Here is a 115,343-nt window from a genome sequence, read left to right on the forward strand (position 1 = left end):
AAAGGCATCAGCCCAGATGATTTAAGCCTAGAGTTAAGCGAAGGAATGCAAACAAGCTCCGGTAAAGGCAGCTTTGCCGCGGACGGCACCATTACCCTGGAGCTGCCGCCTACATCAGTGTCTACTATTAAGATCAATCCCTCTTAGGTTTTGGCCCAGCCTCTTTGTTGCGCGGCAATGCCTGTTGTGCGGCTGAGGGGGCTGAATGGCCCATTCGCCTAATTAAACAAAGCTTTTACACTCGTGGCCTTTTCATTGCGTGGCGTTGTGGTTAGAGTCCGGATGTCGGCCAAAAGCTAGCTGCCTGTTGTAGTAACAATCAATCAAAATGGCGCGGCGCTAATCGCCGACCAGTGGTCGCTTCCGTGGCGCTGTTCAGTACGGGTTGTTAATTTCTTATGTTATAATCGCGCCACCTGTTTCACAGGGATTTTGTGATTAGCATTTTGTACAGAAGCTAAGTCTGATACGCACACTGTACCGTGCATTTAAAGCAGGTCGACCAACTACACTGTTGCCTTGGTAGGACAAAGGCCCGGTGCTTGTTGTTCTATCTGGCGTTTATATCAAAAAGGATTGGTGATTTTTCGCCGCGCAAACCACTATGGATTCCACACCTGCATTCTCTGACATACCGATGATATTTGTAACGGGTGCTTCGCGCTCCGGTACAACCATGCTGAGTAGAATGTTTGGCTTGCACAGTCAAGTGTGCGGCTTTAAAGAGTTGCACTGTTTTGGCGAGCTAATTCCCAACCACGCCCTAGATGCCACTTTGAGTAAAGCGGATGGTGTACAGCTGTGCGCCAAGCTTATTGCCCGCAGTAAGCGAGATATCTGGGGCGATGTAGAGCAATCTGATATAGCGCAAGCCGAAAAATTAATGGAAGGTTATGCTGGCTCTTTAAAGGCGGGCGATATCGCTGCCTGCGCCTTCGATTTTATCGCCAAGAGCCAAGGCAAAACCGTGCCCTGTGAGCAAACCCCGCGCAATATCTTCTACGCTAAACAGTTGCTGGATTTTTATCCTAGCCTTCACATAGTGCACATTGTGCGCGACCCGCGGGATGTTTTGGCATCGCAGAAAAACCGCTGGAAGCGCAAACGCTTTGGCGGCGATAACATTCCTTGGTCTGAGATTATCCGTGTATGGTGCAACTACCACCCGCACACCATTACCAAACTCTGGAAACAAGCCAATAATTTGGCTCTGGGCATAGAAGGCCACGAGCGTTTTCACATGCTGCGCTTTGAGGATGTGATCGAATCCCCAGAGGCCACAGTGAAGGCTGCGGCGCAAGCCACCGGAGTGGCCTTTGAACCAGCCATGTTGCAAATTGCTCAGGTGGGTTCATCGCATAAAACCAATGCCGATAGCACTTTGGGGGTGGCAAAAACCGCCCTCAACCGCTGGCAAAAAACGTTGTCCCCAGGGGAGATCGCCATCTGCGAAAGTGTGGCAAGCCAGCCGGCGATGGAGAAGTTTGGTTACCAAACCAGCCCGCCGATTTCTAAATTTAGCCTATCCTTCATTAAACAAATTCTAAAATACCCGGTGCATGTGGTTGGCGTGTTGGCGTCTAACCCCAAGCGTGCCTGGATATTACTGCAAGCAGCCGTGGTGAAACGTAAGTGAGTTCCGAAAAGCAACCGAGACTGTTGTCACTCAACAGTTACCACTACAAGCGTGGTGGCTCCGACGCCGTGTATTTTGAGCACGATGCATTGTTCCGTGCCAAGGGTTGGGATACTGGCTTTTTTTCCATGCATCACCCCAGCAACGAATCCACCCCCTGGGATAAGTATTTCGTTGATGAAATTGAGTTTGGCTCGGATTACGGCGTGGTGGATAAACTCAAAATGGCGGGGAAAATTATTTACTCCACCGAGGCCAATGCCAAGCTGCAAACACTGATCGACAACTGGCGACCAGATGTCGCCCACGCCCATTGCATCTATCACCACCTGTCGCCGTCGGTTTTACGACTGTTAAAAAGCAACGGCATTCCCACGGTGATGACCGCCCACGATTTAAAACTGGCCTGCCCCGCCTATAAAATGCTGAACAGCAACGGCATTTGCGAGAAGTGTAAGGGCGGCAACCTGTTGCACGTGGCTAAAAATCGCTGCCTGCACGGATCCTTGGTGGTCAGCTCGCTGGTGATGATTGAATCTATGGTTCACAAATCCTTACGCTTGTACAAGAACAACTTGGATAAAATCGTGGTGCCCAGCCGATTCTTCGGCGAAAAACTGCAAGAGTGGGGTTGGGATGCCAACCAACTGGTGTACATTCCCAACTACGTGGATGCCAGCGCCTACGAGCCAGTGTATGAGCCAGGAGAATACCTACTTTACTTTGGTCGATTGGCGCCAGAGAAAGGCCTCGCCACATTACTGCGCGCAAATGCCACAGCTGGCACCACGCTGAAACTGGTAGGTACCGGCCCCGAGGAAGAGAACCTCAAGCAGTTGGCCGCTGAGGTGGGCGGCAATGTAGAGTTTTTAGGCTTTTGCAACAAAGAAACGCTTTGGCCCATCGTAAAAGGTAGCCGCGCCGTTGTTCTACCCTCGGAATGGTATGAAAACGCGCCAATGAGCCTGCTCGAGGCCAATGGCCTGGGTAAAATTGTGGTAGGGGCTAGGATTGGCGGTATTCCAGAGATGATCGAGCACGATAGCACCGGTTATCTGTTTGAAAGCGGCAATCAAGAGCAGCTAGCGGAAGTACTATCGCAGCTAAAAACCATGCCAGATTCTAAATTAATGACCATGGGCCGGGCGGCACGGGCCAACGTGGCCGAAAATTTCACCATAGAGCGTTACGCCGCGGCAATGGAAGAACTCTATGCCTCTTTAGGCGTTGCCACGGCGCTGCCGGCGGCAAGCTAAATTTACGGATTTCCACCTATGATAGGACAGCTGGACAAAACCTACCTTACCTACAGCAAGCGCAGTGTGGCCCACCGCCTGGTAAGTTACTTTTTGTTTGAGGGGCGCCCACATACCACCAAAGGGCAGTGGATAAACCCGTTTGTGAATGCCTTTTTGCGCACCTTGGCTTTAGTGCCGGGTGAGCCTATTCCTGATCGGCCCATTTACATAACGGGTTTGGGGCGCTCTGGTACCACCATTTTGGGTAAAGTGCTGTCTTTGCATGAGCAAGTGGGTTTCTTAAACGAGCCTAAAATGATGTGGGCCATTGCCGACCCAAAGACAGATGTGTGTGGCGACTATGTGCAGCAGGGCGGCCGCTTTTTGCTAAGTGGTAGCGACGTGCCAGAGGGCGCACCCAGCAAAGTGCAGCGCATTTTGGCGCGTTATGCGTCTTTAACCGGAGTAGAGCGCCCGCTCGATAAATATCCGGAGTTTATCTTTCGGGTCGATTACCTAAAACAGGTTTTGCCTAACGCCAAGGTAGTGTTTATCTCTCGCAACGGTTGCGATGCGGTGGCCTCTGTGGCGCATTGGTCGCAAGATAAGGGCGTTAACGTGGGTGAGCGTACCGATGACTGGTGGGGCCGCGGCGATGTTAAGTGGACTTACCTGTGTGAGCAAATCATCAGCCAGCAGCCCGAGTATGCTGCGGTTGCGAACGTTGATCTGAAAACCATGGATCACACCAATCGCGCTGCTTTAGAGTGGATAATTACCATGCGCCAGGGATTGGTCGCCAAAGCTCAGATGCCAGATGACATCTACCACATCAAATACGAAGAGCTGGTGAAAGCACCCAAGGAACAGATGATTCGCCTTTTGGAGGCGTGTGAGTTGCCGATGTCAGACGATGTGCTGACCTACGCAAAAGATGTTCTATACGATCGGCCGCGCAAAGATAAGCCAGAGCTTATGCCAGATATTTCCAAGCTATTCGATGAAACCATGAGCCAGTTGGGCTACTAATTCAAATGAAACAGACAATCTCAATTTGGGGTATGTAATGTCACGGAAGAAACAGTTATTCATTCACGGAATACGAGGTATACCAGCCTCTCACGGTGGGTTTGAAACCTTCACCGAAAAGCTGGCGCCCTACCTGGTAGACAATGGATGGGACGTCACTGTTTACTGCCAAGAGCACGGCGAAGGCGAGTGGTACGACGGCGAATGGAATGGCGTTAAAACCATTCACGTACCGGTAAAAGACGATGGCGCCAAGGGCTCTATCATCTTCGATTGGCTCACAGTAAAAGACGCCATTAAAAAAGATGGCCTAAACCTTACCTTGGGTTACAACACCGCCATTTACGCTGCCATATTCCGCTTAAAAGGTAAAACCAATGTCTTCAATATGGATGGCATTGAGTGGAAGCGCCAAAAATGGGGCACACTGGCTAAAATTTGGTTCTTTATCAACGAGTGCGCTGGTAATTGGCTGGGCAACCATTTAATCGCCGATCACCCGCAAATCAAAACCCACCTGCAAGCTCGGGTGAGCGGTAAAAAGATCACGGTTATCCCCTATGGCGCGGATCGCCACGATACCGCTGATGCATCTGTGTTGCCGGAATACGGCCTAACGGAGAAGGGCTTTTACCTGGTGGTGGCGCGGCCAGAGCCAGAGAACTCGATTCTGGAGATCGTCAGCGCCTATTCCTCCCGGGAGCGCAACTACCCCTTAGTGGTGTTGGGTAACTTTGATACGGAAAACAACGCCTATCACAAGAAGGTGGTAGAGGCTGCCAACGATGGCGTTAAATTTGTGGGTGCTATCTACGACCAAACCATCGTTAACGCGTTCCGCTTCTATACCCGCGGTTATATCCACGGCCACCAGGTGGGTGGAACCAACCCATCGTTGGTAGAAACCCTAGGCTGTGGCTCGCCGGTACTGGCCCACAACAACCGCTTCAACCGATGGGTAGCGGGCGAGGGCGCCAAGTATTTCCAAGATCAATTTGAGTGCAAAGCTATGATTGATCAAATGGACGCCAGCGACGAGCACATAGAGCCCATGCGCCAAGCCAGTTACCAGCGGCACAGTGAAGAATTCCAGTGGGAGATGGTAATGTCGGCTTATAATGAGTTGTTAACCGCATGGTACGACCGCACCGAGCAGTCTTCCGTGCAGTATGAGGCGCAGAAATAAGCGGCTGCTAAGCCAATCACCACTATCCCTTAGGTTTTCATCAACCCATGCCAACGCCTACCTTTATCGGAATAGGGGCACAAAAATGTGCCTCTACTTGGATTTACGACATCCTCAGTGATCACCCGCAAGCGGCTTTAAGCGGCTTAAAGGAAGTAGATTTCTTCTCTTACAAGTACGACCACGGCCTGCAGTGGTACGAGCGCAATTTTGATGAGGGCTTCAGCGGCCAGCCCGTGGTGGGCGAGATTTCGCCTTCCTATTTTCACGAGCCGGCGGTACCGGAGCGAGTACTGCGCCATTACCCCAACATCAAGCTTATTGTCTCGCTGCGCAACCCGGTTAAGCGAGCCATATCCAACCACACCCACGAAATACGCGTCGGCCATTTTGGGGGCAGTGATCTGAGCCTAGAAAAAGGTCTGGCCAACAATCCCACCTACGTTGATCAGGGGCTATACGCCAAACACCTTCAGCGCTGGCTGGAGGTGTTCCCCCGGGAGAACGTCCTGGTGCTGGTGTTTGAGGAAGTGATCGCCGACCGAACCAAGGCGGCCAAGCAGATCTATGAGTTTTTGGGAATAGATAGTGCGCACCAGTCGGCGTTTTTGGATAGCAAGTCGAATCCAGGCTATGTTAATAAGTCAAAGGGGCTGGAGTCTTTTCGTAAAAAGGCTCGCGGTATGGTTAAATCCGTTGGGCTTGATTCTGTATGGGGGATGGCGGCTAAACTAGGCTTGCGTAAACTCTACAGCAATATGAACAAAGTGCCCGGCTCCAAGGCTGTGCCTGCGCCCAAGGATGAAACGGTTGTTCAGTTGCAACAACTTTTTGAACAGGATATCGAACAGCTAGAGGCACTGCTTGCGCGCGATTTTACTATCTGGCGCTAATATCTTTTTCAAACAGGTAATTTGCAGCCTATGATCACTCTGAATTGGCAAGATGAGCGCGTAAGAACTTTTCTGCCCTATGTGGCAGGTGCGTTCGCCGGCTTACTTGCGGGCTTCGTGGTGGCAACGTCCAATTTCGCGTTGGTTGCGTTGCTTGGCGCCATGGCCTGTGGCAGCGTAATAGCGTTGTATCCAGTGGCTATTTTCTGGGTCACTTTGCTGGTCTCCTTTGTGCTTTCGGGCTTAGCTCAGCTTTATTACCCTCAGTTGGAGCTTATTCGCTGGGCCGTTCTGCCGTTGGGGTTTTTGCTGCTTGGTTACATTTTTGTGCAATCCCTGGCTGCCAATCCGAACCTAGAGGTGCGTAGACAGCCCAATGCGTTGGTGTTTCTACTGTGCACCTTTCTAATCGTTAACATGTTGCCTTGGTTTTTAAACCCTCTGTCTTTCAGTGACTTTTTTGTCGGGTTTAAAGGCTACTTCCAAATGTGGGGTTTTATGTTTGGCATGTGTCTTTTGGCCTGGGACCAAAAGATGATGCGAGACACTCTACCCAAAGCCATCTTCGTGTTGGCCCTGATTCAAATACCCTTTGCCCTGCATCAATATGTATTTATTGCACCGTTGCGTGAACACGGCGTAGAAAAGGGCGTTGTGCCTCTGGATATCGTAACCGGCACCTTTGGTGGCCAAAAATTGGGTGGCGGCGCAAACGCGGTGCTGGCGGTATTCTTATTGGCGGTCTGGGCGTGTGTTCTCGGCGTGTGGAAAAAGCAGCGGCTAAACACTTTTTGGCTTGTGCTTATTTCCGCGGGCTTACTGCTGCCGGTAATGATTAATGAAGCAAAGGTGTCCATCATTTACGCGGTGGTGGTCTTTTTCGTCATTTTTCGCAAGGGCGTGTTTCAAAATATCGGTCGTTTTCTTACCGTTACCGCTTTGGTGTTCGCCATGGTGGCGGCCTTGTTCTCCACCTATATTTCCCACGCACCCGCCGGTGCAGCCTCATCTTGGACGGGGCTTATCACCTACACCATTGAATACAATATCAATAAACAGGAAGAAACCGACGGCAAGTTAACCCGAGGGGCCAGTATCAATCTGTGGTTTGATCGCCATGGAGATATGGCGCACACCTTGTTAGGTTATGGGGTGGGTACCTCCCGGGTAGAAAAGCACAATCATCTGGCCAGGGCGATTGGTATTAAGGAGCCCCAGGACACCGGTGTGGGTAAGCTGGGGGCGATTGCCGTTTTGTGGGAGTCTGGTCTGATCGGCTTCTTGATTATTTCTTCTGCGTTTGGGGTGGCGTTTTATTACGCGTGCCAGCTAGAAAAAACCTACTCAAGGGATGGCTGGCTGTCAGGCATATTTGTGGGCTTGCAAGGCGCCATAGTCATCCTCTATATCAGTATGTGGCATAAGAACTTCTTTATTTTGCATATTGGTTATCAGGCAATCTATACCACGCTGTTCGGGTTTTTGATTTATTGGCGCAAAGCGAAGGTACCAGATTTTGAAGAAGCCGATGAGCAAGAAGAGCTGATTCGACTGCCCAAGTGATCGGTAACAAGGATAAAAGAGAAAGGAAATGAAGGTCTCCGTCATTATCAAAGCCCTCAATGAAGAGGCTAATATCGAGCGATCGATACAATCTGCGCTGCACGCAGTCAGTAAAATTCCCGGCGGTGGTGAAGTAATCTTGGCGGACTCTCTATCTACCGATCAAACTGTTGCTCTAGCCCAACAGCACCCAGTTGTAATCGCGCAGCTTAAAAACCCACGCGACCGATCCTGTGGTATCGGGGCGCAGCTGGGTTTTAATGTGGCCCAAGGTGAATATCTTTATATTTTAGATGCCGATATGGAGTTCCACGACGGGTTTCTTACCAGTTGTGTGCAGCATTTAGATGACAACCCTCAATGCGCTGGTGTTGGCGGTCTGATTACGGAAATGGAAACTTCCAACAGAGAATTTCTGGAGCGCTACAAGCGCAAAGCAAACACTCTGGTTAAAGCGGGTAAAGTTAGCTTTTTGGGCATGGGCGGGTTGTATCGCCGCTGCGCGATTCAACAGGTAGGATACTTCACCAACAAAACACTCAACTCCTATGAGGAATTTGAGCTGGGTGCGCGCTTGAATAATCAAGGCTGGGAGCTGACACGCCTAAACATTCCTGGTGTGATGCACTACGGTTACCAAATAGGCGAATATGCTTTGCTTCTCAAGCGCTTAAAAACCGGCTACATCTACGGTTTGGGTGAGTTGCTGCGCTCGGTCTGGCGTAAACCTTATTTTGTATTTACCCTTCGCAACCTCCGGCAAATTCGCATCTACGCTGCCTACTTCGCTTGGTTTGCGGTGGCTGTCTTAGGCCTGCTGTTTTCTGTTTTTAGCGCATTGCCCGTATGGTTACCGTTGTTCTGGTTGTTGCTGCCCGTGGTGGCCTTAGCGGTTAAGAAGCGTGGTTTGTCTGCGGCCGTGTATACGGTGGTTTCCGGCGTATTTAACGGGTGGGGTATGTTGGCTGGTTTTGTAAAATCTAAGCCAAGCGATCCCATGGCTGAATTTGAATTTCAAGTAGTAAGCTAGATTGTATATTTACCCAAACGACAGTTATTGGATAAATTTTAACTCTTCGATCTAGGGCTCGGCCGCGAGCTCTACCTCAGCTTCCACTCCAGAGGCCCTCCAAGCGGCGCTTTCAAATGCACTCTATTCGCCGCTATTTCACCCTTTAGTCTCACTATATTGTCCAAAGATTTGGCCGGTGTTTGTGCGGTGCTTGGTTGTTAAAGAAAAGCGCCTCTGGTTAGTGGTTGAAGCTGATATTTGAGACGCTGCCTTGTGTGCGCAACCCGGTACCGTCGATTCTACTGGTCAGATCCCATTTGCTGAGGATGGGATTGTTGTTCACCGTCATGTTATTAAATTGAATGGCGTTGATGGTACCACCGGCATTGCCGTAAAGGGTGCTTTGTTTGTATGGCACTCCTTTTACAGAGATGTTTTTGATATCGATGTTGGCGATGGTCTTCTTGGCGCTAGGATTCGGGTCGCCCCACACGGATTTCGAAACAGGCCCCTGATGTGTGGATACCATTCTCAGGCTCATTAAGCGAAGCGGGTGTTTCTCTTCGATACGAATGTTTTTGAATAAACTGTTTTGAAATGCGGCCCCTTCCTGAAAACCCATGGCGCTAAAAATAGCGCTAGTGCTGTGCAGTTCTGGTTGGTCCGGTTCAGCGCTGGTGTAGTCGGTAAATACATCGCTGTGGATTATATCGATATTCTCGACGGTAATATTTTGTGCGATGCTTTTTAAGTTCCAAGATAGCTTAAATACCGAGCCGGCAGTTTGTTGCCAAATAACCATATTGCGAATGGATTGGTTGCTGTAATACAATTTTAGATTGTCATCTTGTACCTTGATAAATCCATTTTCAATCACGCTTTTATTGCCCGCGGTAATGCCGTCGTTTCTATGGTTCCAGCTAAACATACTTACGTTGCGAATCGTGACGGTGTTGTAGCTAACAATACAGCTGCGCAGTGGGTCTGTGATGGTAATGCCTTCGATTACTAGCCCCGATCCCTTGCGCCCGGAGGTAAACGCAATGCTGTGATTGCCCCATGAATTATGCTCTGCTTTTGTTTCCGAAAGCCCGTGCCCAGATAAAATCCCGCGACCACGTATTTTGATGTTGGTTGGGTTGTGGCCGGCCGTTAACGTGCCAATGACATAAGCGCCGCCGGCAATGTATAGCTCCTTATTGTTGGGGATTGAATAGTTTTTGCCAATTTCGTGGATGCCAGGGCCCAAATAAATAACGTCGCTATCGGATGCATCGGGAATATCGGTTTCTAGCGGTTGCGCAAATATAAATAGCGGGTTTTTAACAATTTCTTTTGTTACTTTGCCAATGCCGGTGATTGGACGCGTAATAGTGACAGCATCGTCAATTTCAACCGATAATTTTGCGGGCTGGGTTAGTTCAAATGTGCACTTATCGCCTTTTATTTCGGGTTGGATGCCTAGGGTCAGGGGGCGGACGATGCAGGTTTCTACTGGTGTGCTGTCGAGCTTGCGTGCCTCGATGGTTACCTTTCCTGCAAACGAAAAAGTCGACCAATGGTTTGCCTTCTGCATATACTCTAAGGTTCCTTTCCAGCTTGGCGTTGCCATGTTGTTACTTTGGTAGACGAACGAATCGTGCGTGGAGGCATTTTGGGAAACTGTGACGGCAAACTTTTCAGATTTAAAAAGGCTTTGTATGTCACTGGTTGCTTTGTAGGTAACCAGTTCGTTGCTCTCGCTGGCAGTGACAGAAACAGAGGCAGGCTGTGACGTGGTGGTTAGCCCGTCGTCATCTGTGGCCACCGCGTAAATTTTATGGCTGCCCAGTGTGGAAGTGTTCCACTGCAACGAATAAGGGCTAGTATAATCCGTGCCTAATAAGCTTTCGTCAGCGTAAAATGCAACTTGCGTTACTGATCCATCCAGGTCCGTTGCGCTGGCTTGGATATTAATTGCGGAGCCTAAGGTTATCGACGAAGCGTCTGAAGGTGATGTAATAGAAATGTTCGGAGCTTGCAATGATTTTGTATTGCCCGCGGTAATCGTTTTTGTGGCGGATTTAGTAGTGGCTAATTTGTCGTCCGTTGCAACCGCGTAAATCGTGTGATTGCCCTCCGGAATGTTTTCCCAGTTAAAAGTGTAGGGTTTAGATGTGCCCTTCCCCAACCACTTTCCGTTTGCATAAAAAGCGACTTTTGAAATGCTGCCGTCACTATCCGTTGCGTTAGCGATAATGATTAGGTTGGAGCCGGTGTTAACTGTTCCGCTAATGTTGGGTGTTGTAAGCGTTATGGTCGGCCTGATGTTGGAGTTTTCCGTTGTGTCGGTGTGCTCGGTAGGGGTATTTTCTGGCGCTGAACTATAAAGAATGTGGTAGTTGGCCGTATCCGTAATTTCTTCGTTCGTTACGGCAGCAGTCAAGGGTACCGCTGTATCGACTTCTTTGTTAGCAAGCGTTGTTGAGTTGTCTTGTTGCTTGGTAAAACCGCTGCCAGTAATGTTGCTCATGCTTTCGCCGCCGCAAGCAGTAAGTAGCGTAACCGATAATGCAAGTATACTGCTCGTGGATAGTGCTCGATGCATTGAAAATAAAAATCGCATGGTTAACCCGCCGGCATCTTTAATATGTGTTGCGCTAATAATTTGAAAAGCGAATAAAATATTGGCTTTAATTAAAAATCAGCTTAGTAGTAAAAGTGGTAGGCTCTGGGTTGTGCTTATTCTGTTTGTGATGAGTCTCCCGTGTGGAATGTGCTCGAGTTCTACTCGCGAGCATTTAATATGAAGTTGATTTCTAAGTATTATTAATGGGTAATTTTGGTAATGCTGTTATTGCTCTAAATTGTGATTTTTAATACCTGTTCAGAGGTTGGAGCAGGTTTTGGTTTAGGTGTTGATTTTGGATACTTTTTTGGAGTCATTCGATGGCGCGCGTCGCTGCCTGCATCGGGTTAGATTCTTTCGGTTGGAGGTTAATCCTAATCGGTCAGGCTTGGTCAGGGAGCTGGGGGGGCGTAGCGGTAATAGTGGAGGCAGTGGTCCGCTGTGGGGTGCTGCTTCTAACATTCTTCTGCGTGTTCAGGGCAATTGCGTTTGTGAGTTCAATAATACGGGTGGTTCGACAAAACGTATGAAGCCGCTGGGAATTGGCTGCTACTCCAAGTAGAATTTCGCCCTAGAACCCCGTTTGAAGGAATTGGAATGAATTTGGTAGCTCGCTTAGCTTGCTTGGTTGGTGGCAGCATGCTTACTGCATTGGCATCAGCTCAAGCCCAGCAGGATCCGGGTTTTAACGTTTATACCCAGGCCGACGTTACTCACGAAAGCAATGTGTTTCGTTTATCTGGCGAGGATGAGGCTCAACAGCTCCTTGGCGGTTCAGAGCTGGCCGACACCATTTTCAGGTTTGGTGCAGGGGTAACGGCCCGAAAGGCGGTCAGCCGCCAGATGCTGACTGCGGATGCGGAGGTGTATCAGCTCAACTACAACAACTTCGATTTTCTGAATCACACGGCGGGCTTCGCAAACTTGGGTTGGAATTGGCTGTATGGCGATCGATGGCTGGGCCGCATTGAGGGTGGCTACGAGCGAAAGGTGCAGGACTTCAGGGAGGCGCGCTTGTCACAGCTGGACGTCCGCAACGAGAACAGCGTTCGCCTAACGGCTAATTATATGTTCACGCGTGCCTGGCGGCTTAAGTTCGTCGGTCTTATCAAGGAGCAAAAGCACGAGCTTGCCGTACGAGAAGACCTAAACCGACAAATCAGCCGTGGTGTGGCCGAGTTTAAGTATTTCAGTACCAAGCGGTCTTCCGTGGGTATCAGGACATCGTTCACATCTGCGGATTTTCCCAATCGAGAGCAGGTAAATGGTGATTCAGTGGACAACTCCTACGCCGAGTCCGAAAACCGTCTGACCATCGATTGGCGGATAACACCGGCCTCTGCGGTTAAGGGCAGTGCGGGGCACACGGTTAGAGAATACGATGACCTGGGTGAGCGTGATTTCTCCGGTGCTACCTGGGAGCTAATGTACTCTTGGGAGCCCAGGGAGCGATATCTGTTAGAGGTGGTGGCTTGGCGCGGCTTAGAGGCCTATTCGGACCAGGTTACTTCCTATGTGGTCGAAAGCGGGCTGTCTTTAAATGGTGTGTGGAAACTAACGCCGGTTACTACTGTCACGGCTACGTTGGCTTCTTTACAGCGGGATTATGACGGCGATCCGGGCCAGGTAACCATTAGCGGCCCACGGCGTAGTGATGACGTCATCTCTTACGGTGTTGGCGCTGAAGTGGCAGTTAGGCAGAACTTGCTTATAAATGCCGGGTTAGACTACGAAGAACGTGATTCAAGCTCGGACCGTTGGGACTTTGACTGCTATACTGTTGAACTTGGAATAAAAGCAACGTTTTTCTAGCGGGTAGCTTATTTGGAGGGGGGCGTCGCTTGCGATAGGTTGAATTGTGGCAGTTCTGCTCGGCTTGATTAGGTAAGTTATTGAGTATCCCAGGAATAAAGTCGTATCTTAAGGTTCCCATGCTACCGCCCGGTGTGTAAGTGATTGCTATGTGGGTGCCAATAGGTGTGGGGTTCGGGGTGAAGCGTTCCTCGAATTACGGTTAAATTGGTAGTTCAAAGTGGCTACCTGCAAGGATTAAATGCACGGAAATGTTAACTATGTCTCTTCGTAATATTCTCATTACGTTCTCCCTTGGTCTTTTGTTCTCCGGTCCTCTTTGGGCTCAGAATGGCGGCTTCCTGGGTGTCGGTGATATCGTAAAAATCACGGTTTATGGTCAACCCGATATGACCACAGTAACTCGTATTTCAGAGCGCAACAGTATCAACTTTCCCCTGATTGGTGATGTGGCCATTGGTGGTAAGTCAGCCGATGAGGCTGAGACTGTCATCGCCAGAGAATTATCACGGCGCGGCTTTGTAAAAAATGCCCAGGTTAACTTGTTTGTGGAGCAAAGCTTCCAGGCGTTAAACGATACTGTAACTATTCTTGGTGAGGTTGCTCGGCCGGGCAACTACCCAATTCAAGGCTCCGCCGTAGAGGGGGTGCAGTCGGTGGTGGATTTGGTGGCTGCAGCGGGTGGCACTACCGAGAATGCCGGTGCTGTTGTCTCATTGGTGCGTGGTGGCACTGGTGGCCGCACTAAGTTGGATATCGATCTTTACGAAATATTAACCAGTGGAACCACCAATCCTGCCAGTTATAAGTTGGCGGGTGGCGATGTTATTTTTGTGCCAGAAATGGATGTATTCTACATCTACGGCCAAGTTCAGCGCCCTGGTCGTTACCGTCTAGAGCGAGGTATGCGCGTTATGCAGGCGTTGTCTGTTAGCGGTGGTATATCTGACCGTGGTAGCGAAAAAGGTGTGGAGATTAAGCGAAATGTCGACGGCGCCATCAAAGATATCGATGTTGATGCCACCGATGAAGTCCTTAAAGGCGATGTTATTTACGTCAAAGAGCGGTTGTTCTAATTGGTTGTCCTGGTAGTGGCCGTGGCCCTGGTGGGCCTAGATCCTGAGGTTTATGAATGAATTTTAATATCCTATTGGTGATATTTAGGGCAAGGTTCGGGTTGATTGCTTTCACCCTTGCGTTGTGTGTGGTTGCTTCATTGGTAATGACTATATTGCAGCCTAAAACCTACGAAGCTGAGACTTCTTTGGTTTTGAATGTAAGTGGGTCTACGCCATTTGAGCAAAACTCCATGTCTGCACAGCTAACCGCTGGCTATATAGCGACACAGTTGGATATCATTTCCAGCCAGAGTGTGGCCCTTAAGGTAGTGGATAACCTGCAGCTGGAAAACAATGAAGAGCTAAAGCGGGCACTTTTGCAAGATCATGACGGTTCTATGTTGGTGCGCGACCGGTTGGCTAATAAATTAAGTAAGTCGCTCGGTGTGGAGCCTTCGCGTGACAGCCGGGTTGTGAATATCATATTTTCGTTCACTGATGCCGAAATCGCCGCCATGATGGCCAATGCTTTTGCGGACGCTTATATTGAGAAAAACCTGGAATTGAACATGGAGCCGGCGGCGCGAAGTGCCGTATGGTTTGATGATCAAATTAAAGTGTTCAGAATTCGCCTCGAGGAGGCCCAAAAGCGGCTTACTGACTACCAGCAGGAGCAGGGTATCGTCATGATTGATGAGAGGTTGGATACTGAAACCAATCGCTTAAATGAGTTGTCACGCAGCTATGTTGACGCTCAGGCTGACACCTATGATGTTAAGTCACGGCAGTTGGGCCAGAATCACCCCGAATATGTGCGCGCTATTAAACGAGAGAGCTCGCTGAAAGCCTCGCTCGACGACCAAAAGAAGCGTTTCTTGGAGATCAAACAGCAGCGTGATGGCTTGGACGTATTAGCCCGTGAATTGGATACCGAGCAGCAGGCCTACGAGTCTATGTTGGCGCGCTATTATGAAACACGCTTAGCAAGCCAGTTCAATCAAACCAATATTTCTATCCTCAATCGCGCCACTAAACCAGTATCGCCATCTAGTCCCAATTTATCCGTTAACCTGATCAGTGCGATTATGTTGGGCGGTATTTTAGGTGCGGTGTTGGCATTTCTGGTTGAGATCTTTGATCGTCGGATTCGCGCTGAAGAAGATATTGATGAGCTGTTCGGGGCTAAGTTGCTCGCTCAGGTGTAATTGAATTGAATTGCGTGCAATCTGCGCTAGGAATACAGAACGATTATGGCAATTTCCGAAATTAAGAAAAACAGCTCAACAGATGATTTCGTAAGCAATCAATTTGAGCGTGCTGGGGCCTCAGGAAGCAAGGTTTTGGGTTTGACCTTGGTTGATCAGGGCAAGATTAAACCCTCTAGCATTAACAAGATTCTTGAGTACTCTCAAAAAAGTGGCCTGCGCTTTGGTGAATCCGCAGTAAAGATGGGGCTTATTAAGCAGGTTGAACTCGACGAAGCTTTGGCAGCGCACTTCAATTATCCCTATTTCAGCAAAAAATCGAATGCGGTTTCAAAAGAGTTGGTAGCAGCCTACGACCCATTTTCGCAAAAGGGTGAGGCGTTGCGTACTTTGCGATCTCAGTTGATTTTAAGATGGTTTTTAGAGGGGCGAAAAACCCTAGCCATTATAAGCCCGCAGGCAGGCTCAGGTAGTAGCTACATCGCAGCTAATTTGGCGGTAATTTGGTCTCAGATGGGTGAGAAAACCCTACTTGTAGATGCCGATTTACGCAACGGTCGCCAGCACGAAATATTCAATGTTGAAAATCGCATTGGCTTATCTGGGGCGTTGGTGGGGCGAGGCTCCGTCGAAACGGTTATCAAGCCCGTGGCGCCCTTTAGAGGGTTATCTCTGTTGCCCGCTGGCGCGCCGCCGCCTAACCCAAGTGAATTGCTAGAGCGTTCAGAGCTGCAAGAGATTATGGCGCGCATCTACGAAGACTATAGCGTGATCATCTTCGACGCACCGCCGATGACTGGCTCCAATGGCGCTGAGTTTGTGGCGTCCCAATGCACCGATGCGCTGGTAGTGCTTCGCAAAGATAAAACGCCTTTGTCTGCGGCAGCTGGTTTAATCAAAAAAATTCGTTCGTTGGATGCCGAAGTGGTTGGAACAGTGATGACCAAGTTCTAGCACATTGGTTGATTTATTGCCGCCGCTTGGCGGCGCGCAAAAAGGGGCTCCATTGGAGCTCCTTTTGTGTTTTTAACGCCCAATTTGGTTGTGTTTTGAGCTGGTAAGTTAGGCTGGACGGGAAGCTGAAATTAATTTCAATTTTTTGCCAAAAAACGGTTGCCACAAAAAATTCCTGGGCGTATAGTTCGCGCCCTCTTGAGCAACAGCGCACAGCGCTACCGCCACAGCTTTTACAGTCGTTGGCACCGCACAAGAGCCTTTGAAAAGTTTTTAAAATTAATGCTTTACAAAGGAAATCGGATCCGTATAATGCGCATCCCTAGCTTGAAGGCGGGGTAGAAAACAAGCCCTAACCAAACCCTTCAAGCAGCCGCCAAACCCACGGGTGACGCGGCCTACGAAGAGCGCCTGGCGCGCCTTTGGTACTTTAACAAGTTAAACAAGCAATGCGTGTGGGAGCTTGCGGAGATGAATCAGCCATATGATTTATCAACGCAAGTCCGACAATTCAAACGTTCTGTTTATCTCAAGTTATCTTGGGTTGAACATAACCAGTTAAGAATGACGATTAAGCGTTGAGCCAAGTTTGGAGTTACCTAGATTTGATGTTCGCATCAAGCAGTATTTAGAGTAATTCAAAGAAATTAAACTGAAGAGTTTGATCATGGCTCAGATTGAACGCTGGCGGCAGGCCTAACACATGCAAGTCGAGCGGAAACGAACCTAGCTTGCTAGGAGGCGTCGAGCGGCGGACGGGTGAGTAACGCGTGGGAATCTACCGAGTAGTGGGGGACAACTTAGGGAAACTTAAGCTAATACCGCATACGCCCTACGGGGGAAAGAGGGGGATCTTCGGACCTCTTGCTATTCGATGAGCCCGCGTCAGATTAGCTAGTTGGTGGGGTAAAGGCCTACCAAGGCGACGATCTGTAGCTGGTCTGAGAGGATGATCAGCCACACTGGGACTGAGACACGGCCCAGACTCCTACGGGAGGCAGCAGTGGGGAATATTGGACAATGGGGGCAACCCTGATCCAGCCATGCCGCGTGTGTGAAGAAGGCCTTCGGGTTGTAAAGCACTTTCAGTTGTGAGGAAGGGGTTCTAGTTAACACCTAGGATCATTGACGTTAACAACAGAAGAAGCACCGGCTAACTTCGTGCCAGCAGCCGCGGTAATACGAGGGGTGCAAGCGTTAATCGGAATTACTGGGCGTAAAGCGCGCGTAGGCGGTTATTTAAGCCAGATGTGAAATCCCCGGGCTCAACCTGGGAACTGCATTTGGAACTGGGTAACTAGAATGCAGCAGAGGATAGTGGAATTTCAGGTGTAGCGGTGAAATGCGTAGAGATCTGAAGGAACATCAGTGGCGAAGGCGACTGTCTGGGCTGACATTGACGCTGAGGTGCGAAAGCGTGGGTAGCAAACAGGATTAGATACCCTGGTAGTCCACGCCGTAAACGATGTCTACTAGCCGTTGGGATCTTTAAGATTTTAGTGGCGCAGCTAACGCGATAAGTAGACCGCCTGGGGAGTACGGTCGCAAGATTAAAACTCAAATGAATTGACGGGGGCCCGCACAAGCGGTGGAGCATGTGGTTTAATTCGAAGCAACGCGAAGAACCTTACCTACTCTTGACATCCAGAGAATCCTGTAGAGATACGGGAGTGCCTTCGGGAATTCTGAGACAGGTGCTGCATGGCTGTCGTCAGCTCGTGTCGTGAGATGTTGGGTTAAGTCCCGTAACGAGCGCAACCCTTATCCTTAGTTGCCATCAGTTCGGCTGGGAACTCTAAGGAGACTGCCGGTGACAAACCGGAGGAAGGTGGGGACGACGTCAAGTCATCATGGCCCTTACGAGTAGGGCTACACACGTGCTACAATGGGCAGTACAAAGGGTTGCGAAGCCGCGAGGTGGAGCTAATCTCATAAAACTGTTCGTAGTCCGGATTGGAGTCTGCAACTCGACTCCATGAAGTCGGAATCGCTAGTAATCGTAAATCAGAATGTTACGGTGAATACGTTCCCGGGCCTTGTACACACCGCCCGTCACACCATGGGAGTGGGTTGCACCAGAAGAGGCTAGTCTAACTTCGGAGGACGGTCTCCACGGTGTGATTCATGACTGGGGTGAAGTCGTAACAAGGTAGCCCTAGGGGAACCTGGGGCTGGATCACCTCCTTAAACGAAAGCTGACATCTTCGTAAGTTTCCACACGCATTGCTTGTTTCTTGTTATTGCAGCTTAGGCTGCGGTAAGCGTTTCGCTTTACCTTAAAGCTTTTGTGATTGAGTTATTGCAATCAGCTTTTATTAAAAGCCTTAAGGTAAGGCGAAAGTCTTAAGTGTTTTAAAAATCAAACTCCGAGCGGGTTTGAGTTCTTTAAAAAAGTGGAAGATAAAGTAATAGTATTGATATTGCTGAGTCGTTAGTTTTGAGTTTGCGCGTAAGCGTGATATTAAAATTAACACTTTCAAAGTGACCGAGTTTAAGTGCCGTAACTTAAGTGAATCGTGACAAGAAATTGTTTCAATTTATGAAGAGTTATCGTGTTTAAAAACAAAACTCTGTCCGGTGATATTATCGTTACAAGATTGCAATCAAAGAGAACGTTTGTTTGTTTTGGTTTTAGCTTGCAGTTTAAGTTGAGGTTTAAAACAGATGAACACTATCAAACATTGTAAGTCGCAATGGCGTGAAAGGCGCCAAAACAGTAGCTTGAGTTATATGGTCAAGCGACTAAGTGCACACGGCGGATGCCTTGGCAGTTAGAGGCGATGAAGGACGTAGGAGCCTGCGATAAGGTGAGGGGAGCCGGCAAACATGCTTTGATCCTCACATTTCCGAATGGGGCAACCCACCTGTTTACAGGTATCTTGCACTGAATACATAGGTGTAAGAGGCGAACCCGGGGAACTGAAACATCTAAGTACCCGGAGGAAAAGAAATCAACCGAGATTCCCTAAGTAGCGGCGAGCGAACGGGGAGTAGCCGATTGTTATTGTGTTAGTGGAACCATCTGGAAAGTTGGGCGATAGAGGGTGATAGCCCCGTACACGAAAACGCAGTAATGACATATTAAGTAGGTCGGGACACGTGTTATCTTGACTGAAGATGGGGGGACCATCCTCCAAGGCTAAATACTCCTAACTGACCGATAGTGAACCAGTACCGTGAGGGAAAGGCGAAAAGAACCCCGGAGAGGGGAGTGAAATAGAACCTGAAATCGTGTGCATACAAGCAGTAGGAGCAGATTTATTCTGTGACTGCGTACCTTTTGTATAATGGGTCAGCGACTTATTGTCTGTAGCAAGGTTAACCATTTAGGGGAGCCGTAGGGAAACCGAGTCTTAATAGGGCGCATAGTTGCAGGCAATAGACCCGAAACCCGGCGATCTACCCATGGCCAGGTTGAAGGTGCCGTAACAGGCACTGGAGGACCGAACCGCCATCTGTTGAAAAAGATTCGGATGAGCTGTGGGTCGGAGTGAAAGGCTAATCAAGCCGGGAGATAGCTGGTTCTCCCCGAAAACTATTTAGGTAGTGCGTCATGTCTCACCCTCGGGGGTAGAGCACTGTTTGGGCTAGGGGGTCATCCCGACTTACCAACCCCATGCAAACTCCGAATACCGAGGAGTGCAATCATGGCAGACAGACGGCGGGTGCTAACGTCCGTCGTCGAAAGGGCAACAACCCAGACCGCCAGCTAAGGTCCCCAATCTCAGTTAAGTGGGAAACGATGTGGGAAGGCTTAGACAGCTAGGAGGTTGGCTTAGAAGCAGCCACCCTTTAAAGAAAGCGTAATAGCTCACTAGTCGAGTCGGCCTGCGCGGAAGATTTACCGGGGCTCAAACTGAGAACCGAAGCTGCGGATATTTTCGAATATGGTAGGGGAGCGTTCTGTAAGCCGCTGAAGGTGAACTGTGAAGTTTGCTGGAGGTATCAGAAGTGCGAATGCTGACATGAGTAACGATAAAGGGGGTGAAAAACCCCCTCGCCGGAAGACCAAGGGTTCCTGTCCAACGCTAATCGGGACAGGGTTAGTCGGCCCCTAAGGCGAGGCTGAAAGGCGTAGTCGATGGGAAACGGGTTAATATTCCCGTACTTTGTGTTATTGCGATGGAGGGACGGAGAAGGCTAGGCCAGCGTGGCGTTGGTTGTCCACGTTTAAGCTAGTAGGCTGAGATTTTAGGTAAATCCGGGATCTTAAGGCCGAGAGGTGACGACGAGTCCTCTTTGAGGATGAAGTGGTTGATGCCCTGCTTCCAGGAAAAGCTTCTAAGCATAGATAACACAGAACCGTACTCTAAACCGACACAGGTGGTCAGGTAGAGAATACCAAGGCGCTTGAGAGAACTCGGGTGAAGGAACTAGGCAAAATGGTACCGTAACTTCGGGAGAAGGTACGCTGCTGACGGTGATCCAATCGGAGTTGAGCTGTTGGCAGTCGAAGTGACCAGGTGGCTGCAACTGTTTATTAAAAACATAGCACTCTGCAAACACGTAAGTGGACGTATAGGGTGTGACGCCTGCCCGGTGCCGGAAGGTTAATTGATGGGGTTAGCACTTGTGCGAAGCTCTTGATCGAAGCCCCGGTAAACGGCGGCCGTAACTATAACGGTCCTAAGGTAGCGAAATTCCTTGTCGGGTAAGTTCCGACCTGCACGAATGGCGTAATGATGGCCACGCTGTCTCCACCCGAGACTCAGTGAAATTGAATTCGCAGTTAAGATGCTGCGTTCCCGCGGCTAGACGGAAAGACCCCGTGAACCTTTACTATAGCTTGACACTGAACTCTGAGCCTACTTGTGTAGGATAGCTGGGAGGCTTTGAAGCGATGACGCTAGTTGTCGTGGAGCCAATCTTGAAATACCAGCCTGGTATGTTTGGGGTTCTAACGCTGGTCCATTATCTGGATTGCGGACAGTGTCTGGTGGGTAGTTTGACTGGGGCGGTCTCCTCCCAAAGAGTAACGGAGGAGCACGAAGGTTGGCTAATCATGGTCGGAAATCATGAGGTTAGTGTAATGGCACAAGCCAGCTTGACTGCGAGACTGACAAGTCGAGCAGGTACGAAAGTAGGTCATAGTGATCCGGTGGTTCTGTATGGAAGGGCCATCGCTCAACGGATAAAAGGTACTCCGGGGATAACAGGCTGATACCGCCCAAGAGTTCACATCGACGGCGGTGTTTGGCACCTCGATGTCGGCTCATCACATCCTGGGGCTGAAGCCGGTCCCAAGGGTATGGCTGTTCGCCATTTAAAGTGGTACGCGAGCTGGGTTTAGAACGTCGTGAGACAGTTCGGTCCCTATCTGCCGTGGGCGTTGGAAAGTTGAGAAGAGTTGCTCCTAGTACGAGAGGACCGGAGTGAACGAACCGCTGGTGTTCGGGTTGTCATGCCAATGGCATTGCCCGGTAGCTACGTTCGGACGGGATAACCGCTGAAAGCATCTAAGCGGGAAGCCTCCTTCAAGATAAGCTTTCCCTGGGAACTTGATTCCCCTAAAGGGCCGTTTAAGACTAAGACGTTGATAGGCTGGGTGTGTAAGCGTTGTGAGGCGTTGAGCTAACCAGTACTAATTGCCCGTGCGGCTTGACCATATAACTGAATCTGCTGTTTAAGCGCCACAGATCAGTAACACCAATGTCCTGGACAGAGTTGGTTATAAACCAACACCAAGACAAGGTACTTTGAAAGCGATATCAATCTACTTTATCGACCACACCCTATTGCGAGACATTGCCCAGCGCAGTGCCTCCTACAGAATTGCTTGACGACCATAGAGTCTTGGAACCACCTGATCCCATCCCGAACTCAGTAGTGAAACGTGACATCGCCGATGGTAGTGTGGGGTTTCCCCATGTGAGAGTAGGTCATCGTCAAGCTTCTATTCAAAAGCCCAGCCAATTTGGCTGGGCTTTTTTCATTTCAGCTTGCCGATGACCAATCCTTCGGATTAGGTCATGGTGATGACAGACATCCATGTCTGGTCCCCCTACGGGCAACCTTCGGTTGTCTTGATCGGCTATCCTGCCGATCAATCAAGCTCTTAAATCTAAACTCCGTCGGGCCGTGTAGGTGCTAATTCGTTAGCACCTACGCGGCCCGACGGTGTTTTTTTATGCGCGAAAGACGATGATCTGCTCTCACATGGGGGTATAAACAGAGTCGCGAAGCGACCATCGTGCTGCATGGTGGCGGCGTAAATTCCTTCCGAAGCAGTTGGTTCGACACCTCGACTTCGAATCGTTGCGCGACCGGAATTTACCCCTTAGGGTCGCTAACGCGATGTAAAACGGCATCCATGCCGTTTTGTCCCCATGTGAGTCTCACCGGTCCGCATTACCGCGTTACTGTTAATGCCAATGTAAAACTGACCCACCTTGCCAATCTAAAATTGACCCACCTAAGGTACGCTGGCGTCTAGGTTCTTATCTAGGAAGCTTCCATGATCTGCCAGAGACTTGTGTGACTGTCAACGCTTCATGTGAGTGGGTGTCGATCGTCCAATCGCATTTTCGGCTGTCTACGGCGGGTAAAATCAAACGGACCTGACCCCATTGGTTTCTGGGGTAGGGCGTCTAGTTGCTTGTTTTTCATTCTATTGTTATTTAGGCGTCAATATTTGCGCGGTCGGGTACCAGGGGCTTGCTTCTTTGTTCGTCTCTGTGTCTTACTTAAGGTGTTAAGCGTTTCAAGGAATGATGGCAGGGTTACCTGCCGAATGTGGCGAGTACAAGGGGTGTACGAATGAAATATCTATTTGATGGCCAGCGCGGTTCTATTTTTGTCTCTAACGGCTATTCCGAACAGCCGATTACCTCATATGCAGGCACTGTTATCGACTTGTCGAAGTTATCGGCTTGGTTGCGTATTCTGTTGGTTACCGACGGCACAGTAACGAAAACGTTAGAGGCGATGTTCTGGGAGCCTATTCAGATTGAGCTTGTTAAACAGGATTATCTGTCTGGCCCTGGTGGCGAGGAGTTGCTGGAGCGTGATGTGACGCTTATTGGCGTTAATACTGGCACCCAGTATGCCTATGCTCGATCCTACTTAAATACGAATCTAATGCCTGATAACTTGGTCGCTGCGCTTAAAAGCGGGGAGCGGGGTATAGGCTGGTTGTTGCGCCAAATGAGCACAGAGCAATATCGTGATATCGTTGAAATTGGATATAGCAACACGCTGGCAAAGCGTGATGTACCGGCGGGTTACGAGTCGGCCATTTTTCGGACCTATTGTATCAATGTCGGCGGTCGCCGGTTGATGCAGATATCAGAACACTTTCCAGTCGACCTCTATTTATAAGCTTGTAGTCATAGGCTTATAGAGTCACTTTCCATTGGGTTACTGCCAGTCTTGGTTAGCATTCGCTTTAAAGGCGGGTATAGTGGCGGCTTTTAATCGTCACGGCATTTCCATTTGTGATCCATAACTCCTACACCGCGTCTTCGTTTGCCAATCAATTAACCGTAAACCTGAAAGCTGTAGTGGCCAATTGGCGGCAGCTTGGTGCCCTCGGCAAAGGTGTTGGATGCGCTGCGGTGGTTAAAGCCGACGCCTACGGGCTGGGTGCTATTCCCATAGCTAAAGCTTTGGCAGCCGCGGGTTGCCAGGAATTTTTTGTCGCGTCTGTGGATGAGGGCCAAAGCTTGCGTGCCGCCATAGGCAAAGGCGCCGATATTTACGTGCTTAATGGCCTGGTTGGTGGCGCCATCGAAGATTTTTTGGGTCATGATCTTCGACCTGTGTTGAACGCCTTATGTCAAATAGAACGCTGGCAAGAACAAGTTGGTCAGGCGCCTTGTGCGGTAATGCTGGACACGGGTATGACGCGTTTAGGTATCAGCACAAGAGAGTTGAGTGTACTTCTGGATAAGGGACCGTCACTCAATTTGGTGCTTGCATTAAGCCATCTGGCCTGTGCTGATGATCCAAGTGCTGAGAAGAATAGTGTCCAGTTACAGCACTTTCGTCATTGCGTAGAGTTGTTGAAACCTCTCTATCCGGGCCTGCGCGCAAGTCTCTCTAGTACGGCGGGAATTGGCTTGGGTGATGGCTACCACTTCGATTTGTTGCGGCCTGGGATTGGGCTTTACGGCGCGAGCCCAGATCCTAACAATGCGTGGCCGTGGTTAGCGTCTGTGGTTGAGTTGCGTCTACCGGTGATTCAGGTGCGTACGTTAATTCAGCAGGCGACGGTTGGTTATGGTGCGAGCCAGACCGTTGTCGGGGGGAGCACCTTGGCTACCGTCTATGGCGGCTATGCCGATGGCTTGATGCGCAGTGTAGCGGGTAGGGGCTTCGGCTATTTGGCGGGCGTCAGGGTGCCCTTGGTTGGGCGAGTATCCATGGATTATTGTGTATTTGATATCACTGATGCAGTGCCTTGCTTGGTCGATGATGGGCAGGAGTGGCAGATCGAAATACTGGGTCCGCATCAGACCGTGGATGAGATTGCTTTGCAATCCGGCACGATTGGTTATGAAGTTTTAACGAGCATGGGGTGTCGTTATCAACGGCGCTATGTGTAAAGGTGAGTGTATTGAGTGAAATATCCAATCAGACCGTGGATGGGCTAATGCCGCTCATTCAGCTCCTGGCCGACGGTGGCGTGCATTCCGGTGAAGATCTGGGTGCCGCTATGGGCATTAGCCGTGCTGCGGTTTGGAAGCAGTTAAAGAAGCTTGAGTCTATAGGTTTGCAGGTGGAATCTGTGAAGGGGGTTGGTCACCGCCTGGTTAAGGCCATAGATTTGCTGGATCATCACGCGCTGCAGGGCGCTCTGTCGGGCATCGCTGGCGTCAGTATTTTCAATAGTATCGATTCTACTAATGCACACGTTGGCCAAGTATTGCGGGCCGGGCTAGATGCTTCTGCCACGTTTTTGTGTGCGGCTGAGATGCAAACCGCAGGGCGTGGTCGGCGAGGGCGAGCCTGGGTCAGTCCGTTCGCCGGAAATTTGTATTTCTCATATGGCTTTACCACCGCGCGAGGGGTGGCCTGCTATGAAGGATTGAGCTTGGCTGTTGGTGTGGAAATTGTCGGTGTGCTAACGCGGCTGCTTGGCGACGTCGGTTTCAGTTTGAAGTGGCCTAACGATATTTTGTTTGATGGCCGTAAATTGGGCGGCATTTTGATCGAAGTGGACGGTGATTTCGCCGGCGCCTGTAATTTGGTGGTGGGGGTCGGCATTAACCACCACATGCCTGCTGACGATGGCGCGGTTATTGATCAGCCCTGGGTTGATCTGCAGCAAATTGCCCGTAGTGCTGGGCAAGTGTTGCCGAGTCGAACAGTGTTATTGGTGGAGTTTGCCAAGGCGTTAGCGAAGCTTGCTGAAGTTTATCCCGAAGCTGGATTTAAATCCTATCGGCAGGCATGGCAGAACTTGGATTGCCATAGAGACCAGCCGGTAAGCGTTCACACCGGGGTGACGACAACGCAGGGCATCGCCCTGGGTGTAGATGATCAAGGGGCTCTGCGGTTGCTGGCGGATGGCGAGGAGCAGATATTTAGCGGCGGTGAAGTCTCTCTGCGTAGCAGCGAATGAGGCTAAGTGCGTAGCAAATGGCGTCGGAGGTGAGTCAGTAAATGAGGCTGGAGGTTGATCAAGGGAATACTCGGGTAAAATGGCGGCTTTCGTCTGTACAGGGTGTGCACGCTGAAGGGTCGCATTTGAATTTGAGCGCTGCCTCAGAGCTTGTTAATGGTGTTGAGTTGGCGCTCGGGCAGGGGGAGGGCATCACCTCTGCGGCACTGGCAAGTGTGGCCGGCGCTGAGCATCAGCAGGCCCTGGTAGATGCGTTGCAAGTTACCTTTGGTGTAACGGCTTTTTTGGCTCGGTCGGAACCCTCGCGTAGCGTCGCGGGTGTTGCGGTGATGAATGGTTATGACGATCCGTTGTCATTAGGTGTAGATCGTTGGCTTGCGGTAATAGCTGCTGTCGCTGAGTTTCCCGGTGTGCCTTTAGTGGTGGTGGATGCCGGCAGTGCCATTAATATTGAAGTTATTGCGCCCGATGGCCGTTATCTGGGTGGGTATATCGCTCCAGGGTTGTCTATGATGAGTAAAGCTTTATTAAACAATACTGGTAGAGTGATGTTTGATGTCGTCGAAAAGGCTATTATGGCACCTGGAATTAACACGGCTCAGGCAGTTGCAGGAGGTGTTGGCTTGGCGGCAATGGGCTTGGTGGACAGGGTGCTGGGTTATGCGCAGTCCAGCTGGCCTGGTCAGCCTGTGACGTTAATTGTGGCGGGTGGCGACGGTAACGACCTAATTGACGGTTTTCGAGGTGCGCTCTACCGTCCCAACCTTGTGTTGGATGGGTTATCAATCATGGCGTCCAACGGTGTTGGCGCTGTCGATTGAGGCTTCCTGAGGTTCAATCTTGAAAAAGTAGAAAGTTAAATTGCGTTTCATATTTATAAGTCTATTAGCAACGAACTTTGTGTTGGCCTTGTGGATCTTTTTCTTATCGAGGAGTACCGATCCTGCCATTGTGCATGCGGGGCCGAGCGCAGGCCAAGTTCAAGCAGCTAAAACTCAGGTGCCGCTCAAGCAAGCGGCTCAACCAACAAATACCACTTCAGTCCTAGAGGTTTCTCCGTCTTTGGCTGATGATGATCCTGGGGCTACGCAAGAAAGCCAGCCGGAGCCCGTGGTTGCCGCTGCGGTTGAGCCCGAGGAAGAACTCTGTACCGTGGTTGGGCCTTTTAATAATCTCGCTCAGGCGGACATTCTAGTGGAGCAGTTGGCAGCCCTTAACGTTCCGGCTTCACTGCAGAAGATTGAAGTGCCTGTTAAAAAGAATTTCTGGTTGTATTTAGAGCCTATGGCGAGTAAAGCCGAGGCGCTTAAAAAGCTTGCCGAGTTGCATGCCCAAAAGATCGATAGCTATATCATACCTAAGGGCGATTTGGTCAATGGCATCTCTATTGGCCTATTTGTAGAAAGTTACCGGGCAGAGTTTCGTAGAGATGAGCTCGCAGACTTGGGCTACGACGTAAAAATCCGGGTAGACATAAGAACCGCAGAGCAATCCTATGTGGTCGCAAAGGCCAAAGATGCTGTAAATGTGAGCGCCGCAACCTGGGCTCAGCTGCTAGAAGGCGGCGATAAGGTGACTTACAAACAAAATTACTGTTCAGATGTTGCATCCTTGCTGTAGTTTCACTAGAATCGCGCCTCCACGATTTGAGGGGCATATCAAACACCTCTCAATAAGCGTGTGCTGGCGTAGCTCAGTAGGTAGAGCAGCTGACTTGTAATCAGCCGGTCGGGGGTTCGACTCCTCTCGCCAGCTCCATTTTCACAACTTTTTTAGCTAAACCTGTGATTCCTAAAGGAAAATCAGTTGACAAAGGTTGTGGTGAGGCGGAAAATGCCCGCCTCTTTTCGCAGGGGTTCCCGAGTGGCCAAAGGGATCAGACTGTAAATCTGACGCGCAAGCTTCGGTGGTTCGAATCCACCCCCCTGCACCATTATTTGAGCCGAGTAAGTTACAGCTTGCTTGGAGTGAATCAGAGCGACGAAGCCGATAGGGTGGGTTCGAACCTGGTTCGAGAGCTTAAGCTCAACGTCGCGTAGCGACGGCCCGGAGGGTGAAGCCGTGAAGCGGCTGAATAATCCACCCCCTGCACCATTATTTGAGCCGAGTAAGTTACAGCTTGCTTGGAGTGAATCAGAGCGGCGAAGCCTGAAGGGCGTGTTCGACCTGGTTCGAGAGCGTAAGCTCCATGGTGTTTCCGAGCTGAGTAGATAGCGTTTTGCTCGTGCCTCGGAAGGCCAGTAAAACCAAGCTAGTCAAAGCTGATGCTGAAAGTGCCCGGGCTCAGCTGGCATTAAATGCCTTTAGTAGGGCGGCGTGGCGGGCATAGTTCAATGGTAGAACCTCAGCCTTCCAAGCTGATGATGCGGGTTCGATTCCCGCTGCCCGCTCCATATACACAGTTTCAAGGATGTCGCCAGTGTTTATCGGCACATCCATGATTACGCTCAAGTAGCTCAGTTGGTAGAGCACACCCTTGGTAAGGGTGAGGTCGGCAGTTCAAATCTGCTCTTGAGCTCCAGTTTTGCCGCAGGTTATGCGGCAGTATTATTTGAGATCTAAGTTAGACAGCTTGGGCTCTTATTGTTAGTGGTAGGTAAATTTGGGGCCAGTACGCTGAGCCTAGCCCACGTCCCTATTGAGGAGAGTTTGCAATGGCAAAAGAAACATTTGAACGCAGTAAGCCCCACGTAAACGTGGGCACCATTGGTCACGTTGACCACGGTAAAACCACTCTAACTGCAGCCCTGACTCGTGTATGTGCCGAGGTTTGGGGTGGCGCTGCGGTAGCGTTTGACGGTATCGATAACGCACCAGAAGAGCGTGAGCGTGGTATTACCATTGCAACTTCTCACGTTGAGTACGATTCTCCTACTCGTCACTACGCCCACGTAGACTGCCCAGGACACGCCGACTACGTTAAAAACATGATCACCGGTGCTGCACAGATGGACGGCGCGATCTTGGTATGTGGTGCTACCGACGGCCCAATGCCACAAACTCGTGAGCACATCCTGTTGTCTCGCCAGGTTGGCGTGCCTTACATCGTAGTATTCCTAAACAAAGCTGATTTGCTGGCGGAAGACTGTGGCGGCGTTGATTCAGAAGAATACGCTGAGATGCTCGAGCTGGTAGAAATGGAAATCCGTGAGCTGCTAGACACTTACGAATTCCCAGGCGACGACACTCCAATCATCGCAGGTTCTGCTCTGATGGCTCTGAATGGCGAAGACGGCAACGAGTTGGGCACTTCTGCTGTTAAGAAATTGGTAGAGACTCTGGATGAGTACATCCCTGAGCCTGAGCGTGCCATCGACGGTGCCTTCATTATGCCAATCGAAGACGTATTCTCAATTCAAGGTCGTGGTACTGTTGTTACCGGTCGTGTTGAGCGCGGTATCGTTAAAGTTGGTGAAGAAGTTGAAATCATCGGTATCAAAGACACCACCAAGACTACTTGTACCGGTGTTGAGATGTTCCGTAAGTTGCTGGACGAAGGCCGTGCTGGTGAGAACGTTGGTGTTCTTTTGCGTGGTACCAAGCGTGACGAAGTAGAGCGTGGTCAAGTGCTGGCTAAGCCTGGTTCAATCACTCCGCACACCAAGTTTGAAGGCGAAGTATACGTGTTGGGTAAAGATGAAGGTGGTCGTCACACGCCATTCTTTAAAGGTTACCGTCCGCAGTTCTACTTCCGTACTACCGACGTAACTGGCGCTTGTGAGCTGCCAGAAGGCGTTGAAATGGTAATGCCAGGTGACAACATTCAAATGACTGTTACCCTGATCTGCCCAATCGCCATGGACGAAGGTTTACGCTTCGCCATCCGCGAAGGTGGTCGTACCGTTGGTGCTGGTGTTGTAGCCAAAATCATCGAGTAATTTTCTGCTCGATACAGCCTACGCCTCGCGTTTGCGAGGCGTTTGCGTTTAAAAATCTAGGCCAGTAGTTCAATTGGTAGAGCGTCGGTCTCCAAAACCGAAAGTTGGGGGTTCGAGTCCCTCCTGGCCTGCCATATTCTGATCAGTTCCAGAAAGTTAAGCTAAGCGAGTAGGTATGAACAGCAAGGTGCAAGAGCCAGTCTTTCGTTTTGACGCGCTCAAATGGCTGTTAGTTTTAGTCATTGTTGCTGCCTGTGTTGTCGGCTATCAGTATTTTTCTGATATCCCATTTTTGTATCGTGTGCTGGCTTTGCTGGTTGGTGCTGCTTTAGCGTTGGTCATTGTTGCCTTTACCAAAAAGGGCAATGCGGTTTGGTCGCTTTTGCGAGAAGCTCAAAACGAAGTTAAAAAAGTGGTTTGGCCTTCTCGCCAAGAGACGAATCAAACAACTTTGATTGTTGTGGCAGTGGTATTTGTCATGGCTTTGATTTTGTGGGGGCTAGATTCGCTGCTCGGTTGGATTGCCTCATTAATTCTCGGTTAATAGGTTGATACATGGCTAAACGTTGGTACGTTGTTCACGCCTACAGTGGATACGAAAAGAAAGTTGCAGCTGCACTTAAAGAGCGTATAGAGCGCTTTGAGATGCAGGATGCGTTCGGCGATGTCCTGGTTCCCACCGAAGAAGTTGTCGAGATGCGGGCCGGGCAAAAACGCAAAAGTGAACGCAAGTTTTTCCCAGGTTACGTGTTGGTTCAAATGGAGCTCAACGACGACTCCTGGCATTTGGTTAAAGATACCCCCCGAGTGATGGGCTTTATTGGTGGTAAGGCAGATAAACCAGCGCCGATTACTGAGAAAGAAGCTCAAGCCATTTTGCAGCGGGTTGATGACTCTACAGAGAAGCCGAAGCCGAAAACCATATTTGAGCCAGGTGAGATGGTGCGCGTTGTGGATGGGCCGTTCAATGACTTTAATGGCGTTGTTGAAGGCGTTGATTACGACAAAAGCCGTCTTCAGGTGGCGGTGCTAATTTTTGGCCGATCTACGCCGGTAGAGCTTGAATTTACCCAAGTAGAAAAAGCTTAATACCTGAAGCTAAGAAGTTTCGTTAGCCAGCGGGCAGCTGTGTCCGCTGGTATTTGCAGTGGAAACACTGAATAAGCCGGGAAGCCTGGGACGGTTTACGCCAATAAACCAGAGGCGCTATACCCATTCATTGGAGCAATTATCATGGCAAAGAAAGTTGAAGCTTATATTAAGCTGCAAGTTGCCGCTGGTAAGGCTAACCCTAGCCCGCCAGTAGGTCCTGCACTTGGTCAGCATGGTGTGAACATCATGGAGTTCTGTAAAGCATTCAATGCACAGACTCAAAGCTTAGAACCTGGTGCGCCTGTACCTGTTGTTATTTCTGTATACAACGATCGTAGCTTTACCTTCACTATGAAAACGCCACCGGCGTCTTTCTTGTTGAAAAAAGCGGCGAATTTAAAGTCTGGTAGTTCGCGTCCGAACACCGACAAAGTAGGCAAGGTAACTCGCGCGCAGTTGGAGGAAATCGCCACTGCTAAGATGCCTGACCTAACTGCTGCCGATATGGACGCTGCTGTGCGCACTATCGCTGGTTCTGCCCGTTCCATGGGTATTGAAACGGAGGGTGTGTAAGATGGCCAAGTTGAGCAAACGTCAAAAATTAATTCGCGATAAAGTTGATCCAACCAAAGCCTACAGCATTGAAGAAGCCACTGCGCTGCTGCAAGGGCTGTCCACGGTTAAGTTTCCTGAAACCGTAGAAGCCGCGATCAACTTGGGCATTGACCCTCGTAAATCTGATCAATCTGTGCGTGGTGCTACAAGTTTGCCGCACGGTACTGGTAAGGAAGTTCGTGTAGCCGTGTTCTCCCAGGGCGCTGCCGCTGAGCAAGCCAAAGAAGCCGGTGCGGATTTGGTTGGCATGGAAGATCTAGCTGAGCAAATTAAAGGCGGCATGATGGACTTCGACGTGGTTATTGCCGACCCAGCAGCCATGCGTGTTGTTGGTCAGTTGGGCCAAGTGCTGGGTCCTCGTGGTCTGATGCCAAACCCTAAGACTGGTACTGTAACCCCAGACGTGGCCGGCGCTGTTAAAAACGCCAAGGCTGGTCAGGTTCGTTACCGCGCGGACAAGGGCGGTATCATTCATGGCGGTATCGGCCGTGTAAGCTTTGACACCAAAGCGATCAAAGAGAACTTAGAAGCATTGCTGGCTGATCTGAAAAAAGCTAAGCCTGCTACTGCCAAAGGTGTTTACCTGAAGAAGGTTTCTTTGAGCACTACTATGGGTCCTGGTATCACCATCGACCAAGCTAGCCTAGAAATCTAAGGCCAGCTGAAACGCTAAGAATTGGCGGATTCGTCCGCACACGTACTTTGGGGTCGGTGCAGCCTGTTACCGGTTGCGCGGCCGTCAAAGACCGTAGGGGTGGTTTTAGTTTAATAAGGCGCAGCTATTCTACGCTTTGCTAAACTGATCACTTAAAAGCGCATTTGCAACACCCTACGCAGACGGTGAGCCCGCATCAGTTTTGTTACAGAGCTGTTGATTTGGATCGCCGAAAGGGTTTTTGGTGCCAAGGCACTGAAAATTTTATTCAACGCCGAACGGTACTTGTTATGCCGTAAGGTTTAATCCAGGAGAAACAAAGTGGCATTAGGACTCGAAGACAAAAAGGCTATTGTTGCCGACGTTAACGAGACCGCTGTGAATGCTCTGTCGCTTGTCGTTGCCGACGCCCGTGGCGTTAACGTAACTGACATGACAGCTTTGCGTAAACTGGCTCGCGAAAACAACGTTGACCTGCGCGTTGTCCGTAACACCCTGGCTCGCCGTGCATTTGCCGGTACTGAGTTTGAGTGTGTTAACGGCGATTTGGTCGGTCCTTCGTTGTTCGGATTTTCTATGGAAGATCCGGGTGCTGCAGCACGAATCTTCAAAGATTTCGCTAAAGGAAACGACAAATTTGAAGTGAAAGTTCTGTCTGTTGGCGGTGAGCAATTGCCTCCTTCACAGATTGACGTGCTGGCCACGCTACCAACTCGCGACCAAGCGCTAGCTACTTTGGCTGCAACTTTGATTGCACCTGTAACCAAACTGGCTCGTACTTTCAACGAAGTACCGACCAAGGTTACCCGTGTTGTTGCTGCCGTACGCGACCAAAAGCAAGACGCCGCATAAGCCAACTGGCAATGTGTGCGTAGCATAGTGGTTCTAATTCGAAATAGTTTTTCAACAAATTTTATATTGGAGATCTGAGTCATGGCTCTGTCTAAAGAAGAAATCTTAGATGCAATCGCCGAAATGAGCGTTATGGACGTTGTTCAGCTTGTAGAAGCAATGGAAGAAAAATTCGGCGTTTCTGCCGCTGCCGCTGTGGCTGTAGCTGCACCTGCTGCTGGTGGCGACGCTGGTGCTGCTGCCGCTGAGCAAACTGAGTTCGACGTAGTGTTGACCTCTGCTGGCGAGAAGAAAGTTAACGCCATTAAAGCCGTTCGTGCGATCACTGGTCTTGGCTTGAAAGAAGCCAAAGAGCTGGTTGAAAGCGCTCCTAAGGCGATCAAAGAAGGTGTTTCTAAAGACGAAGCAGAAGATATCAAGAAGCAACTTGAAGAAGCTGGCGCGTCAGCTGAACTTAAGTAATCTTCGGACATCTTATGTCGACCGTCGGTTTGTAAAAATCGACGCGGGGCTGGCGGGTTATCTCGCTGGCCCCTTTGCCGTTTTCGGTTGACGGATTCTGTGGTTGCGAAGTTGGCACGCAATCGGATTTTTACAGCTGGCAGAAGCATAGAACCAAACCGACCCGCCTGTGGGTGAAACAGAAACGAAAAGCGTTGCAATAACGCAACAGCACGCAGTGCTATTAAGGCTGAAACTGCCCTCTCCGAATACAAGCTGGGGTACACAGATGGCTTACTCATTTACTGAGAAGAAACGCATCCGCAAAGATTTTGGCAAGTTGCCACAGGTGATGGATGTACCTTACCTGCTCGCAATACAGTTAGACTCCTACGAAAAATTTACTCAGGCTAATGCCGCCAGTGCCGAATCTCGGCTCGATATTGGCTTGCACGCCGCATTCAAATCGGTATTCCCGATTGTTAGTTACTCCGGTAACGCGGCACTTGAATACGTAAGCTACCAACTTGGTAAGCCCGTATTCGATGTCAACGAATGTATTTTACGTGGCGTGACCTACGCTGTTCCGCTGCGAGTGAAGGTTCGATTGATCATTTACGATAAAGAATCTTCCAACAAAACCATTAAAGACATCAAAGAGCAAGAAGTCTACATGGGTGAGATACCACTCATGACAGAAAACGGTACTTTTATTATTAACGGTACCGAGCGGGTGATTGTTTCTCAGTTACACCGTTCGCCTGGTGTGTTCTTTGACCACGATAAAGGCAAGACTCACAGCTCCGGTAAGTTGTTGTACTCTGCCCGTGTGATCCCTTACCGTGGTTCATGGTTGGACTTCGAGTTCGACCCGAAAGATCTGGTCTATGTGCGTATTGACCGCCGCCGCAAGTTGCCTGCAACTATTTTGCTGCGTGCGTTAGGTTTCTCTTCGCAAGAAATGCTGGGCATGTTCTTCGAAACCGACGAGTTCAGCGTGCAGGACACCGGCGAGTACACGCTAAAGCTGATCCCGTCTCGCCTTCGAGGCGACGTGACCAGCTTCGACATCAAAGATCAATCCGGCAAGGTTATTGTTGAGGAAGGTCGTCGAATTACCGCTCGTCACATCCGTCAAATGGAAAAGTCTGGCGTTGAAGAGCTCAATGTCCCGGTCGTGTACATGGTTGGCCGCTCGTTGGCAGAAGATCTGATCAACGAGCAAACCGGTGAGGTTCTGCTGGAGTGCAATACCGAGCTGACAGAAGAGGCCTTGGAGCAGATCAAAGAAGCTGGTGTTACTAACTTCAAAACGTTGTACACCAACGAGCTGGACTGCGGACCGTTTATCTCAGACACCCTGCGCGCAGACCCAACCCGCTCTGAGCTAGAAGCGTTGGTTGAAATCTACCGCATGATGCGCCCAGGCGAGCCGCCGACCAAAGAGTCTGCAGAGGGCCTGTTCCAGAACTTGTTCTTCAGCCAAGATCGTTACGACTTGTCTGCTGTTGGTCGTATGAAGTTTAACCGTCGTCTAGATCGCGATGAAGATGTGGGTGAAGGTACCCTGTCTAACGATGATATCGTCGATGTACTGAAGACGCTGATCGAGATCCGTAACGGTAATGGCGTTGTGGATGATATCGATCACCTGGGTAACCGTCGTATCCGCTCTGTTGGCGAAATGGCTGAAAACCAATTCCGCGTCGGTTTGGTACGGGTAGAGCGCGCTGTTAAAGAGCGCTTGTCCATGGCTGAATCCGAAGGTTTGATGCCGCAGGATTTAATCAATGCCAAGCCAGTGGCTGCTGCAGTGAAAGAGTTCTTTGGCTCTTCCCAGTTATCCCAGTTTATGGATCAGAACAACCCGCTTTCTGAGGTAACCCACAAGCGTCGTGTATCTGCGCTAGGCCCGGGTGGTTTGACCCGCGAGCGTGCCGGTTTTGAGGTGCGCGACGTGCACCCAACACACTACGGTCGGGTTTGCCCAATTGAAACACCGGAAGGTCCAAACATTGGTTTGATCAACTCTCTGGCGACCTATGCTCGCACCAACAGCTACGGTTTCCTTGAAAGCCCTTACCGCAAGGTGGAAAACGGCAAGGTTACCGATCAGATCGAATACCTATCGGCGATTAACGAGTCGCGCTACATCATCGCACAGGCCGCGGCTAAGCTAGACGAGAACGACGAGCTAACCGAAGACTTGGTATCGGTACGTGCCGGTGGCGACTTCACCTTGAAGCCGAAAGAAGATGTTCAGTACATGGACGTATCACCGCGTCAGGTGGTGTCCGTGGCGGCGTCTTTGATTCCGTTCCTGGAGCACGATGATGCTAACCGAGCCCTGATGGGGTCGAACATGCAACGTCAGGCGGTACCCACTCTACGGGCTCAAAAGCCGTTAGTTGGTACCGGCATGGAGCGCGTGGTTGCGCGTGACTCCGGTGTGTGTGTGGTAGCCCATCGCGGCGGTGTTATCGATCGCGTTGATGCCGGCCGCATTGTGGTTAAGGTAAACAACGACGAAGTTGATGCCGGTGACGCAGGTGTGGATATCTACAACCTGATCAAATACACCCGTTCTAACCAGAACACGTGTATTAATCAGCGTCCAATCGTTAAAACCGGTGACACGGTTACCCGTGGTGACATCCTGGCCGACGGCCCATCCGTTGATCTGGGTGAGCTGGCGTTAGGGCAAAACATGCGCATCGCATTTATGCCTTGGAACGGCTACAACTTTGAGGATTCCATTCTGGTATCCGAGCGTGTGGTGCAGGAAGATCGCTTCACCACCATCCATATTCAGGAATTAACCTGTATTGCTCGTGACACCAAGCTAGGCAGCGAAGAAATCACCGCGGATATTCCCAACGTGGGAGAGGCCGCACTGGCTAAGTTGGATGAATCAGGCATCGTCTACATTGGTGCCGAAGTAGGCCCTGGTGACATTCTGGTGGGCAAGGTAACGCCTAAAGGCGAAACCCAACTTACCCCAGAAGAGAAACTGTTGCGTGCTATTTTCGGTGAGAAAGCCTCGGACGTTAAAGATACTTCGCTGCGTGTGCCCACCAGTACCAAAGGTACCGTTATTGACGTTCAGGTATTCACTCGCGATGGCTTAGAGAAAGATCAGCGCTCCAAAGAGATTGAAACCGAACAGTTGAATAAGGTTCGTAAAGACCTTAACGAAGAGTTCCGTATTGTAGAAACCGCAACCTTTGAGCGTTTGCGTCAGGCCTTAGTGGGCCAAACCGTTTCCGGTGGCAAAAACACGAACAAGGGCGATGTGTTAACCGATGAAGCGCTGACTGGTTTGGAGCGCAGTGATTGGTTCAAGCTGCGCATGGACGACGATGCACTAAACGAGCAGATCGACCGCGCCGAAGTACAGTTGGAAGAGCGTCGCAAAGAGCTCGACGAGCGTTTTGAAGACAAAAAGCGCAAGTTGCAAACTGGTGACGACCTGGCCCCAGGCGTACTGAAGATCGTTAAGGTTTACCTGGCTATCAAACGTCGCATTCAGCCGGGCGATAAAATGGCCGGCCGTCACGGTAACAAGGGTGTTATCTCGGTCATTATGCCGGTAGAAGACATGCCTTACGATGAAAACGGCGAGCCGGTAGACATCGTACTGAACCCACTGGGTGTACCTTCGCGGATGAACGTTGGTCAGGTGCTGGAAATGCACTTGGGTATGGCGGCGAAAGGTTTGGGTGACAAGGTCGACCAAATGATTCGCGCGCAAAAAGCCGTGGCCGATATCCGTAACTTCCTGGAAGAGGTGTACAACCTTACCGGCGATGCTTACAACAAAGAGCAGTTGGATCAATTCAGTGACGAAGAAGTCATCGAAATGGCTAACAACCTGCGCGCTGGTGTGCCCATGGCAACGCCTGTGTTCGACGGTGCTAAAGAAGCGGAAATCAAAGCCTTGCTACGCTTGGCCGACCTGCAAGATAGCGGTCAGCGTACCTTGCACGATGGCCGTACCGGTGATGCCTTCCTGCGTCCTGTAACCGTAGGTTACATGTACATGCTGAAGCTGAACCACTTGGTTGACGACAAAATGCACGCCCGTTCCACTGGTTCCTACAGTTTGGTTACTCAGCAGCCGCTGGGTGGTAAAGCGCAGTTCGGTGGTCAGCGATTCGGAGAGATGGAGGTATGGGCACTGGAAGCATACGGCGCCGCCTATACCTTGCAAGAAATGCTTACGGTTAAGTCGGACGACGTTGTCGGTCGTACCAAGCTCTATAAAAATATTGTTGATGGCGACCATCGCATGGAGCCCGGAATGCCAGAATCCTTTAACGTACTGTTAAAAGAGATTCGCTCACTGGGTATCAATATGGAGCTGGACCACGACGAATAATTGGTCGTGATTTCCAATGCGGGGGCCGTGTGCCCCCGCCAGGTAGACTGACAACAGTCACAGTTGCAATGCGTAAATCGCGAGCCCGCGGGAGGCTAACTTGAAAGACTTACTAAACCTTCTGAAGTCCCAAGGACAAAATGAAGAATTTGACTCGATTCGTATCGGCCTTGCATCGCCGGATATGATTCGGTCTTGGTCTTTTGGTGAAGTAAAAAAACCTGAGACCATCAACTACCGAACCTTCAAGCCTGAGCGTGAAGGTTTGTTTTGTGCCAAAATTTTTGGCCCAGTAAAAGACTATGAGTGCTTGTGCGGCAAGTACAAGCGTATGAAGCACCGCGGCATCATTTGTGAAAAATGCGGTGTTGAAGTTACCTTGGCTAAAGTGCGTCGTGAGCGCATGGGCCACATTGAGCTGGCTAGCCCAGTTGCTCATATCTGGTTCTTGAAATCCTTACCAAGCCGTATCGGTTTGCTGTTGGATATGACCCTGCGCAATATCGAACGTGTGTTGTATTTTGAATCCTACGTGGTAACCGACCCCGGCATGACCACCTTGGAGAAGAGCCAACTTCTGACCGACGAGCAGTATTTCGAAGCCATGGAAGAATTTGGTGACGAATTCGAAGCCAAAATGGGCGCCGAGGCCATTCAAGAGTTGATGCGTGACATCGACATTGAAGCCGAAGTACAAGAGCTGCGTGAAGAAATTCCAAGCACGACCTCTGAAACCAAAGTTAAGAAGTTGTCCAAGCGCTTGAAGCTGCTGGAAGCCTTCTACAACTCTGGCAACGATCCAGAGTGGATGGTGTTAGAGGCGCTGCCTGTACTACCACCGGATTTGCGTCCGTTGGTACCGCTGGATGGCGGCCGCTTTGCTACCTCCGATTTGAACGATTTGTATCGCCGCGTCATCAACCGTAACAACCGTTTGAAGCGTCTGCTGGACTTAAACGCTCCTGACATCATCGTGCGCAACGAAAAGCGTATGCTGCAAGAAGCGGTAGATGCACTGTTGGATAACGGTCGTCGCGGTCGCGCCATTACCGGCTCTAACAAACGCCCACTGAAATCATTGGCCGATATGATCAAAGGTAAGCAGGGTCGTTTCCGTCAAAACCTTCTGGGTAAGCGTGTTGACTACTCCGGTCGTTCGGTCATCGTAACCGGCCCAACTCTTAAGCTGCACCAGTGCGGTCTGCCTAAGAAAATGGCCTTGGAATTGTTCAAGCCGTTTATCTTCAGCAAACTGGAATTGCGTGGTCTAGCCACCACCATTAAAGCCGCTAAGAAAATGGTCGAGCGTGAAGAGCCCGTGGTATGGGATATCCTCGACGAAGTCATTCGTGAGCACCCGGTACTGCTAAACCGTGCACCAACCTTGCACCGTTTGGGTATTCAGGCGTTTGAACCCGTACTGATTGAAGGTAAGGCCATTCAGTTGCACCCATTGGTGTGTGCAGCCTACAACGCCGACTTCGACGGCGACCAAATGGCGGTTCACGTACCTTTGACTATTGAAGCTCAGCTTGAAGCTCGCGCTTTGATGATGTCGACCAACAACATTTTGTCACCGGCCTCCGGCGAGCCGATTATCGTACCGTCCCAAGACGTGGTATTGGGCTTGTACTGGATGACTCGTGAGCGTATCAACGTGCCCGGTGAGGGCATGGTGTTCTCTGATCCAGCTGAAGTGGATCGCGCGTTTAACGCCGAGAAAGTTCATCTGCAAGCGCGTATCAAGTGTCGTATCACCGAGTCTGTGATTCGTGAAGACGGCGAAATGGAAAAGAACACCTCCATCGTGGATACCACGGTAGGTCGTGTACTTTTGTGGGAGATCGTACCCGAGGGTATGCCGTTTGAGCTGGTTAACCGAAACATGGTTAAAAAGGCCATCTCGGCACTGATCAACTACTGTTACCGCGTGGTGGGATTGAAGCAAAGCGTTATTTTTGCTGACAAACTGATGTACACCGGTTATGCCTACTCAACACGCTCTGGTTCGTCCATTGGTGTAAACGATTTTGAAATCCCAGCCGCTAAGCACGAGATCGTGTCTAAGGCCGATGAAGAAGTAGCCGAAATCGAAGCGCAGTATGCCTCTGGTTTGGTAACTCAGGGTGAGAAATACAACAAAGTGATCGATATCTGGTCTCGCGCCAATGATTTGGTTGCCAAGTCGATGATGGAGGGTATTTCGAAAGAGTCCGTTACTAACCGCGAAGGCGAAGAAGAGCAGCAAGATTCATTCAACTCGGTATTTATGTACGCCGACTCCGGTGCTCGTGGTAGCCCTGCGCAGATTCGTCAGTTGGCCGGTATGCGTGGTTTGATGGCTAAGCCAGATGGCTCGATCATCGAAACGCCCATTACCGCAAACTTCCGTGAAGGTTTGAACGTTGGTCAGTACTTCATCTCGACCCACGGTGCGCGTAAAGGTTTGGCTGATACCGCACTGAAAACCGCAAACTCGGGTTATCTGACTCGTCGTTTGGTGGACGTTGCTCAGGACGTCGTAATCACCGAGACCGATTGTGGTACCGACGCTGGCTTAACCATGGCGCCGGTGATCGAAGGTGGTGACATCATCGAATCCCTGGGTGATCGTATCCTGGGCCGTGTGATTGCGCGTGATGTGTTAAAAGAAGGCAGCGATGAGATTCTGATCCCTGCCGGCGTGATGATCGATGAAGCTTGGGTAGAACGTGTGGAAGAGATGGGTATTGACGAGGTACAAGTACGCTCGCCAATTACCTGTGAGTCTCGTTACGGTATCTGTGCTCAGTGTTATGGTCGTGATCTTGCGCGTGGCCACCGCGCCAATGCCGGTGAAGCGGTCGGCGTTATTGCTGCCCAGTCCATTGGTGAGCCCGGTACCCAGCTGACTATGCGTACCTTCCACATTGGTGGTGCTGCTAGCCGTGCGTCTGCTGCAGACAGCATCCAGGTTAAACAGCCTGGTACCGTCCGCCTGCACAACGTGAAAACCGTTGAGCGTGAAGACGGCATATTGGTTGCGGTATCCCGTTCCGGTGAGTTGGCCGTAGCCGACGGCAGCGGTCGCGAGCGTGAGCGCTATAAGATTCCTTACGGTGCCAACATTACTGTTACCGACGGTTCAGATGTGGACGGCGGCCAGGTAGTGGCGAAATGGGATCCGCACACGCACCCAATTATTACCGAAGTGGGTGGTGTGGTTCGTGCCACTGGCATGGAAGATGGTCTTTCTATTCGTCGTCAAACAGACGAGCTAACTGGTTTAACCTCTATCGAGGTGCTGGACCCAGCCGAGCGGCCCGCGGCCGGTAAAGACTTGAAACCTGCTATCACCTTGTATGATGAAGAAGGTAACGAGAAAACTCTGGCCAACAGTAACCAGCCCGCCCACTACTTGTTGCCAGCTAAGGCTTTGTTAAACCTAACCGATGGTGAAGTAATCAAGGCTGGTGATGTAATCGCCCGTATTCCTCAGGAATCTGGCGGTACTAAAGATATTACCGGTGGTCTGCCACGAGTTGCTGACTTGTTTGAAGCGCGTAAGCCAAAAGAGCCCTCTATCCTGGCGGAAATCAGCGGTACTGTTTCCTTCGGTAAAGAAACCAAAGGTAAGCGTCGCTTGGTGATTACTCCACCGGAAGGTCAAGTAATGCCAGATGGCAGCACTCACTACGAGGAGCTGATTCCTAAGCATCGTCAGCTGACTGTTTTCGAAGGCGAAACTGTGGCTAAGGGTGAAGTGGTATCGGATGGTCCGTCCAACCCACACGACATCTTGCGCTTACAGGGTGTGGAGGCCTTGGCCAACTACATCACTAACGAAATCCAAGATGTTTACCGTTTACAGGGTGTAAAAATTAACGATAAGCACATTGAGACCATCGTGCGTCAGATGTTGCGTAAAGTTGAGATCCTTGGAATGGGCGACTCTTCCTTCGTTAAGGGTGAGCAGGTTGAATACGCCAATGTGCTGCAAGAAAATGAGCGTTTACGCGCCGAGGGCATGCAGCCAGCTACCTACGAGCGTCAGCTACTGGGTATCACCAAGGCCTCTTTGGCAACCGAGTCGTTTATCTCTGCGGCCTCGTTCCAAGAGACCACTCGCGTTCTGACCGAAGCAGCGGTAACCGGCAAGGTTGATACTTTGCGCGGCCTGAAAGAAAACGTTGTAGTAGGGCGTTTAATTCCAGCCGGTACCGGTTTGGCCTACCACGAGAAGCGTCGTCAGCAGCGTAGTGAAGATGCCGTGGTGAGCGAAGGTCCAAGTGCTGAAGAAGTCGAAGCAGCCCTGACCGAAGCGCTTAAGTCCAGCGCTAACTAGTGCTTGCCCTGAAGTCCGGGCTTAGAAGCCCAGATTTTTAGTAAAGCACTCGCTTAGTCCGAGACGCTCGCAGCACAAAGAAGCCTCCACTATGGGGGCTTTTTTGTACCTTATAGATTGTTGTGATGTGGTAAACGGCGAAACAGGGTGGCTATATTTACTGAAGTAGCTAAAATACTTATATACCACCTTATTCGAAATATTTAGTTATAGATGCACAAACAATTACTTCTACTCACAGCCGCCCTGATGTTTAGCTCTGGCGCATGGTCTGAGCCAGAACCTGGCGAAACCGAGCTTGCCATGCTGTCGGATACGGCCGCAGCGCAGGTTCTGTTGCAGCCAAGTTCTATTATTCGGCTGGACCCATCCGAGCCCTATGTTGTGGTTGCCTCGCTCAGTGAGGCCAGCTTCAGTGTGTTTGAAAACATCAACGGCTTTCTTCAACAGCGTCTTCAGTTCCCCATCTCCATGGGCAAAATGGGCTTCGGTAAGCAAGAAGAAGGGGACAAGAAAACACCGGTTGGTGTTTATCGCATTACCAGCCATATCGCTGACGAACAGCTAGATGACTTCTATGGCCGAGCGGCCTATCCGCTTGATTACCCCAATGTTTGGGATAAGCGCAACAAGCGCACAGGTAGCGGGATATGGGTTCACGCTATGCCGGAGGGCGTAAACAGTCGGCCAACTTTTGACAGCGACGGCTGCGTGGTGCTGAATAACGATCAGATTGATCAGTTGGCTCAGTTTGTGGATGTTGGCCGAACCAAGGTTGTACTCACCGAAAAATTAGATTGGATAGAGGCCGATAGCCAAACGGCCTTGCAAGATGAGCTGTCCGCCGAGATTGAATCCTGGCGCTTGGCCTGGCAGTCGCGCTCCAACGACGACTACATGAAGTATTACAGCAAGGACTTCAGTGTAGGTAACTACAACTACGATTCCTGGCGTGATTACAAATCCCGTGTTAACGGAGCCAAAGACTTCATTGAAGTGAACCTGTCCAACTTGGGTTTATTCGCCTACCCTGGTGAAGGTCAGTTGGTTATGGCGGAGTTCTACCAGGACTACGACAGCAGTAATCACAGCTGGCGTGGTTGGAAGAAACAACTCTGGCAGCGCGAAGGCGATCGCTGGAAAATTATTTACGAAGCGGGCGGATAGCCGTCAGCTAGGGCTGGACTAACACCAGCAGGCAAATGACAAAGGCCTTAAAAAAGCCCGCAAAAACGCAGCGTTGGTTAACCAAGCTGCGTTTTTTTGTGGGCTCAGTTTAGATGAGGTGGGACGTGTCGCTGGCGCGAGCTATCAATTTCTGGATGTCGTTGATTGGTGACGCTAAGGACTAGTGGGCGCTGCCGCTGGCAGACGCCCAGCCTTGATCTAATGCAGTGAGTCGATCTCTGGCAGATCATCTGAGCCGTTGTTCTCGCCTTCTGTGCGCGCCAGCTTTTGCTTGGGTACTTCGCGGTGCAGCCACTCTACTAGGTCTACCCACATTTGATTGATGTCGTTGCGCGTGGGCATGATTCCGGCTGAGGGCAATTCAATGGTTACTACCGGAATGTTTTTATAAACACCGGCGTAATTGCCCAGAGATCCGGGGTAGATGCCGAGCTCGTGTAGGCGCAATGTGCCCAGGCGGCTAGGGGGCTTTTGTGGCCCATCGTAATCCACTAGGCTATGTGGTGCGTGTACTGCCACAATGGCATCCGGGCGAAAGTTTTCTATGGTTTTGATAAACCATTGCGTTTCCGGTTCGCTGGCAGCGTCCGGGCCGGGGAAGCGGCGTGGGTTTGCGCCGGTGCGCGATTGCCAATAATGGTGGGCATCGGCGTCCCAATCTGGACTGGGGAAGTTGCGATTTAGGTCAACACCGGCGTCGTTTTGCCGCTGGGACTTTTGGCGCAGCAGGCCGTCCGGGTTGAGCAGTGGTACAACCTGCCAGGTGAACTCAGTGGCCTGGTCTTTTTCGATAAATTTCAGCCACTTGAAAATAATGGATACTGAGGAGAACTCATCGCCGTGAATTCCTCCCATCAATAGCACACGGCCGTTCTTTTCTTCGCCGTTGTGCAAGTACTCTTTAACGGCCAGGCTTCGTTCTAGGCGAGATCGAGCGCCGCTGTCAGCCAGCTCGATGGCCAAGCAATCTTCCACTGAAACACTGCCCAGTTTATTACCAATCTCATCGCACAAATCCGTAATAGCTTGTTCTGGCTCGGGATTCAGGGAGTTTGTCTCAGCTTCGTCGTCTGCTGCGGTAATGGCATTGCTGGTTGCTTCAACGGCCGCTTCTGCGTCTTTGGGCTCGGCTGCGGTATCATCGCCGGTGGTTGCACTGGTTTCCCCCTGGGTCAGGGCTTCCACAGTTTTGCCTTCGGCCTGCGCTTTGGTTTCAGCTTGGTTTGTATCCGCCTGCTCTATGGTTTGGGTAGCAGTGGCCGCCTTTGCAGTCGCGCTGTCCTCTATTTCTTTGGCAGCGTCTTGCTTGGCAAAGACTTCGCTGGTGTCGACTTCAGGCGGATTGTCTTGTGAGGGTGCTTCGGCTGAATCGGATGGCGCTGCCTCGGCGACGGTTTCGTCTTCTTCGGCACTGGCTCGGGTGTCATCATCCATGGCCGTGGCCGATTCATCAGCATTGGTCACGCTTGTATTCGCCGTTTCGACTTTAGTTTCGGCGTCGGGAGTAACCGTTATGGTGATATCTGCACTATCGGAGGCAGTTTCACTTTTGTCGGCCGTGGCCGGTGAGGTTTCAGCTGTATTAATCTCGGGCTTTGGGCTCTGCGTAAAGCAGCCAGTCAACGCTGTGGTTGTAGCCAATACTGTGGCTATAGCAGCAGCCAGTGTCGCTTTGCGTAGCAAATCACGCGGTTCTTTCATCATTTGAGTAAATCTTTAGTCCGGGACAGGCGGATTCTAGGCTAATTGCTGGGTATTGAGCCACCTGAAAAACACTTGCAATACCCTTGTATTCACAGTACTACCTCATTATAATTGCGCACCCATTTTGCATGGGGGCTGTATTGTGCCATCTTTCAGACGTTTTTGGCACGCTTGCTTTAGGTATTCTTTAAATAAGGCAATATTAGTATAGCTGCTAATTACAGTTTCGGGCTGACGAGCCTTAACAGTACCTAGGTACATTGTAACCGCGTTCAATCACTGGTGAAGTGGTTGGCGTATTATTTTATTTTGGAGTTTATTTTTCATGGCAACGATCAACCAGTTGGTTCGTAAGCCGAGAAAACGTAAAGCAGTCGCGAGCGACGTACGTGCGCTGGAAGCTTGTCCACAAAGACGTGGCGTTTGTACTCGCGTTTATACGACCACCCCAAAAAAGCCGAACTCAGCATTGCGTAAAGTATGTCGTGTTCGTTTGACCAATGGTTTTGAAGTTTCTTCATACATTGGTGGTGAAGGCCACAACCTGCAAGAGCACAGCGTGGTACTGATCCGTGGTGGACGTGTAAAAGACTTGCCAGGTGTTCGCTACCACACAGTTCGTGGTGCGCTGGATACCGCTGGTGTGAACAACCGTAAGCAAGGTCGTTCTAAGTACGGTACCAAGCGTCCTAAGTAAGGCGCTGTTTCTAAATAAAGAAGGTACTTAACCCGTTTTTTCGGTTAACCCTACGGGGTGAAACCAAGTAAGGCTAAGCGCGCTCATAGGCTCAGTGCCCCTGGCGATGATTTCCAGGGCAAAGGTTTTGTGAGAGAGCGGTGTCTTAGAAAATCCTGAAGAGAGGCTAGCAATGCCAAGAAGACGCGTAGTCGCTAAGCGTGAAATATTGCCAGATCCTAAATTTGGCAATATCACTTTGGCGAAATTCATGAATATCGTGATGATCAGCGGTAAAAAATCCGTTGCAGAGCGAATTGTATACGGCGCGCTCGACATCGTTGAGCAGAAGCTGAAAAAAGATCCTATCGAAGTATTCGATGAGGCTCTAGAGAACGTAGCTCCCCTGGTAGAGGTTAAATCTCGCCGTGTGGGCGGTGCTACATACCAGGTACCGGTTGAAGTACGTCCTGCACGTCGTACTGCTCTGGCCATGCGCTGGTTGGTGGAATACTCCCGCGGTCGCGGCGAGAAATCCATGGCTGCTCGTTTGGCTGGTGAGTTGATCGATGCCTCGCAAAGTAAAGGTTCGGCAGTTAAAAAGCGGGAAGACGTTCACCGCATGGCCGACGCCAACAAAGCGTTCTCGCACTACCGATTCTAATATCGGCGTTTTTAAGTCTCGTTTTTTAACCAGCTTAAAAACATTGTCACAAAAGGCAGCGATACTCGCTGCCTTTTGTGGTTTTAAAACCCGCTAAATTATTCAGCGCAGGTTTATCTTTTTATCTTGGGGGATTCATCCTTGGCACGTAAAACACCCATCGCCCGCTATCGAAATATTGGTATTTGCGCTCACGTAGACGCGGGCAAAACCACAACGACAGAGCGCGTTCTGTTTTACACTGGCTTGTCTCATAAAATCGGTGAGGTGCACGATGGTGCCGCCACCATGGATTGGATGGAGCAAGAGCAGGAACGAGGTATTACCATTACCTCCGCTGCCACTACGTGTTTCTGGGCCGGTATGCAGCAGCAGTTTGACCAGCACCGCGTCAACATTATTGATACTCCCGGGCACGTTGACTTCACCATTGAGGTGGAGCGCTCGCTGCGCGTTTTAGATGGCGCGGTGGTCGTGTTGTGTGGCTCCTCCGGTGTGCAGCCACAAACCGAAACGGTTTGGCGCCAGGCCAATAAATACGAAGTGCCTCGCATGGTGTTCGTAAATAAAATGGACCGGGCGGGTGCCGATTTTCTCAGCGTAGTTGACCAATTGCGCGAGCGCTTGGGTGCCAACCCAGTGCCTCTGCAAATGACCATTGGCGCCGAAGACGAATTTAAGGGTGTTGTTGACCTAATTAAGATGAAAGCCATTCACTGGTCGGAAGACGACATGGGAATGACTTTTGAGTACGGCGACATCCCTGAAGACCTGCAAGATGAATGCGAAAGCCTGCGTGAAAACTTGGTAGAAGCGGCGGCGGAAGCCAACGAAGAGTTGATGGAAAAATACCTCGAGGAAGGTGAGCTTACTGAGGAAGACATCAAAGTCGGTATTCGCGCGCGCACCTTGGCCAACGAAATTGTGCCAGTGGTTGGTGGCTCAGCCTTTAAGAACAAAGGTGTGCAAGCCATGTTGGATGCAGTCATTGAGTACTTGCCGTCGCCCACGGAAGTAAAAGCCATTGAAGGTACGCTCGATGACGGCGAAACCGTGGATACCCGTGAAGCGGACGATTCCGCCCCCTTTGCAGCCCTAGCCTTTAAAATTGCCACCGACCCCTTTGTGGGTACGCTGACCTTCTTCCGGGTTTACTCAGGTAAGTTGGAAAGCGGCACCGCCGTCTATAATTCGGTGAAAGGTAAAAAAGAGCGGGTTGGTCGAATGGTGCAGATGCACTCCAACTCGCGGGAAGAAATCAAAGAAGTACTGGCCGGCGATATCGCCGCTGCTATTGGTCTAAAAGACGTCACCACCGGTGACACCTTGTGTGATGAGCACAAGAAAATCATCCTCGAGCGCATGGAGTTTCCCGAGCCGGTAATCTCTGTAGCGGTGGAGCCTAGATCCAAAGCGGATCAGGAAAAAATGGGTATCGCCTTGGGTAAATTGGCACAGGAAGATCCATCTTTCCGCGTTAAAACCGACGAAGAAACGGGCCAGACGATTATCTCCGGTATGGGTGAGTTGCACCTGGATATTATTGTTGATCGCATGCGCCGGGAATTCAGCGTTGAGGCGAACATTGGCAAGCCGCAGGTGGCCTACCGCGAACGTATTACCAACACCTGTGAAATCGAAGGCAAGTTTGTTCGTCAATCCGGTGGTCGCGGTCAATTCGGTCATGTGTGGGTGAAATTTGAACCTGCCGAAGATACCAATGCCGAAGGCTTAGAATTCGTTAACGAAGTGGTTGGCGGTGTGGTGCCCAAAGAGTACATCCCAGCGGTGGAGAAGGGTATTGCCGAGCAGATGAAAAACGGTGTGGTTGCCGGTTATCCGCTGTTGGGTTTAAAGGCTACCTTGTACGATGGCTCGTATCACGACGTAGACTCTAACGAAATGGCCTTTAAAATTGCCGCTTCCATGGCTACCAAAGAGCTGCGCAACCAAGGTGGCGCGGTGTTGTTGGAGCCGGTTATGAAAGTTGAAGTGGTAACACCGGAAGAAAATATGGGCGATGTTGTGGGCGACTTAAACCGCCGCCGCGGCATGATCCAATCTATGGATGAAAGCCCGTCCGGAAAAGTTGTAAACGCGGAAGTTCCGCTGGCAGAGATGTTCGGTTACGCCACCGATCTTCGTTCTGCCACCCAAGGACGCGCAACATTCACCATGGAGTTCGACAAATACGCCGAAGCGCCTAAAAATGTTGCCGATGAAATCATTGCCAAAAACACCGTGGGGTGATGATCGCGCCGGCCAATACGCAGTTGATTGCGCACAGTAGACGTGTAGTCCGTTGGCCGACATTTTATTTTTATTACATCAGAGGATAGCCAAGTGGCAAAAGAAACATTTGAACGCAGTAAGCCCCACGTAAACGTGGGCACCATTGGTCACGTTGACCACGGTAAAACCACTCTAACTGCAGCCCTGACTCGTGTATGTGCCGAGGTTTGGGGTGGCGCTGCGGTAGCGTTTGACGGTATCGATAACGCACCAGAAGAGCGTGAGCGTGGTATTACCATTGCAACTTCTCACGTTGAGTACGATTCTCCTACTCGTCACTACGCCCACGTAGACTGCCCAGGACACGCCGACTACGTTAAAAACATGATCACCGGTGCTGCACAGATGGACGGCGCGATCTTGGTATGTGGTGCTACCGACGGCCCAATGCCACAAACTCGTGAGCACATCCTGTTGTCTCGCCAGGTTGGCGTGCCTTACATCGTAGTATTCCTAAACAAAGCTGATTTGCTGGCGGAAGACTGTGGCGGCGTTGATTCAGAAGAATACGCTGAGATGCTCGAGCTGGTAGAAATGGAAATCCGTGAGCTGCTAGACACTTACGAATTCCCAGGCGACGACACTCCAATCATCGCAGGTTCTGCTCTGATGGCTCTGAACGGCGAAGACGGCAACGAGTTGGGCACTTCTGCTGTTAAGAAATTGGTAGAGACTCTGGATGAGTACATCCCTGAGCCTGAGCGTGCCATCGACGGTGCCTTCATTATGCCAATCGAAGACGTATTCTCAATTCAAGGTCGTGGTACTGTTGTTACCGGTCGTGTTGAGCGCGGTATCGTTAAAGTTGGTGAAGAAGTTGAAATCATCGGTATCAAAGACACCACCAAGACTACTTGTACCGGTGTTGAGATGTTCCGTAAGTTGCTGGACGAAGGCCGTGCTGGTGAGAACGTTGGTGTTCTTTTGCGTGGTACCAAGCGTGACGAAGTAGAGCGTGGTCAAGTGCTGGCTAAGCCTGGTTCAATCACTCCGCACACCAAGTTTGAAGGCGAAGTATACGTGTTGGGTAAAGATGAAGGTGGTCGTCACACGCCATTCTTTAAAGGTTACCGTCCGCAGTTCTACTTCCGTACTACCGACGTAACTGGCGCTTGTGAGCTGCCAGAAGGCGTTGAAATGGTAATGCCAGGTGACAACATTCAAATGACTGTTACCCTGATCTGCCCAATCGCCATGGACGAAGGTTTACGCTTCGCCATCCGCGAAGGTGGTCGTACCGTTGGTGCTGGTGTTGTAGCCAAAATCATCGAGTAATCGAATGATTTTGGCGCACCACTTGCGCATCATAAAAGCCCGGCCCATCTGCGCCGGGTTTTTTTTGCCTAAAATATCGCGATATCGCCAAAATTTTACCGACTTTGTTCGTAAAACGTGATGCCATCTCCTGTTTTAATGGCGCGATATACGCTAATTTGGTGCTGGGAGACTGTGGCAATTGCCGACGCGGCATCTAAGTTCTCCAATAGGGAGATTTAGATTGCTATTGAGTTGTAGTAGCAGGGCCAGCGCTTTGTTCGCTCTCCATTTGATCAAAAAACGAGCATCGCGCATGTCGGTAGATCTTCATATTACTGAATTGAGAATGATTTATACTGATATGTACATTTGAACGCCCGTTTGATCAACAGATGCTGGGTTTTAGCAGGAAGGCCACTTAAATAACTGCTATCTTATGTAACATGTATTAATAGTTATCCATTGGAATAGATGTGAAACGAAGATTATTTATTGCTGCGGGCTTGGGTGTAGCCGCCAGCCCGCTTGTATTTCTGCGTAAGGGCTCCGAAGAAGCGCCAGTTGCTGCTTTGTCGGAATTGCTACCAGATGGCGGTGATACTATTCCTGTATGGCAGCAAATCGATCCCATGCAAGATCGCGAAGTCGTACCCTTGTCTCGTATTTTGCGCCCAGCCGAGCAGCAAGAACCACCGCAAGAGCAGTTAGCACTGGCCAGCGAACAGGTGGATTTGGTTGATGATCAAGCGGAACTGGCAGATGACCAATCCCAAGAGGCTCAGAACATGGACAGCAGAGACAGCCAAACCATGGCAGTCAATGCTCGTAATCAAGCTCAAGTCATCGCCCCGCAGCCCGGTGCGGACGAAACTCTGTCATCCGATGACGCTCTCGGCGATATCGACAAAAGTATCTACTTTGCCCACGACTTCATCGGCGATATCTACGTTAGTGAGGCCAATCAAGCGCACTTGCAGGCCGTCTTTCAGCGCTTAAAGCGTTTACAAAATACCATCGGCTTTGGCAATTTCAATATCGTTAGTTTCGACCAAGCTTTGTCCTATGCTAAGTCGTTTAGTCAGGTTGGCGCCTTCACTCAAGAAGAGCTGGACTTTATTGACGAGCTGTTTGCCTTTAACTCCGCAGATTACGGTTTTTACGGCGACAAGGTCACGGCTAATTTAACCCAGAGTATCAAGCCGGAACAGGTCATCAAGGTTCCCTACACCGGGCACTATCTATTTAAGGATCAATCTCTGGCCTATTACGAAAAACTGAAAAAAGACGTTGGTGAGAATATAATTCTCACCTCGGGTATTCGCTCTAACGTAAAACAGTTGTATTTGTTTTTAGCGAAGACCGTTAGTGTCGATGGCAACTTATCTCGAGCCTCTCGCTCCCTTGCTCCGCCCGGATATTCCTACCACGGCATTGGCGATTTTGATGTAGGCAGAGTTGGTTGGGGTGCAAGGAACTTCACCGGTGATTTTGCTGAAACCGATGAATTTAAAAAGATGCAAGATCTTGGTTACATCGCTATTCGATATGATCAAGGTAACAAGCTGGGTGTTCGTTTTGAGCCTTGGCATATCCAGGTGGTTTAAAGCCTAAAGCTTTACCGTTTGAGTTCGATAAGAAATACAAAAAAGCCCAGGTCAAAACTGGGCTTTTTTGTATCTGCGCGGTAACTTTACCGGTCGATCTTCTTCCTTTGTTTGCGTCGGTACAAAACCGCAAACACTGCAGTTGCCGCTAGGGCTAATACTGCTAGGGGTAGAATGTGTGCCGAGAAAATATGTGAAATAGAATAAGCGCAGGCAATGTGCATATAGGCCGTAGGGATTAGGCCTGCAGCTAGGCTGCAGTAAAAGCCAGTGCGTTTCGGAGCCAGCGGATAAAGCCGTAGGCAAGTAATCATGGCTGGAATAAAAAATAAAAGGGCGTAACTGATGATAAATACCCAGCACATAAACTCGCTGGGAGGCGTTCTATCCTCTGCTGTGGGCAGCCAAATGCCAACCGCGTACTGAGCTAGCCACGTTAGTGTAAGTAACCCTCCCCATCGCGCCGGGGTAGCCGAGTTTTCTCCTGGCACGGCACTGCGGAAAGCCGCTAGGGTTAGCATTACAATGGCGGCGACCACGTTAATAAGCTCAATGGTGAAACGTACATTGTGCGTAATCAGCTGCCACAAATCACCGCGCACCGGCCAAAGAAAATTGGCTGCAATGGCTAATGCAGCAACGGCCGCAGATAACCATATCAAGGCGATGAGATTGGGTGACAGCGTCGGTTTCACCGGCTGCAAATTGTTGGATAATGATTGTATAAGAGTCTGATTGTTCATGTTTAACGTGCTACTTAAAGCCGGCAGTGACAAATTGTTTAAGCTGGTTCAAACCGCGATGAACGCGTACTTTTACCGCCGATTCTGAAATACTGAGTTTTTGTGCAGCTTCGATATTGGAATACCCTTGTATTTTAGTCAGCTCAATCGCCGCCCGAGAGGCTTCTGGCAGTTGCTCCATAAGCTGCTTTTGCAATGCCGTTCGGGTATAGGATTCTTCCAGACTGATGCTTTCTTCCGTTGTGGCCTCCAGCTCCTCGGCCAATTTTTGCGTAGTCTTTATTTTGCGCAGGTAGTCAATGGAGCGATTACGTACGATGGCAAACAGCCAAGGGCGAAACAGGCGTTTGGGCTGGTACGTATGCCGCGCATTGTGTATCGCCAAAAGAATATCCTGGGCGCAGTCTTCAATAAATTCCTGGTTGCCAACCCGCCGTCGTAAATAGCGAATGATGGCAGTATTGAGTTCCACCAGTAGTCTTTGATAAGCGCGTTCATCGCCGTTTTGCGCGTCCACCATCCATTGCGACCAGCGTTGCTCGTCGGCGTCGAAAGTGTTGTGCGCAGCATTATTTGATGATGCGTTAGACACGAGTATTTCCGTATATCCTTGGTTGAAATGCCGAAGCCTGGGAAAATGTTTTAATACCTTAACGTACAAAGTTTGTGCAGTGCTAGTGTTTAAAAAGCTGATAACTACAGCTCTAGCGCCGAAGTTGGGTATTCTTCCCGCCGTGGGCATTTGTCCTGCTACTAAAGTATGAGGAATACCTACGCCCACTAACTCAGCTGCTCAAGTTTGTAACCAACGCCCCACACGGTTTCAATTCTGGCCTTACAGCATTGCATGGCCGAAAGCTTCTTTCGCAGGCGGTTAATATGATTGCTCACTGTGTGGTCATAGCCTTCAAAGTAACGACCCCAAACGGTATCGATTAGCTCGTAACGGCTGTAGACGCGTTTGGGCTGGTTGATGAATAGCCACAGCAGCTCAAACTCTTTGGGCGTTAATTTCATTTCCTGCGTCTCGCACCAGGCTCTGCGCTCTACTTTACTCACGCATAGGCCGCCGTAGGTGACCGTTGCGGCGTGCAGAGCAGTAGACTTCTCTTCATTGCTGTAATGGCTAATCGGTGCTGTCGCTGCTGTTGGCCGGGCACCAGCATTACTGGGATGTATTAAAACGATGGGCACGCCAGCAGGATGATTACAGCCCAATGGATTTTGGTCTGCGCTCATTGGCTGATTGTGCCCACTGAGAACCGATACCTGCCATTCTGGGCCAAACGTACTGCTAGTTTCAGCCAAACCGGCCTGTTGCAAAGTGTGGCGTATCAGATCTCCTAGATCGGAATCTGAGTCTCCAGAGCCAGCACCTGCGCCCGTCTTGGCCACAGTGGTTTGGGTGGTTATCGCAGTGTCTGCGCGTTCAACGTTTCGCAAATCCATAATTAGCCTCAATCGACAGTTTTTCAGTGATCGGACCTGCCATGGTGGTTTGGCGGCTCCGGTGTAATTTATCTCTATTACGTGGCCGGTGGCTTTTTAGTTACATACTTCTTCTCATCGGTGACAGTCCCTTTTTGCGACAGATTCGTGCTGAATTAATGTGGCTTTGAGGAAGAACGGCTAAGCGTCATTTGGTTGACTGTGCCTCATTCGAATTGAGGTGCTTTATCTATGAGCAAAGCGAACGGTTATCCGGTTATCAAATCCGGTATGCATTCATTGGTGTCTTGGCGAGTGTCTGGCGTCGGCCAGGCTGATGCTCTACTGGTGAGTGTGATTATGCCGGTATTAAACGAAGCGGACACACTCGGTAATTCCGTCGCTTCGTTGCAATCGGTGTTAGATGCTAGCGCCTGGTGCGGCCACTACGAAATTATTGTGGCCGATAATGGTTCAACCGATGGCTCAGCGAGTATCGCTAAGGCTTTAGGTGTGCGTGTCATCACTGTGCCCACCATGGGTTATGGCTCGGCCTGCTGGCATGCGTGCCAGCAGGCACAAGGCGGCATATTGTTATTTTTCGATGGTGATGGTTCGCCTCATCCGGCAGATTGCATTGCCTTAATCCAACAGATTCATTCTGGCGCCGGCCTCGCCATCGGTGTGCGTCAATGCCCAGAGCCCAATTCCATGAGCCGGGCGCAAACATTTGGCAACGCACTCGCGTGCTTTTTAATGCGTGTGCTGTGGCGTATTCCCGCCTCGGACATCGGCCCACTGCGCGCCATTACGCGCACCGTGTTTGATCAAATAGAACTGCGAGACCGCGGCTTTGGTTGGACCGTAGAAATGCAAATTTCGGCGGCCACGGCGGGCTTTCCCATTGTTGAGATACCCGTGCGCTGGCGCGCTCGTGCTGCAGGTGTATCGAAAATAGGCGGCACATGGCTTGGGGTTATGCGAGCTGGCTGGGGCATTCTTGGCAAAATCGCAGTTGTGCGATTGCGCGACAGTTTTCGCGACAAACAGCCCATTCGTTATCACTGCGTAGATCACTGCGATGCATTTACGGATTTAACTTTTTCTGAAACCACTCACTCACCAAGGAAACCGTTATGAAATCTCCCTCTTTACTAAGGCACGCTTTTTTTGTTGTGGCTATTTTGGGCGTTGCTAGTTTTGCCCAGGCTTCTGGCTCTGATGCTGGCGCCAGTGCTAAAACCGGCGATGCTGCGGCCTACCAGCTGGGCAAGCAAATATTTGCCAAAAAGTTTGCTTGCAAATCCTGCCCGCTGCATAAGCAGCGTTTGAATAAAAGCCTCGCTCAAGAAGTTTTGATGGGCAAACCCAACGTTGCAATGTCAGAGGACGAAAACCAGGCGTTACAAGTCTTTTTACAGCGCCGATTTAAATTGTAATTAAACACACCTAGGAGACTCAATTTATGAAACGAATTACTCGTATCAGTGCTCTTGTACTTGCCGGTGTCTCTGCCAATGTTTTGGCTGAAGGTACGTCGCCTTGGCTTCCTATTCCCGGTCAGCTGTCCGTAAGTGTGGGCTATGCAGATCAATCCGGCGATTCTGCTTACATCGGCACCCAGGAATTGGATATAGACCAAATCACCGGCGGCGGTGCCGATGAATTTGAGCGCGAAACCTCTACCATCGCCTTGAGTTATGGTCTTAGTGACAGTCTAGCCTTGGATGCCGTGGTGTCCTACGCCGAAGTGGACTCCGGCCGAGCCGACAGTGATCGTGGCTTGGGCGACAGCTTGCTCGGTTTAAGTTGGCGGGTTAGTGACGAATATGTGCAAACCCAGTTGCCCACGATTACGCTTCGCGTGGGCGCTATTCTTAAGGGTGCCTACAATGGCGCTCGTCTTGCCTCCATTGGCAAAGATGCCAATGCGCTAGAGTTTGCAGCCATTATTGGTAAATCCTTTACGCCTTGGTTATCGCTGTCTGCCCAAGCCGGGGTGCAAGACTACGACGACGATGTTCCCACCTATTATTTTTACGAGTTGGGCGCCCACTTTACTCCGGCTCCGGGTTGGAGCATTGGCCTTGGCTACGCCGAAAAGGAGGGTGACACCGATTTGGACATTGGCGAGCCCGGTTTTTCACCGGCCCGTTTCCAAGAGGTGGCGGAGGAGCGTTCTATGGTGAAGGCCTCGGTGGGATACGGGTTCGGTAACCAGGGCATTGCGCTACTGTTTAGCCAGGTGGTTGATGGCAGAAACACCGTGGAGGATGACTCCCTGGGCTTCAGTTATACCTACGCGTTTTAATCCAGATTTAACACGCTTGAGCCATGTTATCCGCTGCGTTACCAGGGCATAAACCCCGTGGCAGATTAACGCCCGTGTGGGTTATGCCGCTGGTGATGGTCTGTGCGCTGATGAGTGCGTTGGTGTTACCGGTGTTCACCCGCTCGGCGGCCACATTGCTGGCTGGGCAATGGCCGGAGGCCGGGCAGGCTTTGGCCGTTGCCAGCAACAGTGTACTAGGTGTTATTGCGGTGGGGTTAGTGTGGCACTTTAACCTAGGGCGGAGTATTTCGCGCCGGCGCATTTTTGTGCTTGGCGCGGTGCTGGCCGCCATCGCTGGGTTTTCGCCGCCACTTTTGGAAGACGATTTTTACCGCTACCTTTGGGATGCCTATCAATGGCACACCCAGGCCAGTCCTTACACTTACTCCCCTAGCGATTTTTTTGGTGATGAGCAACTTGCCCCGCGCTGGCAGGAAATTTTAACCGGTATTAATAATCCGCATTTGAAAACATTGTATGGCCCGGTCTTGCAGTATTTATTCTATTTGGCCTATTGGCTTGCGCCCGGTGAATTGTGGGCTTGGCAACTTGTTTTGTGGCTTATTTATCTCGGTGGCTTGCTTTTAATACTGAAAACCTGCGCCGATAAAAACGGCCCGCTGTGCTATGCGTTACACCCATTAATTTTGCAAGAGGCTATCGCCTCAGCCCACCCAGATCTCTTAGTGGGGCTATTGTTGTTAGTGGCGTTACTGTGTTGGCAGAAGCGGATGCCAGTGGTGTTGGGCGCGGTTTTAGGTGTGGCCATTGCCACAAAGGTCTCTGCTTTGGTGGTGGCACCGTTATTTTGTTGTGTTCCGCCATCGCAGTGGGCTTGCCGAGTAAACGCCGAGCAAAGTTCACGTCACTCAATATTGAGTTGGCTTTGCCTTACTTCGATGGCTGTGATGCTGATGTTGGTGCTGTTCTATGGCCCAGTGGTTTGGCATACGGCTCGCAGTGGTGCTTCTGCGTCCGAGTTGGACTCGCTATTGGTGTTTGGTCATCAATGGCGCTTTAATCCGCTGAGTTATCGAGTGTTGGAGCTATTTTTACCCGCCGCTTTAGCGCGGCTATTGTGCGCGCTGGTGTTACTGTTCGGTTGCCTTGGGCTGATAACCTTGATGCTGGCATTGGCACACCGCTACCGGCGTTTACCCGTGGTATTTCTATTGCTGTTATTGCTGTTTTTATCGCCGGTGGTTAATCCTTGGTACTGGCTTTGGTTGCTGCCTTTGGCGTGTTATTTAGCGCGGCCCTGGGTTGTCTTAGTTGCCGTATTTGCACCTGTGTCCTACATCAATAGTACAGTGCTGGCACAGATAAATAGTCAGTATCTGGCTAGTACGGAGCTTCCTTTTCTGGTGCCCTGGTGGGTGACTCTATTGCAATTAATGGCGTTCGCTTGGCTGTTGTTATCCGAGTGGCGCTGGTTTGCGTCAGGCTCGAGCGATAATTGATTCAGGTTCGTTGGAGCTGTGCGCACCGCTGCAACTGCTGCCTTGTCCTGCGGTACAGCCGTAGCAGTGGTCGGCCACGGTGATGTTTGAGCTGGCCGGGTTGTGGATGAGTAGATCGCGCAGATGGGGTCGCTCACTAATCTGCGCTGGCATTTCCAGCATCTGATTAAAATCGCAGTCGTACAAATTGCCCTGCCAATCCACACTCAACTGCTGACGGCACATTACCGATGCTAGGTTTGCCGTTTGGTGTGCCTGTTTCAAGGTTTGCATATACGGGGCAAACTCGCCTCGGCTGTGTAGCATGCTGCCGAACCGTTGAATAGGCATGTTGGCCAAAACAAACAGTAGATTAAATTCAATACCAAATGTGTGGTAGAGCTGATGTTTGTATTGATGCTCTAACTCACTTTGTGCTGGTGGTAGGGTGGCGCCTTGGGGGTTGTACACCAAATTTAATATCAGTGCAGAGCCTGCTTTGCCGTAGCCTAACTGGTTAAGTGCTTTAAGGCCGGCAATACTGCGCTCAAACACGCCCTGGCCTCTCTGGTTGTCGACGTTGTCCGCGCTATAGCAGGGTAGTGAAGCCACTACCTCAACCTGATGCTGCGCCAAAAACTCCGCCAGATCGGCTTGTCCGGGCTCGGATAAAATGGTCAGGTTACAGCGGTCTATAATGTGGATGCCTTCGGCGTGGGCGGCGCGTACAAGGCGCTTAAAGTCCGGGTTCAATTCTGGTGCACCGCCGGTTAAATCTAGCGTAGTGACGCCGAGTTTAACGGCCGCGGCCAACACTAAGTCCACCGTGGCGGGAGTCATCATTTCGGTGCGGGTAGGGCCGGCATTGACATGGCAGTGCAAACAACGTTGGTTACATCGATAGCCGAGGTTTACCTGTAAGGTAGTAACGGTATCACGCCGGATGGCCGGGAAATCTGTCGGCGTCAGAAGGGGGCGGGTATCAAACATAAAAGCTGCCTCAGCTAATCATTTTGGCTGTACATTGGACCTAATACGGTTGCACGCGATGAAACGTTACTTCCATGCGCTTTAGCGCGGACATTGAGTTTACGCTATTAATTTAAGTAACCCTAGGCCACGGCGTGTGTAACCAAATAACTCGATGCTGCGTATTTAGCTGCACAGGATTTATAACGCCGGGTGCCGCCCGGCATTTATCAACTTTTTGGAGTAATCAATGAAAAAGATTGCAGTGCTGATGATATTGGCATTGTGCGTGGTGGCTTTTTTTGTTTTTGACTTGGCAAGTTTGCTTACGTTGGAACAGCTTAAGGCCAGTATGTCGCGATTCAGTCAATGGCGAGATGCCAACCCGATATTGGTATCCGCCGCATTTTTTGTGCTTTATGTGGCGGTTACGGCCTTGTCTTTGCCAGGGGCGGCGGTAATGACACTAGCCGCCGGGGCACTCTTCGGATTGCTGTGGGGCGTGATTTTGGTTTCCTTTGCCAGCTCATTGGGGGCTACGTTGGCTTTTTTAGTTGCTCGCTATTTGCTGGGCGACAGTGTGCAGAAAAAATTCGGCGATCGCCTAAAAACCATCAATGATGGCGTTAGGAAAGACGGTGCTTTCTATTTATTTACGCTGCGCTTGGTGCCTATTTTCCCGTTTTTTCTGATCAACCTATTGATGGCGCTAACGCCTATTCGTAGCACCACATTTTATTGGGTAAGCCAGGTGGGCATGCTGGCCGGCACGGCGGTATTTGTGAACGCGGGTACTCAATTGGCAAAACTGGACAGCTTGGTCGGTATCCTATCACCGGCGCTGTTGTTGTCTTTTGTTTTGTTGGGGGTGTTTCCCTGGGTTGCTAAAACGGTGATCTCAGTGATCAAGCGTAAGCGTGTCTACGCCGGTTATTCCAAGCCAAAACGTTTCGATCGAAATATGGTGGTCATCGGTGCCGGCGCAGGTGGCCTGGTTACCTCTTATATTGCAGCCGTTGTTGGGGCGAAAGTCACCTTGGTGGAAGCGCACAAAATGGGCGGTGATTGTTTAAATACCGGCTGTGTTCCCAGTAAAGCGTTAATTAAATCTGCCAAAGTGGCAAAGTTGATGCGCAGTGCAGAAAACTATGGGTTGGAAAACCTCAGCGGATTAGAAAACCACAGCGCGCAGTTTTCCATGGCAAAAATTATGGCCAGGGTGAACGAGGTTATCAAAACCATTGAGCCGCACGACAGCATAGAGCGTTACACCAATTTAGGCGTAGAGGTGATAGAAGGCTACGCCAAAATCATTGACCCTTGGACCGTGGAAATTGCCCGCAATGATGGCCAGACACAAACCTTAACCACCCGCTCTATTGTATTGGCCACCGGCGCTGAACCGGTTGTACCGCCGCTGCCCGGGATAGAAGAGGTTGGGTATCTCACCAGCGATAACTTGTGGCAGACGTTGTCCTCTTTACCCACCGTACCTAAGCGTTTGGTTGTGCTTGGCGGTGGCCCCATTGGCTGCGAATTAACTCAAAGCTTTGCTCGCCTAGGCAGCCAGGTTACCCAGGTTGAAATGGGGGATCGAATTATGGCGCGAGAGGATGGCGATGTATCTGATTTCGTAAAAGCGCGATTGGAAGCCGACGGGGTTACTGTGCTGACTGGCCATAAAGCGCTGCGCTGTGAAATCAACGGCGATGAAAAATCCATTATTGTTGAGCACCAAGGCCAAGAAGTCAGGATTAGCTTTGATTATCTACTCTGTGCCGTGGGTCGCAAGGCGCGCTTGACTGGCTACGGCTTGGAAGACTTGGCGATTCCCGTGGACCGAACCATCACGACCAACGAATATTTAGAAACTCTATACCCGAATATCTTTGCCGCCGGGGACGTGGCGGGCCCCTACCAATTTACTCACACCGCTTCGCACCAAGCTTGGTATGCCGCCGTCAATGCGTTATTTGGCAATGTGAAAAAATTTAAAGCGGATTATCGAGTCATCCCTTGGACGACCTTTACGGAGCCCGAAGTGGCACGGGTTGGCCTTAATGAGCAGGAAGCAATAGCGGCAGGAACGGACTATGACGTAACCGTTTATGGCATAGACGACCTGGACCGCGCCATTGCTGAATCTGAGGCCGCTGGATTTGTGAAACTGCTGACGGTGCCGGGCAGCGACAAGATATTAGGAGTGACCATTGTGGGCGAGCACGCCGGAGAATTGCTGGCCGAATATGTGTTGGCGATGAAGCATGGCTTGGGCGTCAATAAAGTTTTTTCCACCATTCATACCTATCCCACATGGTCCGAGGCCAATAAATTTGTGGCAGGCCAGTGGAAACAGGCCTCTGCGCCTACCCACTTACAACCCTGGTTAAAGAAATACCATGCTTGGAGACGAGGAGCCAGCAATGAAAATTAAACATCTAGTCGCCGCCTGTGCGGTTTCATTGGCCGCCGTTGGCAATAGCTGGGCGGAGGGTTTTAACCACAAGGGTTGGGACCAATTACTCAAGGAACATGTGGCTAGTACCGATGATGGCAATTCAACTCAAGTGGATTATGCCCAGTTTGCTAGCAAGCGTGATGAATTAAAAACCTATTTGGACAGCTTAGCGTCTGTGTCGCAAGACGAGTTTGATGGTTGGCCTAAAGCGGATCAGCTGGCTTTTTTAATTAATGCCTATAACGCCTGGACCATAGAGTTGATTTTGTCGGCGTGGCCCGATTTGGACAGCATTCGTGACCTGGGCAGTCTGTTCACATCGCCCTGGGAAAAAGAGTTTGTGCCTTTGCTAGGTGAAACACGCTCGCTGGACGATATCGAGCATGGGCTTATAAGAGGCTCCGATCGCTACCAAGACCCGCGCATTCATTTTGCCGTTAATTGCGCCAGTATCGGTTGCCCGGCACTGCGGGCGGAGGCTTACCTCGGCGAGCAGTTAAACGACCAGTTGGAGGCGCAAACCCACGCCTTCTTAGCCGATGCTAGTCGCAATCGCCTGCGCGCAGATGCGCTGGAGTTGTCATCGATTTTTAAATGGTACCGCGAAGACTTCGAAAAGGGCTGGCGAGATTTTTATTCTTTGGAGCAGTTTTTACTGCAATACGGTAGCAGTTTGCAACTGACACCAAAGGTTACGCAGAAGCTTGAGCAAGAGAAAATGGCCATCGATTTTTTAAAGTACGATTGGCAGCTGAATGCGAAACGCTAACGGCAAAGTGAGCGAGTGCTAAACGTTATGAGCGATATTTATTGCGGCGCTAAGCAAGGAGTTAGCACCGTTTGGTGCCTGTGCGTCGGTAGGCAGTAAATGGCGAAACTATCCAGGAGAATAAAATGTACGATGTGGTAAGTGATTACTATGGCAAGCAACTGCAAAGCAGTGGTGACTTGAAAACCGATGCCTGCTGTGACTTTAGTACCGTGCCGCAGTGGTTAAAGCCGTTGCTGTCCAAAATTCACCCGGAAGTGACCGCCCGTTATTACGGCTGCGGTTTAGTATGCCCAGAGCAGCTAAGCGGTTGCCGAGTTTTAGATTTAGGTTGTGGCACCGGGCGGGATGTTTTCGCCCTGGCACAAATGGTGGGGGATAACGGTGCCGTGGTTGGCGTCGATATGACCACCGAACAACTGCGAGTGGCTGAGGATTATCAACTGTGGCACGCAGAGCAATTTGGCTTCAATAATGTTTCTTTTATACCGGGTAAGATAGAGCAGCTGTTATCCTTGGGGCTTGAGTCAGGTTCATTTGATATTATCGTCTCCAATTGTGTTATCAATCTATCGCCAGACAAACAGGCGGTATTGGAAGGCGTAAAACAATTGCTGAAACCTGGCGGTGAATTTTATTTTTCCGATGTTTATTGCGACCGCAGACTACCCACTGCCATTCGCCAGGATCCAATCCTGTACGGCGAGTGTTTGGGTGGTGCATTGTACTGGCAAGATTTTATCGACCTGGCAAAGGCCGCTGGGTTTGGTGATCCGCGCTTAGTGGCGGATCGGCCACTGGCCATTACTGATGACGCGGTTATGGCCAAGGTGGGGACGGCCAAGTTCTTCTCGGCAACCTACCGGCTGTTTAATATCGACGAGCTAGAAACCGCTTGCGAGGATTACGGCCAGGCGGTGATTTATCGCGGCGGCATCGAGCACCACGCACAGGCGTTTTCGTTGGACAAGCATCACAGCATCGAAGCCGGCCGAGTATTTCCGGTGTGTGGTAACACTTGGCGCATGTTGCAGAGCAGTCGGTTCGCCCCGCATTTTGAATTTATCGGCGATTTCACTCGCCACTACGGTATTTTTAACGGTTGTGGCACCGACATACCCTTTACCAACGAAAACACCATTGGCGAAAGCGCGCCTTGTTGCTAAACGAAAAAAACGCGCAGTGGTTGGCTGCGCGTTTTTTCCTAAACTACGGAGTTGCGGTTTAATGTAACTCGTGGATTAAGCGATTAATGGCATTGACCGCCAAAATACTGGCTTCTTCCATCTTGGCGAGGTGTTTGGCGGCTAGGTCGATCTCACCGGTTTTTGCCATTTCCAGTGCCTGGTTTCCCGAGGTGTGAACTTTCTGATGGGGTAGCTCAATATCTCGGAAGCCGGGGATATCTTTGAAATGCGACGCGCCATCGCCATGGTAATACCACTCGCCCAACTGGCAATCGCGGTGTGAGCTTAGCGGCCGGTCGTAGTTGCTTTGCTCAATCATGCTGTAAACGCTGTTTTTCCACACCGCGTGTTGAATTTTGGCGGTGTTAAGATGAGCAATGGTGGCGTTCTTATCGATCACTGAGCACATTTGCTTGGAGCGATTGATTACTTCATTAACCACCCGGTCAATCTGAGTGGAACACACACCCACTTCTTCGGCGTTTTCACTGCTCACGGATACCATGGATTCAATGGCGTCGGTTTGTTTCAACACATCTGCCACCAGGGCATCAATGCTATCACTGGCTTGGTGGGCTTTGCTGGCCAGTTGACGAACTTCATCGGCCACCACCGCAAATCCGCGTCCTGCTTCACCGGCTCGGGCGGCCTCAATAGCAGCATTCAGCGCCAACAGGTTGGTTTGGTCGGAGATCTCTTGGATGGTGGACACCAACTGCTTAATAGATTGCGCAGTGGTGCTCAGCTCACGCACGGACTCACCACTGCGGCTGGCCTGGCTATGGATGTTATTGGCGCGGCTGGACAGCTGCTGCACCGCCGCTTGGGTTTGCTCAAAAATATCGCCCATCTCGCTGATGGCGGAACGCTCCCGTTCCAGAAGTTGAGCGTTACTCAGTAGATCGTCGCCCACTTGGTTGAGCATATCCGCGCCTTTCAGCTGCTCTTTGGCGACGATTTTTGAGGTAGCGTATTTTTTCTCTGTGGCTAGGTACTGAGATTCTGAGTTCTCCAGTTCCTGCTCGTATTGATGAACCTTTTCCCGCAGCGCTTGGTTCTCGGCTCTGAGTGCCTCTAGTTCTTGGTTGTCTTGGCTGTTGCCCCGGTTAAACCACACGTGTCCACCTCAAAATAGTTAGTCGTCAATCGTTAGCAGGCTATCGGCGCAAAAAAAGCATTCTTGAGTCAGAATTGGCGCGAAAAACACTATTTTACAATTCGCTGGTATAACGGTTGGGTTGGTAGCCTGTGTTTTTAACTCGTCAACAAGGTATAGCAGGAAAAGTTGAGGAATTCCGCCCCCTACAGCGAATTTTCTTGCGAGCAGCACGCCAAATTGCGCAGCTCATTTGGCGCTTTGTTGGGTACATTGTTGGGTACGCAACCCCAGCCACGGATTTGTTCCTCGGAGCCCCTATGACCGTCACCACCCCTGCCAAGGCCCGCGCCAGCCAGCCCGAGCTAGATGTTTTCTTCCACCGGTTGTGGCAGCAGTACATCGAGGTAACACCCCAGGCCGCGGCCATCGCCCGTATGTTTGCCGGTGATACCGACAATCTGCCGGTGAATGACCATGTCGCCTTCAGAACCACCAGCAACAGCGCAATAGCGATGCAGCATTTAGAGCCCGTATTGGCTGGCCTGGGCTATGTTGCCTACGACCAATTTCGCTTTGAGCAGAAGAAGCTCAATGCCAAAGCCTTTAAACATACGCGCGTGGAATCAGCGCCGAAAATATTTCTCAGTGAGCTACAGACCCATGAACTGCCGCCGGCGGTTGCCGACGTGGTGGGGTATTATATGGCCCAGGTTACACAACAAGCACCACTGACGCCGGAGATATTCTCACAAGGTCGGCTGTGGCATCGCCCAACATTGGCAGAATATCGCCTTTGTTCGGCACACAGTGAATACGCAGCCTGGTTGCTGACTATGGGGTTACGGGCCAACCATTTTACGGTGAGTGTGAATCATTTACCGGGCAAGCCTGGGTTGGAGGGTGTCAATCAGCGGATTAAGGCCGCAGGCTTTAAGCTAAATTCAGTGGGTGGGGAAACCAAAGGCGGCCCGGGTCTCGGTTTGCAGCAGTCTGCGACCCTGGCAGATCGGCAGCCGTTTCGCTTTGGTTGTGGAGCGCAGGAGCCAATCCCTACGTGCTTTTATGAATTTGCCCTACGCCACGCCCACGCCGACGGCCAACTATTCGACAGCTTTATAGAGGGCAACGCTGACAAAATCTTTGATTCCACCAACGCCTATTAACATGGCCGTGCTGAATTTGAGAAGGTCTGACGTAGAGAAGGGCTTGCATTGGGCGCGCAAGGCAGCGCGCCGGGCTCAGTTAATGAAGTAACCAACCACTCGCCACTCATCATTGGTTTTGCGGACGGTGACGGTTTCCAAGGCGGCTTTTTTGTTCTGGAAACTGGTTTCTAGATCCACCACGATGTATTCACCGTCCGGCGCGCCGGGTAGTGAGTTGTATTCGTTGGAAGTTTTTACGGTTCTCTTTAGCGTTTTGCCAAGTGGGGTGCGTACCTTGGTCAAGGCCTGCTCCCACTCTTTAGTAGATAGTTGGCGTTGAAACATGGGGCCAGATTGGTTCCAGCTTTCTGCGTACTTCCCTGCGTCTACTACCTTGAGCCAATTCGTTGCCAGATCGACGGCTTTTGGTTCATCTGCGGCAACGGAAAACGACAATACTGCTGCGAACACTACCAAAAACAATCTTTTCATAAAGAACCCTCGAGGTTGAATAACTTTTTTTGCTCACCGGGGGTGCGAGTTAGTCTGCGCGATGCTGCAGCTATTGGCCCTTTCTACCGAGCCTTATTTATTTGCCAGCCCTTTTTGACCTGACCTCTATTTACAGGGCCTTTGTTTGCAGCGCCTTTATTTACAGGGCCTTTATTTACAGGGTCTATATTTTCAGGACCTATGCTTTCAGGACCTATGCTTTCAGGACCTATGCTTACCAGAACTCTATTTGCCGGCTTTGGGCCACAGGCGTTTGCCGACGGTAACGCAGCTACTATCCTTGGCGGTTATTAGGCTGCGCTGAAGTATACGTCCGTCGACCAGACTATGCCAACCCGTAGTTGTAAAGAAGTTTTTAGACTGTGTTGTTCAGAAAAATGGTCTAAAAAATCCTTCAGCTTGGCCCCATAACGCGGCAGGTTAATTTTCTACTGACTGGTTTTAAAAACTTGATTCACCCGTTTTGAGTTGTGTGAAAAAGCTTGGAGATTTGTCTCAGGCTGAGACATTTTATCGGCTTAGCTGTTTTTTTTTATGGTGAGCGTTAAAGTGCTGTGAATTGCCGTTAGGAAGGCAAAGAAGATGTAAAGATGTTTACTCACCTTAACAAGAAAGTGCTCGCTTATTTGTCCATAGTCTTGTTAGCTCAAAAAGCCCGTTATTCGATGCTCCAGGGCTGATTTGCAAGCTCTGGCAAGGTCACTCTCCGACTGAAATTATTAATAACTTATTGAGTTAACAGGCTTGAGTTAACAGGCGTTTTTTTAATCTGTTAATTAAAAAGGTGGCACCCTGATTTGATCCCTGGGATACCTGTCACAAAAATGCAAAATCATTGTTGCGGGACTCCGCAATTCCAGCCTAGTCGGCTAACAGTTGATGTGATGCTATTTGTATACTCTGCGGCAATTCGAAATATTCTTACTCAAAAAATTATGAAGATTATGGACGGTCTCACGCTCGCCCCAGCCAACGTTTTTAAACCACTCGCTCTGTCTGTTTTAGTGCTCGGCCTATCCGCCTGCGGTGGCAGCGGTGGCGGGTCCACTTCCGCCGTTTCGGCGCAGCAAAGCCAAACCACTGCGAGTGGTCAGAGCCCTGCTTCAAATAGCGGCAGTAGTAGCTCTAGCGGCTCGCAAACCGGGAGTGCAGATAACGTCACAACTGCGGCGTCGGAAACGATTGACGAAACCAGCAAAGACGTGGTTGGCGTTCAGGAAGAGGCGGTGGATACCCGTACACAAACCACAGCCGCCGGCGGTAAGCCCAAAATCACCATGACGGCACCGGCTGATGGCGCTGTGGTTAATAACAAGGCCCAGTTTGCAATTAAGGCCACCGCTTGGGACAACGATGGCGCGGTGGATCGGGTCACGTTTTTTGTTAACAACCAACGGGTGGGCAGTGATTACAGCCAGCCATTCACATTTACCTACAAAAATGCAGTGCCTGGCCGCTACAAAGTCTACGCCATGGCTCACGACGACAAAGATCTTTCCTCTAAGTCCTCTGTGCACTGGGTAACCGTTAAAGACGAAAGCGACGGTAAACCTACGGTCAGCATTACTTCTCCGGGCGATGTTTCCGATTTTGTAGTGGGTAAAACCATTCAAATCACAGCCGCCGCCACGGACAGCGATGGCTCTATCAAAAAGGTTGAGTTCTTCAGTAACGGCGAAAAACTGGGCTCAGATGCCAACAAACCCTATCAACTGGCCTGGGCCGATGCCGAGGTGGGTAGCCACGATATTCATGTGGTTGCCACCGACAACCAAGGACTAACCGCCCAGTCTGATACCCACCGCGTTGCCGTAAACGAAGCCTCGGGCTCTGGCAAACTGGTGACCTACCCAGCGTCCGACGTAATCACCCAAAAATTCAAGTCCAATAGATTCGGCGTTAAGGTCACCCAAAACGGGGCCACTAAGAATTCCTTTGTTTATGAAGAAGATAACAGCAGTAAACATAGCTGGGCTGGTAACTACGGTTACATGCAAGAAGCCAATCATTGGACCACCTTTTCGTTCAGTGGCGCCGTCAACGTGGAAGCCAGCCGGTTGGACGGTAAAAAAATATCCAGCTGCGTGATACGGCCCAAAGCTTTAAAAATCAACCCAACCATTGCCGGTAACAAATGCAGCTTCCGGTTGAACAAGCCGGTTAAGGTATCGGTTGAGATTGATGAAACCAGCAAGATTACCCAACACATCGACAAGATGGGGCAAATCACCAAAAAGATTGTTAAACACCCGCTGTTTGTATTTGCCGATGCAATGGAGCAAGACATTCCCAAGGCTGGCGATAAAAACGTGGTGTATTTTAAACCGGGCATACACGAAATTGGCAAACAGTACCAAATACCGAATAACACAACGGTGTACATTGCCGGTGGCGCCTATGTGATTGGCTCGTTTACCACCAAAAACAAGAACCCCAGCAACGTAACCATCCGTGGCCGTGGCATATTGTCCGGTGGCGGCCTTGGCGAGGGCAAGTCTGAAAAAGTTGGCTGGAAAAATCACGCGGTGGACTTCTCTAAAGGCCGCAAGGGCAAAGGCCTTGTGGTAGAAGGTATCACCATTACAGACCCTCTGCGTAGCTGCATCCTCAGTTACAGCCAAGTTGACGTTAAAAACACCAAGTTGTTCAGTTGGCGCCATAGAAACGACGGCATTGTGGCCGGCAATGGCTCGCTAATAGAGAACAATTTCCTAAAGGTGCAGGATGACAACATCAAGTTGTATTACGGCAATCAGACCGTGCGCAACAATGTCATTTGGCAACAGACCTCCGGTGCAGTGTTTAAATTTGCGTGGGACTTAAAAGGTGTGTCCAAGAACATCAAAGTGTCTAATATCGATATTATTCACAGCGATGTGTTCTTTGACTACGCTAAGGGCGAAACCGATCGACCAGAGCTGAACAGTACCAGTGCTGTCTTTAGTGCCATGGGGTTTGGTAAGAATGCGGCCTTCCGCGATAACAGCTTCCAAAATATTCGCATTGAGGAAGAGAATCTATTGCGTTTGATGGCTCTGCGTATGGTATCCACCCACCATACCTCTGCCGGTAAATCTACCTGGGGCAATCCAAACACCTCCGCCAGCAAAACCATTGAGAACATTACCATCGATAATCTGTCTCTTGCTGGTGTGCCCTACAAGCAGAGTACCTTCTACGGTAACAAGGGTGGTGCTATCAAGAAGATTGCGTTTTCTAATCTCAGAGTGGACGGCCAGTTGATTGCCAATAACAACCAGTTAACAAGCCGATTAGATGGCGTAGGTCTTAAGACGGTTGGCAACGTCAGTAATATCTCTATATCTCCCTAGCGCACCCGGTTCCCTTCTAATTTAGCCTTTACAAAACGCCCCGTTGATTGGGGCATTTCCCATTCCCCAATTCCCTTTTTACGCCACAATTTAATAGCCAGATTCGTAGTAGCCAGGCTCGCTGGTTTAGAAGAAGTTTCTGTACAGGGTTGGGGGCTGGGTAGAACTCATCCGGAGGGGCCGGTTTACGTATCGGCATTGCCCAGGACGGTGATGTGCTCCCACTCCCTTTCGGTTACGGGTTGTACCGAGAGTCTGCCTTGATTTACCAAAACCATATCGGCCAGTATTGCATCCTGTTTGATGTGCTTGAGCGGCACCGGCAATTTGAATTTGTGTAGGAATTGAATATCAACGCAATACCAACGCGGCTTTTCTTGGGTGGCTTTGGGGTCAAAATAGCGGCTTTCGCCATCGTACTGAGCTGGGTCCGGGTAGGCGGTTTGGGTCACAGTGGCCGTACCCACCACCGCCGGTACTTTGCAGCTACTGTGGTAAAACAATATTTGGTCACCTACGCCAATGTCATCGCGTATTAGATTGCGGGCCTGGTAATTGCGGATGCCATCCCAGCGGCCTGTTTTATTGGGCTCTGCGGCCAAATCGTCGATGCTGTATTCATCAGGTTCGGACTTAAATAGCCAATAGGTCATAAGCTGTGCCTCGATTCACCAGTACCTTTAATCCACCAGTACCTAAAATTCACCAGTATTCCTGATCATTTGTATCATTCGGCCGGAGCGAAAACATATCACGGGCAAGTATTCGCGCCAAATACTTTGGGCGGCTTAGCAGGGGCATAAACAGCGTTTCTGCTCGAGCACTGACGAAAAATTGCCCATATCTCACGGTAAAGGTCAATAGCATTAGTGGCGCAGTGCCGGCAGTGGCAGCCTTAAAAACGGAACATTTGGTTAAAGCCTGACGTTTTCAACTTTGGGTACACTGTGTGGGCAGGGCTCGCTTCCCCGAAGCTGGGCCGGATAACAACCATAAACACATCAGTTCTACAGCGGGAGCCAGGTGATGACCTCAACCAACTGCCTTTTTGAAGCGTTCAACTCGGATAAGCTGAGCCTTGCCAATCGATTGGTGATGGCGCCCATGACCCGCAGTTTTTCGCCCCACAATGTGCCCAGCGATCAGGTTGTGGAATATTACCGTCGGCGAGCGGCCGGTGGGTTGGGGTTGATCATAACTGAGGGGACGACCATCAATCATATAGCCGCCCATGGCTATCCCAACGTGCCTAATTTCCATGGTGAACAGGCGCTAGAGGCTTGGCGCAAGGTGGCCAATGCAGTGCATGCCGAAGGTGGCAAGATTGCGCCGCAATTGTGGCACGTTGGCGCAGCACGTAGGCCGGGAACCGAACCCGGAGGACAGACCCCAGGCTTCAGCCCCTCGGGCATGTTTATGCCCGGTAAAATCACCGGCCATGCCATGACCAAAGACGATATCGATGAGGTTGTACAGGCCTATGCGCAAGCCGCCAAAGATGCACAACAAGCGGGGTTTGATGCCATTGAAATTCACGCGGCCCACGGCTATTTGATTGACCAGTTTTTCTGGGCCGGTACTAATCAACGCGAAGACGAATACGGTGGCGATATGGCCGCCCGTGGCCGCTTTGCGCAAGAGATTGTGAGCGCCATTCGCGCAGCTGTGGGCCCGGATTTCGCCATCATATTGCGTTGGTCCCAATGGAAGCAGCAGGCCTACGATGCACGTCTAGTCGAAACCCCGGAAGCCTTAGCGGAATTCATTCAGCCCTTGGCCGATGCCGGAGTCGATATATTCCACTGTTCCACCCGTCGCTTTTGGCAGCCAGAGTTTGAAAGCAGTAATCTGAACCTCGCCGGTTGGGTTAAGAAACTCACTGGCAAGGCCACCATTACCGTGGGCAGCGTGGGGCTGAGCGATGAGTTTTTGCCAGAGTCTGCCAACGCCGGCTTTAAAGAGGCTTCGCCGGTTAATTTTGATGAGCTGGTTGAACGCATGGAAAATAATGAGTTCGACCTGGTGGCCTTGGGCCGTTCGGTCATTGCCAACCCAGATTGGCCCAAGTTGGTCCAAGCAGGCAAGTTCGATCAATTAAAGCCCTATGAAAAGCGGTATTTGGAGTCCTTAGTTTAAGACGCCGGCGAGTCTTAATGTGCAGCTTAATAACCTTGTCCGGCCGCCGATCACCGTGCGGCTGGGTCAACATTGCCAAACTTAATGACGCAACAAACTACAAGTGCAAAAAACTTAAAGTCGCGTAGACTTAAAAGCACAAGCCTAGAAAAGCTAAATTAGTCAACAAAGAAAACAGGAAGGCGATAAATAGGCGAGCGCCAGCCTCCAGATCCGTCTCTTTGCTTTATGCTTTTGCCCTCCCTTCTTTTCCGTACTTACGAGCTTGCTTAAAAACCGAGCCATTACCCAATATCTTCAGCGCCGCGTGGTTTGTAACCTGTGATGTGAATTTCGCCGTCAAGCTCGCAGGTGTTGGTTCTTGTGTCTGTTGGAGGCAAAAGAAAATAGCTATTCGGCCGATATAAAAGTGTGCAATCAGAAAATATTTTAAGTTGATTAAAATGAAATTAAATAAAAACTAGGTTTTTAATTTCGATTGGTCTAAATGCAGTGTTGCAGCGCTTTCAGTATCTCTTTTAGGGATGTTGCTGCGCAAAGTAAACCTTGCATGGCGTAAATTTCCTCATAAAGGATGAGAGGAAATTTGACGTATCAGGAGCTATAAATATTGGACTGCAAGTTTTTTTAATTTTTATATAACCAACAGTAAATAATATCCCCGAGGCGTTAATGTTTCTGAATATAAAAGAATCTCTGGTGCTGGCTTTCGGCGTCGCTTTAAGCGTGGCTGTCGGCATGGTGGTGGCGAAAGCCGGGTTCGGAGGAGCAACGTCCTTTTTACTCGGGGGAATGGCCATAATTGTGTTGGCTGGTTCGGCGGTTGTAAGTGCCAAAATCTGGTTCTCTGGCCGAACTCGCGGCTTATTAGAAGCTTGCTTCAGTGACCCGAACATGGAATCAGAATTACCAGAATCGGTGTTGCGTTACCGCGAGAGCACCAAAAGGCTATTGATGGATTTAGCCTCGGATGTGGATAAGCAGGCCATTGGCTCGGCGGAAATTTCGCATTTTATTAGCACGCTCAGTACCTCTATTGAGCACATTTCAGAGCGCTCAACCCACATTGCCCAGGTGGCCGAATCCATGTCGTCCACCGTGGACTCCATCGCCAGTGATGCCCACTCCGCTGGCGAGTTCGCCACCAAAACCGCTGCCAGTAGTGGCGCAGGCCAAAAAGCACTTAACGATTTGAACTCCAAGTTCAACAACCTGGGTGAGACGGCGCAAAACGTGTCCGAGGCATTATCTGTATTACGTGAGCAGTCGCAGAGCATCCAAGGGATTACCGAAGTCATTAATGGTATCGCCGAGCAAACCAATATGTTGGCGTTGAACGCCGCCATCGAAGCTGCCCGGGCTGGCGATTACGGCCGCGGCTTTGCTGTGGTGGCGGATGAGGTGCGCGGCCTAGCGAGCCAAACCACCCAGGCCACCGCTGAAATCGCCAATATGCTGAAAGCCAACCACGAGCAGGCGGGCACGGCATCACAAATCATGCAGGACTTGGAAAACCACATGCAGGAAGCGCAGGCGATTGTGTTGGAAACCGGCACTGCCCTGGAGGGCATCACTGGCGAGGCGGGTAACTCCGACCAGCTGGTGAAAAATATCGTCCGCGCGCTGCAAGATCAGGTCAGTGCCAGCCATGCCGTGTCCGGTGGCATTGATGAAATCAGTCAGTTGCTGGGCCATTCCGAGAAAGAAGCCCAGGTGGCTGCAGCGAACGGAGAATCGTTATCGGTGTTGGCCGAGCGAATTTTGGTGAAATTGGGCGATCACAACTTGGATTCCTTCCACGACCAGGTACGCCTAGCCGCCGCAGAGGCTGCCCAGGCCATAGGGGAGGTGTTCGAAGACGCCATTGCCCAGGGTAAACTGTCACAAGAAGACGTGTTCGACCGCAACTACAAAGAAGTTGCTGGTACCGATCCGCCCAAATACAACACTCGCTATGACAGCTTCAGTGATCGGCATTTCCCGGCGATTCAAGAACCTGAGGTGGCGAAGTACCAAGAGATTATTTTTGCCGGTGCGGTGGATCAAAATGGCTATTTCCCCACCCACAATAAGCGCTATTCCAAACCTCTGACCGGTGACTACCAAGCGGACTTGGTGAACAGCCGCACCAAGCGTATCTTCAACGACCGCACCGGTTCGCGTTGTGGTTCGCACACGCAGTCGTTTTTGCTGCAAACCTACAAGCGCGATACCGGGGAAGTGCTGCACGATCTTTCTGTGCCCATCTACGTTAACGGCCGCCATTGGGGTGGCTTCCGCGTGGGCTATCTGGCCAGCAAACATTAACCGGTCATCAGCATAATTTTTGCACTCTCTTTTCCAAAGCGATGCGCAGGGAATGAAACCCTCTGCGCCTAGGTCTCATGTCTTTCCCCGTATAATGCTGTCCCCGGTGTAGTGGCGTCGGTCTGGCCAAGCGCAGGCCGATGGCGGCATAATTAGACGTCTCTGTTTATATCGGCTTAATGAGGTAAAGGCATGTCCCACCCCGTTCCAGAGGGTTACCAGTCCATCGACTTCGGCATTCCATTTTTGCAATTGATCGGCCCCGTGTACCATAAGGTGGGTGCGCCGGTGCTGCACCTGGCCATGCGCATAGAACACAAACACTGCAACGCTTTAGGTTCAGTTCACGGCGGCTTGCTGGCAACCTTGGCTGACGTTGCCAGCGTCAGGGCTTTAGTGCAGGCACGCAATAATGGCCAGCGGGCTTTTACCATCAGTTTAAATACCGACTACATCGGCCAAGCGGTAGAGGGCGACTGGATAGAAGCGCACATTACTATTAAGAAAGGGAGTGGGGGTGTTGCATTTGCGCTGTGCGAGATCAAGGTCGACGATAAGCTAATCGTTGTATCCAGCGGCTCGTTTAAATTCTTTACCCCATCCGAGGCCAGCTAGCTCCGTGGCTGCGCAACCGCCCCTTGGGTTTGGTCTGTTGGATTGCACACACCTGCCATTTAACCATCTAACCGGGCCGATCTATATCAAGGAGGGTGACTCAACCCCCAGATTCGGCATGTTTATTTTGCCGCAGCATAGTGACGCAGAAGGCTTTGCCGAACGCGGCGTTCTAGCAACCCTGGCAGATATGGTGGCAGGCCGTTCACTGGTCATTGCCAGTAATTTCACCCTGGGTTGCTTTACCATCAGCCTCAACCTAGAGTTTTTGGCGCCCGTTCCCCAAGGCGGCTGGATAGAAACCACCGCCAAACTCTATGGCCAGCAGGGCAACGTGGCCTTTGTGGCTTGTGATATTAGTTATGATGGTAATGTAGTCATGCAGGCTAACGGTAAATTCAAACAATTTCCCCATGCGGATTTACGCTAGAGACCATGTCTCTGTAGATCAAATTTTTTGTTGCTAATGCTGCGCGGTTTTCGCTTGGTGGCTCGCCGTGTAGACGATAAAGTGATGCCGATAACAGTGCAGGTAACCGCGAAGGCGTGAGCGAAAGCCTCGTTAACTAGCCGCCTTTATACGATGATTGGGTGATAGGTTAAATCCGCGTGCTGGCGCGCTGTTGTATCAGCAAAGGTATTTTATGGAAAAAAATTATGTCTGAATTTGCCACAGGCCGAGAAGCACTTGCTGGGGTAGACCCATTATTTGTGGATCGTTGGTCACCTCGGGCGTTATCCAATGAGCCCATTGATGACGCCGCATTGCAACGCATCTTTGAAGCCGCCCGTTGGGCTCCGTCGGCCTACAACGAACAGCCCTGGACTTTTTACACCAGCACTTCAGATACCTTCGCGTCCTACTTAGGTATGTTGGTAGAGGGCAACCAATCCTGGGCTAAAGATGCCGCCATCATTGGTTTTTTGATTGGCAAAAAACACCTGAGTAAAAACGGTAACGATAACGGCACTTATCAGTTGGATTGTGGCGCAGCTTGGATGTCCATGAGCCTACAAGCTCGCTTGGAAGGCCTCTACACCCACGCAATGGCCGGCATTAAGCGCGACCAAGTAATCGATACCCTTGGCTTAGACCCAGCACAGTACTCAGCGGTAATGGGTTTTACTTTGGCAAAGCTGAGGGCGCCGGAACAATTACCCGCTGGCCTCCAGGCCCGCGAAACGCCCAGCGACCGCAAGCCACTGGATGAAATCTGGCGGCGATAGGTCCGCACTACAGCGCGTCAGCACGATTACCTCCTTCCCTTCGCCACAACGCGCCCGCATTGCCAGTAGGCCGGGACCGACCCGGCTAGTGCTCGGCTAGTGAATTGGCGGCGCTCACCACGACATAACTCCAATTATTGGTATTGAAAGCCAGCTCCAGAGAAAACTAAAGCCCTAGCGGAAACGGCACCATAAAAGCTTGTCTCAGTTTTTAGTGATCATTATTGGTGCGCTCTTGTGGGGCGAGCGCGGTTAGTCGCATCAACTGCTATATGCGTAACAATCTCATCTTTACTCTTGGCACAGATCGCAAACACGCCCTAAGCACCCCGCAGAAAGCGCGAGAAACTGTGTAGCAACCGCCTCGAACGCTCCACATCCATAAAGATTCATATTAAATGAATGTATGGCACGTTGGTTGCTGCAGCTAGAGCCAAAGAAACGTGTTTGTAACTAATTGGCTTATGGGTGTGAAGCTCTCTGGGGGGCTAACGATTGCCACCGGGCAGGTTTTTTAACGTCGCCAAAGCCTAAAGGCGCAAATGCGGTGAGATACGCTAAACCAGCCTACATGCCGCCCTGGCAATGATATGTCACCATGGGCCCAAAAAACGGAGTTTTGTGATGTTCGGTTTATTCAAAAAAAATCCAGAGACAGAACTCGAAAAAACAGTTTTCGATAAGCTGGGTGGAGCCCCCGCCATTGATTTGGCCGTGGATATTTTTTATCGCAAAGTGTTGGTTGATGATCGTATCGCCCATTTTTTTGATACCGTCGATATGGAAAATCAGCACAAAAAACAAAAGGCGTTTTTAACCATGGCCTTTGGTGGTCCTAACCACTACACCGGTAAAGATATGCGCGAGGCCCACAAAGGAATGAATTTAACCGAAGAGCATTTTGGCGCTGTTGCTGAGGCGTTGGTAGGTACTCTGCAAGAACTCAATGTTCCCCAAGAAGACATCGGCTCTGTGGTGGAGATTGCCGCGAGCGTTAAAGATGATGTACTTAACCGCTAAGAAAAAGCGTACATCGAACTATTTAATTTAAAACAACGCCGATTAATTGTCGGCGTGGTTACTGCGGCTTGCCTACATATGTCGCGCCCAAATATGTTACGGTCCGTTCTCATTGTTTTAATTTCGTTTGTACTATCCATGCTTACAGGGCGCTTCGTGCGCCCTTTTTTTTAAACTGACTTGTTGGCAGTTTAAGTGCATGTTGCTGGATGAAAAGTCATGGTTATCCTGCACCGTGGCAACCACGGTGGCCGGTGGTACACTGGGGTTTTCTCCTCACACAGGGTCAGAGTATGGAAAAGGTAACCGGTATCGGTGGTGTTTTCTTTCGCGCGCAAAATCCTCAGCAGCTGGCCCAATGGTACCAGCAGCATCTGGGAATTAACCCGGTGCCCACGGATTACGATTCCCCGGCTTGGCAGCAACAAGCTGGCGATACGGTGTTTGCGCCCTTTGCCCAGGATACAGACTATTTTGGTAAATCCTCCCAGCAGTGGATGATTAATTTTCGCGTAAGGAGCCTAGACGCCATGGTGGCGCAGTTAACGGCGGCGGAAATCGAAGTGGTGGTAGACGCAGAAACCTATCCCAATGGCCGTTTCGCCCGCCTACAAGACCCAGAGGGCAACCCCATAGAGCTATGGCAGCCGGCATAGGGTAGTGCTTTGGTTACAAGGCGCTGTCGTCAACGCTGGCCAATAACGGGTGAATTCTTTACATTACCCGAAGGCCAATGGGGGCTTTCTTAGATTTATCGGAGAACCAGTGCATGGCGAAAGCGGCACCAGAGCACAGCCAATCGGTAGTGAAGTTTTTATTGGCGGCGCGGGAGGCGGAAACCCGCTCACTGGCCCAGCTGACGGACACCTGCCATGTCATCCAAGCCATTGGCGACATGATTCACGATTTACAGCGCGAGCGCGGCCTCACTAACGTTTATTTGGCGTCCGGTGGCGAACGCTTAATGCAACAAAAGCGAGCCGAGCAGTTGGCTCTCAGTATGACTACTGAACAGCGCCTGCGAGCGTTGTTTACCGATGAAGCTTCACCAGTATTAGCGCAACCGCTATCCGCGCGTCTATTGAATGCCATCGCCTACATCTTGCAAGGGCTCACAGAGTTGGCCTATCTGCGCCAGTTGATTGAACAAGGCGGTATTGATGCCACGCTGATGACCCAGGCTTTTTCGAGCTTAATTGCAGGCCTGCTGGAGGTCGTCAATGAGGCCGCAGACAGCTCCGGAGACCCCGCCGTGAGCCGCGCTTTGGTCGCCATGATCAACTTTATGCACGGCAAGGAATACGCTGGCCAGGAGCGTGCCTGGGGGGCAATAGGGTTTGCCCGGGGCCATTTTGATGAACCACTGCGTTTGCGATTGGAGCACATGCAAAGCGCCCAGGAGCAAAGTTGCGGGTTGTTTGAGCAATTCGCCGAACCCGAGGCCGTGGCGCAATGGCAGCAATTAGCGCACAGTGATTTTGCGCCCGAGCTAATACGATTGCGTGGCGTGATAGCCGCATTGGGCGATGGCGATCAGGTAGCATCGGAGCTGAGTGAAATATGGTACTCAGTGGCGACCGCACGTATTGATGCCATGCACGGAATTGAAGTCCAAATCATCAACGATGTGGTGCGCTTAAGCCAACAGCGGCTGATGACGGCCCAGAGTGACTATCAACAACAGGTGCAGGCCGTTGAAGCGCTAACAAGCGCCGCGCAGCCATTGAAAAAGAACCAGCTCCACAGCCTAATGCTGTTGCACAACAACAGAGATTCGGTGAGCCCAAAGGACGGCCGACTGGCCGGCGATAGTGGGGCCGCCGCTAGCCTTCGCTCAATTTACGATTTAATCCGCGAACAAGACGAACATCTTTCCCAGGTTAAAGCCGAATTGGACGAGGCCAAGCGGGCACTGGCGGAGCGTAAGCTGATTGAGCAGGCCAAGGGCTTGCTGATGAAGAGCTTAAAGCTTAGTGAGGAGCAGGCCTACCGGCGTATTCAACAGCGTGCCATGGAATCGAATACGCGTCTGGCGGAAGTAGCCCAGCTTTTGATTGATACCGCCAGATCCGTGGGTCGCACGCGTTAATGCACTGCATTGAGGCTTTTGTGCTTTAAGTCGGTGCATAAAAGTCAGATTTTTAAGCTGCATTTTGGCCCACAAATGCGTTAAAGCTATGAAAATACAGGCTTTTTGAAAGTTGGTGCGATCTCTGCTTTAGAGTTAACCATTAGCTGTAGTCGCTATATTAAAAATTAAAGTTTTCTTGGACAAAGGCGTCCATCACCTGCTGACGCATACTCATACGGTGATGGGCGTTTTTTTTTGCACGCTATTTCTACTTTTAACGTTTTGCCCAGCATTTTTGCCTGATAACAATGGGGAATAGAATATGAGTCAGCCTGAAAAGACCAACGTTGTCGTCGTCGGTAACGGCATGGTGGGTCATCAATTTATCGACAGTTTGATGGCCAGCGAAGAGCGAGAGCACTTCCACGTAGTTACTTTTTCTGAAGAGGCTCGTGTTGCCTACGACCGAGTGCATCTTTCAGAGTATTTCAAATCCAACAACGCCGAAGACTTGGCCATGACCACGTTGGAGAACTACCTGGAAATGGGGGTGGAGGTACACCTCAACGACCGCGTAGAGAGCATCGATCTCAACGCGAAAACTGTGACCTCTGCCACCGGCAAAACGCTGAGCTACGACAAACTGGTTTTGGCTACTGGGTCCTACCCATTTGTGCCGCCCATCGAAGGTAATGAACGCGAAAACTGTTTTGTTTACCGCACCATTGAAGATTTAGAAAAAATCACAGCTGCAGCTCAATCCGGCGCCAAGGTTGGTACCGTTGTGGGCGGTGGTTTGCTGGGTTTAGAGGCTGCAAAAGCGGTTAAAGACCTGGGTTTAGAAGCTCACGTTGTAGAGTTCGCGCCGCGCTTGATGGCCGTGCAGGTGGATGATGGCGGCGGTACCCTACTGCGCGACAAAATCGCCAACCTGGGCGTGGGTGTGCATTTGCAAAAGGCTACCCAGCGTATTGTTGCCGGCGACACCTGTACCCACCGTATGGAATTCGCCGACGATACCAGCCTAGAAACCGACATGATTATTTTCTCCGCCGGTATTCGTCCACAGGATGCCCTGGCCCGTCAGTGCGGTTTGGAGGTCGGTGAGCGCGGCGGCATTGTCATCAACAATAAATGCCAAACCTCCGATCCAGACGTCTACGCCATCGGTGAGTGTGCCCTGTGGAACAACCGCATTTTCGGTTTGGTGGCCCCGGGCTATACCATGGCCAAAACCGCCGTGGCCCACCTGGTTAAGTTGGAAGAAGAATTTGCCGGTGCCGACATGAGCACCAAACTAAAACTGATGGGTGTGGACGTTGCCTCCATCGGTGATGCCCACGGTGCAACGCAGGGTGCGCGGGTTTACACCTACTACAATCAGCCGAACGAAGTGTACAAAAAGCTGGTGGTAAGCGAAGACAACAAACTGTTGTTGGGTGCGGTTTTGGTGGGTGATGCCGAAGAGTATGGCTCGCTGCTGCAATACATGCTCAATGCCATAGAGCTGCCAGAGAACCCAGAGGCTTTAATTCTGCCAAGCCTAAGCGGCGAGAAGCCCGGATTGGGTGCCGGCGCGTTGCCGGCCACCGCGCAAATCTGTTCCTGCCATGATGTCAGCAAAGGTGATATCAGCGCGGCGGTGCAGGGCGGTTGCTGTTCCGTAGGTGACGTTAAAGGCGCAACCAAAGCTGGCACCGGTTGTGGTGGCTGTGTGGCGCTATTGACCAGTGTGGTGAACCACGAATTGGCAGAGTTGGGTGTAGAAGTGAGCACCGATATCTGTGAGCACTTCCCGCACACTCGCCAGGAGCTGTATCACTTGGTGCGTGTTGGAAAAATCAAAAGCTTCCACGAGATGTTAGAAAAGCACGGCAAGGGCGATGGCTGTGAAATTTGTAAGCCTGCCATCGGTTCGATTTTAGCCAGCTGCTGGAACGACTATGTACTCAGCGACGAGTTGATTGGCCTGCAAGACACCAACGATATCTTCCTGGGCAACATGCAAAAAGACGGCACCTACTCGGTGGTTCCGCGCATTGCCGGTGGTGAAATTACCCCCGATAAATTACTGGTATTGGCGCAAGTTGCGAAAGACTATGGTTTGTATACCAAGGTTACCGGTGGCCAGCGTATCGATTTATTCGGCGCTCAATTGCATCAATTGCCAGACATCTGGCGCCGCTTGGTGGAAGCCGGTTTTGAGACTGGCCACGCCTACGGAAAATCCGTGCGTACCGTGAAAAGTTGTGTCGGTAGCACCTGGTGCCGCTATGGTGTGGACGATTCCGTTGGCTTAGCCATTGAGATCGAAGACCGTTACAAAGGCTTGCGTTCGCCGCACAAATTAAAGTTTGCCGTGTCCGGATGTACCCGTGAGTGCGCCGAGGCTCAGTGTAAGGATGTGGGTGTGATCGCCACAGAAAACGGCTGGAACTTATACGTTGCCGGTAACGGTGGTATGAAGCCGCGCCACGCTGAGCTATTCGCCTCCGACCTAGATAAAGAAACACTCATTAAGTACGTCGATCGCTTCCTGATGTTCTACATCCGTACCGCAGATCGTTTACAGCGTACCTCGGTATGGCGTGACAACTTAGAAGGCGGCCTAGAGTACCTGCAAAAAGTGATCATCGAAGACAGCCTTGGCATCGCCGAAGAGCTGGAAGCCGAAATGGCTCTTAACATTGGCAATTATCAATGTGAGTGGGCCACCACCATTGATAACCCAGAGCGGCTTAAGCGTTTCCGTCACTTTATTAATGCCGAAGAAACCGATGAAAACGTACTGTTTGTAGAAGAGCGAGGCCAAATCCGCCCAGCCACCGAAGACGAGCGTGCGGACATCATCGCCAAGGCCAGTTGATTAGGAGAAGTAACATGAGTTCATGGATTAAAGTGTGCCAATTGAGCGACATCGCCCCTAACACCGGCGTTTGCGCTCTGGTTAATGGCCAACAGGTGGCGATTTTTCGCGAGGCCAAAAGCGATGCTGTTTTTGCCATCGGTAATTACGACCCCATCGGTAAAGCCAATGTATTGTCGCGGGGTTTAATGGCGCAATTGGGTGACAACATCACCGTGGCGTCACCGCTGTACAAGCAGCACTACCGTCTAACCGACGGCCAGTGCCTAGAGCAAGATGGCGTAAACGTACCCGTATATGAGGTCAGAATCACAGACGGCGCCATCGAAATCGCCGCCTAAGTTCCCCTGAAGTAGTTCCAAAGTGTGCAGCCCCAGAAGTTTTGGGGCTTTTTTTTGCCTGCCGTTTATTCCTTTTTTTCCATTCTTTTCAATGCTTTAGCTGGCGCAGGGCGGATATCCCTTGCTGCGTTGCAAAATTTTGCTTTGACAATGCCTGCTTAGGCAGATAATGTTTTGGCAGATACAGCTGGAGCAGAATATGCCAACTCAACATTACGACCCAGAGTCCTTCCAAAGCAAAGATTCCCTGGGTTATCTCATCAAGGTGGCTTACACCATGATGCTGGGCGGAGCCGAGCAAGCGTTTGATGGCTCGGGCCTGTCGTTTATTCAATGGATTACGCTGCGCAAACTGCGCGAGCATCAATCGTTAACGCCGGGCAACTTGTGCCAGGTGCTGCGGCACGACAGCGGCGCCATGACCCGTATGCTGGATCAGCTGGTTAAAGCCGGTTACGTCAACCGGCAGCGCAGCGAAGAGGATCGCCGGGTGGTGGAATTAAGCTTAACGCAGGCTGGAGAGGCCAAAGTGGATGAGCTGCTGCCTCAATTTCTCGACGAGTTAAATAAGCTCTGCGGCATTTTTGACGAGCAGGAGTTTGTCCAATTTAAGGCCATGCTCAAGCGTTTAATTAGCCACGTCGGTGAAGTTACCGGGCGCGAAGTACCGGAGTCATTGCGATGAAAATGAAAACCCTAGCCGCCAGTGTGCTGCTCGCCGGTACCCTGGCGGGTTGCGTCTCCGCCCCCGAAATACAACCCCAAGCCGAACTTACCGAAGCATCGCAATTGGGGCTTTCCCACGAGCTCTTTACCTTCACCGGCCAGCAGCAATGGTGGCAGGCCTATGGCGATGAGCAGTTAAACCAATTGGTGCAAGCGGCGTTGCAAAAAAGCCCGGATCTGGCCTCGGCCAGGGCCCAGGTGCGGGCGGCCCAAGCGCAATTGCTAGCCGCCGGTGGCAGCCGTCAGCCCAGCTTGGGTTTCGATGCCAGCGTGGCTCGCCAGCGCCTTTCCGAGCACTATATTTACCCGTCCCCCTATGCCGGTTCCATGCGCAATTTTGGCCAGTTGCAGTTTAATTTCTCCTGGGATTTGGATTTCTGGGGGCGGCAAGCGCAATTGTTGTCCCAGGCTGGCCAGCAAGCCGATGCGGCGCGTTGGGAGTGGCAGGCCCTGGAGCAAAAGTTAACCGCGGCCGTGGTGGAAAGCTATTTTGAGCTCTACCAAGCCCACCAGCTGATGCAGATTGCCCAGCGCACAGAACAACAGCGGCAAAGCTTATTGCAGCTCACCCAGGCGCGTTTGGATGCCGGCCTGGATACCGAGTTGGAATTGCGCAATGCCGAAAGTGTTTTGCCCATGGCTCGTCAACAACGCTTGGCGGCCCAGGCCCGTTATGACAACGCCAAGCATCGCTTGGCAGCGCTTACCGGGGCCGGTGCCGAGGCCTACAGCAGCATGACCATTCCTACGTTAGCACTGTCCACCGAGTTGAGTTTACCCCAGCAGTTACCGGTAAATTTATTGGCCCGCCGGCCGGATATCGCCGCTTCCCTAGCCCTGGTAACCGCCGCCGATGCCAACCGCTTGGCTGCCAAGGCGGCGTTTTATCCCAGCATTTCGTTAACCGCCTTTGCCGGCTACCAAGCCATTGGTATGGATGAATTGTTGCAATCCGGCAGCCAGATTTACGGCGTGAGCCCGGTGCTGCATCTACCCATTTTTGACGGTAAGCGGTTGAAGGCGAGTTACGCCGGAGCCACGGCGCAGTTGGATGGCGCCGTTGCCGGCTACAACCAAGCGGTGGTGCAAGCGGTGCAGGAAGCCGCCGATCAAATCACATTAACGCAATCTCTGCGTGCTCAATTAGAGCAAGCCAACGCCAGTTTGCAGGCGGCAGAAAAAGCCTGGCAATTGGCCAAGGCGCGCTACGCGGCTGGGCTATCCAATCAAATTGTTGTGCTGGATGCCGAGGCGCGGGTGCTAGAAACGCGCAGTAATCTGCTGGCCTGTGAGGTTGCCTTGGCCACCGCCCAGGTGGATTTATTAATCGCGGTGGGCGGACCAACCGCCGAGTCTACCGCCGCCAATGGGCTTGCCAGCCAGCAAGCAAAAACATTATTCCAAACCGCCAGTGCTGATCTTAATAGCTCCGACGGATTGCTCAATCTCGAATAGGTGAATGTTATGAGCAGCGAAACAATCGACAGTAATCAACCCCAAGCCAAACGCAAAACGCGTTTGCTTTTTATCGCCCTTGCCGTGGCGGTAATTGCCGCGGCCTACGCGAGTTATTGGTACTTGCATGGGCGCCACTTTGTCACCACCGATAACGCCTACGTGCAAGGCAACACCTTGGCCATTACCAGTGAAGTGAACGGCACGGTTATTGGCGTAGAGGTGAATAACACCGAGCAAGTTAAACAGGGCCAACTTCTGGTTAGCCTGGACCCAACCGATGCCGAAATCGCCGTAGACTCTGCCCGCGCCGAGTTGGCCCGAACGGTGCGCGCCGTGCGCAGTGAATTTGCTAAAGCCAGTGGTTTGCAATCGCAAATCGAGAGCCAGCAAACCGCACTGGACAGCGCCAAAGAAGATTTAAATCGGCGTTTAAAAGTCGCAGAAATGGGCGGCGTTTCGTCCGAGGAATTACAGCACGCGCGCAGCGATGTCACTCGTCAGCAGGCCATGTTAGCCACCGCCCGGGATGAGCTGGAGCAGGTTAACGCGCAAATTGTTGGCACCACCATCGAAACCCATCCCGATGTGCTGGCCGCCGCCGCTAAATTACGTGAGGCATCCCTAGCATTGCAGCGCACTAAAATTTACGCCCCGGTGGATGGTGTGGTGGCTCAGCGTTCGGTGGAAATCGGCACTCGCATCGCCCAGGGCAAACCGCTGTTGTCGGTGGTGCCCTTGGGCCAAGTGTGGGTCGATGCCAATTTTAAAGAGGTGCAATTATCCCAAGTTAAAGTCGGCCAGCCGGTAACTCTGGAATCGGATTTGTACGGCGATAGCGCAGAGTTTCATGGCCGAGTGGTGGGCCTAAGTGCCGGTACGGGCAGCGCCTTCGCCTTATTGCCAGCACAAAATGCCTCCGGTAATTGGATTAAAATCGTGCAGCGCTTACCGGTGCGTATTGCGCTGGATAACAGTGAGCTGGCCGAACACCCGCTGCGAGTGGGTCTATCCATGACCGCCAGTATCGATGTCGGCGCGCCGTTGCAATCCATAAACGAAGGCACAAAGGTTGGCTCCACCATGCATTTAGAGCGCGACTGGGATCGCCAAGCCATGAACGATCTGGTTGACGAAATTATTGCCGAGCACTCCGGTGGCAGCGCTACCAAAGGCGAGCCGGTGGCAGATGTCGCGCTTGAGGCTGCACTATGAGCCACAGCGCCACGCTCAATGCGCCGCCCGAGGTAACCGGCCGCACCTTGGTGATTGTGGCGCTGGCTTTGGGCACCTTTATGCAGGTGCTCGATACCACCATTGCCAATGTTTCCATTCCTACTATTGCCGGTAATTTGGGGGTGTCTCACAGCCAGGGTACGTGGGTCATTACCTCGTTTGCCGTGGCTAATGGAATTTCAGTGCCTCTCACCGGCTGGTTAATGCGCCGCTATGGTGTGGTGAAAGTGTTTGTCAGTTCAGTGGTGCTATTTACCCTGGCTTCACTGCTGTGCGGTTTGGCCTGGAGCTTGCCGTCGCTGATTTTTTTCCGGGTGTTGCAAGGCGCGGTGTCTGGCCCAATGATCCCCGGCTCCCAAGCGCTGTTAATGTCGTTATTCCCAGCCAATAAAAAAGGCACTGCCTTGGGCATCTGGTCCATGATGACATTAGTAGCTCCGGTGTGTGGCCCGATTATGGGCGGCTACATTTCCGATAATTATTCCTGGCCATGGATCTTTTTAATTAATGTTCCTGTGGGTATCTTCTGCGCCATTATTTGCTGGCGCGGCTTGCGACACCTGCCGGCACCCACGCAAAAATTACCCATCGATGGCATTGGCCTGGGCCTGCTGATTATTTGGGTGGGTTGTTTGCAGGTGATGCTGGACGTAGGTAAAGAGCACGATTGGTTTCAGTCACCCGCCGTGGTCACGTTAGGCATTGTGGCCCTGGTTGGCAGCATTGTGTTTGTGGTGTGGGAAATGGGTGAAAAGCATCCCATCATCGATTTATCGCTGTTTAAGCTGCGCAACTTTACCATCGGCACCATTGTGTTATGTGTGGGTTACGGTTTGTTTTTTGGCTCCGTGGTGGTGCAGCCTTTATGGATGCAAACCTACCTGGGTTACAACGCTACCTGGGCCGGAGTGGTGGCTGCGCCCAGCGGTTTGGTTGCTTTGGTGGTGGCGCCTATTGTGGGTAAATTATTGGATAGGGTCGATGCCCGTTGGTTAGCAACCCTGGCCTTTTTGGTGTTTGCGGTGTCCGGTTTCATGCGCTCCAACTACACCGATGACGGCAGTTTGTTTTCCTACATATTGCCGTTAATGGTTAACGGTATTGCCATGGCCTCGTTTTTTACCTCGCTAATGACCATTGCCTTGCACGGCGTGCCGGAAGAAAAAATTCCGTCCGCCAGCGGCCTAATGAACTTTTTGCGCATTACCTTCGGCGCCTTGGCTACCTCATTGGTGACCACCTATTGGGAGCGAGATGCCACTAGGCATCAAACGCAGATGGTGGAGGTGATCGACCCGCAAACGTTGCAAAACACGCTGGGGTCTTTGCAAGATGCTGGGCTTAGTGCGCAACAAAGTATGGGCTTGCTAGTGCAACAATTAATGAGCCAGGCCTACCTGAAATCGGTGGTGGATTTCTTCGCCATCACCGCGTGGGTGAGTTTGGCCATTGTCGGCTTGGTGTGGTTTACCCGCCGTGCCAAACACGCGCAGTCGGCGCCAGAATAAACTGCGCAATTAAAGGCTGTGCGTGAATGGAGTAGATAAACAGTCGTTAGCAGGCTTGATGGCTAGCCACCAAGCCTATCGGTTAACCCCAAATTCATTACACCGCACACGGCGTAGTTTTGCCCGGTAATGTATTTGCTTTCTTCGCTGGCCAAAAAGGCAACCAAGTTGGCAATATCGCTTGGGTCGCCAAAGTGGCCAAAACCGGTACATTGGCCAAGGCTGCTTTTGGCCAACTTAGCTTTCATTTCTGGCGGGATATTACGGCCAGCATCGCTGGTGATCGGCCCCGGGGAAACACAGTTAACGCGCACACCCTCTGGTGCTACTTCTTTGGCCAGTGCCTGGGTAAAGGCAATCACGCCGCCTTTAGCGGCGGAATAATCCACTTGGCTGGCCAAGCCAATCATGCCCGCCACCGAGCCAATATTCACAATCGTCCCCTGGCCTTTGTCCAACATGCCGTTAATCACCGCTCTGCAGGTGTAAAACACACCTTTTAAATTGGTGTTTAAAATAAAATCCCAGGTGGATTCTTCGGAGTCTGCAAACAGGGTCATTTTTTCTCGTGCGCTGCCGCCGGCGTTATTGACCAAAATATCAATGGTGCCAAAATCCGCTTCGGTTTTGGCCACCATGTTTTTCACCGAATCAAAATCGCTAACATCGGTTTGTATGGCGCAAGCCTTGCCTTCTGATTGAATAATTTCTTCGGCGACTGCTTGTGCCGGTGCCAGGGTGGTGCTGGCAATAATGACGCTGGCGCCTTCCTGGGCCAATTTAAGCGAAATACCTTTGCCAATGCCCCGGCCACCGCCGGTGACTACGGCTACTTTATTTTCCAGTCTCATGTTTTATCCTCAATACCAAAAGTCGTTATACCAAGTGGAGTATTCTTCGTGCCCGGGAACATCCCGGGCGTTGGCGGTGCCATCTACCGGTATTTGAATTACCGCCGGTTTGCCGCTGGTAAGAGCGCGCTGCATGGCTGGAGCAATGTCTTGTTCGCAGGTGACGAATTCTCCGTGAGCGCCGTAGCCCTCGGCGATTTTATCCAGCCGTAATTGCTGGCCCCAGTGGGCCTCGGTTTCAGCAGTGCCTTCGCCTAGCATGCCGCGATAGCCGCGTACCTCTACGCCCCAGGCGTAATCGCAGGCGACGATGCAAATCACTGGTAGGTTTTTGCGTACGGCGGTTTCCAATTCGGAGGTGTGAAACAAAAAAGCCGAATCACCGCTGATTAAAACCACTCGCCGGTCATCGTTAATGGTGAGCTGTGCGCCCAGTGCGTAGGGCAGGCCGGTACCCAGGTGACCGAAGTTTTGGTTCCAAATGGAATCCCGGGGTTCGACCTGGGCGTAGGTCCAGGTGTAGATGCTGGTGGCGCCGCCGTCGCGAACCAACACGGCATCCTTGGGCATGGCTTGGGTGGCGGCGATCATCAAGCGCCCAGGGTGCATGGGGGTGAGATCTTTGGGGGCTTTTTGTAGGTAGTCTTTTTTATGCTGGCGGTGAATCGCAATTAATTCTTCTACGTAACTGGTACGAGGTTTAGCGCTTATTTGCGCGGTGAGTTGTGGCACCACATCGCGCAGATCGCCCAGTAAAGGAACGTGTATTTTTCGGTTCACGCCAAAGGCGTTGGCATCTCGCTCGATATAAATCCATTTGCGCTGGGCGTCGTTTTTTTGCCAGTGGCCACCCACGCCGTGTTGCACCGGCTCACCAATCTCGGTGCCGATGGCAATCACCAAATCCGAGTCCGATACCGCCTGGCTCCCCGCCGGTGAAAAGCCACAGGGAAAGGTTCGCTCTTCGCAGCCGGGTAAAAACGAACTGATGGGGTAGGTGTGAATCACCGGGCACTGTAGGGTTTCGGCAAGCGCCGCTAAGCTTTGGTGGGCGCGGGCGGTAAAGGCACCTTGGCCCACCAATAAAATAGGCCGCAGGGCGCGGTTAATTAAGCTAACGGCTTGGTCGATGGCGCTGGCGGCAGCGGGTTGGTGCAAAAGCCGATAATCCTCAGGCGCTTGCGGCGGGGGTAAATCACAGTCGGCCTGCATGGTGTTCATGGGAATGTCGATATACACCGGCCCGGGTTTGCCCGACAACGCCTGGCGAAATGCCTCGTGAATAATTTCGTCGGTTTGTTCTGGGTATTCAATCACCGCCGTGTACTTCATGGCTTCTTCAAAGTAGCGGTATTGCGGGGTGTATTGAATACGACCGCGTTTTACCCGGCGGGCGGCGATTTGTGCGCGCTGACCCCCAATAAAAATAATAGGCGCGTTTTCTTTGGCAGCATTAATTGCAGCGGGTAATAGGTTGGCCACGCCGGGGCCCTGGTTGCCAACCACAACACCCGGGGTGCCGGTCATACGCCACATGGCTTCGGCCATAAAGGCGCCGGCTTGTTCGTGGTGGGGTGCTATCACCCGCCAACCGCGGTCGCTGGCTGTATTAAATAAATGAAAAAAACTGGGGTCGGGGATGCCGAATAGGGTTGTAATATTTTCTGCCTCTAATAACGCTAGCAGGCGCTGGTAGATTTTTTCCGGCATAGAAAACTCCATATTTTTTGTTTTTGTTTTTTGGGGGAGGGGCGAAAGAGTTAGGCTTTCCCCCAAGCGCTTGATCCCGCGCTTGGGGTGTTTCTGGGGCTGTTATTCAGGGCCGGGCACAACCTTACGGGTTTGAGTAATGCACGAACCAAAACTGTGAAAGCCCGTTGCGTGCAAGCCGCCGGTACCGCCGCAGCACACCACCAGCACATCTTTGGGTTCAACGCACATATAAACGCGGCCATTAATGACGCGGCCTTGGGCTTCCAGTTGTTGGCGGTGGTTAGTGGTGAGGTGGTCGGCACTTAGGCTGGCGTATTGCCAAATTAACTGTTGCACGTCCTCCAGCGAAGGAATCTCTTTGCCGATAATGTCAGCCCAAACCGGGTTGATGGCCACCAGCATTTCCGCGTAGGGCATGGCCGGTGAAAAACCGTTGGCACCAGGGTAGGCGAGAGACTTGCCAATCATCTCTAAAAACTCCACCGCTTTTTGCGACGTAGTATCTAAAATATTTTGCGTGCCCATGGTGCCATACACCGATACCGCGTCGCCTTTTACGCCGCGCCGCTCGGCAAACGGTGCCCAGGGCGAGCGTTCTTCCCATTCGCCAAATACTATTCCTGGTACACGGCCAGGTGAGCCAAAGGTGGTTCGGCAGGTAACGCCGACTTCCTGCCCGGCAATATTGCGCATCATTAAGCGCATGGCACGGCCAATGGCGGTGGCCGAGCTGGGGGCACCACCGAGGCAGCCGTGTTGGTAGGGGATATTTAATCGGTTGCGAATATCACCGTTTACCAAGGTCAGTGGCACTACTGGTGCGGTGGTGGCGTTTAAACCGAATAATTCAAAGCTAGAGTCGGCCATGCCTTCCAGGGCGGCGATGATCAACGGCAGCGACTCGCCGGGAGCGCCGGCCATTACCGCGTTAATGGCAATTTTTTCTACGGTGCAGTCGGCATCGGTGGGTGGCAGCTGGCAAATAACTTCGTCGGCATAGCGGTTATTGGCGGCCAAGAATGTGCGTACGCGGGTTTCTGTGGGGGGAATTAATGGCAGGCCATCGCCCCAACCTTGGTCCATGGCAAATTGGGTGAAGGCCATGACATCGTCTATTTCGGTTTCGACATTCTGGCTGGATAACCAATCCAGTTCGCAACCGGCGTCGCCGCAGTCGCGTAGGTTGATGACTTTGTCTTCCTTGGCCAGTCCGCTGTTAGCGGCAATACTGCGAGTGGTGCTCATTGGGCGGCCTCCTGCAGTGTTTTAACGGGTGCGTTAATGCTGGCGCCCATGGTGGTGAGCATGCCATCCAAGTGTTGGTAGGCCACGGGCTCCACCTCGGCGCGGGTTTTTTCATTTAACGGGTAGGGCAAAATATGAATGCGCAGGCCGGAGCGGCCACCGCGAGCGGCCAGCTGATGGCCAAGTTCGTCGAATACTTCGGTACACACGGCCACGGTGGGTAGATCTTTATCGGCGGCGGCCAGTGCATCGCGAATGGTCCAACCGGTGCACGAGCCACAGTTGCCCAGGCCAACAACAGCCACGTCTATGGACCCTAAAAACTCTTCCAAGGCGGCGGCCACTCGCTCGCCCTCGGCACCGGTGCGGCCTTGGTGGGAGCGCCAAAATTTCACCTGCGCGCCGGCTTTGCGAAATTCGTCGGCCCAAATTTCTGCCACCCAATCCCAGGCGCGCCAAATTTCATCTAGGCGAAAGCCCACGGTTTTACCTGCAAATGGGCCGGCATCGGGGCCGGGTGAGGTGATGTTGTCGGTGCGAACTGCGGTTGGGTCTAAGATGTTGCCCAGTGCCATGGTGGTCTCCTTGCGGGCTTTAGTTTGGGCCGCGCGTTATTATTTGGTGAGTGTCTGTTGAGTGACTTACAGTCTCGATGGAGTTGACTCAAAGTCTCGTTTGGATTGACATAAAGTCCAAAATGTTGGACTATAAAAATTATATCACTGTACTTGTGCCAGTTTCAATCGGGGGTTTTGCGTGCTCGTCAAACAGATCTGTAATCTTTTTAGCCTCATGGACTTGTTTGCCCGGGTTAAAGAGCCTTTATCCGTTAAGCAAATCGTGGCGCAGCTGGGTTGGCCTCGCTCCAGCGTGTTTAACTTGGTGTCCACCCTGGTGGACCTTGGTTACCTATACCAGCCTGTGCCGCGGGGGGGCTATTACCCCACCACTGCATGGCTGGACTTGGCGCGAGAGGTGTGCGAATCACAACCGCTACCGCCGTCGGTGCACCGGTTGGTGCAATCCCTGGCGGAAGAGACTGGGGAGACGGTGTTGTTGGCCGCACCCGAGGGCACGCAAGTGGTGTTTGTGGATGTGGTGCAATCGGCTAATGTGATTCGCTACAGCGCCAGTGCGGGTGACCGAGTACCACTCCAGGCTACTTCGGCCGGGCGAGCGATTTTATCGCTGTATTCACCGGCGGAACGCAGCTCAACGCTAAAGCGTGTGGACTTTAAACCCTTCGCCGATAGTGAATTCGACAGTGCCGAGAAGGTAGAGTTGGCTGTTCTGGCCGGCCAGCAAAAGGGATGGTTTACCAATAACGGCAGCTTTGTGCCGGGATTAGCCGGGGTGGCGGTGCCGTTTGCCTTTGGCGCCCGGCGCAACGCTATTGTCCTGGGCGCTCCCCTGGCTCGTGTTGAGCCGCAATTGGATGATTTAGGCGCACTTTTGGCGGCCCGGGTTCAGGCATTTTTGCAAGAGCATAGCGAGTAGCTACTAATCGACTAGTTACTCATAAAACCGCTGATTCAGTTTGCCCGTCGCATCGGTTATTATCTTTCATCCAATAATAAATGCGCAGGCGGAGGTAACATGCACCGGTCTCTTTTGCCTATTTTGCTCGTTGTATTGTTTGTCATGAGTTTGATCTCGGGTTGCGCTACACAACCCAGGGAAATTTCTGTGCAGCCTTCTCTGGCCCATCTTTACAGCCAGCGGGCAGAGCTGTTTGGCCCTGCCATCCCTGTGCCGCAAGCGTCGCAAATTCTGTCGCTGACGCCTAGCCAGCAACAGCATTTTTTAGATTTTTATCGACGAGAGAAAATCCGAGACGCGTTTACCGACGATATTATTTACCAATATCTGCAGGCCAATTTACACCGATTTAATTACCACTCCGGTACCTTTACTGCGCGTGAGACCTTGGCTCAGTTGCAGGGCAATTGTTTATCTTTGGCAATAGTGACGGCGGCCCTTACACAATTAACCGATGCGGAAATTCGCTACGAGCTAGTGGATGCAACCCCTGTGTTTGAACAGCAAAACTCCATCGTAGAGCGTGGTGTGCACGTGCGCAGTAAAATATTGCGGCCGGTAAAAGAGACAGAGCAAACCATATACGGCCGCTCCATGGGAACGGTGGTGGATTACTTTCCCTCAAAAGATGTGCGTTTTTTAAGTAACGTCTCGGGCGTTGAATTTATCGCCATGTTTTATAACAACATTGCCGCAGAACACTTAACCCGAGGCGATTTTAAAGCTGCCTATTGGTACAGCCGCAAAGCATTGGAGCTTGCGCCGCATTACGCTGCCAATATTAACACTATGGCGGTGATTTATCGTCGCGCCGGCGCCGCCGATGTGGCAGAGACGATTTACCGTTATGCGTTAACCTTGCCCACAGACCAGCTAACCATATTGAAAAATTATCGCGCGCTTTTAGCCTTGCAAAAGCGTGATGCTGAAGTCGCCGAGCTGGATAAAAAAATTGCCAAAATTTACGATCCAAACCCCTATGTGTGGGTAAAGTTGGGAGACGAGGCCTATCGGCAACAACAATATGACGAGGCGAAATCCTATTATCAAAAAGCAGTGGCGTTAGCGCCTTATGTTCAACGTGGCTACATGGGGTTGGCCCGAGTGTGGTTGGCGCTGGAAAACTACCCCAAAACAGAAAAAATGCTGCGCAAAGCAATGGCCAACAGCTACCAACAAAAGCAAGTACAGCGCTACCAAGCAAAATTGGCCGCCCTGGAACAGCTACAACTCAGCCGCGTTCCTTCGCAGTAATAAAAGGCTTATCGCTTGACCGAGCTCGACCAAAACTTTTTATCCATCTCCCGTACGTTGGCACAATTTGAGCACTATTGGCGCGAGTCGCCGTATCAGGTACAGCAGCCTCGCTGGATGCAATCAAATCCGTCGTTGGCGCAACAGTGCTTAAACCTAACCGACTCCCAGTTGCCGTTGCTGGAAGCCAACCCAGAAGCCTTGCAACAATGGTTAGCGCCGCACTTACCCGGTGTGGATGCGTTGCTGTCTCGCGTAGAACCCGATTGGGCCAGTCAGCGCCCGGTTGCATTGCCCAGCCATTGGCATGTGGGCATTCCTGGGCGCAAAAAAACGCAAATAGAAAAATTTGCCCAGTGCTTTACGCCCATGCAACCGCACTTAATCGACTGGTGCTGCGGCAAGGGCCATTTGGGGCGCACCTTGGCCCATGCCCATGAACTCACCGCCTCGGGTCTAGAAATAAACCCCCAGCTGTGCGCCGTAGGGGAGACAGCCCGCGGTGGCAAGGCGCCGGTAATGGTGCTGCATCAAACCGATGTGTTGGACGACCAAGCGTTGGCGCGGGTGGCGGCTGCTCTGCCGCACGGCAGCCACGCCGTGGCGCTGCACGCCTGCGGTGATTTGCATCGGCGCTTGGTCCAGTGGGCTGCGGCGGAAAATCTGCCCGCGTTGAGTTTAGTGCCCTGTTGTTATCCGTTGTGGCTGAAGCATAAAACCTTTGCACCTTTGTCTGCGTTGGCTCAGCAGCACGACCTAGGGCTCACCCGAGACGATCTAAACCTCGCTGTACAAGAGGTGGTAACGGCGTCCGCCAAGCAACAGCAGCAGTTATTCCAGCTTAATGCATGGCGGCTTGGCTTTGACCAACTGCAGCGTGACTGCACCGGGCGGGATGAATATCTTGCCACGCCTAGCTTGCCAAAGTCGGCCTTGGGGTGGGGGTTTAAAGCAGTTTGTCAGCACTTGGCTCGCGCCCGAAACATACAACTGCCGAGCGATAGTCAATGGCATCATTATCAACAACAGGGTGAGCTGCGATGGCGGCAAGTACGACGCTTACAGTTGGTAAGCCAGGGGTTCCGTCGCCTGTTGGAGTTGTGGCTGTTGCACGATTTAGCGTTGTGTTTACGCCAGGGGGGGTACCATGTAGCGCTATCGCGTTTTTGTGAGCGTGAAATTACCCCGCGTAACCTGTTAATTAACGCAAAGCGTTAGAGCCATAGCGGTTTGTTCGCATTTTTATCGTATCGATTGTGGTAACGTGGTTTTTCCACGTTATAAAAAAGCGTGGTTGCAGTGTTTAGTTTGATTAGAGTGCTTAACTATTTTGATCAACTATTGGTATTAAATACAGTGCTGAATAGTTTACACGGGCCATGGAGTGCCACATCGGCGAGCTAAGATATGAAACCAACCAACCTACGAAACCTTGGCAAAATAATATCGGTAGTACGTGTTTGTGTACTGGCTATGAGCGTTGTGTTATTCACCGCTTGTGGCGCCGATAAACTCCAAGAGGAATTGGATTTAGAAATTGACCTGGTTCATTTTAGCAGCGACAAAACCGACATTTACCCCGGCGAAGAAGTGCACTTCGTTTGGGAAGCTGAATCACTTTACGATTTTGACGTGCGCTTTTTCCTCAGCAAAGATACACGTAAATCCGATGACGATTATCGTTTTATTAAAGAGCAGTGCGGCTACGATGAAGACCATTGCGAACAATACGACCGAGTTATCTTTACCTGTTTGTTTTTAATGGACAACAGCCTCGATTGTGATGAAGACAACAAGCTGATCAGCGTGAACGACATAACGCCCTACCTAGAAGAGCTGCCCATGCCCGGCTACGTAATTATTGAAGTTTGTGATGAAACACGCTGCGAGCGTGCCTACACCGAACTGAACTTTTATTAATTCCCTGGTTTTATTGGTTCCCTGGCAGGCCCGTAAAGTGCCTGTACGGATTTTTTATTGCCAAAAAATATTGCACTATGGTGCGTCTCGTAATAATTCTAACAAGTGCCCATGGATCTCGATCAGCTGCACCCGGATTTACAGCCGGTTTACCAAAAAGTCCCCCGTGTTCCCTTCCACGCTTGGTGGTTCCGAAACCTAATGCCCCTAGCCCAGGCGGTAAGAAAACGTCTTACTAAGCCTCGCCCGGTGGCCGGTGTGCGCAGCCAAGAAACCACCCTGGGTGGCGTAGGTGTAAAACTCTACCAGCCAGAGCAGGCCCAGCCGCGTGGCCTTGTGCTGTGGCTGCACGGTGGTGGCTACATACTTGGCGATGCCAGTATCAACGATGACGACTGCCAGCGCTTGGTCACTGGCTGTGGTGTGGCGGTGGTGTCGGTGGATTATCGGTTGGCGCCCAAGCACCCATTCCCCGCCGCACTGCAAGATGTGATGTCGGTGTGGCATTGGCTGGTGGGTAATGCCACCTCGCTGGGTGTAAGTGCCGATTGCATGGTGTTAGCAGGCCAGAGTGCCGGTGCCGGTTTGGCAGCGGCGGTGGTGCAAAAAATAGCCGACGATGGCGGCCAGCAGCCCCTGGCGCAAGTGTTGATATACCCCATGTTGGACGACCGCACGGCCGCCAATACTAACCTCGATGCCGCCAACCATCGCCTCTGGTCTAACGTTAACAATCGCGCTGCCTGGCAAATGTACTTGGGGCAGCCGCCTGGCGCTGCGCAACTGCCGGATTACGCCGCTCCTGGCCGCCGAGCTGATTTGCACGGCCTGCCACCCGCCTGGATAGGCTGTGGCAGCGTGGATCTGTTCTACCCAGAAAACCAGCGTTACTACCAACAGTTGCAAGCCGCCGGCGTGCCCGTGGAGTTTTACCAGGTCGCTGGAGCACCCCATGGGTTTGATGGCTTGGCGCCGGAGCTTGCGCTGGTGGAGCAGTTTCGCGGGGCCTACAGCGACTTTATTGACCAAATGCTGGCCTAGCCGTCAACGAAACAATCGTTTACTTGTGTAAGTCCTTGTATTTACTGTAAATAAGTGAATATCTCGGCCTTGCCCAAAGGCGCTCATCCGGCGAGCCTATACAAGCCCTTAGGCTGATGGTGCTATGCAGCGGTTTCTGAACTTGGTTATCCAAAGCACAACATCCAAAGCACAACATCCAAAGTACAACCTTCTACGCTCAACTTCCAAAGCCCAGCTCAACTGCCCTTTGCTGAGACTAGCTATCCCTCGGGGCCAAAACCGGCCCCCTTGTCGTCTAAATTCTCATCATACTTGCCGGTTTGCTGATACTGGTCTTTACTGAAGATAAGCCCTATCAGGGTGCCTTTGAGCTTTCCAATCTCTATAACTGCGGTTGATGCTTTACCGTGGCGCCTTGAACAATGCGCTGACTTTACTCTTTACTCAGGTGCAACAAACGCAGTGACCGCATCAGAAAACGTCAACCATCCCTACATAGTTGAGAATTTGCCGTGTTTAAACGCTGACGGCAGTTATATCGATGGCGTCAACCTCGGCTTCCAAATGGCGGCACAGCTGGCTGGTGCACTCAACCACCACGCCATGACCTGTGCCTTCCTCAATATGGTCGAAGCGTTTCCTGGGGTTCAGGCGGTGCATTGTTACGAGGTATTTAATAAAGCCTGCGCTAATGGAGGCCAGCCCCAGTGGCTGTTCCGCCGCTTCCCGCTGACCTTAGACGACAATTACGAAGACGAGAATACCAACGCCATTGTGGCACTGTTGTTTGATAACGACGAGCGCGTGTTAAAACGCCACTACCAGGGCCGGGATCTGACGGTACTTCGGGTAGATGATGTAACGCCAAAGCGCGTGGTGTTGATTGAAGGCGCGTTGGAAAGTCATTACTTTTCCATCATCGAAGGTTTGTATTCCGTCTACGCTCGGCAAACTTCACTCCTGGATACCAAAGAGCGGGATTCCCTCACTCATTTACTCAACCGGCAGAGCCTGGAGCAGACCCTATCCCAAGTAAAAGCCTATTACTTGGCGAAAAGTTTGAATAACGAAGTATGTAACAGTTCTTGGTTGGCTGTGTTAGACATCGATAAATTCAAGCAAATTAATGATACCTACGGTCACATTTTTGGCGATGAAGTTCTGATCCACTTCGCCAACGTGTTAAATGAGGAAATGCGCTTTTCCGATTTTCTGTTCCGCTTTGGCGGGGAAGAATTTATCATTATCCTCAATCAGGTAGACGCTGCCGGTGCTGCCACAGCCTTTGAGCGGTATCGCAAAGCGGTTGAAAATTATCGCTTCCCAGCGGCTAATGTTACGGTCAGTATTGGCTACACGTTTATCGACCACGCCAAAGCCAACGAGCAATTGTTAGAAGAAGCTGATAAGGCCGTGTACGCGGCCAAAACGGCTGGCCGAAACCAAGTGGTCAATTACCAGGAGATGGACCATTCCGGCGAGGCTGACTCCAGCGACGGCGACATCGAGCTGTTCTAGCACACCATTCTGCGTATTAGTTCCCACTGCGATAGTTTTTTATTAATAGGGATAAACGGTGTCCTACGTTACATTATTGTGAGGCTGTGCCGCAGCATTGTGTGCCAATATAAAATATAATGAAGGCAGCCATATAGGATTCATATACTGGGATGTTACATGATAGAAATAAAAAGGCTGCGGTTTTTTGTGCAAATTGCCCAGGATGGGTCGCTTTCTAAAGCCGCTGAAACACTGCAAATGGCGCAACCCGCGCTGAGCCGGCAGCTCAATTTGCTGGAAGAGTATTTGGGATTCCCTCTGTTTATTCGCACTGGCCGTGGTATGCAAATCACTCGGGAGGGCACGCTGCTGTTAAATTCCGTGGCCGGCCCCCTGCGCGAAATTGAATTGTCGGTGGAGAATATCCGCTCTTTTATGAGCTGGGTAGAAATGCCTGTCTCTGTGGGCGTTCACCCGTGGTTTGGGGGTGTGCTAACGGCGCCTTTTTTACAGGCCTTTGAAACTCAACTTCCCAAGGTTAATTTGCGCTTACAAGAAGGCCCGGCGCCGGCGCTGTGCGATTGGTTGACCCAGGGTAAATTGGACTTTGCTCTGTTAGACCAAGCCTGCGTTAACGATGTGATTCGTCAGCGTTTGGTTTGCCAAGGCCCTCTGATGTTAGTGGGCGACGCTAAATTTTTAGAAAACACCTTGGGACAAGCCCACAGCGTTAATATCGAACAATTGGTCAACGTGCCATTGATTCTACCCTGCCCGCATAACGGTTTGCGCCAGCAGCTTACCCTAGCCGCCAACGTTTCCAGAATAGAACTTACTCTGCAGTTTGAGCTGGATAACCTCACTGGCCAATTAACACTGGCGGCACAGCAGCGAGGCCTGTGCGTGCTACCTGAACCTCTGGCGCAAAGTGCCCTTGTCAATAAATCCTTGCAGGCGCGTCTTCTAGAAGGCGACGATCTTAATTTCCGTTTGTATTTGTCCAGCCGCGGCGTCAGCACTGTGGAAGACAGCGTGGTGGGCCGTGCCGATCGGCTCATCGAAAATGTGGTGGCCGGCCAGTTCTCCGGTGATTAAATAACGTTGCTGGCGGTAAGTAAGCGCTGACTTAAATAGCCCACGGACCAGTCCATAAAACCACGCACCCGGTGGGATACTAAGCGATGGTGCGGGTACACGAACTGTACGGGTATTGACGGCGCTTCAAAGTTTTTTAGTAGACGAATTAATTGCCCGCGCTCGATGGCCTGCGCTACTTGGTAAGACAGCAACTGTACCACGCCAATGCCATCAATACCCGCCTGCAGGACCACCCCGATTTGATTGGAGCGAAACACGGGTCGCACAGCTTGCAGGGTTTTGTAGTTGTTCTCTCTAAATGCCCAGTGCTTGCCTTGAGGGCTAAAAACGGCGGCGGGTAAATCTTTTAGGTCGGCGGGCGTGTTTGGCTCACCAAATTGCTCAAGTAACATTGGGCTGGCACAGACTAACGTTCTTACCTTGCCCAGGGGCCTGGCCACCAAGTTGGAATCCGCCAGTTCTCCGATGCGAATGGCTAAGTCGAAGCCTTCCTCCACAATATCCACCAGTCTATCCAGCAACACCAACTCAACCTGCATTTGCGGGTGTTGTTGCATAAAATCGCTCACCACCGGTGCCAAATGCAGGCTACCGAAGGTCACCGGGGCGGAGATTCTCAAGTTGCCATCCGGTGAGCGCCGCTTGGCATCCAGGGTATGTTCCGCTTCTTCCACGTCGGCCAATATTCGGCGGGCCCGGAACAGAAACTCTTTGCCCTCATCGGTGAGTGCGAGGTTGCGCGTGTTGCGGTTTAACAGGCGCACACCCAGGTGTCGCTCTAGGTCCGCCAGCCCGCGAGCAATGGCAGCCGGGGAGCGGTCCAAAGCCATGGCGGCAGCACTCAAGCTGCCCTGGTCGATGATGGTGGTGAATATTCGCATGGCTTTGAACTTGTCCACGGCAGACCTTTACGCTTTTCGCAATAAACCTATTCATATTTCAGCATTTATTACGAAATATGGAAAGTGGATACTCCAATTACTCCACAGTCACCCCATGAGGCAAGCCCTTGAACACTGCCCCCTCCATTGTTGGCATCGACCATTTTGGCATTCGCGTAACCGACCGAGCCCGAGCGGTGGGCTTTTACCAGCAACTGGGGTTTCGGCAAACCGAATGGCTACCGCAGTTTGAAGCCAACGAAATGACCAACCCACAGGGCATCCGGATTAACCTGATTTTTAACGGCAGCCGGCGACAGGAAAATCGCAATGTGCTGTTAGATGAACCCATCAAATACCCGGGCTTCACCCACCCAGCCTTTGTGGTGACCGATTTGGTGGCGTTAAAACACTGGTGCCAAAGCGAAGGCATTGTAATTACCGAAGATATTCACCCCATTGGACGCCGCCGCAAGGCGATGTTTATCCGAGACCCAGACGGCAATGTTCTGGAATTCAACCAACTGTTGTAACCACAATAAAAACCGAGGACACACCATGGAACTGTACGATCTAGAACTCTCTGGCAACTGCTACAAAGTGCGCCTGTTGGCGGCCCTGGCCGGCATTGACCTAACATTAAAGCCGGTGGACTTTTTGGCCGGTGACCACAAGCGGTCACCGGTCATTGATCTCAACCCTTGGGGCGAGCTACCGGTACTGGTAGATGGCGGCACCGTGCTGCGCGACTCCCAGGCAATACTGGTGTACCTGGCCAGTGCCTACGCTGGTCACGCCTGGTGGCCCGATGCACCTGCCGCCCAGGGCGACGTGATGCAATGGTTGTCCGTGGCGAGCAATGAAATCCACTACGGCCCTAACAGCGCGCGACTGGTGGATAAGTTTGGCTACGATTTGGATAAGGCCACCACCTTGCAAATCAGCGAGCGAATTCTGGGGTTGATAGACCAACATTTGCAAAGTAATGAGTGGCTGGCCATGGGCCGCCCCACCATTGCTGAATGCGCGGTATACCCTTACATTGCGGTGGCGGGAGAGGGCGGCATTGATCTGACACCCTACCAAAATATCAACCAGTGGATGGCGCGTATCAAAGCCTTGCCTGGCTACATTTCCATGCCCGGTGTTGCATAAAAAAGCTTATAAATAGAGCGCATAAAAAAGTCCATGGGCGGCTCTTAATAATCGTTGCGAGAGCCGGGTTTTTACTGTAAATACGCGGTTTTGCGGCCGTTTCCTGGCCGCTCTTTTACAAGGCCCAGCCCGTGGTTATGACTCTGTTTGTGGTGGATGATGAAACGCTTATATCGTCCGCCGAGCTCTCTGTTACGTCGTTCAAATCCTACCTTAATGAATACCCCAAGCTGGGTGAGCCGGCCATTCGGGTGGTTAACCTGTGCGATACCGAGCGCTACCTCAGTGGTGGCTATTACTGCTCACTACTGGCCGAAGCCCGCCAGCACCAGGTGTTGCCCACGCTTAAAGTGATTAATTCCCTGCGCGAAAACCAAGGTAATCTTTGGCTGCCATTGGCGGAGCGTGCGCGGCACTATTTTGCCGACAATCCCTGCGAGGATTTTGTGGTGTGTATGGGCCAAGCCCAACAGCCCCAACAGCAAACCATCGCCACCGAAGTCTTTGGCCATTACCCGGCGCCACTGTTAACGGTTAATATCACTGTCGATAACGCCGGAGTCCGGGTGAAGATTGGCCGCATCAGTTTGGCCGAGCTGAGCGAGGATCAACGCAGTTTTGCATTGGCCGTGTTGGCCGAGCACGCCAACAAGGGCTGGAACAAACGCCGTAAAAGCAAAAAATATCGCTGGGACTTAGCCATGCTGGTAGACCCAGACGAAGCCGTCGGCCCCAGTAATGCCAACGCGCTCAAACGGTTTGTTAAGGCCGGAGAAAAACTGGGCATACAAGTGCACCCGGTAACGGCCCAGGATATAAACCCCTTGAGCCAATTTGACGGTTTGTTTATCCGCGAAACCACCGCCATTGATCACCATACCTACCGTTTGGCCTGTGCCGCAGAAGCTCAGGATATGGCGGTGATTGATGACCCAACGTCCATATTGCGATGCTGCAATAAAGTGTTTTTGCACGATGCCTTTAACTACCGTCAGGTGCCCAGTTTAAAAACGCTCATTATCGCTGCTTTGGATGACGCAACCGTGGCACAACTGGAAGCGGATTTCGGCTATCCCATGGTAATAAAAATGCCGGAGGGGTCGTTTTCTCGCGGCGTGCGTAAGGTGCAAAACCGAGCGGATTTAATCGATGTGGCCGGCGAAATGTTACAAGGCTCGGCGCTGGTTTTAGTGCAAGAATATTTATTTACCGAATACGACTGGCGCATTGGTGTGTTAAATGGCCGCGCTTTATACGCTTGCCGTTATTATATGGCGCGTAATCACTGGCAAATTTACAACCACGGTTCCAAGCGGTTTTTCTCCGGCGGCTTTGACGCTCTACCCACCTTCGAAGTGCCGCGTAAGGTGTTGGATGCAGCGCTTAAAGCGGCGGCGGTGGTGGGCGATGGTTTGTACGGTATCGACATCAAAGAAGTGAATGGCAAAGCCTACGTTTTGGAAGTGAACGATAACCCCAGCATTGATCAGGGCGTGGAAGATAAATATTTGGGTAAAGAACTCTATATGCAAATTATGGCCGAGTTTTTACGCCGGTTTGAATTACGTGGCCACTGATTTTGATACAGCCAAAAAAGTAACCGCAGAGATGACCAGTGTTCAATATCGCCGAGGCGAATTGGCGGATTTGGAAGCTCTGGTAAGGCTGGAGCAGGCGTGTTTTCAATCCGACAAAATGAGCCGTCGCAGTCTGCGTCACCATTTATTATCCGAGCATGCCGATCTTTTTGTGGCTGTTGCTACTCATAATCGAGATCAACACCAGGATCAAAGCCAAATGTTGTTGGGCTATGGTTTGGTATTGTATCGGCGGGGCACTCGCCTGGCGCGGTTGTATTCGCTAGCGGTGCAGCCCCAGGCTCGCGGTCAAGGTGTGGCCGTGGGGCTAATGGCAGAGCTGGAGGCCGCTGCCTTGGCTCGGCATTGTTTGTATTTACGCTTGGAAGTGGCAAAAAACAACAGCGCGGCCATTGCCTTGTATCGGGGCAATGGTTACCAAATATTCGGTGCCTACAGCGATTATTACCAAGATCACAGTGATGCACTGCGCATGCAAAAGCGCATTCGCCGCTTTGCCCAGGTCCCCCAACCCCATGCCTGGCCCTGGTATCCCCAAACCACAGAGTTTACCTGTGGCCCGGCGGCATTGATGATGGCCATGGCTGGGTTGCGGCCAGAGCTGGAACTCAGCCAAAGCTTAGAATTGGATTTATGGCGCGAGGCCACCACCATTTTTATGACCTCCGGCCACGGCGGCTGCCATCCCTTTGGCTTGGCGTTGGCGGCGGCAAAACGCGGTTTTAACGCCCAGGTGTGGGTGAATACCGAGCAACCGCTGTTTATAGAAGGCGTAAGGTCGGAGTATAAAAAAAACATAATGACCTCGGTGCACCAACAGTTTTTTAGCCAATGCCAGCAGGCCCAGGTGCCGGTGAATTTTCAAGACTTTGATCAGCAACGCTTGGCTAAGGCTTTGGTCCAAGGCAGCGCGGTGTTGGTATTAATCAGTACCTTTCGCTTGGCGGGTAAAAAGGCGCCCCACTGGGTCTTGGTGACCGGCATGGATGACGAGTGCTTTTACTTGCAAGACCCGGATTACGAACCCGAAAAAGATCACCCCTTAGATTGCCAATATTTACCCATCGCCAAACAAGATTTTGAAAAAATGGCCAGCTACGGCTCGGGCCGGCTACGTGCAGCGGTGATCGTTAGTCTCGTTGGTACGGATTAGGTCAGCCGTGTGCGGCGCTACTATTGCGTCAATTGTTATAGCGATAACTGTTGCCGCAGGTACTGCACCTGTTGCGATAGGGGTAAGCAGCCATCCACGCTAATCGCTGCCTCGTGCTCGGCGAAGGGTTCTAGCGTGGCGAGTTGGCTGGCCAGCAAGCTGGCGGGCATAAAATGGTTGGGGCGAGCCTGCACTCGCCGTTGTAATTCTTCCTGGCTTACCTTGGGCAAAATAAAAATGATTTCTGGGCAGTGCTGGCGCAACTGATTGCGGTACGCCACTTTTAAAGCCGAGCAAGAGGCCACCACACCGGTGCTAGCAGCGGCGGCAATGGCCTGGCCAACATTGGCCAAAAACGGCGCGCGGTCGGCATCGGTAAGTGCTTGGCCGCGGGCCATTTTATCGATGTTGGCCGGTGGATGCAGCGCGTCGCCTTCCACAAACTTCCAGCCTAATGTTTCGGCTAAGGCGGCGGCTAGGCTGGATTTGCCACAGCCGCTAACGCCCATCACTACAATTGCTTTGCTCATTACGGTTAGTCGTTTGGTTGCACAGCTTATTGATTATACAGCTCGCGCTGCTCTTCCGGGGGCGGTGTCCACTGGTACATCCAGGTTTCTGTTAGTGGGTAGCCATTGGCTTCTAAATGAACGCGGATATTGATCGGCTGCAAACTGTCTTTGGGCGGTACCAAATCGAACATTGCCCGGTAACCCTGGATGGCGTGCTGTGGCCGCGCCGAGGTGATTTCAACTTTGCCCGCGCTGGTGGTGATGACGGGTTTCACTTTGGTGTCCGCTCCTAACATGGCTAGGTTGCCGCCGGCAAAGTCGATAGCGAAGCGCTTGCTGTAGTATTCGCGCTTTTGTCCGATTACGCCGCCTAAACCGGTGAAGGTGTCTACCACTTTGGCTTTTTTCGGCTGCACGGGCGGAATTCCACCCCAGTACATGGTGTAGCTGTACAGTAACTCCTGGCCCGGCTCCACCGGCTGGGCAGGGTTCCAAAACGCGACGATATTGTCGAAGGTTTCGTCCACGGTGGGGATTTCCACCAGTTGCACGGAGCCTTCACCCCAGTTAGAGGTGGGCTCAATCCACAAGCTGGGGCGTTTTTCATAAAACACGCCGTCGTCTTGGTAATGGTCAAAATCGCGGTCGCGTTGAATTAAGCCAAACCCCTTGGGGTTGTTATCGGTGTAGGCATTAAATTGTAAATGGCGCGGGTTGGACAGCGGCCGCCAGATCCACTCACCACTGCCGGTATGCATGGCTAAGCCATCGGAATCGTGAATTTCCGGCCGCCAGTCGTAAGCCATGCGGCGGTCGTTTTCGCCGTGTTGGTACATGCTGGTAAGCGGCGCAATGCCCAGGCGCTCAATGGCTTTACGAGGGTAGAGTGCGCTGTCCACTTTAACCACTAAGCGGTGGCCGGGGGTAATATTAAAACGGTAGGCACCCGTCACGCTGGGGGAATCCAGTAGGGCGTAGACGGTGGCCGTTTCGCTGTCTGCGGCGGGTTTTTCTAACCACAGGTGGGTGAAGATTGGGAATTCCTCTGGCCTGGGCATGGCGGTGTCGATGGCCAAACCACGGGCAGACAAACCGTATTGCATTTCTTTGCCCACGGCGCGGAAGTAACTGGCGCCCAAAAAGGCGATTACATCTCGGGTCCAGTCGGTTTGAAATTTAAATCGGAAGCCGGCAAAACCTAAATCCGCTGGTAGCTTTTTACCATTGACGCCGGATTTTCCGTAGTTGAAAAGATCCTGTGAATACTCCACCAGCGCCGCTTTGCCATCTTCGATGTGATAGACGTGCACAGGGCTCTTAAAAAATAACCCCAGATGAAAAAATTCGGCTCTAAAGGCTAGGTCGTCTTTGTACCAAAGCGCTTCTTCGCCCTTAAATTGCAGGCCTTGGTAATCGTCCCAGGTCAGTTGCTGTAGAGATTTTGGCAGCTCGTTGGAGTGGTCTACATAGTCTTGTTGCGCTTGGTTGCGGGCAAAACCTTTTAACCAGGCATAGCTGAAGGGCTCATCGGCCGGCAGGCCTTGGTTGTTTGGCTGGGCGGCACTTTGGTTGGCCCACAGCAGTAAAACACACAGTGCTGTACCCCACGAGCGACACACCCGTGGCAAAACTCTATCAATCTGCATAAACCAATTAGCCTTAACGTCAATGTTTTTGGGGAACTGGGCGGCGGGGATGTTGCGTTACATAACCCGTGTATTAGGTTAACAAAAATCGTGCCCACAGCGCTGCCTAAAATACGAGCGCGTACATGATAAATGTGACCGAGTTTGCGGGGCTGAGGTTCCAAAGAGGCGAAGAGCTAAGGCAATGGGCTGGTAGTTTTTACAATGACGTGTAATTTGGTGTTTATTTTGGCGTGGTGCGACGAGGTGGTACGACTCGGTAGGGTACCAGCGGGACGGTTGTATAAATCAGCCGCCAAGGCGGCTGATTTTTAGGTTTGCGCTAAAACAGGGCCCGTTCAAGCGTGGCCTGTCAATGGTGGTCAATCAAGACGGTAGGCGGCCAGGTTTACCAAGCAGCCGCTTGGAAGGACGCGCCGATGGTGGCATTGGCGCTGCCTGCCAATTTATTGGTTAAGGCGAGATCGTGCAGGGTGAGGATGGCGTTTTCGATGTCTTCGCTGGCAGGCGCTCGGTTGGTGAATATGTAACCGCGCACATCTTGATTGGCCAGTAAATCCTCGGTAACGGCGCTAAAATCGCCCAACCGTTGCTCCGCCAGGGTAACAAGTTCACTGGGGTTGGTGGGCAGCTCTGCAGCTCCGTTGGGGGCTAGGTATTCCAACACGGTGTCGTGGGTGAGTTTGGTGAACAGTTGGTCCAGCAACAGGGCTTTACTTTGCCCGGCTTGTGGCTCGGCTAGGCCTGCGGCGGTGCTTAGGTAAGGTTGCAGTGCCTCTAATACTTTTTGTGGCTGCTGTGCAAAGGCCTGTTTTAAAGCGACCGTTATTTTGCTCTCTTGCTCTACGGAGAACTCGCTGGCGGCGGTGGATTCGCTGACGGCGATCACATCGTTCACCATGGCTGAGGTGAGCTGGCCGGCAACGGCTTGGCTAGCTGGCTCCTGTTTGGCTTGTTCGCAGCCGGCGGTGAACAGTAGGCAGGCTACCAACACTGGCGTAGCGCTTTGGCTGATTAGGTTATGTAAAGACATCTGTGTAAATTCCGTATTGTACTCTGTGCGGCCAAGCGCTTATTTATCGCTGGCTCTTTAACCTTAGTAGAGCAATCTTCCTAGGCTTTAGAGTAAGCCAAACAGAATTGAGAAAATGCGTAAGCCATCTCATCGGAAAACCAATTTTGTTAACCCTGTCTCAACTTGTAAAAACAAAATGTTTATTCAATTGCCGTTCACAAACCAACAGGATTTATTGCCGCGCAATTATGCGCCGCTAATTCATAGAAATTTTAAATTACGCTGTAAAACAAGAGGTTTTTGATGGTTTACATTTGTAAACGCATCTTTACGGTGTGGTGTGTTTTTGTTCGGCACAACGCTGAAATTAAATTGAATTAAAATGCTAAAGGGAGCGGCAATATGCCGGCGCTAATTTAGTTTTGACGTTTATAGCGTTTAAATAAAGCACGGGCTTTGGTTATAGCTGGTGGTGGTGTTGTGGCTTGGCGCTTGTGTTTTGAATTGTGTTTGCAGGCACTGGATTGGTGGCATCCCTTCACTGTGATAAGCGTTGTCCTTTCTCGGTTTGAATCTGCGAAACGGCAGAGCTGCCGTTTCGATGTTGGAACCGCCCAGTGCTGGTCAGCTTTAATCGTTGTCTTGCTGCCATTGCTCTATAACTTCGCCGGCGGCGCGGAACGATTCCATGGCCGAAGGCATGCCGCAATACACCGCACTGTGCAATAAAATTTCTTGGATTTCTTCCACGCTACAACCGTTGTTTAGAGCACCGCGCACGTGGCCTTTAAGCTCGGTAGACGCCTTAAGGGCGGCCAGGGTTGCCACGGTGATCATGCTGCGGGTTTTTTTATCCAGGCCAGGGCGTTGCCACACTTCACCCCAGCAATTTTCCGTAACGTAATTTTGCAACGGACGAGTAAATTCTGTGGTGTTTTGTAGGGCGCGATCAACAAAGGCATCACCCATGGTGGCCCGGCGAACTTTAAGACCCTCTTCGTATTTGCTGTTAGACATAATCCTAATCCTGTTGTTAGTGGTAAATCTGGTCGGTGGTAAATCTGATTGGTGTTGAATCTTAAATAAACGGTTGAGCTAGCGGGTAATATGAACTAACCGGTATTGTGAACTAATTGATGGTTTGAGCTAATGGCTGAGCTGATCCAATATGACGGTCAATATAGCTCGCTTGCGGAGCGGCAGCTATGGCTCTTTAGCATTAGCGGGAGGCCCAGCCAGCAGAAATGCCCACTTTAAAGCCGGCGGATGTTAGTTCTGCGTTGCCGCCGCATGGAAAATAACAATAAGCCGGCTAGCCACATTAGGGAGGTGCTGCCGGCTCCGCGCTTGGACTCTTTACTGGGCAGTTGTTTGGTTTCCAATACGGAATCTGAAGATGTGGCCATACTGGCTTCTGCCCCGTTGTTGGCCGTCTCAACGGTTTCGGCGGGTAAATCTTGTAGTAGTGGTGCAGTGGATTCTGCGTGTGCAGTTGCCAAAGGAGATACGGTGGCCGACGGGGCGAGCGATGGTGAGTGTTTGGCAGAGCCAACTACCGGGGGAGGTTCGATAGCTCCAATATGGTCGGGTCTGGACGAATAAGTGTGGGTGCTGGGGCTGGTGCCGGGGTTAGTTGAGCTGGGTCTAGTTGAACTGGGGTTAGTCGAACTGGAATGACTTAAACCGGAATCACGCGAACGGGGATTACTCAAACTGGGAGCGTCGACCTTGGCACTGCCGGTGTATTGCCTTTGATCAGTCTCCGGCGGGCCGACTTTGCCAGCTGTTGCTTGGCTCGGTATTGCTGCCTTAGTTGCTACTGGTTTAAATGTGGTTTGTGCCGAGGCAGTTTGCGACGGCAAAGATGTGGCGCGGCTGGCGGGCGTATTTGAGTCGCCTACCCGCAGTGGCGCCGGGGTGCCATTTTTACTGCCGTCGGCTTTACTGATACCAATATCGACCTGGGCCGGAATGCCCGGTGTGGTTTTTGTCTCGAGCGGCTTTACTGGGGCAGTCGAATCAGAGTGCTGTGAGCTAATCAGCGGTGCTGGTACCACCTCTGTAAGCCCGGCTTGGGAGCCGCCGGCAGCCTCGGATGAGACAAGTACTGGGCTGTCGCTTGCGTCCTCCGAAATTGCAGAAGTAGAGGTTGGGATAGCGGCTGAGACCGACGATAGCGGCTGCAAGCCGGCGTAGCCGGGGGCGGGCGTTGCGTCGAAATCCTCAGTAATTACGGGGGGCGGCTCCAGTAAGGGCACCGAAGGCTCGGGTTGCAGATGGTCTTCGGAGCGGGCCAGGCCATCGGCCAGGTCTTGTAGCAGCGTGCTTTTGGCTTGGGTAAAGTTTAGGGGTTCGGCATTCTCACCGGGGGGCACGTCGAGCTTGGGTTTGCCGACTTGCGCACCAGAGGCGGACAGCAGCAGTTGCTGGCTGCTGGCGTTAAATAGACTGGCGTTAATGCTGGTGTGCACTTCGTTGGCAGCGCCGGCAATCGTTATTTGTTGGTCCAGGCGCATTAAATAGGCGGTTTGCTGGGTTTTGGTTTGCCCGTCAGAGGTACGTTGGCTTGGGAATATAATCTGGTCGTAGCTCACTAGGGCTATGGCGTGCACGTTAAATTGCTTGGCCAGCTGGGCGAAGCAGACAAAGTGTTGGCATTTTTGCACACTGTGCATCGGCAGTATTTCGGTGCGGCTAATAAAATTCGCCCCGTCTAAATTCGCTTGTACGGCTTCCAGTAATGCCACTTGGTCTTGGTAATGGATACTGCCGAAAGCCGCACCGGTGGGCACTAAAGCAATGCCTACAGCAAAGGGGCTTGGCAGGGGGGCAAAGCCCAATTGTGGCACACTGAGCTGTTGCTCGTAGGCCAAAAAGCGGTTGAGGCTGCTGGCTGTGGCGTCTGGTTCAGCTATTGATGCGTGGCTACTACACAGTAAACCGCCCACTGTCATCAACACCGTTAGCCATTGGCATGCAATACCGCGAACCGGCCGGGATGCCGTTTTCGCAGTAAAGCCAGCCAAAGGTTGTGGTGTTGGGATGGTGTGGCGGTTGATGGTTTTGTCCCGGCTATTAATCTCTGGGGCAGCGCAACTGGCGCCGTTTAGGTAAGTTTAGCGCATGGCGGGTTTTAGGGGCCAAGTTTTGCAGTTGCCCCTGGGCCTTGTTATCAAAGTCTTATATTTTAACGATAGTCAACTTCTGCACGGCTACTTAAGCCAAAACCAAGGCAAAAAAAACCGGCGCAGTGCGCCGGTCAAAAGGGGTTTAAATGGGTTGCCGAACTACTCTTGTATTACTAAATCGATACGTCGGTTTTTGCGGCGGCCGTCGGCGGTTTCGTTGTTGGCGATGGGTTTCGATTCGCCATAGCCTTGGGCCAATATTTTACTGAAAGTGCCGGCCTCCATATTGGTCTGCAGGTAGGTTTGCACGGCCTCGGCACGCTCGGACGATAACTTAAGGTTGATGTCATCACTACCGAAGGAGTCGGTATGCCCTTCAATGGTAATGTTTGGGTTGCTGAAACTATTTATGGCGGTCATTACCTTGCGCAGCAAGCCGAAGTATTCCGCGTCAATGTTGGATTTGCCAGATTTAAAGTTCAGGCCAATCATACGCAGAATAACGCTGTCGCCTTTCTTCAAAACAATGGCTTCTTCATCGGTAAACAAACCTTCAACCGAGGCAATTTTTTGCTCACGTTCTTCCTGCCGGGCTAGGCGGTCGGATTGCAAGCCTAGACGATTTTCCAAATCCGACATTTGCGCTTCTAAAGCAACCAACTGTGAGTTGCGCTCAACCAACTCGGCGGAGTCTTTTTGCAGTACTTTAATAGCTTCCTGAACGGGCTCAATGGGCTCTTCTAGGGAGCCGTCAAACGCCAGTTTTAAATCCAAGGTATCACCAATGGACTGCACCGGTGCTTCCATGGCCAACACCAATTGCTCAACTGTTAAATCATCGTCGTCCACCTTGCGGGCGGTTTCGGTGATTTTGATCGCGTGGGCGGCCTGGTAAAGGGCGTCTTTGGCCAGGGCGCGTGGCTGATCTAAATCGTAGCGGTTTTCATCCAAGGATTTTTCCGCCTGGGCGAGCGCTTGCTGAGCATTGGTTAGGGTTTCTGGTGCAAAGCGATTGGCTTTGACTTTTTCTGCCTTGGCAACCAAGTCGCGGGCGCTATTAAGGTAATGATTTTTAATGGCGTTGAGTTCGGCTGCCTCGTATAAGGCCTCGGCGTTCTCGGCAATACGAACGGCGCTTTTGCTGTTGCCAGCTTCCAATCGTTTAGCCGCTTCAGCAAATTTAACTTCGGCGTCGCGCCATTGCTCTGGCGCATGTTGTTCCGCTTCTGCAGCTTCGGCACCATTGCGAGCCTGGATGGATTCCACCAGGGTAACATCAGCAATAGCAGAGGCTTTCGCCGCTTTGGCAAACAGCGCTTTGGCGGATTCCAAATCCTTTTTGATGCTATCGATGCTGGCGTTTTTATCGAACTTTTCTTGGGCTGAACGATAAAGGTCTGCGGCTTTACCGTAACTGGTAGGCGCCAGGGTATTGGCCTTAACTTCGTTAGCTCGTAGCAGGCTTTCGTTGACCTCTTTAAACAACAGAGTTTGTATTTCATCGGCAAAAGCCGCCGGCGCCGATAGAAACACCGTAATGGCACAGGCAATGGTTTGAATTGTTTTTAGCATGTTGTTTTCCTCACCACTCAGGGTTGAAAGCTACCGATATTAGGTAGCCTATTATTGCCCAGGAAAGCCTCTTTTGAAGCTAGTATTGGGGCGCTGATTAGCGCATTAAATGACTGAACCAAAAATGAACCAACGGGCTTTTTGATTGAGTTTTTTTGGTCGACTTTAAGGTGTCTCAATTGGGCCCATTACCCGCGGCTAAAACTGAATCAAATTACCGAAGAAGATCGGCTGGTAACCAAAGCTAGCACTGAGATGATGCAAAAATGCGTGCTGGCCCTGTTCCCGCCACAATTGCCCCAGGTGTTCGTTTACGGCTTGGTAGTGAGCCAGGGTTTGATCAAAACTTTGCTCCGTTAGCTCTGTGCGGTTTTGGGGTGACGTTTGGCTGTGCAATTGTTCGTCACTGAGGCTGCGCACCAGCCCCAACCACATTTGGCTAACCCTCAGCATGTAGTAAGGCCAATGCTCTTGTATGGCTGTATGCCGGCGTTGATCACTGGTGGCCTGCAACTGCTCGGCGTTGATAGAGAACCTTATATAGCCCGGCGGGCTTGGCGATTGCTAACGGGTGTTGCTCAAGCCTGGTAAACACCTGCTGTGCGGTGCCGTCGTCGGTGTAAAACATAAAACTGAATTGATGGCCGGCTTTGTCGCGCCCGGCTCTGCGATGAAATCGCCACAGCGCAATAGGCTCCGCCATAGCCGTTAACATGGGCTCAACAACTTGGTCGGCTAAATAGTAGGTCCATGGCCCACACCGGCTGGCTCTGCTCATCCCGTGGCATTCGAAATCTAACGGCATGCCAGTAGGCCTGTGATTGATGCTTGTTTTGGGTATGGGCTTGGCGTGCACTCACTTCGGTGGTTGGTAAGCCACTGGTTGGCGGCATCGGGGATTGGTTACTGTAGTCATTAAGGCCGACGGCTAGGCAAATCAGGGTGCATAAAAGGCCGAGGAAATTGGTGTGTAATTGATGATTGAGCATGGCATTGCCTATGGATCGAGGGGCTGGAGCGGTGACCGCCATTTTAACGATCACCACGCTGTGTGGCGATGGTGGCAAAATTCAATTGATGACAGGTACTTTGGGTTCGTCCAGGGGTGCGGAAGCAGGGCGAAGCTGCGCTCGTGTTGTCTGCACTGTGGAAATAAAGTTACGATTTTTGTTCGCACAGGGGCCACACACGCAGTGTACCGCCGATGGTGGTAAGGCTTCTTTTTTTAACCTCAAAGTATTCACGCTGGTGTACTGAACCAGAACTGGCACCAAAACCTGCGCTTGTGAGTGGGCGCTGGTTGGCAGCTAATTTGCTTTTCGCATACCTCAGAACCTAAGCCGCTAAACATCTAACTGTGGTGCTTAGCAGGACGGATGTTTGGACGCCTAGCCAATGCTTACACCCAATGGGATACCAAACTATGGAAAGAAGACAGTTTATTCGCGCCGCATCGGCCATGGCCGGCTCCCTGGCCTTGGGTGGCTGTGCTACAGCAGCCACCAAGCCAACTCCCCTGAGCAACCCACAACAAAGCCCTTTAAGCGTTAAAGTCCCGCCGCTGCCGATGATCGATGCCAGGGTGGATCGTATTGTTGCTATGAATGTGTGTACGCGGCCGTTTCGAGCCATGGGGCCGCGCATAGAAGCAGAAAAAATGGCGGCCAAAACCGTGGTGCATAATTACGGCCACGGTGGCAGTGGCTGGTCGTTATCCTGGGGCTCCGCCGCCGCAGCCACAGACCTCGCGCTCAATGCCGGTGCTAAGCAGGTGGCTGTGATCGGTTGTGGTGCCATTGGTTTAACCACGGCCATCGAGGCCCAGCGCCGGGGACTAGACGTGTCCATTTACGCCAAGGAGCGCCCGCCCTATGTACGCTCGGCGTACGCCACAGGCATTTGGTCACCGGATTCTCGTATTGTGAGTTTGCAGCATGCCGAGCCTTTCGCTGCGCGTTGGAAAACCATGGCGCAAACTTCCTACCGCCGTTTTCAAACCCTATTGGGGTTAGAAGGAGCTCCAGTTGAATGGACCCAAATCTATAATTTATCGGACGTACCGTTTGGCTCAAGCGTCCATCATGAACCCGCCGGCGAGCCAGACTACCCGAATTTTAGCCGGGATTTGCTGCCCGGCCTTACGCCCCAACCCGTTGCTATCCCCAACAAGGTTAACCCTTTTGCCGCAGCACACGTTAAGCGCCATCCACTGTTGATGTTCAATATTGGCGAATACAGTGAGCTGTTACTAAACCGTTTTCACCAAAATGGTGGCCGTATCATTAACGCCGATTTTGCCTCGTCCAGTGAGTTTGCCGCACTGGACGAAAGCACGGTTATCAATTGCACCGGGTACGGTGCCCGGGCACTGTTAAACGATGACAGCATCACCCCGGTGCGCGGCCAAACCTGTAAGTTGATACCACAGCCAGAGATTAACTACGGCATTTGGTTTTGGGATAAACAGGTCTCGGTTTACCCTCGCCGCGATGGCCTTTTGGTGCAGGCCCAGGCCGACGGCGACTTTGGTAATCCCAATGCGGTGGTTGACCCGCAGGAGTCGGAAGCCGCCGTACGTCGCCTGGCCGATATTATTGCCGAAATGAAAACCGTGTAGCACGGCCGGGATTTAGACCCTATTCAGCTAAACAGCGATACTGTGCCAAGCAACTATCGTGTTTACTCATCATGTTCATTTTCGCTGGAATCTACCGTGCTCTATCACTGTTTTAATACTCTATTGAATCGCCGCCTAGCTTTGGCTGGGTGGGCGATGGTTTTATTGGTAAGCCTTGCGGGCTGTGCTTCGTTGGTGCCGGGGTTGGAAAAACCCTCCATTAAAGTCACCTCAATCGGCTTGGGTAAATCCACAACCCTAAGCCAGGGTATTGAGATTGGCCTAGTGGTTACCAACCCCAATGGCGTGGCGTTGCCGGTTAAGGGTATGAACTATGCTCTGAGCTTAAATGGCCAAAAAGTGCTGACCGGCGCTAACAATCAGATTCCTACGTTGCCGGCTTACTCGGATACGCCAATTACCATTACCGCTACGGCGGACTTAATTTCCGTGGCTCGCTTATTGGCCTCGCTCAGTGCTGGCACTAGCCTGTTAAATTACGAATTGGCTGGTAAATTGGGTTTATCCGGCTGGCGGATGCCGGTGAATATTAAGCAAACCGGTGAAGTAAATTTGGCCCATTAACTTTGGCCCAGTAACTTTGGGGAAAAATAACGGAAACAGACGCGCTAAATAAAACTGGTTGATCTTTTAATGATTTAGTAATCATTCTTTATCGACAAACGCCCGGCCTTGCCGGGCGTTTGTCGTTTAGGCAGCGGCTTATTGCGTTTGCAAAAAGTGATCTCGGTATTCGCCTTGGCGTTTGAGCATCCAGCCAGGGTATTCCGCTGGTAAGGCACCAACGGTATCCAATTGAACCAGCTCCTCTGCGCTTAGTGCGATGTTGGCCGCGCCGATGTTATCCAGTAATTGATCCTGTCGCTTCGCGCCGACAATAACACTGGTCACCACTGGCTGATGTAACAACCAGGCTAGGGCAACCTGAGCCACGCTGCAGTCTTTGCTGGCAGCAATACCTTGCATCACTTCAATAATGTTGTAGGCTTTTTCTTTGTTGACCGGTGGAAAATCAAAGTTCTGCCGACGGCCGTCCTGGGCCTTGCCGGTACGATCGTACTTACCGGAAAGAAACCCTCCAGCCAGTGGGCTCCATACCATTAAACCTAGGCCTTCGGACTGCAACATGGGCGCAACTTCGCGCTCCAGATCGCGGCCGGCGATGGTGTAATACGCTTGCAGAGAGGTAATGGGCATAAGCTGCCGCGCCTGGGTAATGCCCACGGCTTTCATGATCTGCCAGGCCGCCCAGTTAGACAGACCCACGTAACGCAAGTGGCCCTGTTGTACCAGGTCATGTAACGCGTGCAGGGTTTCCTCCATGGGGGTGGCGGGGTCAAAGGCGTGAATTTGATAGAGGTCGATGTAGTCAGTGTTCAGGCGTTTTAGGCTGGCGTGCACCTGCTGGTATATATGGCCCCGGGATGCGCCGCGGGCATTGGGGCTGCTGCCCATCACACCGCCGCTTTTGGTGGCCAGCACCACATCTTCGCGCGCCACCGGCGCCGATTTGATGGCCGCACCCAGTATCTCCTCGCTGGCTCCCTGGGCGTAGACATTGGCGGTGTCGATAAAGTTAATGCCTTGATCCAAGGCGGTATGCA

The 115,343-nt window shown here is 51.4% G+C and carries 92 protein-coding genes, 5 tRNA genes and 3 rRNA genes (2 of these 100 cut by a window edge); 77 read left to right on the forward strand and 23 right to left on the reverse strand.

The window, feature by feature from the left end; all coding sequences use genetic code 11:
- The 8 genes from ACGHM3_RS03805 to ACGHM3_RS03840 form a co-directional block, all read left to right on the forward strand.
- Positions 1 to 147, forward strand: partial view of a hypothetical protein gene (locus tag ACGHM3_RS03805; protein ID WP_345420298.1) — the 3' portion only. The gene continues 1,404 nt to the left of window position 1, outside the view; 147 of the gene's 1,551 nt are visible here — the last part of the coding sequence; its start codon lies beyond the left edge, outside the window; it ends in the stop codon at positions 145 to 147.
- A 457-nt stretch (positions 148 to 604) separates the two neighbouring features.
- Positions 605 to 1,636: a sulfotransferase gene (locus ACGHM3_RS03810; RefSeq protein WP_345420301.1), complete on the forward strand. Its 1,032-nt coding sequence runs from the start codon at positions 605 to 607 to the stop codon at positions 1,634 to 1,636.
- Positions 1,633 to 2,892, forward strand: a complete 1,260-nt coding sequence (locus tag ACGHM3_RS03815) for a glycosyltransferase family 4 protein (RefSeq protein ID WP_345420304.1) — start codon at positions 1,633 to 1,635, stop codon at positions 2,890 to 2,892. The genes ACGHM3_RS03810 and ACGHM3_RS03815 overlap by 4 nt, the downstream gene beginning before the upstream one ends.
- Before the next feature lie 18 nt (positions 2,893 to 2,910).
- Positions 2,911 to 3,903, forward strand: coding sequence for a sulfotransferase (locus ACGHM3_RS03820; RefSeq protein WP_345420307.1), 993 nt, complete (start codon positions 2,911 to 2,913; stop codon positions 3,901 to 3,903).
- A gap of 37 nt (positions 3,904 to 3,940) precedes the next feature.
- The gene (locus tag ACGHM3_RS03825; protein ID WP_345420310.1) at positions 3,941 to 5,089 is read left to right on the forward strand and encodes a DUF1972 domain-containing protein; all 1,149 of its coding nucleotides are present in this window, start codon (positions 3,941 to 3,943) and stop codon (positions 5,087 to 5,089) included.
- 47 nt (positions 5,090 to 5,136) lie between these two features.
- Positions 5,137 to 5,982 (forward strand): sulfotransferase domain-containing protein, encoded by an 846-nt coding sequence (locus ACGHM3_RS03830; RefSeq protein WP_345420313.1) that lies wholly within the window; start codon positions 5,137 to 5,139, stop codon positions 5,980 to 5,982.
- Positions 5,983 to 6,012: 30 nt separating this feature from the next.
- Positions 6,013 to 7,545, forward strand: coding sequence for a hypothetical protein (locus ACGHM3_RS03835; protein ID WP_345420316.1), 1,533 nt, complete (start codon positions 6,013 to 6,015; stop codon positions 7,543 to 7,545).
- Between the two features lie 28 nt (positions 7,546 to 7,573).
- On the forward strand, positions 7,574 to 8,575 hold the full coding sequence (locus ACGHM3_RS03840) for a glycosyltransferase family 2 protein (protein ID WP_345420319.1): 1,002 nt from the start codon (positions 7,574 to 7,576) through the stop codon (positions 8,573 to 8,575).
- Positions 8,576 to 8,795: 220 nt separating this feature from the next.
- On the opposite strand, the gene ACGHM3_RS03845 is transcribed toward ACGHM3_RS03840, so the two are convergent.
- Positions 8,796 to 11,069, reverse strand: a complete 2,274-nt coding sequence (locus ACGHM3_RS03845; protein ID WP_345420323.1) for an Ig-like domain-containing protein — start codon at positions 11,067 to 11,069, stop codon at positions 8,796 to 8,798.
- Between the two features lie 693 nt (positions 11,070 to 11,762).
- Between ACGHM3_RS03845 and ACGHM3_RS03850 the strand changes: the two genes are divergently transcribed.
- The 27 genes from ACGHM3_RS03850 to ACGHM3_RS03980 all read left to right on the forward strand — a co-directional run bounded on the left by ACGHM3_RS03850 (position 11,763) and on the right by ACGHM3_RS03980 (position 43,158).
- Positions 11,763 to 12,977, forward strand: coding sequence for a hypothetical protein (locus ACGHM3_RS03850; protein ID WP_345420326.1), 1,215 nt, complete (start codon positions 11,763 to 11,765; stop codon positions 12,975 to 12,977).
- 260 nt (positions 12,978 to 13,237) lie between these two features.
- Positions 13,238 to 14,053: a polysaccharide biosynthesis/export family protein gene (locus ACGHM3_RS03855; RefSeq protein ID WP_345420330.1), complete on the forward strand. Its 816-nt coding sequence runs from the start codon at positions 13,238 to 13,240 to the stop codon at positions 14,051 to 14,053.
- Between the two features lie 56 nt (positions 14,054 to 14,109).
- Positions 14,110 to 15,240 (forward strand): GNVR domain-containing protein, encoded by a 1,131-nt coding sequence (locus ACGHM3_RS03860; protein ID WP_345420332.1) that lies wholly within the window; start codon positions 14,110 to 14,112, stop codon positions 15,238 to 15,240.
- A gap of 45 nt (positions 15,241 to 15,285) precedes the next feature.
- Complete coding sequence (locus tag ACGHM3_RS03865) at positions 15,286 to 16,194, forward strand: polysaccharide biosynthesis tyrosine autokinase (RefSeq protein WP_345420335.1); 909 nt, start codon at positions 15,286 to 15,288, stop codon at positions 16,192 to 16,194.
- 649 nt (positions 16,195 to 16,843) lie between these two features.
- Positions 16,844 to 18,381 (forward strand): 16S ribosomal RNA (locus ACGHM3_RS03870).
- A 545-nt stretch (positions 18,382 to 18,926) separates the two neighbouring features.
- Positions 18,927 to 21,800: ribosomal RNA gene (locus tag ACGHM3_RS03875) — 23S ribosomal RNA — on the forward strand.
- Between the two features lie 169 nt (positions 21,801 to 21,969).
- Positions 21,970 to 22,085, forward strand: a 5S ribosomal RNA gene (gene rrf, locus ACGHM3_RS03880).
- Together the 16S, 23S and 5S rRNA genes form the textbook arrangement of a ribosomal RNA operon.
- Before the next feature lie 865 nt (positions 22,086 to 22,950).
- Positions 22,951 to 23,511, forward strand: coding sequence for a chorismate pyruvate-lyase family protein (locus ACGHM3_RS03885; RefSeq protein WP_345426244.1), 561 nt, complete (start codon positions 22,951 to 22,953; stop codon positions 23,509 to 23,511).
- A gap of 116 nt (positions 23,512 to 23,627) precedes the next feature.
- Positions 23,628 to 24,737: an alanine racemase gene (gene alr / locus ACGHM3_RS03890; protein ID WP_345426246.1), complete on the forward strand. Its 1,110-nt coding sequence runs from the start codon at positions 23,628 to 23,630 to the stop codon at positions 24,735 to 24,737.
- Between the two features lie 11 nt (positions 24,738 to 24,748).
- Positions 24,749 to 25,756 (forward strand): biotin--[acetyl-CoA-carboxylase] ligase, encoded by a 1,008-nt coding sequence (locus ACGHM3_RS03895; protein WP_345426248.1) that lies wholly within the window; start codon positions 24,749 to 24,751, stop codon positions 25,754 to 25,756.
- A 41-nt stretch (positions 25,757 to 25,797) separates the two neighbouring features.
- Positions 25,798 to 26,577, forward strand: a complete 780-nt coding sequence (locus ACGHM3_RS03900; protein WP_345426250.1) for a type III pantothenate kinase — start codon at positions 25,798 to 25,800, stop codon at positions 26,575 to 26,577.
- 241 nt (positions 26,578 to 26,818) lie between these two features.
- Complete coding sequence (locus ACGHM3_RS03905) at positions 26,819 to 27,376, forward strand: SPOR domain-containing protein (protein ID WP_345426252.1); 558 nt, start codon at positions 26,819 to 26,821, stop codon at positions 27,374 to 27,376.
- Positions 27,377 to 27,438: 62 nt separating this feature from the next.
- A tRNA-Thr gene (locus ACGHM3_RS03910) sits at positions 27,439 to 27,514 on the forward strand.
- 91 nt (positions 27,515 to 27,605) lie between these two features.
- A tRNA-Tyr gene (locus ACGHM3_RS03915) sits at positions 27,606 to 27,689 on the forward strand.
- A gap of 386 nt (positions 27,690 to 28,075) precedes the next feature.
- A tRNA-Gly gene (locus tag ACGHM3_RS03920) sits at positions 28,076 to 28,149 on the forward strand.
- A 52-nt stretch (positions 28,150 to 28,201) separates the two neighbouring features.
- Positions 28,202 to 28,277: transfer RNA gene (locus ACGHM3_RS03925), tRNA-Thr, on the forward strand.
- Between the two features lie 133 nt (positions 28,278 to 28,410).
- Positions 28,411 to 29,634: an elongation factor Tu gene (gene tuf / locus ACGHM3_RS03930; protein WP_390517762.1), complete on the forward strand. Its 1,224-nt coding sequence runs from the start codon at positions 28,411 to 28,413 to the stop codon at positions 29,632 to 29,634.
- A 58-nt stretch (positions 29,635 to 29,692) separates the two neighbouring features.
- Positions 29,693 to 29,768: transfer RNA gene (locus ACGHM3_RS03935), tRNA-Trp, on the forward strand.
- 41 nt (positions 29,769 to 29,809) lie between these two features.
- Positions 29,810 to 30,178, forward strand: a complete 369-nt coding sequence (gene secE, locus ACGHM3_RS03940; protein ID WP_345426346.1) for a preprotein translocase subunit SecE — start codon at positions 29,810 to 29,812, stop codon at positions 30,176 to 30,178.
- An 11-nt stretch (positions 30,179 to 30,189) separates the two neighbouring features.
- Positions 30,190 to 30,723, forward strand: coding sequence for a transcription termination/antitermination protein NusG (gene nusG / locus ACGHM3_RS03945; RefSeq protein WP_345426344.1), 534 nt, complete (start codon positions 30,190 to 30,192; stop codon positions 30,721 to 30,723).
- Positions 30,724 to 30,867: 144 nt separating this feature from the next.
- Positions 30,868 to 31,299: a 50S ribosomal protein L11 gene (gene rplK, locus ACGHM3_RS03950; protein WP_345426342.1), complete on the forward strand. Its 432-nt coding sequence runs from the start codon at positions 30,868 to 30,870 to the stop codon at positions 31,297 to 31,299.
- Between the two features lies 1 nt (position 31,300).
- Positions 31,301 to 31,996 (forward strand): 50S ribosomal protein L1, encoded by a 696-nt coding sequence (gene rplA, locus ACGHM3_RS03955; protein ID WP_345426340.1) that lies wholly within the window; start codon positions 31,301 to 31,303, stop codon positions 31,994 to 31,996.
- A 321-nt stretch (positions 31,997 to 32,317) separates the two neighbouring features.
- A complete protein-coding gene (gene rplJ / locus ACGHM3_RS03960) occupies positions 32,318 to 32,848 on the forward strand; it encodes a 50S ribosomal protein L10 (RefSeq protein WP_345426338.1) in 531 nt (176 codons plus the stop codon).
- An 81-nt stretch (positions 32,849 to 32,929) separates the two neighbouring features.
- Positions 32,930 to 33,310, forward strand: a complete 381-nt coding sequence (gene rplL, locus ACGHM3_RS03965; RefSeq protein WP_345426336.1) for a 50S ribosomal protein L7/L12 — start codon at positions 32,930 to 32,932, stop codon at positions 33,308 to 33,310.
- A gap of 268 nt (positions 33,311 to 33,578) precedes the next feature.
- Entirely contained in the window at positions 33,579 to 37,667 is a 4,089-nt protein-coding gene (rpoB, locus tag ACGHM3_RS03970) for a DNA-directed RNA polymerase subunit beta (RefSeq protein WP_345426334.1), read from the forward strand.
- 100 nt (positions 37,668 to 37,767) lie between these two features.
- Positions 37,768 to 41,991, forward strand: coding sequence for a DNA-directed RNA polymerase subunit beta' (gene rpoC, locus ACGHM3_RS03975; protein WP_345426332.1), 4,224 nt, complete (start codon positions 37,768 to 37,770; stop codon positions 41,989 to 41,991).
- A gap of 213 nt (positions 41,992 to 42,204) precedes the next feature.
- Positions 42,205 to 43,158, forward strand: coding sequence for a L,D-transpeptidase family protein (locus ACGHM3_RS03980; protein WP_345426330.1), 954 nt, complete (start codon positions 42,205 to 42,207; stop codon positions 43,156 to 43,158).
- Positions 43,159 to 43,377: 219 nt separating this feature from the next.
- Here the strand turns inward: ACGHM3_RS03980 and ACGHM3_RS03985 are convergent, their stop codons facing one another.
- Positions 43,378 to 44,883, reverse strand: coding sequence for a M14 family zinc carboxypeptidase (locus tag ACGHM3_RS03985; RefSeq protein WP_345426327.1), 1,506 nt, complete (start codon positions 44,881 to 44,883; stop codon positions 43,378 to 43,380).
- A gap of 325 nt (positions 44,884 to 45,208) precedes the next feature.
- Here ACGHM3_RS03985 and rpsL point away from each other — a divergent pair, with 325 nt between their 5' ends.
- The 5 genes from rpsL to ACGHM3_RS04010 all read left to right on the forward strand — a co-directional run bounded on the left by rpsL (position 45,209) and on the right by ACGHM3_RS04010 (position 51,376).
- Positions 45,209 to 45,580 (forward strand): 30S ribosomal protein S12, encoded by a 372-nt coding sequence (gene rpsL, locus ACGHM3_RS03990; RefSeq protein WP_345426325.1) that lies wholly within the window; start codon positions 45,209 to 45,211, stop codon positions 45,578 to 45,580.
- A gap of 172 nt (positions 45,581 to 45,752) precedes the next feature.
- On the forward strand, positions 45,753 to 46,223 hold the full coding sequence (gene rpsG / locus ACGHM3_RS03995) for a 30S ribosomal protein S7 (protein WP_345426323.1): 471 nt from the start codon (positions 45,753 to 45,755) through the stop codon (positions 46,221 to 46,223).
- Between the two features lie 141 nt (positions 46,224 to 46,364).
- A complete protein-coding gene (fusA, locus tag ACGHM3_RS04000; protein ID WP_345426321.1) occupies positions 46,365 to 48,473 on the forward strand; it encodes an elongation factor G in 2,109 nt (702 codons plus the stop codon).
- A gap of 93 nt (positions 48,474 to 48,566) precedes the next feature.
- Positions 48,567 to 49,790, forward strand: coding sequence for an elongation factor Tu (tuf, locus tag ACGHM3_RS04005; protein WP_390517762.1), 1,224 nt, complete (start codon positions 48,567 to 48,569; stop codon positions 49,788 to 49,790).
- A 455-nt stretch (positions 49,791 to 50,245) separates the two neighbouring features.
- Positions 50,246 to 51,376 (forward strand): M15 family metallopeptidase, encoded by a 1,131-nt coding sequence (locus ACGHM3_RS04010; RefSeq protein WP_345427662.1) that lies wholly within the window; start codon positions 50,246 to 50,248, stop codon positions 51,374 to 51,376.
- Positions 51,377 to 51,462: 86 nt separating this feature from the next.
- On the opposite strand, the gene ACGHM3_RS04015 is transcribed toward ACGHM3_RS04010, so the two are convergent.
- The 3 genes from ACGHM3_RS04015 to ACGHM3_RS04025 form a co-directional block, all read right to left on the reverse strand.
- A complete protein-coding gene (locus ACGHM3_RS04015; RefSeq protein WP_345427661.1) occupies positions 51,463 to 52,119 on the reverse strand; it encodes an NrsF family protein in 657 nt (218 codons plus the stop codon).
- A 10-nt stretch (positions 52,120 to 52,129) separates the two neighbouring features.
- Complete coding sequence (locus ACGHM3_RS04020) at positions 52,130 to 52,711, reverse strand: sigma-70 family RNA polymerase sigma factor (RefSeq protein WP_345427660.1); 582 nt, start codon at positions 52,709 to 52,711, stop codon at positions 52,130 to 52,132.
- Positions 52,712 to 52,899: 188 nt separating this feature from the next.
- Positions 52,900 to 53,568, reverse strand: coding sequence for a response regulator transcription factor (locus tag ACGHM3_RS04025; protein ID WP_345427659.1), 669 nt, complete (start codon positions 53,566 to 53,568; stop codon positions 52,900 to 52,902).
- Between the two features lie 231 nt (positions 53,569 to 53,799).
- Here ACGHM3_RS04025 and ACGHM3_RS04030 point away from each other — a divergent pair, with 231 nt between their 5' ends.
- The 4 genes from ACGHM3_RS04030 to ACGHM3_RS04045 all read left to right on the forward strand — a co-directional run bounded on the left by ACGHM3_RS04030 (position 53,800) and on the right by ACGHM3_RS04045 (position 57,339).
- Complete coding sequence (locus ACGHM3_RS04030) at positions 53,800 to 54,687, forward strand: glycosyltransferase family 2 protein (protein ID WP_345427657.1); 888 nt, start codon at positions 53,800 to 53,802, stop codon at positions 54,685 to 54,687.
- Positions 54,684 to 54,986: a hypothetical protein gene (locus ACGHM3_RS04035; protein ID WP_345427656.1), complete on the forward strand. Its 303-nt coding sequence runs from the start codon at positions 54,684 to 54,686 to the stop codon at positions 54,984 to 54,986. The genes ACGHM3_RS04030 and ACGHM3_RS04035 overlap by 4 nt, the downstream gene beginning before the upstream one ends.
- 26 nt (positions 54,987 to 55,012) lie before the next feature.
- The gene (locus ACGHM3_RS04040) at positions 55,013 to 55,858 is read left to right on the forward strand and encodes a transporter (protein WP_345427655.1); all 846 of its coding nucleotides are present in this window, start codon (positions 55,013 to 55,015) and stop codon (positions 55,856 to 55,858) included.
- An 83-nt stretch (positions 55,859 to 55,941) separates the two neighbouring features.
- A complete protein-coding gene (locus ACGHM3_RS04045) occupies positions 55,942 to 57,339 on the forward strand; it encodes a hypothetical protein (RefSeq protein ID WP_345427654.1) in 1,398 nt (465 codons plus the stop codon).
- Here ACGHM3_RS04045 and arsS read toward each other — a convergent pair.
- Positions 57,319 to 58,308 (reverse strand): arsenosugar biosynthesis radical SAM (seleno)protein ArsS, encoded by a 990-nt coding sequence (gene arsS, locus ACGHM3_RS04050; protein WP_345427653.1) that lies wholly within the window; start codon positions 58,306 to 58,308, stop codon positions 57,319 to 57,321. The two genes, ACGHM3_RS04045 and arsS, sit on opposite strands and share 21 nt — an antisense overlap.
- A gap of 229 nt (positions 58,309 to 58,537) precedes the next feature.
- On the opposite strand from arsS, the gene ACGHM3_RS04055 reads away from it, so the two are divergent.
- The 3 genes from ACGHM3_RS04055 to ACGHM3_RS04065 all read left to right on the forward strand — a co-directional run bounded on the left by ACGHM3_RS04055 (position 58,538) and on the right by ACGHM3_RS04065 (position 62,680).
- Positions 58,538 to 60,721 carry an FAD-dependent oxidoreductase gene (locus ACGHM3_RS04055; protein WP_345427652.1) on the forward strand — a complete coding sequence of 728 codons (2,184 nt, stop codon included), beginning with the start codon at positions 58,538 to 58,540 and terminating at the stop codon, positions 60,719 to 60,721.
- Positions 60,711 to 61,514 (forward strand): DUF547 domain-containing protein, encoded by an 804-nt coding sequence (locus ACGHM3_RS04060; protein ID WP_345427650.1) that lies wholly within the window; start codon positions 60,711 to 60,713, stop codon positions 61,512 to 61,514. Before ACGHM3_RS04055 ends, ACGHM3_RS04060 begins: the two co-directional genes overlap by 11 nt.
- 125 nt (positions 61,515 to 61,639) lie before the next feature.
- Positions 61,640 to 62,680, forward strand: coding sequence for a methyltransferase domain-containing protein (locus ACGHM3_RS04065; RefSeq protein ID WP_345427649.1), 1,041 nt, complete (start codon positions 61,640 to 61,642; stop codon positions 62,678 to 62,680).
- A 58-nt stretch (positions 62,681 to 62,738) separates the two neighbouring features.
- On the opposite strand, the gene ACGHM3_RS04070 is transcribed toward ACGHM3_RS04065, so the two are convergent.
- Entirely contained in the window at positions 62,739 to 63,818 is a 1,080-nt protein-coding gene (locus ACGHM3_RS04070) for a methyl-accepting chemotaxis protein (RefSeq protein ID WP_345427648.1), read from the reverse strand.
- A gap of 299 nt (positions 63,819 to 64,117) precedes the next feature.
- Between ACGHM3_RS04070 and ACGHM3_RS04075 the strand changes: the two genes are divergently transcribed.
- Positions 64,118 to 64,963, forward strand: a complete 846-nt coding sequence (locus ACGHM3_RS04075) for a DUF1338 domain-containing protein (protein ID WP_345427647.1) — start codon at positions 64,118 to 64,120, stop codon at positions 64,961 to 64,963.
- A 75-nt stretch (positions 64,964 to 65,038) separates the two neighbouring features.
- Here ACGHM3_RS04075 and ACGHM3_RS04080 read toward each other — a convergent pair whose 3' ends face one another.
- Complete coding sequence (locus ACGHM3_RS04080) at positions 65,039 to 65,437, reverse strand: DUF4019 domain-containing protein (protein ID WP_345427646.1); 399 nt, start codon at positions 65,435 to 65,437, stop codon at positions 65,039 to 65,041.
- A gap of 905 nt (positions 65,438 to 66,342) precedes the next feature.
- On the opposite strand from ACGHM3_RS04080, the gene ACGHM3_RS04085 reads away from it, so the two are divergent.
- Positions 66,343 to 68,790, forward strand: coding sequence for an Ig-like domain-containing protein (locus ACGHM3_RS04085; protein ID WP_390517763.1), 2,448 nt, complete (start codon positions 66,343 to 66,345; stop codon positions 68,788 to 68,790).
- Between the two features lie 185 nt (positions 68,791 to 68,975).
- Here ACGHM3_RS04085 and ACGHM3_RS04090 read toward each other — a convergent pair whose 3' ends face one another.
- Positions 68,976 to 69,443 carry an EVE domain-containing protein gene (locus ACGHM3_RS04090; RefSeq protein ID WP_345427642.1) on the reverse strand — a complete coding sequence of 156 codons (468 nt, stop codon included), beginning with the start codon at positions 69,441 to 69,443 and terminating at the stop codon, positions 68,976 to 68,978.
- A 370-nt stretch (positions 69,444 to 69,813) separates the two neighbouring features.
- Here ACGHM3_RS04090 and ACGHM3_RS04095 point away from each other — a divergent pair, with 370 nt between their 5' ends.
- The 14 genes from ACGHM3_RS04095 (at position 69,814) to ACGHM3_RS04160 (ending at position 86,298) form a co-directional block, all read left to right on the forward strand.
- On the forward strand, positions 69,814 to 70,926 hold the full coding sequence (locus tag ACGHM3_RS04095) for an NADH:flavin oxidoreductase (protein ID WP_390517764.1): 1,113 nt from the start codon (positions 69,814 to 69,816) through the stop codon (positions 70,924 to 70,926).
- Between the two features lie 672 nt (positions 70,927 to 71,598).
- The gene (locus ACGHM3_RS04100) at positions 71,599 to 73,233 is read left to right on the forward strand and encodes a methyl-accepting chemotaxis protein (protein ID WP_345427638.1); all 1,635 of its coding nucleotides are present in this window, start codon (positions 71,599 to 71,601) and stop codon (positions 73,231 to 73,233) included.
- Positions 73,234 to 73,425: 192 nt separating this feature from the next.
- Positions 73,426 to 73,848 carry a PaaI family thioesterase gene (locus tag ACGHM3_RS04105; protein WP_345427636.1) on the forward strand — a complete coding sequence of 141 codons (423 nt, stop codon included), beginning with the start codon at positions 73,426 to 73,428 and terminating at the stop codon, positions 73,846 to 73,848.
- 4 nt (positions 73,849 to 73,852) lie between these two features.
- Entirely contained in the window at positions 73,853 to 74,278 is a 426-nt protein-coding gene (locus tag ACGHM3_RS04110) for a PaaI family thioesterase (RefSeq protein WP_345427634.1), read from the forward strand.
- Positions 74,279 to 74,505: 227 nt separating this feature from the next.
- Entirely contained in the window at positions 74,506 to 75,075 is a 570-nt protein-coding gene (locus ACGHM3_RS04115) for a nitroreductase family protein (protein ID WP_345427632.1), read from the forward strand.
- Between the two features lie 624 nt (positions 75,076 to 75,699).
- A complete protein-coding gene (locus tag ACGHM3_RS04120) occupies positions 75,700 to 76,095 on the forward strand; it encodes a group 1 truncated hemoglobin (RefSeq protein WP_345427630.1) in 396 nt (131 codons plus the stop codon).
- 293 nt (positions 76,096 to 76,388) lie between these two features.
- Positions 76,389 to 76,751, forward strand: coding sequence for a VOC family protein (locus ACGHM3_RS04125; protein ID WP_345427628.1), 363 nt, complete (start codon positions 76,389 to 76,391; stop codon positions 76,749 to 76,751).
- 113 nt (positions 76,752 to 76,864) lie between these two features.
- Positions 76,865 to 78,184 (forward strand): nitrate- and nitrite sensing domain-containing protein, encoded by a 1,320-nt coding sequence (locus ACGHM3_RS04130; protein WP_345427626.1) that lies wholly within the window; start codon positions 76,865 to 76,867, stop codon positions 78,182 to 78,184.
- 304 nt (positions 78,185 to 78,488) lie between these two features.
- Positions 78,489 to 81,032, forward strand: coding sequence for a nitrite reductase large subunit NirB (gene nirB, locus ACGHM3_RS04135; RefSeq protein ID WP_345427624.1), 2,544 nt, complete (start codon positions 78,489 to 78,491; stop codon positions 81,030 to 81,032).
- 14 nt (positions 81,033 to 81,046) lie between these two features.
- Positions 81,047 to 81,373 (forward strand): nitrite reductase small subunit NirD, encoded by a 327-nt coding sequence (gene nirD, locus ACGHM3_RS04140; RefSeq protein ID WP_345427622.1) that lies wholly within the window; start codon positions 81,047 to 81,049, stop codon positions 81,371 to 81,373.
- 199 nt (positions 81,374 to 81,572) lie between these two features.
- Positions 81,573 to 82,058 (forward strand): MarR family transcriptional regulator, encoded by a 486-nt coding sequence (locus ACGHM3_RS04145; RefSeq protein WP_345427620.1) that lies wholly within the window; start codon positions 81,573 to 81,575, stop codon positions 82,056 to 82,058.
- A complete protein-coding gene (locus ACGHM3_RS04150; RefSeq protein ID WP_345427617.1) occupies positions 82,055 to 83,554 on the forward strand; it encodes an efflux transporter outer membrane subunit in 1,500 nt (499 codons plus the stop codon). The genes ACGHM3_RS04145 and ACGHM3_RS04150 overlap by 4 nt, the downstream gene beginning before the upstream one ends.
- A gap of 9 nt (positions 83,555 to 83,563) precedes the next feature.
- Positions 83,564 to 84,769, forward strand: coding sequence for an HlyD family efflux transporter periplasmic adaptor subunit (locus ACGHM3_RS04155; RefSeq protein WP_345427615.1), 1,206 nt, complete (start codon positions 83,564 to 83,566; stop codon positions 84,767 to 84,769).
- Positions 84,766 to 86,298, forward strand: a complete 1,533-nt coding sequence (locus tag ACGHM3_RS04160) for a DHA2 family efflux MFS transporter permease subunit (protein ID WP_345427613.1) — start codon at positions 84,766 to 84,768, stop codon at positions 86,296 to 86,298. The genes ACGHM3_RS04155 and ACGHM3_RS04160 overlap by 4 nt, the downstream gene beginning before the upstream one ends.
- Positions 86,299 to 86,360: 62 nt before the next feature.
- On the opposite strand, the gene ACGHM3_RS04165 is transcribed toward ACGHM3_RS04160, so the two are convergent.
- The 4 genes from ACGHM3_RS04165 to ACGHM3_RS04180 form a co-directional block, all read right to left on the reverse strand.
- The gene (locus ACGHM3_RS04165) at positions 86,361 to 87,149 is read right to left on the reverse strand and encodes a 3-oxoacyl-ACP reductase family protein (protein ID WP_345427611.1); all 789 of its coding nucleotides are present in this window, start codon (positions 87,147 to 87,149) and stop codon (positions 86,361 to 86,363) included.
- A gap of 9 nt (positions 87,150 to 87,158) precedes the next feature.
- The gene (locus ACGHM3_RS04170) at positions 87,159 to 88,859 is read right to left on the reverse strand and encodes a thiamine pyrophosphate-binding protein (RefSeq protein ID WP_345427609.1); all 1,701 of its coding nucleotides are present in this window, start codon (positions 88,857 to 88,859) and stop codon (positions 87,159 to 87,161) included.
- A gap of 102 nt (positions 88,860 to 88,961) precedes the next feature.
- On the reverse strand, positions 88,962 to 90,107 hold the full coding sequence (locus ACGHM3_RS04175; RefSeq protein WP_345427607.1) for a hypothetical protein: 1,146 nt from the start codon (positions 90,105 to 90,107) through the stop codon (positions 88,962 to 88,964).
- Entirely contained in the window at positions 90,104 to 90,682 is a 579-nt protein-coding gene (locus ACGHM3_RS04180; protein ID WP_345427605.1) for a hypothetical protein, read from the reverse strand. The genes ACGHM3_RS04175 and ACGHM3_RS04180 overlap by 4 nt, the downstream gene beginning before the upstream one ends.
- Positions 90,683 to 90,863: 181 nt before the next feature.
- Here ACGHM3_RS04180 and ACGHM3_RS04185 point away from each other — a divergent pair, with 181 nt between their 5' ends.
- The 7 genes from ACGHM3_RS04185 (at position 90,864) to ACGHM3_RS04215 (ending at position 98,438) form a co-directional block, all read left to right on the forward strand.
- On the forward strand, positions 90,864 to 91,604 hold the full coding sequence (locus ACGHM3_RS04185) for an IclR family transcriptional regulator (RefSeq protein ID WP_345427603.1): 741 nt from the start codon (positions 90,864 to 90,866) through the stop codon (positions 91,602 to 91,604).
- Between the two features lie 99 nt (positions 91,605 to 91,703).
- Positions 91,704 to 92,900, forward strand: a complete 1,197-nt coding sequence (locus ACGHM3_RS04190) for a tetratricopeptide repeat protein (protein ID WP_345427601.1) — start codon at positions 91,704 to 91,706, stop codon at positions 92,898 to 92,900.
- Positions 92,901 to 92,915: 15 nt separating this feature from the next.
- Complete coding sequence (locus tag ACGHM3_RS04195) at positions 92,916 to 94,118, forward strand: methyltransferase (protein WP_345427599.1); 1,203 nt, start codon at positions 92,916 to 92,918, stop codon at positions 94,116 to 94,118.
- A gap of 189 nt (positions 94,119 to 94,307) precedes the next feature.
- On the forward strand, positions 94,308 to 94,820 hold the full coding sequence (locus ACGHM3_RS04200) for a hypothetical protein (RefSeq protein WP_345427597.1): 513 nt from the start codon (positions 94,308 to 94,310) through the stop codon (positions 94,818 to 94,820).
- A gap of 111 nt (positions 94,821 to 94,931) precedes the next feature.
- Entirely contained in the window at positions 94,932 to 95,861 is a 930-nt protein-coding gene (locus ACGHM3_RS04205; RefSeq protein WP_345427595.1) for an alpha/beta hydrolase, read from the forward strand.
- A gap of 444 nt (positions 95,862 to 96,305) precedes the next feature.
- Entirely contained in the window at positions 96,306 to 97,361 is a 1,056-nt protein-coding gene (locus tag ACGHM3_RS04210) for a GGDEF domain-containing protein (protein ID WP_345427593.1), read from the forward strand.
- Positions 97,362 to 97,520: 159 nt separating this feature from the next.
- Positions 97,521 to 98,438, forward strand: a complete 918-nt coding sequence (locus tag ACGHM3_RS04215; RefSeq protein ID WP_345427591.1) for a LysR family transcriptional regulator — start codon at positions 97,521 to 97,523, stop codon at positions 98,436 to 98,438.
- On the opposite strand, the gene ACGHM3_RS04220 is transcribed toward ACGHM3_RS04215, so the two are convergent.
- On the reverse strand, positions 98,435 to 99,340 hold the full coding sequence (locus ACGHM3_RS04220) for a LysR substrate-binding domain-containing protein (protein WP_345427589.1): 906 nt from the start codon (positions 99,338 to 99,340) through the stop codon (positions 98,435 to 98,437). The two genes, ACGHM3_RS04215 and ACGHM3_RS04220, sit on opposite strands and share 4 nt — an antisense overlap.
- Positions 99,341 to 99,450: 110 nt before the next feature.
- Here ACGHM3_RS04220 and ACGHM3_RS04225 point away from each other — a divergent pair, with 110 nt between their 5' ends.
- From ACGHM3_RS04225 to ACGHM3_RS04240, 4 genes are all read left to right on the forward strand, one after another.
- Positions 99,451 to 99,855 carry a VOC family protein gene (locus tag ACGHM3_RS04225; protein ID WP_345427587.1) on the forward strand — a complete coding sequence of 135 codons (405 nt, stop codon included), beginning with the start codon at positions 99,451 to 99,453 and terminating at the stop codon, positions 99,853 to 99,855.
- 25 nt (positions 99,856 to 99,880) lie between these two features.
- Positions 99,881 to 100,477 carry a glutathione S-transferase gene (locus ACGHM3_RS04230; protein WP_345427586.1) on the forward strand — a complete coding sequence of 199 codons (597 nt, stop codon included), beginning with the start codon at positions 99,881 to 99,883 and terminating at the stop codon, positions 100,475 to 100,477.
- A gap of 131 nt (positions 100,478 to 100,608) precedes the next feature.
- Positions 100,609 to 102,054, forward strand: coding sequence for a RimK family protein (locus ACGHM3_RS04235; protein WP_345427585.1), 1,446 nt, complete (start codon positions 100,609 to 100,611; stop codon positions 102,052 to 102,054).
- A gap of 31 nt (positions 102,055 to 102,085) precedes the next feature.
- Complete coding sequence (locus tag ACGHM3_RS04240; protein ID WP_345427664.1) at positions 102,086 to 103,228, forward strand: GNAT family N-acetyltransferase/peptidase C39 family protein; 1,143 nt, start codon at positions 102,086 to 102,088, stop codon at positions 103,226 to 103,228.
- Positions 103,229 to 103,263: 35 nt separating this feature from the next.
- On the opposite strand, the gene ACGHM3_RS04245 is transcribed toward ACGHM3_RS04240, so the two are convergent.
- The 8 genes from ACGHM3_RS04245 to ACGHM3_RS04280 form a co-directional block, all read right to left on the reverse strand.
- Entirely contained in the window at positions 103,264 to 103,758 is a 495-nt protein-coding gene (locus ACGHM3_RS04245; RefSeq protein WP_345427583.1) for a gluconokinase, read from the reverse strand.
- Between the two features lie 26 nt (positions 103,759 to 103,784).
- Positions 103,785 to 105,386 (reverse strand): glucan biosynthesis protein D, encoded by a 1,602-nt coding sequence (locus tag ACGHM3_RS04250; RefSeq protein ID WP_345427581.1) that lies wholly within the window; start codon positions 105,384 to 105,386, stop codon positions 103,785 to 103,787.
- Between the two features lie 388 nt (positions 105,387 to 105,774).
- Entirely contained in the window at positions 105,775 to 106,419 is a 645-nt protein-coding gene (locus ACGHM3_RS04255) for a hypothetical protein (RefSeq protein WP_345427579.1), read from the reverse strand.
- Positions 106,420 to 107,031: 612 nt separating this feature from the next.
- On the reverse strand, positions 107,032 to 107,418 hold the full coding sequence (locus tag ACGHM3_RS04260; RefSeq protein ID WP_345427577.1) for a carboxymuconolactone decarboxylase family protein: 387 nt from the start codon (positions 107,416 to 107,418) through the stop codon (positions 107,032 to 107,034).
- A gap of 236 nt (positions 107,419 to 107,654) precedes the next feature.
- On the reverse strand, positions 107,655 to 109,427 hold the full coding sequence (locus ACGHM3_RS04265; protein WP_345427575.1) for a hypothetical protein: 1,773 nt from the start codon (positions 109,425 to 109,427) through the stop codon (positions 107,655 to 107,657).
- A gap of 261 nt (positions 109,428 to 109,688) precedes the next feature.
- Positions 109,689 to 111,101, reverse strand: a complete 1,413-nt coding sequence (locus tag ACGHM3_RS04270) for an OmpA family protein (RefSeq protein ID WP_345427573.1) — start codon at positions 111,099 to 111,101, stop codon at positions 109,689 to 109,691.
- A gap of 198 nt (positions 111,102 to 111,299) precedes the next feature.
- Positions 111,300 to 111,554 (reverse strand): hypothetical protein, encoded by a 255-nt coding sequence (locus ACGHM3_RS04275; RefSeq protein WP_345427571.1) that lies wholly within the window; start codon positions 111,552 to 111,554, stop codon positions 111,300 to 111,302.
- 43 nt (positions 111,555 to 111,597) lie between these two features.
- Positions 111,598 to 111,906, reverse strand: coding sequence for a hypothetical protein (locus tag ACGHM3_RS04280; protein WP_345427569.1), 309 nt, complete (start codon positions 111,904 to 111,906; stop codon positions 111,598 to 111,600).
- Between the two features lie 182 nt (positions 111,907 to 112,088).
- Between ACGHM3_RS04280 and ACGHM3_RS04285 the strand changes: the two genes are divergently transcribed.
- From ACGHM3_RS04285 to ACGHM3_RS04295, 3 genes are all read left to right on the forward strand, one after another.
- Entirely contained in the window at positions 112,089 to 112,358 is a 270-nt protein-coding gene (locus tag ACGHM3_RS04285; RefSeq protein WP_345427567.1) for a hypothetical protein, read from the forward strand.
- 166 nt (positions 112,359 to 112,524) lie between these two features.
- Entirely contained in the window at positions 112,525 to 113,718 is a 1,194-nt protein-coding gene (locus ACGHM3_RS04290; RefSeq protein WP_345427565.1) for an FAD-dependent oxidoreductase, read from the forward strand.
- Between the two features lie 156 nt (positions 113,719 to 113,874).
- Positions 113,875 to 114,303, forward strand: coding sequence for an LEA type 2 family protein (locus ACGHM3_RS04295; RefSeq protein ID WP_345427563.1), 429 nt, complete (start codon positions 113,875 to 113,877; stop codon positions 114,301 to 114,303).
- Positions 114,304 to 114,441: 138 nt separating this feature from the next.
- Here ACGHM3_RS04295 and ACGHM3_RS04300 read toward each other — a convergent pair whose 3' ends face one another.
- Positions 114,442 to 115,343 carry the 3' portion of an aldo/keto reductase gene (locus tag ACGHM3_RS04300; protein ID WP_345427560.1) on the reverse strand. 133 nt of this gene lie beyond the right edge of the window, so 902 of the gene's 1,035 nt are visible here — the last part of the coding sequence; its start codon lies beyond the right edge, outside the window — the gene reads right to left on this strand; its stop codon occupies positions 114,442 to 114,444.

Origin of the sequence: Halioxenophilus aromaticivorans, from assembly GCF_042850945.1 — a bacterium.
Lineage (GTDB): Bacteria > Pseudomonadota > Gammaproteobacteria > Pseudomonadales > Cellvibrionaceae > Halioxenophilus > Halioxenophilus aromaticivorans.

Coding starts and splice junctions, on each gene's coding strand:
- ACGHM3_RS03810 (WP_345420301.1), top strand. CDS start 605: ATGGATTCCACACCTGCATTCTCTGACATACCGATGATATTTGTAACG.
- ACGHM3_RS03820 (WP_345420307.1), top strand. CDS start 2,911: ATGATAGGACAGCTGGACAAAACCTACCTTACCTACAGCAAGCGCAGT.
- ACGHM3_RS03825 (WP_345420310.1), top strand. CDS start 3,941: ATGTCACGGAAGAAACAGTTATTCATTCACGGAATACGAGGTATACCA.
- ACGHM3_RS03830 (WP_345420313.1), top strand. CDS start 5,137: ATGCCAACGCCTACCTTTATCGGAATAGGGGCACAAAAATGTGCCTCT.
- ACGHM3_RS03835 (WP_345420316.1), top strand. CDS start 6,013: ATGATCACTCTGAATTGGCAAGATGAGCGCGTAAGAACTTTTCTGCCC.
- ACGHM3_RS03840 (WP_345420319.1), top strand. CDS start 7,574: ATGAAGGTCTCCGTCATTATCAAAGCCCTCAATGAAGAGGCTAATATC.
- ACGHM3_RS03845 (WP_345420323.1), bottom strand. CDS start 11,069: ATGAGCAACATTACTGGCAGCGGTTTTACCAAGCAACAAGACAACTCA.
- ACGHM3_RS03850 (WP_345420326.1), top strand. CDS start 11,763: ATGAATTTGGTAGCTCGCTTAGCTTGCTTGGTTGGTGGCAGCATGCTT.
- ACGHM3_RS03855 (WP_345420330.1), top strand. CDS start 13,238: ATGTCTCTTCGTAATATTCTCATTACGTTCTCCCTTGGTCTTTTGTTC.
- ACGHM3_RS03860 (WP_345420332.1), top strand. CDS start 14,110: ATGAATTTTAATATCCTATTGGTGATATTTAGGGCAAGGTTCGGGTTG.
- ACGHM3_RS03865 (WP_345420335.1), top strand. CDS start 15,286: ATGGCAATTTCCGAAATTAAGAAAAACAGCTCAACAGATGATTTCGTA.
- ACGHM3_RS03885 (WP_345426244.1), top strand. CDS start 22,951: ATGAAATATCTATTTGATGGCCAGCGCGGTTCTATTTTTGTCTCTAAC.
- ACGHM3_RS03900 (WP_345426250.1), top strand. CDS start 25,798: ATGAGGCTGGAGGTTGATCAAGGGAATACTCGGGTAAAATGGCGGCTT.
- tuf (WP_390517762.1), top strand. CDS start 28,411: ATGGCAAAAGAAACATTTGAACGCAGTAAGCCCCACGTAAACGTGGGC.
- secE (WP_345426346.1), top strand. CDS start 29,810: ATGAACAGCAAGGTGCAAGAGCCAGTCTTTCGTTTTGACGCGCTCAAA.
- nusG (WP_345426344.1), top strand. CDS start 30,190: ATGGCTAAACGTTGGTACGTTGTTCACGCCTACAGTGGATACGAAAAG.
- rplK (WP_345426342.1), top strand. CDS start 30,868: ATGGCAAAGAAAGTTGAAGCTTATATTAAGCTGCAAGTTGCCGCTGGT.
- rplA (WP_345426340.1), top strand. CDS start 31,301: ATGGCCAAGTTGAGCAAACGTCAAAAATTAATTCGCGATAAAGTTGAT.
- rplL (WP_345426336.1), top strand. CDS start 32,930: ATGGCTCTGTCTAAAGAAGAAATCTTAGATGCAATCGCCGAAATGAGC.
- rpoB (WP_345426334.1), top strand. CDS start 33,579: ATGGCTTACTCATTTACTGAGAAGAAACGCATCCGCAAAGATTTTGGC.
- ACGHM3_RS03980 (WP_345426330.1), top strand. CDS start 42,205: ATGCACAAACAATTACTTCTACTCACAGCCGCCCTGATGTTTAGCTCT.
- ACGHM3_RS03985 (WP_345426327.1), bottom strand. CDS start 44,883: ATGATGAAAGAACCGCGTGATTTGCTACGCAAAGCGACACTGGCTGCT.
- rpsL (WP_345426325.1), top strand. CDS start 45,209: ATGGCAACGATCAACCAGTTGGTTCGTAAGCCGAGAAAACGTAAAGCA.
- rpsG (WP_345426323.1), top strand. CDS start 45,753: ATGCCAAGAAGACGCGTAGTCGCTAAGCGTGAAATATTGCCAGATCCT.
- ACGHM3_RS04015 (WP_345427661.1), bottom strand. CDS start 52,119: ATGAACAATCAGACTCTTATACAATCATTATCCAACAATTTGCAGCCG.
- ACGHM3_RS04025 (WP_345427659.1), bottom strand. CDS start 53,568: ATGGATTTGCGAAACGTTGAACGCGCAGACACTGCGATAACCACCCAA.
- ACGHM3_RS04030 (WP_345427657.1), top strand. CDS start 53,800: ATGAGCAAAGCGAACGGTTATCCGGTTATCAAATCCGGTATGCATTCA.
- ACGHM3_RS04035 (WP_345427656.1), top strand. CDS start 54,684: ATGAAATCTCCCTCTTTACTAAGGCACGCTTTTTTTGTTGTGGCTATT.
- ACGHM3_RS04040 (WP_345427655.1), top strand. CDS start 55,013: ATGAAACGAATTACTCGTATCAGTGCTCTTGTACTTGCCGGTGTCTCT.
- ACGHM3_RS04045 (WP_345427654.1), top strand. CDS start 55,942: ATGCCGCTGGTGATGGTCTGTGCGCTGATGAGTGCGTTGGTGTTACCG.
- arsS (WP_345427653.1), bottom strand. CDS start 58,308: ATGTTTGATACCCGCCCCCTTCTGACGCCGACAGATTTCCCGGCCATC.
- ACGHM3_RS04055 (WP_345427652.1), top strand. CDS start 58,538: ATGAAAAAGATTGCAGTGCTGATGATATTGGCATTGTGCGTGGTGGCT.
- ACGHM3_RS04060 (WP_345427650.1), top strand. CDS start 60,711: ATGAAAATTAAACATCTAGTCGCCGCCTGTGCGGTTTCATTGGCCGCC.
- ACGHM3_RS04065 (WP_345427649.1), top strand. CDS start 61,640: ATGTACGATGTGGTAAGTGATTACTATGGCAAGCAACTGCAAAGCAGT.
- ACGHM3_RS04075 (WP_345427647.1), top strand. CDS start 64,118: ATGACCGTCACCACCCCTGCCAAGGCCCGCGCCAGCCAGCCCGAGCTA.
- ACGHM3_RS04080 (WP_345427646.1), bottom strand. CDS start 65,437: ATGAAAAGATTGTTTTTGGTAGTGTTCGCAGCAGTATTGTCGTTTTCC.
- ACGHM3_RS04085 (WP_390517763.1), top strand. CDS start 66,343: ATGCTATTTGTATACTCTGCGGCAATTCGAAATATTCTTACTCAAAAA.
- ACGHM3_RS04090 (WP_345427642.1), bottom strand. CDS start 69,443: ATGACCTATTGGCTATTTAAGTCCGAACCTGATGAATACAGCATCGAC.
- ACGHM3_RS04100 (WP_345427638.1), top strand. CDS start 71,599: ATGTTTCTGAATATAAAAGAATCTCTGGTGCTGGCTTTCGGCGTCGCT.
- ACGHM3_RS04105 (WP_345427636.1), top strand. CDS start 73,426: ATGTCCCACCCCGTTCCAGAGGGTTACCAGTCCATCGACTTCGGCATT.
- ACGHM3_RS04115 (WP_345427632.1), top strand. CDS start 74,506: ATGTCTGAATTTGCCACAGGCCGAGAAGCACTTGCTGGGGTAGACCCA.
- ACGHM3_RS04120 (WP_345427630.1), top strand. CDS start 75,700: ATGTTCGGTTTATTCAAAAAAAATCCAGAGACAGAACTCGAAAAAACA.
- ACGHM3_RS04125 (WP_345427628.1), top strand. CDS start 76,389: ATGGAAAAGGTAACCGGTATCGGTGGTGTTTTCTTTCGCGCGCAAAAT.
- ACGHM3_RS04130 (WP_345427626.1), top strand. CDS start 76,865: ATGGCGAAAGCGGCACCAGAGCACAGCCAATCGGTAGTGAAGTTTTTA.
- nirB (WP_345427624.1), top strand. CDS start 78,489: ATGAGTCAGCCTGAAAAGACCAACGTTGTCGTCGTCGGTAACGGCATG.
- nirD (WP_345427622.1), top strand. CDS start 81,047: ATGAGTTCATGGATTAAAGTGTGCCAATTGAGCGACATCGCCCCTAAC.
- ACGHM3_RS04145 (WP_345427620.1), top strand. CDS start 81,573: ATGCCAACTCAACATTACGACCCAGAGTCCTTCCAAAGCAAAGATTCC.
- ACGHM3_RS04150 (WP_345427617.1), top strand. CDS start 82,055: ATGAAAATGAAAACCCTAGCCGCCAGTGTGCTGCTCGCCGGTACCCTG.
- ACGHM3_RS04155 (WP_345427615.1), top strand. CDS start 83,564: ATGAGCAGCGAAACAATCGACAGTAATCAACCCCAAGCCAAACGCAAA.
- ACGHM3_RS04160 (WP_345427613.1), top strand. CDS start 84,766: ATGAGCCACAGCGCCACGCTCAATGCGCCGCCCGAGGTAACCGGCCGC.
- ACGHM3_RS04165 (WP_345427611.1), bottom strand. CDS start 87,149: ATGAGACTGGAAAATAAAGTAGCCGTAGTCACCGGCGGTGGCCGGGGC.
- ACGHM3_RS04170 (WP_345427609.1), bottom strand. CDS start 88,859: ATGCCGGAAAAAATCTACCAGCGCCTGCTAGCGTTATTAGAGGCAGAA.
- ACGHM3_RS04175 (WP_345427607.1), bottom strand. CDS start 90,107: ATGAGCACCACTCGCAGTATTGCCGCTAACAGCGGACTGGCCAAGGAA.
- ACGHM3_RS04180 (WP_345427605.1), bottom strand. CDS start 90,682: ATGGCACTGGGCAACATCTTAGACCCAACCGCAGTTCGCACCGACAAC.
- ACGHM3_RS04190 (WP_345427601.1), top strand. CDS start 91,704: ATGCACCGGTCTCTTTTGCCTATTTTGCTCGTTGTATTGTTTGTCATG.
- ACGHM3_RS04200 (WP_345427597.1), top strand. CDS start 94,308: ATGAAACCAACCAACCTACGAAACCTTGGCAAAATAATATCGGTAGTA.
- ACGHM3_RS04205 (WP_345427595.1), top strand. CDS start 94,932: ATGGATCTCGATCAGCTGCACCCGGATTTACAGCCGGTTTACCAAAAA.
- ACGHM3_RS04215 (WP_345427591.1), top strand. CDS start 97,521: ATGATAGAAATAAAAAGGCTGCGGTTTTTTGTGCAAATTGCCCAGGAT.
- ACGHM3_RS04230 (WP_345427586.1), top strand. CDS start 99,881: ATGGAACTGTACGATCTAGAACTCTCTGGCAACTGCTACAAAGTGCGC.
- ACGHM3_RS04240 (WP_345427664.1), top strand. CDS start 102,086: ATGACCAGTGTTCAATATCGCCGAGGCGAATTGGCGGATTTGGAAGCT.
- ACGHM3_RS04245 (WP_345427583.1), bottom strand. CDS start 103,758: ATGAGCAAAGCAATTGTAGTGATGGGCGTTAGCGGCTGTGGCAAATCC.
- ACGHM3_RS04250 (WP_345427581.1), bottom strand. CDS start 105,386: ATGCAGATTGATAGAGTTTTGCCACGGGTGTGTCGCTCGTGGGGTACA.
- ACGHM3_RS04255 (WP_345427579.1), bottom strand. CDS start 106,419: ATGTCTTTACATAACCTAATCAGCCAAAGCGCTACGCCAGTGTTGGTA.
- ACGHM3_RS04260 (WP_345427577.1), bottom strand. CDS start 107,418: ATGTCTAACAGCAAATACGAAGAGGGTCTTAAAGTTCGCCGGGCCACC.
- ACGHM3_RS04270 (WP_345427573.1), bottom strand. CDS start 111,101: ATGCTAAAAACAATTCAAACCATTGCCTGTGCCATTACGGTGTTTCTA.
- ACGHM3_RS04275 (WP_345427571.1), bottom strand. CDS start 111,554: ATGCTGAGGGTTAGCCAAATGTGGTTGGGGCTGGTGCGCAGCCTCAGT.
- ACGHM3_RS04280 (WP_345427569.1), bottom strand. CDS start 111,906: ATGCCGTTAGATTTCGAATGCCACGGGATGAGCAGAGCCAGCCGGTGT.
- ACGHM3_RS04285 (WP_345427567.1), top strand. CDS start 112,089: ATGGCATTGCCTATGGATCGAGGGGCTGGAGCGGTGACCGCCATTTTA.
- ACGHM3_RS04290 (WP_345427565.1), top strand. CDS start 112,525: ATGGAAAGAAGACAGTTTATTCGCGCCGCATCGGCCATGGCCGGCTCC.
- ACGHM3_RS04295 (WP_345427563.1), top strand. CDS start 113,875: ATGGTTTTATTGGTAAGCCTTGCGGGCTGTGCTTCGTTGGTGCCGGGG.